Source organism: Vibrio glycogenivorans, from assembly GCF_051660965.1.
Taxonomy (GTDB): domain Bacteria; phylum Pseudomonadota; class Gammaproteobacteria; order Enterobacterales; family Vibrionaceae; genus Vibrio.
Window position 1 is genome coordinate 456,307 of the sequence record NZ_JBPVIS010000002.1, and the last position, 115,343, is coordinate 571,649.

General features: G+C 48.2%; 96 protein-coding genes (2 of these 96 only partly in view). 28 read left to right on the top strand and 68 right to left on the bottom strand.

The genetic code is table 11. The annotated features are described in order from the left end of the window. From xylB to ACSTTG_RS06800, 3 genes are all read left to right on the top strand, one after another. A protein-coding gene (gene xylB / locus ACSTTG_RS06790) for a xylulokinase (RefSeq protein ID WP_438474218.1) crosses the window boundary here: on the top strand, positions 1-673 show its 3' portion. Its footprint begins 806 nt before the window's first position; 673 of the gene's 1,479 nt are visible here — the last part of the coding sequence; the start codon falls outside the window, past its left edge; it ends in the stop codon at positions 671-673. A gap of 278 nt (positions 674-951) precedes the next feature. Continuing rightward, the gene (locus ACSTTG_RS06795; RefSeq protein ID WP_438474219.1) at positions 952-2,478 is read left to right on the top strand and encodes a sugar ABC transporter ATP-binding protein; all 1,527 of its coding nucleotides are present in this window, start codon (positions 952-954) and stop codon (positions 2,476-2,478) included. Further along, entirely contained in the window at positions 2,475-4,469 is a 1,995-nt protein-coding gene (locus ACSTTG_RS06800) for a substrate-binding domain-containing protein (RefSeq protein WP_438474220.1), read from the top strand. Before ACSTTG_RS06795 ends, ACSTTG_RS06800 begins: the two co-directional genes overlap by 4 nt. 58 nt (positions 4,470-4,527) lie before the next feature. Here ACSTTG_RS06800 and ACSTTG_RS06805 read toward each other — a convergent pair whose 3' ends face one another. Continuing rightward, positions 4,528-6,027, bottom strand: a complete 1,500-nt coding sequence (locus ACSTTG_RS06805) for a hypothetical protein (protein WP_438474221.1) — start codon at positions 6,025-6,027, stop codon at positions 4,528-4,530. A gap of 740 nt (positions 6,028-6,767) precedes the next feature. On the opposite strand from ACSTTG_RS06805, the gene ACSTTG_RS06810 reads away from it, so the two are divergent. Then, on the top strand, positions 6,768-7,277 hold the full coding sequence (locus ACSTTG_RS06810; protein WP_438474222.1) for a hypothetical protein: 510 nt from the start codon (positions 6,768-6,770) through the stop codon (positions 7,275-7,277). A 2-nt stretch (positions 7,278-7,279) separates the two neighbouring features. Here ACSTTG_RS06810 and ACSTTG_RS06815 read toward each other — a convergent pair whose 3' ends face one another. The 3 genes from ACSTTG_RS06815 to ACSTTG_RS06825 form a co-directional block, all read right to left on the bottom strand. Continuing rightward, a complete protein-coding gene (locus tag ACSTTG_RS06815; RefSeq protein ID WP_438474223.1) occupies positions 7,280-8,902 on the bottom strand; it encodes an RCC1 domain-containing protein in 1,623 nt (540 codons plus the stop codon). Positions 8,903-9,233: 331 nt separating this feature from the next. Further along, the gene (locus tag ACSTTG_RS06820; RefSeq protein ID WP_438474224.1) at positions 9,234-10,874 is read right to left on the bottom strand and encodes an RCC1 domain-containing protein; all 1,641 of its coding nucleotides are present in this window, start codon (positions 10,872-10,874) and stop codon (positions 9,234-9,236) included. 332 nt (positions 10,875-11,206) lie between these two features. Continuing rightward, positions 11,207-12,841, bottom strand: coding sequence for an RCC1 domain-containing protein (locus tag ACSTTG_RS06825; RefSeq protein ID WP_438474226.1), 1,635 nt, complete (start codon positions 12,839-12,841; stop codon positions 11,207-11,209). 74 nt (positions 12,842-12,915) lie between these two features. Between ACSTTG_RS06825 and ACSTTG_RS06830 the strand changes: the two genes are divergently transcribed. Next, positions 12,916-13,041 (top strand): hypothetical protein, encoded by a 126-nt coding sequence (locus ACSTTG_RS06830; protein ID WP_438474227.1) that lies wholly within the window; start codon positions 12,916-12,918, stop codon positions 13,039-13,041. A gap of 137 nt (positions 13,042-13,178) precedes the next feature. On the opposite strand, the gene ACSTTG_RS06835 is transcribed toward ACSTTG_RS06830, so the two are convergent. Next, on the bottom strand, positions 13,179-14,216 hold the full coding sequence (locus tag ACSTTG_RS06835; protein WP_438474228.1) for a hypothetical protein: 1,038 nt from the start codon (positions 14,214-14,216) through the stop codon (positions 13,179-13,181). Between the two features lie 339 nt (positions 14,217-14,555). Here ACSTTG_RS06835 and ACSTTG_RS06840 point away from each other — a divergent pair, with 339 nt between their 5' ends. Continuing rightward, a complete protein-coding gene (locus tag ACSTTG_RS06840; RefSeq protein WP_438474229.1) occupies positions 14,556-15,470 on the top strand; it encodes a hypothetical protein in 915 nt (304 codons plus the stop codon). On the opposite strand, the gene ACSTTG_RS06845 is transcribed toward ACSTTG_RS06840, so the two are convergent. Next, positions 15,462-15,911: a GNAT family N-acetyltransferase gene (locus ACSTTG_RS06845; RefSeq protein ID WP_438474230.1), complete on the bottom strand. Its 450-nt coding sequence runs from the start codon at positions 15,909-15,911 to the stop codon at positions 15,462-15,464. The genes ACSTTG_RS06840 and ACSTTG_RS06845 overlap by 9 nt on opposite strands. 181 nt (positions 15,912-16,092) lie before the next feature. On the opposite strand from ACSTTG_RS06845, the gene ACSTTG_RS06850 reads away from it, so the two are divergent. Then, positions 16,093-16,884, top strand: a complete 792-nt coding sequence (locus ACSTTG_RS06850; protein ID WP_438474232.1) for a CLCA_X family protein — start codon at positions 16,093-16,095, stop codon at positions 16,882-16,884. A gap of 179 nt (positions 16,885-17,063) precedes the next feature. Next, positions 17,064-17,891, top strand: a complete 828-nt coding sequence (locus ACSTTG_RS06855; protein WP_438474233.1) for a molybdate ABC transporter substrate-binding protein — start codon at positions 17,064-17,066, stop codon at positions 17,889-17,891. Positions 17,892-17,960: 69 nt separating this feature from the next. Here the strand turns inward: ACSTTG_RS06855 and ACSTTG_RS06860 are convergent, their stop codons facing one another. The 8 genes from ACSTTG_RS06860 to rsxA all read right to left on the bottom strand — a co-directional run bounded on the left by ACSTTG_RS06860 (position 17,961) and on the right by rsxA (position 23,855). Next, positions 17,961-18,494: a flavodoxin gene (locus ACSTTG_RS06860; RefSeq protein WP_438474234.1), complete on the bottom strand. Its 534-nt coding sequence runs from the start codon at positions 18,492-18,494 to the stop codon at positions 17,961-17,963. A 140-nt stretch (positions 18,495-18,634) separates the two neighbouring features. Then, the gene (locus ACSTTG_RS06865; protein WP_438474235.1) at positions 18,635-18,898 is read right to left on the bottom strand and encodes an RnfH family protein; all 264 of its coding nucleotides are present in this window, start codon (positions 18,896-18,898) and stop codon (positions 18,635-18,637) included. Continuing rightward, positions 18,870-19,574: an electron transport complex subunit E gene (locus tag ACSTTG_RS06870; protein ID WP_438474236.1), complete on the bottom strand. Its 705-nt coding sequence runs from the start codon at positions 19,572-19,574 to the stop codon at positions 18,870-18,872. Before ACSTTG_RS06870 ends, ACSTTG_RS06865 begins: the two co-directional genes overlap by 29 nt. Next, positions 19,567-20,232 (bottom strand): RnfABCDGE type electron transport complex subunit G, encoded by a 666-nt coding sequence (locus ACSTTG_RS06875; protein ID WP_438474237.1) that lies wholly within the window; start codon positions 20,230-20,232, stop codon positions 19,567-19,569. The genes ACSTTG_RS06870 and ACSTTG_RS06875 overlap by 8 nt, the downstream gene beginning before the upstream one ends. Position 20,233: 1 nt before the next feature. Continuing rightward, positions 20,234-21,217, bottom strand: coding sequence for an RnfABCDGE type electron transport complex subunit D (locus tag ACSTTG_RS06880; protein ID WP_438474239.1), 984 nt, complete (start codon positions 21,215-21,217; stop codon positions 20,234-20,236). Further along, positions 21,214-22,722 (bottom strand): electron transport complex subunit RsxC, encoded by a 1,509-nt coding sequence (gene rsxC, locus ACSTTG_RS06885; protein ID WP_438474240.1) that lies wholly within the window; start codon positions 22,720-22,722, stop codon positions 21,214-21,216. Before rsxC ends, ACSTTG_RS06880 begins: the two co-directional genes overlap by 4 nt. After that, complete coding sequence (locus ACSTTG_RS06890; protein WP_438474241.1) at positions 22,715-23,248, bottom strand: RnfABCDGE type electron transport complex subunit B; 534 nt, start codon at positions 23,246-23,248, stop codon at positions 22,715-22,717. The genes rsxC and ACSTTG_RS06890 overlap by 8 nt, the downstream gene beginning before the upstream one ends. 34 nt (positions 23,249-23,282) lie before the next feature. Beyond that, positions 23,283-23,855 (bottom strand): electron transport complex subunit RsxA, encoded by a 573-nt coding sequence (rsxA, locus tag ACSTTG_RS06895; protein ID WP_438457994.1) that lies wholly within the window; start codon positions 23,853-23,855, stop codon positions 23,283-23,285. 384 nt (positions 23,856-24,239) lie between these two features. Here rsxA and nifL point away from each other — a divergent pair, with 384 nt between their 5' ends. The 5 genes from nifL (at position 24,240) to ACSTTG_RS06920 (ending at position 29,787) form a co-directional block, all read left to right on the top strand. Beyond that, positions 24,240-25,742, top strand: coding sequence for a nitrogen fixation negative regulator NifL (gene nifL / locus ACSTTG_RS06900; protein WP_438474242.1), 1,503 nt, complete (start codon positions 24,240-24,242; stop codon positions 25,740-25,742). Next, entirely contained in the window at positions 25,739-27,457 is a 1,719-nt protein-coding gene (gene nifA / locus ACSTTG_RS06905) for a nif-specific transcriptional activator NifA (RefSeq protein ID WP_438474243.1), read from the top strand. The genes nifL and nifA overlap by 4 nt, the downstream gene beginning before the upstream one ends. Before the next feature lie 224 nt (positions 27,458-27,681). Further along, a complete protein-coding gene (gene nifB / locus ACSTTG_RS06910) occupies positions 27,682-28,965 on the top strand; it encodes a nitrogenase cofactor biosynthesis protein NifB (protein ID WP_438474244.1) in 1,284 nt (427 codons plus the stop codon). Next, entirely contained in the window at positions 28,962-29,201 is a 240-nt protein-coding gene (locus ACSTTG_RS06915; RefSeq protein WP_438457990.1) for a 4Fe-4S dicluster domain-containing protein, read from the top strand. Before nifB ends, ACSTTG_RS06915 begins: the two co-directional genes overlap by 4 nt. A 19-nt stretch (positions 29,202-29,220) precedes the next feature. Further along, positions 29,221-29,787 (top strand): nitrogen fixation protein NifQ, encoded by a 567-nt coding sequence (locus ACSTTG_RS06920; RefSeq protein ID WP_438457989.1) that lies wholly within the window; start codon positions 29,221-29,223, stop codon positions 29,785-29,787. A gap of 75 nt (positions 29,788-29,862) precedes the next feature. Here ACSTTG_RS06920 and ACSTTG_RS06925 read toward each other — a convergent pair whose 3' ends face one another. From ACSTTG_RS06925 to ACSTTG_RS06960, 8 genes are all read right to left on the bottom strand, one after another. Beyond that, positions 29,863-31,185 (bottom strand): anaerobic sulfatase maturase, encoded by a 1,323-nt coding sequence (locus ACSTTG_RS06925; protein ID WP_438474245.1) that lies wholly within the window; start codon positions 31,183-31,185, stop codon positions 29,863-29,865. A gap of 185 nt (positions 31,186-31,370) precedes the next feature. Further along, positions 31,371-32,051: a hypothetical protein gene (locus tag ACSTTG_RS06930; protein ID WP_438474246.1), complete on the bottom strand. Its 681-nt coding sequence runs from the start codon at positions 32,049-32,051 to the stop codon at positions 31,371-31,373. 182 nt (positions 32,052-32,233) lie between these two features. Then, positions 32,234-33,115: a LysR family transcriptional regulator gene (locus ACSTTG_RS06935; protein WP_438457986.1), complete on the bottom strand. Its 882-nt coding sequence runs from the start codon at positions 33,113-33,115 to the stop codon at positions 32,234-32,236. Positions 33,116-33,526: 411 nt separating this feature from the next. Then, positions 33,527-35,017 carry an arylsulfatase gene (locus ACSTTG_RS06940; protein WP_438457985.1) on the bottom strand — a complete coding sequence of 497 codons (1,491 nt, stop codon included), beginning with the start codon at positions 35,015-35,017 and terminating at the stop codon, positions 33,527-33,529. A 264-nt stretch (positions 35,018-35,281) separates the two neighbouring features. Beyond that, entirely contained in the window at positions 35,282-36,127 is an 846-nt protein-coding gene (locus tag ACSTTG_RS06945; RefSeq protein WP_438474247.1) for a LysR family transcriptional regulator, read from the bottom strand. A 195-nt stretch (positions 36,128-36,322) separates the two neighbouring features. Beyond that, positions 36,323-37,255, bottom strand: a complete 933-nt coding sequence (locus ACSTTG_RS06950; protein ID WP_438457983.1) for a LysR family transcriptional regulator — start codon at positions 37,253-37,255, stop codon at positions 36,323-36,325. 54 nt (positions 37,256-37,309) lie between these two features. Next, the gene (locus ACSTTG_RS06955; RefSeq protein ID WP_438457982.1) at positions 37,310-37,774 is read right to left on the bottom strand and encodes a hypothetical protein; all 465 of its coding nucleotides are present in this window, start codon (positions 37,772-37,774) and stop codon (positions 37,310-37,312) included. A 59-nt stretch (positions 37,775-37,833) separates the two neighbouring features. Next, positions 37,834-39,708, bottom strand: coding sequence for an alkyl sulfatase dimerization domain-containing protein (locus ACSTTG_RS06960; protein ID WP_438474248.1), 1,875 nt, complete (start codon positions 39,706-39,708; stop codon positions 37,834-37,836). A 322-nt stretch (positions 39,709-40,030) separates the two neighbouring features. Here ACSTTG_RS06960 and ACSTTG_RS06965 point away from each other — a divergent pair, with 322 nt between their 5' ends. Continuing rightward, entirely contained in the window at positions 40,031-41,260 is a 1,230-nt protein-coding gene (locus ACSTTG_RS06965; protein ID WP_438474250.1) for a DEAD/DEAH box helicase, read from the top strand. Positions 41,261-41,389: 129 nt separating this feature from the next. Here the strand turns inward: ACSTTG_RS06965 and ACSTTG_RS06970 are convergent, their stop codons facing one another. The 4 genes from ACSTTG_RS06970 to ACSTTG_RS06985 all read right to left on the bottom strand — a co-directional run bounded on the left by ACSTTG_RS06970 (position 41,390) and on the right by ACSTTG_RS06985 (position 47,291). Beyond that, on the bottom strand, positions 41,390-42,403 hold the full coding sequence (locus tag ACSTTG_RS06970; protein WP_438474251.1) for a substrate-binding domain-containing protein: 1,014 nt from the start codon (positions 42,401-42,403) through the stop codon (positions 41,390-41,392). Positions 42,404-42,526: 123 nt separating this feature from the next. Further along, positions 42,527-45,592 (bottom strand): beta-galactosidase, encoded by a 3,066-nt coding sequence (locus ACSTTG_RS06975; protein WP_438474252.1) that lies wholly within the window; start codon positions 45,590-45,592, stop codon positions 42,527-42,529. A 226-nt stretch (positions 45,593-45,818) separates the two neighbouring features. After that, positions 45,819-45,980 (bottom strand): hypothetical protein, encoded by a 162-nt coding sequence (locus ACSTTG_RS06980; protein ID WP_438474253.1) that lies wholly within the window; start codon positions 45,978-45,980, stop codon positions 45,819-45,821. A gap of 69 nt (positions 45,981-46,049) precedes the next feature. Further along, positions 46,050-47,291 carry a carbohydrate porin gene (locus ACSTTG_RS06985; RefSeq protein ID WP_438474254.1) on the bottom strand — a complete coding sequence of 414 codons (1,242 nt, stop codon included), beginning with the start codon at positions 47,289-47,291 and terminating at the stop codon, positions 46,050-46,052. A gap of 730 nt (positions 47,292-48,021) precedes the next feature. Between ACSTTG_RS06985 and ACSTTG_RS06990 the strand changes: the two genes are divergently transcribed. Continuing rightward, positions 48,022-50,139 (top strand): alpha-galactosidase, encoded by a 2,118-nt coding sequence (locus tag ACSTTG_RS06990; protein WP_438474255.1) that lies wholly within the window; start codon positions 48,022-48,024, stop codon positions 50,137-50,139. A 333-nt stretch (positions 50,140-50,472) separates the two neighbouring features. Further along, positions 50,473-51,849, top strand: a complete 1,377-nt coding sequence (gene melB, locus ACSTTG_RS06995) for a melibiose:sodium transporter MelB (protein ID WP_438474256.1) — start codon at positions 50,473-50,475, stop codon at positions 51,847-51,849. Between the two features lie 106 nt (positions 51,850-51,955). Here melB and modC read toward each other — a convergent pair whose 3' ends face one another. The 19 genes from modC to ACSTTG_RS07090 form a co-directional block, all read right to left on the bottom strand. Next, positions 51,956-53,026 carry a molybdenum ABC transporter ATP-binding protein gene (gene modC, locus ACSTTG_RS07000; RefSeq protein WP_438474257.1) on the bottom strand — a complete coding sequence of 357 codons (1,071 nt, stop codon included), beginning with the start codon at positions 53,024-53,026 and terminating at the stop codon, positions 51,956-51,958. Next, entirely contained in the window at positions 53,026-53,700 is a 675-nt protein-coding gene (gene modB, locus ACSTTG_RS07005) for a molybdate ABC transporter permease subunit (RefSeq protein WP_438474258.1), read from the bottom strand. The genes modC and modB overlap by 1 nt, the downstream gene beginning before the upstream one ends. A gap of 9 nt (positions 53,701-53,709) precedes the next feature. Then, positions 53,710-54,492, bottom strand: coding sequence for a molybdate ABC transporter substrate-binding protein (gene modA / locus ACSTTG_RS07010; RefSeq protein ID WP_438474259.1), 783 nt, complete (start codon positions 54,490-54,492; stop codon positions 53,710-53,712). 10 nt (positions 54,493-54,502) lie between these two features. Further along, entirely contained in the window at positions 54,503-55,342 is an 840-nt protein-coding gene (locus ACSTTG_RS07015) for a peptidylprolyl isomerase (RefSeq protein ID WP_438474260.1), read from the bottom strand. Positions 55,343-55,355: 13 nt separating this feature from the next. Continuing rightward, positions 55,356-55,850, bottom strand: a complete 495-nt coding sequence (locus tag ACSTTG_RS07020) for a nitrogen fixation protein NifZ (protein ID WP_438474261.1) — start codon at positions 55,848-55,850, stop codon at positions 55,356-55,358. A gap of 21 nt (positions 55,851-55,871) precedes the next feature. Then, positions 55,872-56,195 carry a nitrogenase-stabilizing/protective protein NifW gene (locus tag ACSTTG_RS07025; protein WP_438474262.1) on the bottom strand — a complete coding sequence of 108 codons (324 nt, stop codon included), beginning with the start codon at positions 56,193-56,195 and terminating at the stop codon, positions 55,872-55,874. Continuing rightward, positions 56,192-57,331, bottom strand: a complete 1,140-nt coding sequence (nifV, locus tag ACSTTG_RS07030; RefSeq protein ID WP_438474263.1) for a homocitrate synthase — start codon at positions 57,329-57,331, stop codon at positions 56,192-56,194. Before nifV ends, ACSTTG_RS07025 begins: the two co-directional genes overlap by 4 nt. A gap of 9 nt (positions 57,332-57,340) precedes the next feature. Further along, the gene (nifS, locus tag ACSTTG_RS07035) at positions 57,341-58,561 is read right to left on the bottom strand and encodes a cysteine desulfurase NifS (protein ID WP_438474264.1); all 1,221 of its coding nucleotides are present in this window, start codon (positions 58,559-58,561) and stop codon (positions 57,341-57,343) included. Then, entirely contained in the window at positions 58,554-59,399 is an 846-nt protein-coding gene (gene nifU / locus ACSTTG_RS07040; RefSeq protein ID WP_438474265.1) for a Fe-S cluster assembly protein NifU, read from the bottom strand. Before nifU ends, nifS begins: the two co-directional genes overlap by 8 nt. Before the next feature lie 342 nt (positions 59,400-59,741). Beyond that, complete coding sequence (fdxB, locus tag ACSTTG_RS07045; protein ID WP_438457958.1) at positions 59,742-60,011, bottom strand: ferredoxin III, nif-specific; 270 nt, start codon at positions 60,009-60,011, stop codon at positions 59,742-59,744. Between the two features lie 14 nt (positions 60,012-60,025). Further along, complete coding sequence (locus tag ACSTTG_RS07050; RefSeq protein ID WP_438474266.1) at positions 60,026-60,496, bottom strand: NifB/NifX family molybdenum-iron cluster-binding protein; 471 nt, start codon at positions 60,494-60,496, stop codon at positions 60,026-60,028. After that, a complete protein-coding gene (nifN, locus tag ACSTTG_RS07055) occupies positions 60,483-61,835 on the bottom strand; it encodes a nitrogenase iron-molybdenum cofactor biosynthesis protein NifN (RefSeq protein WP_438474267.1) in 1,353 nt (450 codons plus the stop codon). Before nifN ends, ACSTTG_RS07050 begins: the two co-directional genes overlap by 14 nt. A gap of 2 nt (positions 61,836-61,837) precedes the next feature. Continuing rightward, entirely contained in the window at positions 61,838-63,268 is a 1,431-nt protein-coding gene (nifE, locus tag ACSTTG_RS07060) for a nitrogenase iron-molybdenum cofactor biosynthesis protein NifE (RefSeq protein ID WP_438474268.1), read from the bottom strand. A 249-nt stretch (positions 63,269-63,517) separates the two neighbouring features. Beyond that, complete coding sequence (locus ACSTTG_RS07065) at positions 63,518-64,186, bottom strand: NifB/NifX family molybdenum-iron cluster-binding protein (RefSeq protein WP_438457954.1); 669 nt, start codon at positions 64,184-64,186, stop codon at positions 63,518-63,520. A gap of 9 nt (positions 64,187-64,195) precedes the next feature. Continuing rightward, on the bottom strand, positions 64,196-64,417 hold the full coding sequence (nifT, locus tag ACSTTG_RS07070; RefSeq protein ID WP_438457953.1) for a putative nitrogen fixation protein NifT: 222 nt from the start codon (positions 64,415-64,417) through the stop codon (positions 64,196-64,198). A gap of 83 nt (positions 64,418-64,500) precedes the next feature. Further along, entirely contained in the window at positions 64,501-66,072 is a 1,572-nt protein-coding gene (nifK, locus tag ACSTTG_RS07075) for a nitrogenase molybdenum-iron protein subunit beta (RefSeq protein ID WP_438474269.1), read from the bottom strand. 77 nt (positions 66,073-66,149) lie between these two features. Continuing rightward, positions 66,150-67,619, bottom strand: a complete 1,470-nt coding sequence (gene nifD, locus ACSTTG_RS07080) for a nitrogenase molybdenum-iron protein alpha chain (protein WP_438457951.1) — start codon at positions 67,617-67,619, stop codon at positions 66,150-66,152. 48 nt (positions 67,620-67,667) lie between these two features. Then, the gene (gene nifH, locus ACSTTG_RS07085; protein WP_438457950.1) at positions 67,668-68,549 is read right to left on the bottom strand and encodes a nitrogenase iron protein; all 882 of its coding nucleotides are present in this window, start codon (positions 68,547-68,549) and stop codon (positions 67,668-67,670) included. A 411-nt stretch (positions 68,550-68,960) separates the two neighbouring features. Then, positions 68,961-69,860, bottom strand: coding sequence for a LysR family transcriptional regulator (locus ACSTTG_RS07090; protein ID WP_438457949.1), 900 nt, complete (start codon positions 69,858-69,860; stop codon positions 68,961-68,963). 198 nt (positions 69,861-70,058) lie between these two features. Here ACSTTG_RS07090 and ACSTTG_RS07095 point away from each other — a divergent pair, with 198 nt between their 5' ends. From ACSTTG_RS07095 to ACSTTG_RS07110, 4 genes are read left to right on the top strand one after another with little or no spacing between them, the layout of a single operon-like run. Further along, positions 70,059-71,042, top strand: coding sequence for an ABC transporter substrate-binding protein (locus tag ACSTTG_RS07095; RefSeq protein ID WP_438474270.1), 984 nt, complete (start codon positions 70,059-70,061; stop codon positions 71,040-71,042). Positions 71,043-71,077: 35 nt separating this feature from the next. Then, positions 71,078-72,793 (top strand): ABC transporter permease, encoded by a 1,716-nt coding sequence (locus ACSTTG_RS07100; protein WP_438474271.1) that lies wholly within the window; start codon positions 71,078-71,080, stop codon positions 72,791-72,793. Between the two features lie 7 nt (positions 72,794-72,800). Further along, entirely contained in the window at positions 72,801-73,892 is a 1,092-nt protein-coding gene (locus ACSTTG_RS07105; protein WP_438457946.1) for an ABC transporter ATP-binding protein, read from the top strand. Between the two features lie 8 nt (positions 73,893-73,900). Beyond that, positions 73,901-74,395, top strand: coding sequence for an inorganic diphosphatase (locus ACSTTG_RS07110; RefSeq protein ID WP_438457945.1), 495 nt, complete (start codon positions 73,901-73,903; stop codon positions 74,393-74,395). A 136-nt stretch (positions 74,396-74,531) separates the two neighbouring features. Here ACSTTG_RS07110 and ACSTTG_RS07115 read toward each other — a convergent pair whose 3' ends face one another. From ACSTTG_RS07115 to ACSTTG_RS07130, 4 genes are all read right to left on the bottom strand, one after another. After that, positions 74,532-77,633: an efflux RND transporter permease subunit gene (locus ACSTTG_RS07115; RefSeq protein WP_438474272.1), complete on the bottom strand. Its 3,102-nt coding sequence runs from the start codon at positions 77,631-77,633 to the stop codon at positions 74,532-74,534. Next, the gene (locus ACSTTG_RS07120; protein WP_438457943.1) at positions 77,620-78,702 is read right to left on the bottom strand and encodes an efflux RND transporter periplasmic adaptor subunit; all 1,083 of its coding nucleotides are present in this window, start codon (positions 78,700-78,702) and stop codon (positions 77,620-77,622) included. The genes ACSTTG_RS07115 and ACSTTG_RS07120 overlap by 14 nt, the downstream gene beginning before the upstream one ends. Before the next feature lie 375 nt (positions 78,703-79,077). Further along, positions 79,078-80,502: a DUF1254 domain-containing protein gene (locus ACSTTG_RS07125; protein ID WP_438474273.1), complete on the bottom strand. Its 1,425-nt coding sequence runs from the start codon at positions 80,500-80,502 to the stop codon at positions 79,078-79,080. A 144-nt stretch (positions 80,503-80,646) separates the two neighbouring features. Then, positions 80,647-81,510, bottom strand: a complete 864-nt coding sequence (locus tag ACSTTG_RS07130) for a LysR family transcriptional regulator (RefSeq protein ID WP_438474274.1) — start codon at positions 81,508-81,510, stop codon at positions 80,647-80,649. A gap of 507 nt (positions 81,511-82,017) precedes the next feature. On the opposite strand from ACSTTG_RS07130, the gene ACSTTG_RS07135 reads away from it, so the two are divergent. Next, on the top strand, positions 82,018-83,013 hold the full coding sequence (locus ACSTTG_RS07135; protein ID WP_438474275.1) for a transposase: 996 nt from the start codon (positions 82,018-82,020) through the stop codon (positions 83,011-83,013). A gap of 282 nt (positions 83,014-83,295) precedes the next feature. On the opposite strand, the gene ACSTTG_RS07140 is transcribed toward ACSTTG_RS07135, so the two are convergent. Both ACSTTG_RS07140 and ACSTTG_RS07145 read right to left on the bottom strand, forming a co-directional pair. After that, positions 83,296-83,862, bottom strand: a complete 567-nt coding sequence (locus ACSTTG_RS07140; protein ID WP_438474276.1) for a hypothetical protein — start codon at positions 83,860-83,862, stop codon at positions 83,296-83,298. Between the two features lie 221 nt (positions 83,863-84,083). Beyond that, positions 84,084-85,142, bottom strand: a complete 1,059-nt coding sequence (locus ACSTTG_RS07145) for a linear amide C-N hydrolase (protein ID WP_438474277.1) — start codon at positions 85,140-85,142, stop codon at positions 84,084-84,086. A 150-nt stretch (positions 85,143-85,292) separates the two neighbouring features. On the opposite strand from ACSTTG_RS07145, the gene ACSTTG_RS07150 reads away from it, so the two are divergent. From ACSTTG_RS07150 to ACSTTG_RS07165, 4 genes are all read left to right on the top strand, one after another. Beyond that, the gene (locus ACSTTG_RS07150) at positions 85,293-86,189 is read left to right on the top strand and encodes a LysR family transcriptional regulator (protein ID WP_438474278.1); all 897 of its coding nucleotides are present in this window, start codon (positions 85,293-85,295) and stop codon (positions 86,187-86,189) included. A gap of 88 nt (positions 86,190-86,277) precedes the next feature. Next, the gene (locus tag ACSTTG_RS07155) at positions 86,278-87,705 is read left to right on the top strand and encodes an ATP-binding protein (RefSeq protein WP_438474279.1); all 1,428 of its coding nucleotides are present in this window, start codon (positions 86,278-86,280) and stop codon (positions 87,703-87,705) included. Positions 87,706-87,718: 13 nt separating this feature from the next. Next, on the top strand, positions 87,719-88,393 hold the full coding sequence (locus ACSTTG_RS07160) for a response regulator (protein ID WP_438474280.1): 675 nt from the start codon (positions 87,719-87,721) through the stop codon (positions 88,391-88,393). A 99-nt stretch (positions 88,394-88,492) separates the two neighbouring features. Next, complete coding sequence (locus ACSTTG_RS07165) at positions 88,493-89,899, top strand: Lcl C-terminal domain-containing protein (protein WP_438474281.1); 1,407 nt, start codon at positions 88,493-88,495, stop codon at positions 89,897-89,899. Positions 89,900-90,898: 999 nt separating this feature from the next. On the opposite strand, the gene ACSTTG_RS07170 is transcribed toward ACSTTG_RS07165, so the two are convergent. Next, positions 90,899-91,480: a YrbL family protein gene (locus tag ACSTTG_RS07170; protein ID WP_438474282.1), complete on the bottom strand. Its 582-nt coding sequence runs from the start codon at positions 91,478-91,480 to the stop codon at positions 90,899-90,901. 246 nt (positions 91,481-91,726) lie between these two features. On the opposite strand from ACSTTG_RS07170, the gene ACSTTG_RS07175 reads away from it, so the two are divergent. After that, positions 91,727-91,912, top strand: coding sequence for a hypothetical protein (locus ACSTTG_RS07175; protein WP_438474283.1), 186 nt, complete (start codon positions 91,727-91,729; stop codon positions 91,910-91,912). 245 nt (positions 91,913-92,157) lie between these two features. Here ACSTTG_RS07175 and ACSTTG_RS07180 read toward each other — a convergent pair whose 3' ends face one another. The 9 genes from ACSTTG_RS07180 to ACSTTG_RS07220 all read right to left on the bottom strand — a co-directional run bounded on the left by ACSTTG_RS07180 (position 92,158) and on the right by ACSTTG_RS07220 (position 102,334). Next, on the bottom strand, positions 92,158-92,856 hold the full coding sequence (locus tag ACSTTG_RS07180) for an immunity protein TsiV2 protein (RefSeq protein ID WP_438474284.1): 699 nt from the start codon (positions 92,854-92,856) through the stop codon (positions 92,158-92,160). 230 nt (positions 92,857-93,086) lie between these two features. Beyond that, a complete protein-coding gene (locus ACSTTG_RS07185) occupies positions 93,087-93,326 on the bottom strand; it encodes a hypothetical protein (RefSeq protein WP_438474285.1) in 240 nt (79 codons plus the stop codon). Positions 93,327-93,377: 51 nt separating this feature from the next. Beyond that, positions 93,378-94,088: an immunity protein TsiV2 protein gene (locus ACSTTG_RS07190; protein ID WP_438474286.1), complete on the bottom strand. Its 711-nt coding sequence runs from the start codon at positions 94,086-94,088 to the stop codon at positions 93,378-93,380. Next, positions 94,088-97,474: a toxin VasX gene (locus tag ACSTTG_RS07195; protein ID WP_438474287.1), complete on the bottom strand. Its 3,387-nt coding sequence runs from the start codon at positions 97,472-97,474 to the stop codon at positions 94,088-94,090. Before ACSTTG_RS07195 ends, ACSTTG_RS07190 begins: the two co-directional genes overlap by 1 nt. 343 nt (positions 97,475-97,817) lie before the next feature. Then, the gene (gene icmH / locus ACSTTG_RS07200; RefSeq protein ID WP_438474288.1) at positions 97,818-98,621 is read right to left on the bottom strand and encodes a type IVB secretion system protein IcmH/DotU; all 804 of its coding nucleotides are present in this window, start codon (positions 98,619-98,621) and stop codon (positions 97,818-97,820) included. Then, the gene (gene tssK, locus ACSTTG_RS07205; protein WP_438457918.1) at positions 98,618-99,943 is read right to left on the bottom strand and encodes a type VI secretion system baseplate subunit TssK; all 1,326 of its coding nucleotides are present in this window, start codon (positions 99,941-99,943) and stop codon (positions 98,618-98,620) included. Before tssK ends, icmH begins: the two co-directional genes overlap by 4 nt. A 9-nt stretch (positions 99,944-99,952) precedes the next feature. Beyond that, positions 99,953-100,453, bottom strand: a complete 501-nt coding sequence (gene tssJ / locus ACSTTG_RS07210; protein WP_438474289.1) for a type VI secretion system lipoprotein TssJ — start codon at positions 100,451-100,453, stop codon at positions 99,953-99,955. Further along, positions 100,454-101,920, bottom strand: coding sequence for an FHA domain-containing protein (locus tag ACSTTG_RS07215; protein ID WP_438457916.1), 1,467 nt, complete (start codon positions 101,918-101,920; stop codon positions 100,454-100,456). 6 nt (positions 101,921-101,926) lie between these two features. Beyond that, positions 101,927-102,334: a hypothetical protein gene (locus ACSTTG_RS07220; protein ID WP_438474290.1), complete on the bottom strand. Its 408-nt coding sequence runs from the start codon at positions 102,332-102,334 to the stop codon at positions 101,927-101,929. Positions 102,335-102,902: 568 nt separating this feature from the next. Between ACSTTG_RS07220 and tssM the strand changes: the two genes are divergently transcribed. After that, a complete protein-coding gene (gene tssM, locus ACSTTG_RS07225; RefSeq protein WP_438474292.1) occupies positions 102,903-106,277 on the top strand; it encodes a type VI secretion system membrane subunit TssM in 3,375 nt (1,124 codons plus the stop codon). 27 nt (positions 106,278-106,304) lie between these two features. Next, positions 106,305-106,757 (top strand): Lrp/AsnC family transcriptional regulator, encoded by a 453-nt coding sequence (locus tag ACSTTG_RS07230; protein ID WP_438457913.1) that lies wholly within the window; start codon positions 106,305-106,307, stop codon positions 106,755-106,757. Between the two features lie 163 nt (positions 106,758-106,920). Here the strand turns inward: ACSTTG_RS07230 and tssG are convergent, their stop codons facing one another. The 7 genes from tssG to ACSTTG_RS07265 form a co-directional block, all read right to left on the bottom strand. Next, the gene (gene tssG / locus ACSTTG_RS07235) at positions 106,921-107,958 is read right to left on the bottom strand and encodes a type VI secretion system baseplate subunit TssG (protein WP_438474293.1); all 1,038 of its coding nucleotides are present in this window, start codon (positions 107,956-107,958) and stop codon (positions 106,921-106,923) included. Beyond that, on the bottom strand, positions 107,940-109,685 hold the full coding sequence (gene tssF / locus ACSTTG_RS07240; protein WP_438474294.1) for a type VI secretion system baseplate subunit TssF: 1,746 nt from the start codon (positions 109,683-109,685) through the stop codon (positions 107,940-107,942). Before tssF ends, tssG begins: the two co-directional genes overlap by 19 nt. 8 nt (positions 109,686-109,693) lie before the next feature. Further along, positions 109,694-110,104, bottom strand: a complete 411-nt coding sequence (gene tssE / locus ACSTTG_RS07245) for a type VI secretion system baseplate subunit TssE (RefSeq protein ID WP_438457910.1) — start codon at positions 110,102-110,104, stop codon at positions 109,694-109,696. Positions 110,105-110,168: 64 nt separating this feature from the next. Next, a complete protein-coding gene (gene tssC, locus ACSTTG_RS07250; RefSeq protein ID WP_438457909.1) occupies positions 110,169-111,647 on the bottom strand; it encodes a type VI secretion system contractile sheath large subunit in 1,479 nt (492 codons plus the stop codon). After that, the gene (gene tssB, locus ACSTTG_RS07255) at positions 111,644-112,165 is read right to left on the bottom strand and encodes a type VI secretion system contractile sheath small subunit (RefSeq protein WP_438474295.1); all 522 of its coding nucleotides are present in this window, start codon (positions 112,163-112,165) and stop codon (positions 111,644-111,646) included. The genes tssC and tssB overlap by 4 nt, the downstream gene beginning before the upstream one ends. 27 nt (positions 112,166-112,192) lie before the next feature. Further along, the gene (locus tag ACSTTG_RS07260) at positions 112,193-113,869 is read right to left on the bottom strand and encodes a type VI secretion system domain-containing protein (RefSeq protein ID WP_438474296.1); all 1,677 of its coding nucleotides are present in this window, start codon (positions 113,867-113,869) and stop codon (positions 112,193-112,195) included. Positions 113,870-113,899: 30 nt separating this feature from the next. Further along, positions 113,900-115,343, bottom strand: the 3' portion of a protein-coding gene (locus ACSTTG_RS07265; RefSeq protein WP_438474297.1) for a protein kinase family protein. The gene runs 539 nt beyond the window's last position; only the last 1,444 of its 1,983 coding nucleotides appear in the window; its start codon lies beyond the right edge, outside the window; its stop codon occupies positions 113,900-113,902.

The window sequence follows — 115,343 nt, forward strand, 5'->3', positions numbered from 1 at the left end:
ACAAGTTGACAGTTATCACCACCCTGACCTTAATGCGTTCTGCTCATCATCCAATGGCTACCTTCCCTTAGCCAGCACCATGAATGTCACCACAGCCAACAACCAGATTTTGAGCTTAACCAACTCAAGCCTACATGAGTTCGATACTATGTTAAGCTCAAGTCCAATCGGTGCGAATGGCTTAAGCACACTGCCTTTCTTCGATGGTGCACGCCTACCCAATGTCCCCAATGCAACGGGCGCCGTGCTAGGGATCACCAGCAACAACCTTTCCCCCGCTAACCTACTCAGAGCCACCATCGAGGGCGTCACCTTTAACTTACAACGCGGCGCAAGAACCCTCAAAGACGCCGGCGTCAACTTCGATCGCGCCTGCATCATCGGCGGCGGCGCCAACAGCAGCGTCTGGCGACAATTAATCTCCGACGTCCTCAACATCCCACTCTGGACCCCCAACAGCACCGAAGCCGCCGCCACCGGCGCCGCCATCCAAGCCATGTGGGCACACGAAAGCCAGTTCTCCCCCTGCAATCTCACCACCCTCTGCCAAGAATACATCAGTAGCAACCAGTCCAACTCCGTAACCCCCATTCCCACCAACGTACAACAATACGATTCAATCACGACTAACTACCACCAAACCGTAGACAAACACATGACCCAATTCAGGTAATCCCCATCAAAGCGCGCGCGAAAGATCTCGTCTCTTGCTTCTCGAATCTCGCCTCTGATTTCAGCGCGCTATGCCCCTCGCTCCCCGAAGGGCATCGCCCGTCCCCGCTCCTCGCCCCTTTTTTTCGCTTTTAGCGCAAGTTCACAAACAGAACAAAAAACACCCAATAATGTGATCGACAGCTTAAAATCGAAAGACTTCGTTATATTTCGAAAGTTTTCGAGTGTAACATTTCTTTACTGACTTTCATCGCCACAAACGATTAGCAAGGGACGGTTATGACGAATCCAATTCTGACCATGAGTGGAATATCAAAAGCTTTTACCGGTGTGCAGGCCCTGCAAGATGTTCAGTTTCAGCTTAGAAAGGGCGAAGTCCATGCCTTGATGGGTGAAAACGGTGCGGGTAAATCGACCCTGATGAAGGTATTGATTGGCGTTTACCCTGCAGATGAAGGACATATCCAATATAAAGGCAACAACATAGCGTTTAACTCGGTGCTTGAGGCTCAAGAAGCCGGAATCTCAATGATCTTTCAGGAATTAAACCTTATTCCTCACCTTTCTGTCGCGGAAAATATCTTCTTCGCTCGAGAGCCCTTAAAACACGGCCTGATCGATTATCGGACCATGCGACGTGAGGCGAAAAAACTGCTTGAGATGTTCGATATTGATGTCGAGCCCACTGATATCGTCAACACCCTGTCTGTGGCCAAACAGCAGATGGTGGAAATTGCCAAATCCCTAAGCTTTGATGTCGAAATTCTCATTATGGATGAGCCAACATCTGCACTGACCGATAAAGAGATCGAGGCTCTGTTTAAGCTAGTCAACAAACTGAAAGCCCAAGGTGTGGCGATCGTCTACATCTCTCACCGCATGGATGAGCTAAGGCGCATCTGCGACCACATCACCATCTTTCGCGATGGCCAATACGTGTCTAACCACAAATTTGCCGATATCTCCATGGATGACATCATCGCACGCATGGTAGGCAGAACGCTTGACAATCACTTCCCTGAGAAAAAGGCCGTGATTCAAGATGACCTAATTTTTTCAGTGATGAACGTGGCGCGCGAGGATGTGTTTCAGCCACTCAACTTCGACTTGAGGAAAGGGGAAATTCTCGCCATCACTGGACTAGTTGGAGCCAAACGTACCGAGCTGGCAAGGGCGCTGTTTGGCGCGGATAAACTAACCCAGGGTGAGCTGTTTATTCACGGGGAGCGCCAAGTGATCCGCAGCCCATCCGATGCAATCAAAGCTGGGGTCGCGTATTTATCTGAGGATCGCAAGCTCAATGGTGTCGCGGTCAAGATGTCGATCCGTGAGAACACCACTATGGCATCAATGGACAAGGTCAGTTCCAAACTTGGCGTTATCTCCGCTCAATCTGAGCAACAAGCCGCAGAAACCTATGTGCGCAAGATGGAGATAAAAACCCCGACTATCGAGCAGTTGGTCAGCAACCTCTCTGGTGGCAACCAGCAAAAGGTGGTGATCGGCAAATGGCTATTCCGCGGTGCCAAGGTGATGATTTTTGACGAGCCAACAAGAGGCATCGATGTTGGGGCTAAGTATGCCATCTATGAGCTCTTAGACGAGCTTGCTGCACAAGGAATTGGTGTGATTATGATTTCTTCTGAGCTTCCAGAGGTACTGGGCATGTCAGATCGCGTCATTGTCATGCAGGAGGGTGTGATGACGGCAGAGCTTATCACCACACAAACCAACCAAGAAGAAATTATGCAATACGCGACTGGAGTGAAAAATATGTACCCACAGTACGAGGAGGCAATGTCATGAATGACAAACACAAGGAAGTCCTGCAAAAACTGGCGTCATTGGGCGGGTTGTTCGCGCTGATCATCGCCTTCTCAGTCACCAGTCCGTATTTCTTTAGCATGGATAATATGATGACGGTCGGGCTACAGACATCCACCATCACCATCATTGGTATCGGCGTGATGCTCACCATCCTGACCGGCGGGATAGACTTATCCTTGGGCTCAGTGATGGCGCTTGCAGGTGTCACTGCTGCGATGTCGGTTAACGCGGGCGTACCCGTACCCTTTGGCATGCTGATTGGTGTCATGACGGGTGCCGCGTGCGGACTGTTTAATGGTCTATGTGTATCTAAGCTGCGCCTGCCCCCCTTTATCGCTACCTTGGGCATGATGATGATTGCGCGTGGTATCGCGCTGTATATCACCAATGCCGCCCCGGTCTCTGGAATGCCTGAGTCTTTCTCCTACCTCGGTAACGGCGCGCTATTTCGCATGGTAGAGATTGGCGATAACGGCTTTCCAATCGTCAAATTTGCTGGCATTCCCTACCCTGTGATTGTCATGCTACTCGTTGTTGCAGCCTTCTCCTTCCTGCTAACCAAAATGCGCCTTGGCCGCTACCTGTATGCGATTGGCTCAAATGAAGAAGCCGCGCGCCTATCGGGCATCAACACTGAGAAAGTCAAAACTGCGGCGTATGTGGCATCAGGTTTTCTCGCCGGTCTTGCTGGCGTGATCATCGCTAGCCGATTAGTCACGGCGCAGCCCAATGGCTCAGTGGCAGCTGAGCTCGATGCCATCGCCTCCGCCGTGGTCGGCGGCACCTCACTGATGGGCGGCGTTGGCACCGTCTCTGGCGCGGTGATCGGCTCGTTTATCATCGGTGTGCTGCGCAACGGGCTAAACATGAATGGTGTCAGCTTCTTTGTGCAACAAATTGTCATCGGCGGCGTGATCATCGCCACTGTTGCTTACGATCAATACCGAATGCACCAAACCAAGAAAGTCAAAAAAACAACTCGTACCCCGAATACCAAAAAGGATGTGAACGATATGAAAGTGAATAAGATTGCTTCTGTTGCTGTGATGGGTCTTGTCTTTGCGTTTTCGAGCGCGGCTTTTGATGCTCAAGCGGCACAAAAGGAGATTGCTGTGGTGGTTAAAACAGAAAACTCCAACTTCTGGCAGAACGTTAAAGGCGGCGCAGTCGACGCGTCTAAAACGCTGCCCGATTACAAGGTCACCTTCCAGGGCCCTGCTGCCGAGACCGCGGTTGATGAGCAAGTTAATATGATCCAAAACGCGCTTAACCGTGGTGTCGCAGGTCTGGTAGTTGCGCCAACCGACCCGAACGCTCTCGTCCCTGCACTGAAAAAAGCGTGGGAAAAAGGTGTACCGGTTGCGCTGATTGACTCTTCACTCAACGATGATGATAAATACCACCAAGCTTTCCTATCCACCGATAACCGCGCAGCAGGCAAACTTGCCGCAGAGCAGATGATCAAATCACTCGATGGTAAAAAAGGTAAAGTGGCCATGATGAGCTTTACCGCAGGCTCGGGCAGCGCTATGGAGCGCGACGGTGGCTTTAAAGAGACCATCGAAGCGGCAGGTTATGAGGTCATTGGTCCTTACTACTCAAACGCAGATATGGTCACCGCACTCAACCAAACCGTTGACGTATTGGCTTCGAACACTGATTTGGTTGGCATCTTCGGCTCGAACGAACCTACCGCTGTTGGTATGGCGCGCGCCATCAAGCAGCGCGGCTACACGGGTAAACTGGTCGCTGTCGCCTTCGACGGTAACCAAGATATCCAGCAGTTTATCCGCGATGGTGTGCTTGATGGCGCTGTGGTTCAGTCTTCTTACGGTATGGGTAACATGGGCGTAGAAGCGGTGTCTGAGATCCTTAAGGGCAAAAAAGTGGCTTCTTACATTGATACTGGTGTCGTCTACGTGACGAGCGACAACATTGATTCTGATAAGGCCAAAGCAGTTCTTTACTAAAACTATGTAAACCTAAAAAAGAGACAGCCACCTAAAGAACTTTGGTGGCTGTCTCTTTCTATTTGAAAGATATTTCCTCAAAAGTTTTGAATGCAAACTTTTTCTTATTGAGATTGTAGAAGCTATGATCTGGATTGTTCTCAACAACCATTTCACTATTTTCAAACTTAAATAACCTACTGTGAACTTCATTATTACTCTTTAATTGCAAAGTAGAAAATTTAAGATTGTGCTTGGAGCAAATGCTTTCTAATCTTGGATTCATCTCTTTAAAAAGTACTCCAGGCACTTCATTGAACTTAACCATAGAAACAAATTCAATTTCCGCATTCTCTGCAATAGTATTAAGATTTAGCAACTGCCTTAACAAATTATCCATTTCATACTCCTTTCCACGAATGTAAGAGTCTTGAATCAATAACTTATTTGCCTTCATACCAACCGCTCTTGGGAAAATATCTCTAATACCTCGAACCTCTCCAACTTTAAAGTCATATTTTCTAATGCTCATACTTTCTAGTTGCTTATTCCTTATCACAAGCTCTTCATACTTATTGTTTAGCCTTTCAATTTCAGCCTCACTTTCCTCTTTTATTAATGAGGTTTTTTTCTCTATAATTCCAGTATATTTTTCCTTTAACAACTGCTTATTAGCTGCTACTCTTTTAGCCGTTTCCTTGTCATTCTTCTTCATTAAGGATAAGGTTTCCTGTTTCAACAGCTCATTATACCTTTCCTTTAATAACAAATTATCGGCGGCCATCCTTTGAGCAACTTCGCTCTCAAAGCTATTGTAGCGATCCTCTTCTAATTGCTTTCTCTCTTTCTCTTCTAGAACTTCTTGTGATATCAACTTCATACCAGAGTAAAGACAAATAGGAATTGTCTTTCTATATGCGGTATTTTGCAGATCAAAAACAAACCATGCGCCAGTGGCTATCCACAAAATAGGACCTAAAATTTGCAGGCCTGGAAACTTTTTAGCCAACTGATAAGCAAAAAAACGAATAGCAGTCTGCCCTGCGATTAGCACAATCGCTTTCTTAACTATAGAGGAAACAAGATTAACAACCAGCTCTTCACCAAGCTCTTCAATCATAGTCTCAATAATATCAGAGTCATTTTTTTCAATTAGATGAATAACTTCTGAGATATCATTGTAGTTTATATTTACAGCATTTAAAGTCTTTTCTAACTCTTCTGGCTTGGTGTCAACAAGCTCTTTTCTTACAAGCTCTTTTACAAGTCGTTTTAGTTTATCTTCTTTGCTCAAGTGTTTATTAATATTAAAACCAAACTTTTTGATAATATCGTCTATCATCTCTTCAGTTTCAATGTAAGCGCTTTTCCCTATCATTTTCCGGAAAACACTCGCAATATTTGAAGATGCAAAATAAAGAGTTTGCTCTTCTAATAAAGCAATTGACTCTTCTCTACTCTCATTCTTTGCGATAAGCTCATTTCGCTTCTTATCATTAAAAAACGAGAAATTGCTATCCAGCTGACTAGAAATATATACTAAATCTTCATTTCCTAACTTATCAAAAACATCCTTCATATTATAGCCTCTTAATGCAAAAGTAGAGCTAGCTAAGCATCCATCTCTATATTATTTATTGTTACATCTATTAAATCGCAGCAAAATAAATCAATAAATAGCAACTTCAATTGTAATTATTGATACTTTATCCCAATCTTTAGCAAACCCAAAAAGATGACACAGCCCAAAAGCACCCTGACAACGTGTTACAAGTTTCTAGTGAACATACATTCCCATCGTGAAAGAGCTTTTCCTGTGCTTTGCTACATTCTCGTAGCAAGTTTCAGCAGAACAAAATAGTATCATTAAATCAAAAATCAGTGTGCCTATTTTGGCAGTTAAAACAGCTAATTAGCCAGTTAATATGAAGGTTTTGACGATTTTTAAGGATCTGTACATCCATTTCACAAAACAGGTGCTGTCAGTTTCAACATCGTGGTGATACTAGTAGGAGGGTCACTTTTGGTTAGTCGACTTTCCTTCAATGTTTTAAATTCTGGACTGGATGTTTTTACCCTACCTAAAAGAACGCTTTAGAAGGCGAATCAAATAACACACACTCACGGCAGGTTATACTCTCGTAACGAAAAGTGACTTGGTCGCACTTGAAGTCCTGTCCTCAATTTAACGATTCCAAGCAATAAGACAAAAATGTCAATTGACCTTCGCTATAGTCTCATTCGGCGCTCAATGGACTCGAGCGTCGGGGCACGATTCACATCGTGAGCGTTAAAATGACAAGCTTGGAAGGTCACAACATGAGTGTTCAACTCTCAACTTTGGCGGGGTCACTATGGCTAACCGTACTTTCAACACATTTGTTGGCAGCAACATCCTCAGAGCGACTTACAGCTTCAAACAGCCTTTCACCGTTTACGCCACCTGAGATCTTATATTACGGCGCTAACATTGGCCTATTTCCAGCACAAGTTCGCCACTGGATAATAACCGAGGGTTTTCCTGTAGAAAAAATGGAGCAGCCCTGGGCGCTTGAGCCAAACCTCAAGGCATGGTGGAGCGGTGATGGTAACCAGGTCCTGTTTCAAGCAAGCTATACCATTGACTCCAAGAAAGAGACAGCCACTAACCGAGCGTTAGTGGCTGTTTTTTATAAAGCAAAGCACAGAACCGCAAACAACCGAATGTTATCCGCTGTGAGGGCATGTCGTATTAGAAAAGACCCACAGTCTCAGACTGGCTCCACTCTTGGCATTAAAGGCGGCTTCAACCATACTGTCGTTGCCAGCAATACAGCTGAGACTCGGTAAGATCACTCTTCTATTTCATCGTCCTTGATACTGTTGTAAGTTTCTTCCCAGACTGGGGTTAACTGGTCAGCGACACTGCTGCTGTCACCCCCCTCACCGTCGTCTCCCCATGTGACGACACTGCCGTCAGATTTCAACGCGGCAAAGGCTCTATGGGTGGAAAATACCTCGACCACACCTCCCTCAAGCTGGTCTGCGACACTGCTGCTGTCACCACCATAATCACCTATTCCCCATGAAACTAGGCTGCCGTCAGCTTTCAGCGCAGCAAAGGCAGCATAGGTGGAAAACACCTTGGCCACTCCCCCTTCAAGCTGGTCAGCGACGCTGCTGCTGTCACCACCAGCATTTTCACGTCCCCATGTGACAAGACTACCGTCGGATTTCAACGCAGCAAAGGCACTATCGGTGGAAAATACCTCGACCACATCCCCCTCAAGCTGGTCAGCGACGCTGCTGCTGTTACCACCGTTAGTACTACTTCCCCACGTGACGAGGCTACCGTCGGCTTTCCGTGCGGCAAAAGCACTTGTGGTAGAAAAGACCTCGACCACATTCCCTTTGAGCTGGTCAGCGACGCTACTGCTGTCACCACCAGCAGTGCTGGATCCCCATGTGACGAGGCTACCGTCGGATTTCACCGCAGCAAAGGCATAATAGTTAGAAAACACCTTGACTACTCCCCCTTGAAGCTGGTCAGCAACATCACTGCTATCACCACCGTTAACTTGACTTCCCCATGTAACGAGGCTGCCATCGGATTTCAACGCCGCAAAGGCATAATTGGTAGAAAATACCTCGACCACATCCCCTTTAAGCTGATCAGCGACATCGCCGCTACTGCCAGAGCCCCATCCCACGACGCTACCGTCGGATTTCAGCGCAGCAAAGCCTTCATTTACGGAAAATACCTCGACCACGCCACTCTCAAGTTGATCAGCGACGCTACTACTATCCCCACCAAAAGGACCACGCCCCCATGTAACAAGGCTACCGTCGAGTTTCAGCGCGGCCAAGGCATATTGATTGGAAAACCCCTTGACGACTCCCCCTTCAAGCTGGTCGGCAACGCTGTTGCTGTTACCACCGTGATAACTATCTCCCCATGTAACCACGCTGCCGTCGGATTTCAACGCGGCAAAGGCATAATGGTTAGAAAACACCTCGACCACATCTCCTTCGAGCTGGTCAGCGACACTGCTACTGTCACCACCCTTATCGTCGTCTCCCCATGAGACGACACTGCCATTAGTTTTGACTGCCGCAAAAGCAGTGTGTCCAGGATAAACAGTGTTAACCATCAAAGGGGTATTTTCCACGTAGGCGCTATCGCTAATTCCATCATTATTACCCGTCGCTTTTAAGCGAATCACTTTACCGTAATCATCTTGGTTTAGCGTGTATTGAGCATCCGTTGATAACAACTCATCCTCGATAAACCACTGGTAGTTTATGTTGCTACAATTTTGGCAGGCGACGTAGCCGTCCAAAGTACCATTAACCTTATACTCGCCCTCGATGGCAATCGCGGTAATTTGTGGTGCGACTGGTGGTGTGCACTCTTCTGGCGAATTACAACCGGCTAAAAGCGCAGTGATAGTCAACGTGACCAATTTCAATTTCATCGATAAATCCTGTGTGTCAGTTACAGCCCAACCATCGGCTGCTATTTCACTGGATTCAAACGACTAGGATTTCATTGAACTTAAATGACTAACATTTCAAACTTAGCCGGTTGATTGGGCCTAATGCACTGTGAAGATGGATAAATATCATAATTTACTCTGGAGTTAATAACGCATGATGGGTGAATATAGTGTTAACAACTGAAGGCAATGGGTAAGGCTTGACGTTTAATAAGAGAGGCTGTTATCTCATCGGAAGTGACTGACAAAGCAAAGAAGATGGCCTCAACTATACTGTCTTTGCAAACCGTACAGCTGAGACTTGGTAAGGTTACTCTTCTATTTCTTCGTCTTTAATACTGTTGTAGGTTTCTTCCAAAATCGGGGTTAACTGGTCAGCGACGCTGCTGCTATCACCACCATAACCGCTACTTCCCCATGTGACGATACTGCCGTCGGATTTCAGTGCGGCAAAGGCATACTGAGTAGAAAATACCGCGACCACCCCGCCTTGAAGTTGGTCAGCGACGCTGTTGCTGTCACCACCAGAAGCGCTACTTCCCCATGTGACGAGGCTACCGTCGGACTTTTGCGCGGCCAAAGCAGTTTGAGTGGAAAATACCTCGACCACATCTCCTTCAAGCTGGTCAGCGACACTGCTGCTGTCACCGCCCAAATTATCTCTTCCCCATGTGACGAGGCTACCGTCGGATTTCAACGCGGCAAAGGCGAAATCGTTGGAAAACACAGCAACTACATCTTCTTCAAGCTGATCAGCGACGTTGCTGCTGTCACCACCACTAGTGCTAACTCCCCATGCAACAAGACTACCATCGGATTTCAGCGCAGCAAAGGCAGTACTGGTGGAAAACACCTTGACCACATCAGCTTTAAGTTGATCTGCGACGCTGCTACTGTCACCACCACCAGTAATGCTCCCCCATGTGACGAGACTGCCGTCGGATTTCAACGCTGCAAAGGCGAAATCGTTAGAAAATACAGCGACTACATCCTCTTCAAGCTGATCAGCGACGCTGCTGCTGTCACCACCACTATCCTTCTGCCCCCATGTAACAACACGGCCGTCGGATTTCAGCGCAGCAAAAGCCCCAGAAGACGCGGAAAACACTTCGACCACACCCTCTTTAAGCTGGTCAGCGACGCTGCTGCTGCTACCCCCATATCCGCTCCATCCCCATGTGACGACACTGCCGTCGGATTTCAGCGCAGCAAAGGCATATCGGGTAGAAAACACCTCAACCACATCGCGTTCAAGCTGGTCAGCGACTTTACTGCTGTCACCTCCCCACGAACTAGACCCCCATGTCACGAGGCTGCCGCCGGACTTCAGCGCGGCAAAGGCACCAGAAGGAGTGGAAAATACCTTGACCACCTCCCCTTCAAGCTGGTCAGCGACGCTGCTGCTGTCACCACCACTACCATCTCTCCCCCAAGTAACGACGCTTCCGTCGGATTTCAACGCGGCAAAGGCATAATCGTTAGAAAACACCTCGACCACATCTCCTTCAAGCTGGTCAGCGACACTACTGCTGTCACCCCCTTCACCGTCGTCTCCCCATGAGACGACACTGCCATTAGTTTTGACTGCCGCAAAAGCAGAGTTTGCAGGATAAACAGCGCTAACCATCAACGGGGTATTTTCCACGTAGGCGCTATCAGCAAGTCCATCATTATGACCCGTCGCTTTTAAACGAATCACTTTACCGTAATCCTCTTGGTTTAGCGTGTAGTGCTCATCCGTTGATAGCAGCTCATCCTCGATAAACCACTGGTAGTCTATATCGCTACAATCTTGGCATGCGACGTAGCCATCCAAGGTGCCATTGACCTTATACTCGCCTTCTATGGCAATCGCGGTAATTTGTGGCGCGACTGGTGGTGTGTCGTCATTTGACGAATTACAACCGGCTAAAAGCGCAGTGGTAGCCAATGTGACCAATTTTAATTTCATTGTTAAATCCTGTGAGTCAGTTACAGCCCAACCATCGGCTGCAATTTCACGGAATTCAAACGACTAGGATCTCATTGAACTTAAACGAATAGCATTTCAAACTTAACGGGGTGATTAAGCCTAATGTACTGCGGATATGGATAAATATCGTTATTTAATCTGGAGTTAATAACACACGATGGGTGAATATAGCACCAACAAAAGAAGATGACAGGCAAGGGTTGACGTTTGACAATAGGGACTGTTATGACATCCGCAATGGCTGACAAAAACGAGGAAAATGGCCTCAACTGTACCGTCATTGCCAACAGTACAGTTGAGAATCGATAAGATTACTCTTCTATTTCATCGTCCTTGATACTGTTGTAAGTTTCTTCCCAGACTGGGCTTAATTGGTCAGCGACACTGCTGCTGTCCCCTCCCCTATCGCTTTCTCCCCATGTGACGACACTGCCGTCAGATTTCAACGCGGCAAAGGCTCTATCGGTGGAAAATACCTCGACCACATCTCCCTCAAGCTGGTCTGCGACACTGCTGCTGTCACCACCATAAGTGCCTAATCCCCATACAGCTAAGCTGCCGTCAGCTTTCAGCGCAGCAAAGGCAGAATAGGTGGAAAACACCTTGGCCACCCCCCCTTCAAGCTGGTCAGCGACACTGCTGCTGTCACCGCCAGAATGTTGACTTCCCCATGTGACGAGACTACCGTCGGATTTCAACGCAGCAAAGGCATAGACGTTAGAAAATACCTCAACCACATCCCCTTTAAGCTGGTCAGCGACGCTGCTGCTGTTACCGCCGGTAGTGCTATTTCCCCATGTGACTAGGCTGCCGTCGGCTTTCAGCGCGGCAAAGGCTCTATCGGTGGAAAATACCTCGACCACATCCCCTTCAAGCTGATCAGCGACGCTGCTGCTGTCGCCACCAGAAAGTTCGGACCCCCATGTGACAAGGCTGCCGTCGAGTTTCAGCGCGGCAAAGACATATCGGTTAGAAAACACCTTGACCACTTCCCCTTCAAGCTGATCAGCAACGCTGCTGCTGTCGCCACCGTAACCAATATTTCCCCATGTGACTAGGCTTCCGTCGGATTTTAGCGCTGCAAAGGCTTCTCTGGTGGAAAACACCTCAACCACATCCTCTTCAAGTTGGTCGGCGACGCTAGTGCTGTCACCACCGGCACTGCTATCTCCCCATGTAACGACTCTGCCATCAGACTTCAGCGCGGCAAAGGCTTTTTCGGCGGAAAATACGGAGACCACATCCTCCCCAAGCTGATCAGCCACGCTACTACTGTTACCACCTCTAGTGCTATGCCCCCATGTGATAAGGCTACCGTCGAGTTTCAGCGCGGCAAGAGCATATTTGTTGGAAAACACTTCGACTACTTCCCCTTCAAGCTGGTCAGCAACACTGCTGCTGTTACCACCGTTAGCCCTATCTCCCCATGTAACGAGGCTGCCGTCGGATTTTAGCGCGGCAAAGGCATAATCGTTAGAAAATACCTCGACCACATTTTCCTCAAGCTGGTCGGCGACACTGCTGCTGTTACCCCCATAAGAGCCATGTCCCCATGAGACGACACTGTCATCAGTTTTGACTGCCGCAAAAGCAGAGTGTGCAGGATAAACAGTGCTAACCATCAAAGGGGTATTTTCCACGTAAGCGCTATCAGTAAGTCCATCATTATGACCCGTCGCCTTAAAACGAACCACTTTACCGTAATCATTTTGGTTTAGCGTGTATTGAGCATCCGTTGATAACAGCTCATCCTCGATAAACCACTGGTAGTCTATATCGCTACAATCTTGGCATGCGACGTAGCCATCCAAGGTGCCATTGACCTTATACTCGCCTTCTATGGCAATCGCGGTAATTTTAGGCGCGACTGGCGGTGTGTCGTCATTTGACGAATTACAACCGGCTAAAAGTGTCGCGATAGTTAATGTGACCAATTTTAATTTCATTGTTACGTCCTGTGAGTCAGTTACAGCCCAACCATCGGCTGCAATTTCACTGAATTCAAACGACTAGGATTTCATTGAACTTAAAACGACTAAAATTTTACTCACTAGAAGCCCGCTATGACTCTTATATCGATACTGGTGTTGTCTATGTGACTAGCGATAATATTGACTCTGATATGGCCAAAGCGGTTCTTTACTAACAATAAGTCCCCCCGACAGGAACAGCCGCCACCAGCTTGTTAGTGGCCGTTTAAAAGGTCTGCTTCTACTGTTTACAAGACTTGAAGGTACCCCCAACTCACCGTGAGTCACACTGCATTCCAACAACTAACAGTAATCAAACAGACAAAGTATCTCGACTCAATGCCCGTCTGATGTTGATAGTTTTCTCAATGTCATCGTTAAGATTGATCAATTGCGCGGTAAGGCGTGCCATCTTCATGGCGATATTGCGCCCATAATTCATCATACACACCGCAAAACTGGCAATAAATGAGCACACATACAGCGTTAACTTCCACCACTTTGTGCTTGCGAAAAAAGCTTTCACCCAATTTATGAACAAGTTGTCGCCTTGAGTGAGTACGATCACCCCTTGCCAGATTAAACTGCTTTTTGCTTGCCAGCTCGGTGCCTGTGATAACTGCTGCCAAATTCTAATCACCTGGGTAAAGTTGCGGCGATTAGTACTAATTTGCCGAGTAATTTTTTGCGAGACACTCGATGTGAGTACGGGTGCGAAGGTACCAAAAACCGTGCACAAAATAGAGAACACATCGAACACTACCGTCACCCATTGCAGAGTTTGTTTTATCGCGTTAGCAAACGCACTTGATAGTGCACTGGGGGTATAGTGACAGACTAGTGAATCACCGATGTACAGAGAGGTAATGTCGCCATCCGTTATTTCACGATACCACACTCTACTCTCATTAAATATTTCAAGCTCAGAGTCTACCAACTCTTGATTAGCTGGGTTAGTCAAGGTGGCATAGCCGCGCGCTTTGGCTAATCGGTAATGTCGACGGGCCTTTACCTGAGCGACATCAGGATCAATCCACTGCTCCTGAGTCAGCCGTTTAGCAATGGCATTGACACCCAAGTCGGGGTCATCGACATACTGAGCAAACACTTGCTCGAAAATGATTTCGATACTGGCCTCCCTGTCAAACGTCATCCCTGCAATCTGAACCTGATTGAGGGCCGTTTTCGATGAAGACATCAGTTCTTGTATCGACATCGGTATCACTTTTTTACTGCATTTGGGGGGCGTTAGCTCATCGCTAGTGATCAGCGCTCGAATTGTAGGCTCAGAAATCCAATCCGTTTCTAGGTAAAAGTAATCATTTTCCGTTATCTGGATTTTTCGCATCATTCCTTCAACACCCCCTCTTTAGCTTGCCTAATCCGATCCGATGTTACTTGCTACAACCCTTTATTTCCTAACGTACAATCACGTTCTCATAACCAATAATTGCGCTATTAATCAAGACAATAGGCAATATTCTTAAATGTGAGATGAGTGTTCTATCGACAAACTACCGATTCAAACTACAGCGGTTTCATACTCAGTCTCCGATTCAACGATTCCAAGCAATAAGACAAAAATGTCAATTGACCTTCGCTATAGTCTCATTCGGCGCTCAATGGACTCGAGCGTCGGGGCACGATTCACATCGTAAGCGTTAAAATGACAAGCTTGGAAGGTCACAACATGAGCGTTCAACTCTCAATTTTGGCGGGGTCACTATGGCTAACCGTAATTTCAACACATTTGTTGGCAGCAACATCCTCAGAGCGACTTACAGCTTCAAACAGCCTGTCACCGTTTACGCCACCCGAGATCTTATATTACGGTGCGAACATTGGCCTATTTCCAGCACAAGTTCGCCACTGGATAATAACCGAAGGTTTTCCTGTAGAAAAAATGGAGCAGCCCTGGGCGCTTGAGCCAAACCTCAAGGCATGGTGGAGCGGTGATGGTAACCAGGTCCTGTTTCAAGCAAGCTATACCATTGCGCCTGGCTATGTGAATGAGGGACAGCACGTAACTTGGGGAGAGGACGCTCACTACAGCGGGGGAAGCACTTCAAGCAGTATTACCGACGCCAAGTTTCGCTCGTTGAAAGCCCGTTATCACATTAAATTACACGCGGAATATCTCCAACTTACCGACCCGGCCTTTGCTGAAGTGACCAGCTTGGCCAAACAGCTTAGTGAGCAAATTGAGTTTGACTGGGCGAGCTTTGATCAATATCAGGGTGCAAAACCGATCAAAACGCCAGGCAAACACCACACGGTTTGCTCAGGTTATTCGGATATCGTGATGGATAGAGCGGTCACTCTTGAGTCTGTTGCATCAGTTGAGGAGTGGGTTGGAGCTAACCATAGCTGGAATGTCGTGAACCTTAAGGATGGGCGTAAACTCTATCTAGACCTCACCTGGTTTGATAATGAATATATCGACCATAATAGCGGCTTAATTGTTCAAAAAGCAGACTACCAGTGGGGCAACATCACCTTCGACCAAGCGGTGTTCAATTACGCAAATCTCGGCTATGGCTCGGCAGGACTCGTGCATACACAGGGTAAACTGATCAATAAAGTCACCAAGCGTGCATTAGACTAAACAACTTTCTGTTGGGGTGCGTTGATAGCGCATCTCAATCAATTGATGGCCTGCCACCACTTCCACGTTTTTGATAAACGAAAATCCGTGTTTTTGGTAGTAGTCACGTAAGTACTGATGGGCATGGATGTCGACGGTATCAACACCGTGTTGCCGCGCGTAGCGCATCAGTGCATCCACTACACAACCGGCCAACCCTTGCTTGCGATAAGACTTTAACACCGCAACCCTGGCTAAAACAGCATGGGTGTCATTCGTTTGGTAGAGCCTCGCGGTTGCCACCGCGGTATTACCCTCAATGACTAAAGCGTGCATTGACTGCTCATCCAGGCCATCTTTATCGAGGTCCTTTCCAATCCCTTGTTCTTGAGTAAAGACTTGGAAACGAATCGCCTGCGCTTGCGCGATAATTTCCGCACTTGCCCCTAATTTTACATCCATATACTGATATTCCCTGCTGCTTCCTAAATAGATTACATCAATCGATGTGCTATGTAACCTGAGGGTGCCCAGTTTAAAACAGACAACGTCAAGCTTAAACTGCCCTTTGACACGTACTAAGGTATATACTCACCACCGCTCCATTGCGACAACCATTTCAACCGTACAACTGAGGTATTGCGTGCAGTTAACCCACTTTAAATACAAAACGCGTAAAGGCCCTGACTATCGCCATGGTGAGCAAATGTCTTTTATGGACATAAAGCAGACCTTTGGCCTTGGTAGCCTTCGCGTTGGCAACTGGGTCAATTCGGAAGAAAAGGCCCTTGCCGCCAATTTGATCTTCGACTCACTAGCCGACCTGGCTTACTTCTTGGCGCTTCCACCGAAGGCAATTGGCCTGCGGGGTAATCTCAGCCTTGCGTTTGGCACCGGTGGGCGCAAAGGCGTCCAAGCTCATTACGCCCCTAACTTGCGTGAGCTCGCACTTGCCAAGAACGCAGGGGCTGGCGCCCTAGCTCATGAATGGTGGCACGCATTTGACCATTACATTGCTGACAAAGCCTTTCAAATTGGCGACCGCTCAGGGCCACAACGACAAATTCTATTCGCCAGTGATTGCTGGCTGAAAAACGCCAGGCTCAACGCTCATCCTCTGAATAAAAAACTTATCGCGATTTACGACACGGCCCTACTCACGGCAAATGGACAAGATGTCCATGATTATGTCGCTCGAAGTGTGAAAGCCGATCGAGCGGTCGGCTCTAACTACTTCTCCCAGCCTACCGAAATGATGGCAAGAGCCTTTGAGGCGGCGATCGAGTCAAACGACGAGTTACAAAACCCTTATTTGGTCTCAGGAACAATGGACCGAGAGAGCGTTAATCTCTATCCAGACTCTGCGCACAGGCAAGTGATTAGTGATGCGTTGCTTGATTATTTTCGTCCGCTGGGTGAGCTTTTGAGTCAGTAATATTTGGCTCCGAGAGCCAAAATATCCCTCTTAGCGCTTCCCTGCTCAGCAAAGTGAATTTTGTTCATTTGCACAATTAAGCGAATTAAATCACAACAAGAGTTCGATCAGAGCCCAAGTTTTATCACGCACCGAGTTTTATCCTTCAATCACACCCAGTGACCTTCAAGGGACGAACGATGAACCGAACCATGACAACCTGGCTTATCCCCGGCTTGCTTCTCGCCGCTTATGCCTACACTACCCAAGCTTCCGCCAACGAGTCGCCAACCAAACTGCAAGTGATCACCTCCGGTGGGTTCGCCGCTGCGTTTGACCAGCTTAAGCCTGAGTTTGAGGCTTTGACTGGCATTCAAGTTGAAACCTCTTATGGTTCTTCCAGTGGCGGTGCGCATGACTCCATCCCCGTTCGGCTTGAGCAAGGCGAGCAGTTTGATGTGATCATTTTATCGCGCTCGTCACTTGATAAGCGCACCGATGATGGCTTTGTCTATCCTGATACCCGCACCGATCTAGTGACCTCTATGATTGGTATGTCGGTAAAATCAGGTGCTCCCAAGCCCGACATAAGTACCCCAGAAGCCTTTATCAAGACCCTTAACGAGGCAAGCTCAATTGGTTATTCCGCCAGCGCCAGTGGAACCTATCTTTCAACCAAACTTTGGCCTGAAATGGGGATTTGGCAAGACATCGAGGCCAAAAGCACCCGCGTACTGAGCGAGCGAGTCGCGACAGTTGTCGCACGTGGTGAGTTAGAAATTGGCTTTCAGCAAGTCAGTGAGATCTTGCCGATTGAGGGCGCTGATTATGTTGGCCCAATCCCCGATGAGTATCAGAAGATCAGTACCTTTTCGGCTGGTGTGCTCAAGTCTTCCAGCCAACTGCCGCAAGCCGCGCAGCTGATCGATTATCTATCCTCACCCAAGGTGGTTCAAACCATAGAAAAAACTGGACTGTTTCCGGTCATTGAGGCAACGAACCTTAGTCAATTTTATCCTCAACAATAAGCTAGATTAAACTCGCGATAGGACAGACAACCTATCGCGAGCTCCTGCTTTACATCACTTAATGCTTAATTAAGCCTCAAATTCAGCCTTGATCTGCTCCACCCAGTGGGCGACACGCTCTTCAGACAATGAGGCTTGATTATCCTTATCAATCACTAGGCCAACAAAATGATCATCTTCTAGTGCTGTGGACTCATTAAACTCATAGCCTTCGTTGGGCCAAAACCCGATCACGTTGGCTTGCGCCTCGGTCACAAAGTCATACAACTCCCCCAGCCCATCAACAAACTCATCGGGATAACCCACCTGATCTCCAAGACCAAACAAGGCTACGGTTTTACCGCTTAGATCAATCTCTTCATTGTTGTCTAAAAACTCCGCCCAGCTCTCTGCTTCACATTCCGTTGCTAGACCCGGTAACTCCCCTTCGCCCAATGTTGGCGTACCAAAGATCAGCTTGTCATAACCAAGTAACGTTTCTGCGTCAACGCGGTTGATGTTAAGTGGCTTATCCGCAATATCACCCAACTGCTTATGAATCAGCTTGGCAATTTTGCGAGTACTGCCAGTATCTGTCCCAAAGAAAATTCCAATTTTCGACATCTTGCTCTCCCTAAAATACCTAAAAAATCAAACTGCTTTTGCACTCAATTGTGTTTGTGCAATGTCGCTTTATTTATTGAACTGCAAACAACGTACCTAACATAAACCTCTATATTTACTGGCTTTGTGATGCCTTTTGTCTACAGTTGTTCACTTTCAGACAATTCATTGTCGGTAAATGTAATCGGCCGGTAGATCTCTACTCGGTCACCCTCAGACAGCGGCGTATCCAGTGGTTTTATCTTGCCAAACACCCCCACTTTTTGCAGGTTTAGGTCAATCTCAGGAAACAAACTGACCATCCCAGATTGGGTAATCGCGCTGAGAATCGTGGCGTCTGATGCAAGCTCCACGTCCAGCCACATCTGGTCACTCTCATTGGCGTAAATCACACTGGCTTTCATAACCATTTCTCCTTGCTTTGCGTTGCTGATAACCCGTGATCAAACTCTCTGAATGCTGTTTCACCATCAGTATCAAGCTAAGGACTAAGAACCCACCCGGTGGCAAAATCGCAATCAGCAGCCCTCGATAGCCCTCGATGACGGTCATTTCTAAAAAGGCAAACTGACCTCCTAGCAATAGCTCGGCATTGGCAAATAGGTAGCCAGTGCCGAGGATCTCGCGGATCCCGCCAAGCAAAACCAGCACCCAAGTAAAGCCCACGCCCATCGCCAGCCCATCAATCACAGTAATGCCTGCCCCATTGCGACTAGCAAAGGACTCCACTCGTCCCAAAATCGCGCAGTTGGTGACAATCAGCGGGATAAACAACCCCAATACTTGGTGTAATGAAGGCAATAGTGCATTGAGTAGCAAGTCGGTAATAGTCACGAGCAAAGCAATCACCAAGATATTCATTGGGATACGAATCGCGTGACTGACAATACTCTTCATCAGCGAGGTGATCAGGTTCGCCAGCACCATCACCGCTGTGGTGGCAAGACCAAGGCCTAAGCCATTGGTCGCGCCATTGGTGACGGCGAGCAAAGGACACAGCGCAAGCAACTGACTAAGCACGATATTATTATTCCACAAGCCATCGGCGATAACCTGTTTAATACTCGACGGTTTACTCATCGATAGCCTCCTTGGTTTCCATCGGCTGAATAAGGGCGTGGGCGAGCAGCGCCTGGTGGACACCGCGCACCAACGCACGCGGCGTTATGGTCGCGCCACTGAACTGCTCGAACACACCGCCATCTTTTTCCACCTGCCACAGGGAGGTGTTACTGAGCGAGCGGCGATTGAAGCTCAATATCCAGTCACTCTTGGCGAGCTCAATCTTATCCCCTAGCCCCGGGGTTTCACTGTGGCTGAGCACGCGCACGTTTTGGATCACCCCGTGAAAGTCCACCGCGACCATAAAGCGAATATCGCCGCTATAGCCCGGCTCTGCCCCTGACAAAACCTGATAGGTGGGCTGACCACTTTTATCGTTTAATCTAACGACCTGATAAGTACGCTCTTCAATCTCAAACACCTGCGCCGTATCAAACAGGCTCGGACTGAACTCGGCATCCGGCACCAACTCGCGCAGCATGGCCAAGCTTTGCTCAATACGATTGGCTTCAATCATTGGCGCGACATAGCGATAGAGGCTGCTCAGACACCCTGCCGCCAACGCGCAGCTAAACGCCAACATCAGGGTCTGACTTGCCAACGCCTCTTTGATAGCACCGCCTTGGGTGATCTTTTGCTTGAGGAATTCCAGTTGAGGGGATAGTTGTTTGATCATATTAAGAATGACTCCCTGTGCCAGCTTGGGCACCAAATCGCTTGGGTTGCATATAATGATCAATCAAAGGGCTTGCCGCATTAATGATAAGCACGGCAAAGGCCACCCCCTCAGGGTAACTGCCAAATTCCCTGATCAACCAAACCAATAACCCGCCAAGCAATGCATAGACCATTTGGCCGCGAAAGCTTGATGGGGATGTGACCAAGTCAGTCACGATAAAAAAGGCCCCTAACATTACAGCGCCACTAAACAGATGCTGGCCGGGACTAAGGTACTCTTGTGATGAGACCAAATAAGCCAAAGTCGCTGGCGCTAGGATGCCAAGTAAGAAAAATACCGGGATCACCCAAGTGATCACCCTGCGATAGATAAGATATACCCCGCCTAGCAGCAACCATATAGCGTGTACCTCACCGAGACTGCCCGCTTGATGACCCAGCACCAGATCTCTGGTTGCCGGCATGACCACCTCACCACTGAGCACCGTCGCCGCCGACACGCCATCAAAATCAAGCCACTCGGATGCACTCGCGACCGTCACAGGTGCTGGCGTGATCCACTGCGTCATCTCGAGCGGAAAGCACACCAGTAGAAACACTCGCGCCAGCATCGCCGGGTTAAACAGATTATGCCCAAGACCACCATACGCCTGCTTACCCACCACGATGGCAAACGCAGCGCCTAGCCCACATAACATGGGAGGAAAACTGGCCGGTAAACTCATTGCCAGCAGCAAACCCGTTAGCGCTGCCGAGCCATCTAGGCAGGGCGATAGTGTCTTTCCCCGTACCCAGAGACACAAACCCTCACTGATCACCGCCGCAGCGATACACACTAGGGTCACCACAAATACCGAAGGCCCAAAAACATAACCTGCAAACAACAGCGCTGGAGTGAGCGCAAGCACCACCTGGTACATCATCCGTGTGGTTGAGTTACTTGAGTGCGCATACGGGCCTGCACTTGGCTTAAAGTTAATCATGATTGCGCCTCCTCAACTTTGCTACTTTTGCGCGCCCCCGCACGCTTACGTTTGTTCTTTTTCGCTTCTTTTGCCGCGCGCTTAAGCTCGGCTTCCTTGGCAAGGCGTATCGTGCGAGCCTCCGAGAGCTGTTTGGCTCTTTGCTGGCGGCTTTTGGATTGTTTTTGGTGTGATAAAACACTTTTAGCGTGGAAAAAATACTGCGCTAAAGGCACTCGCGATGGACAGATATAGCTGCACGCACCACATGACATGCACTGATCAATCCCAAGCTCTTTCGCCAACGAATAGTCGGAGCTGCGACTGGCGGCCTGCATACGAAACGGCATCAGCCCCATCGGACAGGCGCGCACGCATTGGCCACAGCGAATGCACTCTTGGGGCTTGTCATGACCAATCTCTTCATGTGTCAGCGCTAGCAGTCCTGAGGTGATCTTGGTGATAGGAATATCCAGGTGAGTGATCACCTGCCCCATCATCGGACCGCCAAAGATCAGCCGCTCACACTCCATGGTTGTTCCGCCGCAAAAGGCGATAATATCTTTGACCCTTGTGCCAAGCGGCACCTCAATGTTGGCGGGCTTTTCGATCCCCAGTCCCGATACAGTGATCACTCGTGAAATCAATGGACGACCAAATCTCACCGCGTGATAGACCGCCCGGGCGGTCGCAATATTGTTGACCACCACACCGATGTCGGTTGAGCGCTGTCCGTGCTGAACGGTTTTCCCGGTTAAGGTTTTGGTCAAATGATGCGCAGAGCCCATCGGATAGAGGGTTGGCACCATCTCAACCTGGATATTGTCATCATCAGAGGCGGCCGAAGTCATCGCCTCAACACTGTGTGGCTTATTGCTCTCGATGCCGATCAGGGCCTGCTTGGCACCAGTTGCAAGCAGTAACAGGCGCACACCCTCAATCACTTCGTTGCTGTGTTGACGCATCACCCTGTCATCACAGGTCAGGTAAGGCTCACACTCACCACCGTTGATGATCAACTGCTCTACTCCCGCCTTGCGGGCAAAGCGCGCCTTAGCGGCGGTTGAAAAGCCCGCGCCGCCCAAGCCAACGATCCCTGCCTGCTCGATACGCGTTAGCACCTCGTCTGGGCTAAGATTTGCGATCGAGCGAGAGCTAAATTCCGCTCCCCAGCTTTGATCTTTGAAGCACTCAATCTCAATCGTGGCAACTTTAACTTGACCAGGATGGTCAACGACATGCGGCGCAATCGCGACCACGCGCCCATTGACCGGAGAATGAAGCGGCGGCAGTGAACGCTGCGCACCGATGGCGATGATCTGTCCCTTTCTCACCTCCTCACCTGGTGTAACCAGCGGTCTGAGCATGCTGCCGTTGGGCAACAGCAGCGATAAAAATAGCTGCTTAGGACTAAAATAAGGCACCGTGCCCTCATCTTCTGCTGTGAGAGATTTATAACCGGGTGGGTGCACGCCACCATTAAAGGGCTTGCCGAGTAAGCTGGTATATCGATCAATCTTAAGCATTGCAGCTTACCTCCGTGCTAAACGGCTTCGGCCACAACCAAGTCTGAGCACTGCCTTGTAGCGGCTCAATAATAATGCATTCTTGCGGACAAACATCCACGCAGAGGCGACACCCAGTACACACATCCGCAATCACAGTGTGGATCTGCTTGGTTGCACCAAAAATACAGTCAAATGGGCAAGCCTTGCTGCAGCGCGTACACCCAGAGCACTGCGCTTCCTCCACCCTGGCAATATATTGAATCGCCAGTTTGTCTGAGTTCTCCTGTACCCCAAGCAACTGGGCAATATCCCCCACCAGCGATGCACCACCAGGAGGGCATTGGTCATAACCCAGCTCCCCATCGACCATCGCCTGCGCCGCTTGACGACAGCCTGCCTTACCACATTGACCACACTGGCCTCCCGGCATGAGTGCAACAATCTTGTCGACCAGCGGGTCGCTCTCGACAACGAAAACTCTTGAGGCAACGCCAAGCATCAAGCCCAGCAACGCACCAAGTAACATAAATATCAATACAGTCATATCCTCTCCTTCGCCTCGATTTGGCTTGATATCTCTATGCCATCCCGGCAAAACCCATAAAGGCCATCGAAAGCAACCCAGCGGTAAGAAAAGCGATAGGGTTGCCCTGCATCGCCGCTGGCACCTTGCTCAGACTCAACTGAGTACGCATACCGGCAAATAGGACAATCACGATGATAAAGCCGAAAGAAGACCCCAAACTAAATAAGACAGTGGTTAAGAACGAATACTGCTCCTGAACGGTCAGGAGCGTTACCCCAAGCACGGCACAGTTGGTGGTGATCAAGGGTAAAAACACCCCAAGCGCCTTATAAAGCGCAGGGCTATTTTTCTGTACATACAGCTCAGTGAGCTGAACGACGGAGGCAATCAGGACGATAAAGGCAATCGTACGCAGATATTCGATTTGCCACACTTGTAAAACAAAGCGATCAAACATCCAAGCTGCCACGGCGGCAACTGTGATCACAAAGGTAGTGGCAAGCCCCATCCCGAGCGCGCTAGAAATACTTTTGGATACGCCCATAAACGGGCACAGCCCGAGAAATTTCGCTAGCACGACATTATTAACAAATGCCGCACTTAAAAATATTAACCATTCATCCATGTTAGATTCCTTACCCTAAAATATGCACCGGTTGCTTACTTCGCTATTAATGCATATTAAAAACACACATAAAATACGTGCTAAAATTCACTACCAATCAGTAATACAATTCAATCTATTGCACGAAAACCATTGCACGAAAGGTGCCAAACATACAGGGGTAAAATTGCATCAAAATAAAGCAATCATGACCCTTACAGTGCGATTGGACCTTGTAGACCAGGAAACACCGACAAACCGTTTGTCGTTTAGGTGACAAAATGTCTTGTTCTATTGCGTTAGATCAACTTGCTAATCAGTTGAATTATAAATCTGTATTTATGATATTAATATTGGAATGAAATATGCTTCGATATCGTCAGGTAATACTCTTGGAGTCCTATTTTGAATGGATTTATAAACAATTATATCAACCAATTTAAGAGCGTCGAACATATTGACCTTGAGTCAACAGGTGAGGCAGTCACCATCACTGACCCTGCTGGCAATATTGTCAATATCAGTCAAGCCGTATCAGCAATCACGGGTTACAGCCGTGAAGAGTTGCTTGGTCAGAACTGCTCAATACTGTCCAACTCTAACACCCCTAAAGAGTTGTACGCTAACCTATGGAAAACTATTTCAAGCAATCAAATCTGGCGAGGTAATTTAATTAACCGCCGTAAAAATGGTAAATCTTACATTGCTGATTTAACTATATTCCCAGTCAGCTTTGATGACTTTACTGGATATTATTCTGTACAGCGGGACATCACCGAACAGTTTAGCCATCACCAACTATCCCATAACCACAGGTCTATATTTTCAGCAATTTTAAATGCCAGCTCGCTGTCCATTGCCATGTTTGACAATAATTTTAACATTTCCTTTACCAACCGTGGACTGGAAGAAACCTATGATGAGGCATTTTTCTACAACATATTATTCCCGGAAATTGTTGAAAAGCTAAAATCAGGTAATATACAATTTCATCAACAAAGCCAAGATATTGAATTGGATATTGTTTATCGTAATCAACTGCGCAGTTTTCACTGCACTATTGACCCGCTTCTTCTCCAGGAAACCCGCACCGAATGTTACTTCGAGCCCAAAGAAGAAACCCACGCTATTTTGGTGATAAATGAGCGCACTCAGAAAAGAAAACTTCTTGAGGAGCAAAGGATCAGTGGCCTTAAGCTGTTGATTGCTGATCGCAAGCATGTCCACTCAATGCAAGAGGTGCTGATGGCGACAGTCCATCAGTTGCAGGGGCCATTGAATGTGATTGAGTCTGCGGTCAAGATCCTCAATGGGCGTAATCATCAGTGCCAAGGGCTCGAGATGATGGGACAAGCTGTTGGCGAGGGCTTTAGTGCGCTACGCTACATTCAGGAGCATATCCCGGAGCGACCGAACGAAGCATTACAAGCCACCAATATCAATGAAGTGATCCGCGATGCCTGTAGCGTTTCCTCCGAAAAATTGGTCAATCACTACATCCAATTGGATTTAGACTTATGTCGCGACCTACCGTCAATTAATGCGATGCCCTCGCGCTTGATCCTCGCTTTAGTCCAACTGATTGATAATGCCATTGAACAGATTGATGCCAGCCGCGCAAGTGAGCGACTGATCACCATCACCTCTCACCGCGATAAAGATAGTGTATCGATCGCGATTGAAGACTCTGGCGGCGGGATTGAGCCCAACATGGCGAACAAGATCTTTGAGCCGCTGTACAGCTCTAAGGCGATCAACACGTCTGGTTGTCGTGGCCTTGGCCTTTCGATTGTTCAGCAGGTGATGAACGATCACGCCAGTATGATCACGGTTGAGAGCAGTGAGCATCTTAGCGGAGCCAAGTTCGTGATTGCCCTACCCATCTCTTGTCAGGAGGAAGGGCTATGATCAACTCAATATCGAGCAAGCAACTGCTCTCAACCCTGTATCACATTTGTACCCAACTCAATCAGAGCTTGGATTATCGTCAAACCCTGCCCTCTGTAATGAAAATCCTCAATGATGAGTGTCATTTATCCGGTGGTCTGCTGGCAATCCGCGATAAAGAGCGCAATGTGATGCTGGTCGAGTCCGTTCACGCCCCTGAACTGGGTGGCGAGTACACCCGCGGCTCAACCAATTACAAACAAGGGGAAGGCCTAATTGGCTCCATGCTCAATGAGGGGGGCTCCATCGTGCTCAAGACGCTCGGTAATGACCCCAGGTTTGCCGATAAGCTCTCCATCTATGACTACGCTAAGCCCTTTATTGGTATCCCGTTAAAAAGCGTCGATAAAGAGGTGATTGGGGTGATCTGCGCCCAGCCTAACTCTCCTGTCGATGATGATCTGCGCAATCTACACGATTTTCTCGAGATGATTGCCAACCTCTTGACCGTCAACATCCAGCTTGCACATAACGTTGCGAACAAGCAAGCTCGCATCACCCACGAACGCGATGGCCTGCGCCGCAAGGTGCGTAAAGAGCATGGTGTCTCCTCTCTTGTTGGGCATACCAAGGTGATGCGTGAGGTATTTGATCAGGTGCGCTTAGTATCACGCTGGGACTCGACCATTTTGATCCGCGGAGAGTCGGGCACAGGTAAAGAGCTGATTGCTAATGCGATTCACTATAACTCGCCGCGCGCGAACCAACCCTTTGTCAAACTTAACTGTGCTGCGCTGCCTGATAACTTGCTGGAATCGGAACTGTTCGGTCATGAAAAAGGTGCCTTTACCGGGGCGGTCAAGACACGCAAAGGACGCTTTGAGATGGCCAATGGTGGCACACTGTTTCTCGATGAGATTGGCGAGACCTCGCCCTCCTTTCAAGCTAAATTGCTCCGGGTACTGCAAGAAAAAACCTTCGACCGTGTCGGCGGTACCGAGCCTATCTCTGTCGACGTGCGTATCATTGCGGCGACCAACCGTACGCTAGAGCAAGAGGTCATCCAGGGCAACTTTCGTGAAGATATCTACTATCGTCTCAACGTTATGCCGATATTTTTGCCGCCGCTGCGTGATCGATTGGATGACATTCCAGATCTTGCTCAATCGATCCTTGATAAGCTCTCTGGTATCCAGAATCGCAAACTTCGTATTGATGAGCAGGCATTGGGCTATCTGATGAACTACTGCTGGCCCGGCAATGTACGAGAGCTTGAGAACACCATCGAACGCGCCGCGGTGTTAAGCGCTGATGGCTTGATTAATATGTCGCTGATCCAAGTGCATAACACTCAGCAGTTCTCTACCGCGATCCAAAACCCAACACCGCTTGGCGGCTCGCCAAACACGCCCCTTTCGGAGCGACCTGCAATGGCTCATCCACAAGCATCCATACCTCAGCCACAGGGCGCTATGCCTCATCCACAAGGAACTATACCTCATCCGCAAGGTGCTATGACGCAACCACAAGGGAGCATGCTCCACACCCAGAGTAGTTGTAATAATGGCTATGGCGGTATGAACCTTGAGTTCGATGAGCAAGAAAAGCAGCGCGTGATCCACGCCTTAGAGCAAACTGGATGGGTCAAGGCTAAGGCGGCTCGCCTGCTCAATATGACCCCGCGGCAGATTGCCTATCGGATCAAGACGATGAACATCGATGTTAAGCAGCTTTGAGTAAGCCCAACTCATCTCAAGGTTCACTATCAGCGAGATGGGTTGGGTTTATGAGGGGTAACATTCACTTACCCCTTTTGTTGGTTTCCGGACAAAGTGAGTATTCCAAATGCGACACTTCAAATAAGGTGCTGTTTTTATTGAATTTTATGCAGAGGCACATTGGGCATACCACTTGCAGGTCAATAGAGATAATTCGGTGACCAAGCAATATAGGATTGTATATGGACGTAACTAATCGGCTCACGGACGAGCCCATCACCCATTTTATTGGTAAAGAGACGCAGAAGCGCATTGAGGATCACCCCTGTTACTCAAAAAACGCGGCGCAATACGCGCGCATTCATTTACCGGTTGCGCCGGCGTGTAATATTCAATGTAACTACTGTAACCGTAAGTATGACTGCAGTAACGAGTCTCGCCCAGGGGTCGTCTCGCACGTCTTGCAGCCCCTGGATGCACTGGCGCGCTTTCATGCCATCAAGCAGCGTATGCCCAATCTCACTGTGGTCGGCATTGCAGGCCCTGGCGATGCACTGGCCAACCCCAAGATGACGATGCAAACCTTGTCACTGATTCGCCAGTCAGACCCCAATGTGAAGCTGTGCATTTCAACCAATGGCTTAGAATTAGCTCAGTATGCTGAGGAGCTGGCCGAGCTTGGGGTGGATCACTTGACCATCACTATCAATACGCTTGACCCGCAGATTGCCGCCAAAATCTACCCCTGGATCTTCTTTAATCATCGACGATATAAGGGAGAGGAAGCGGGTCAGATACTGATTGAGCAGCAACTTAAAGGACTAGAGGCCGCTCAGCGCGTGGGCATGTTGGTCAAAATTAATACCGTCTTGATCCCGGGGGTAAACACCCAAGGTATTGAAGCGCTGTCACAGGCGTTAAAACAAAAAGGCGCGTTCCTGCACAATATTATGCCGCTGATTTCTCAGCCAGAGCACGGCACGTATTTTGGGATAAACCATACGCCCGAGCCAACAGCAAAGCAGATTGAGGACGCGCGCAGCGCCTCGGTATTACATATGCCGCAAATGACACACTGCCAGCAATGTCGCGCCGATGCCGTCGGCCAGCTTGCCAGCCCTTGCAGTAGCCAAGAAAAGGATGACGTCTATCGCGTTGCAGTGGCCAGTAAAGGCAGTGAGATCATCGATTGTCATTTTGGCCATGCCACACAGATGAACATCTACGACATCACCCCTAATCAAGTTAGTTTTATCGAGTCTCGCCCAGTACAGCAGTATTGCACCGGCAAAGAGGATTGCGAGACACCGCTGCCGATTGACGCTCTTAAAGACTGTCAGCAGGTCCTGAGTGTGCGCATCGGACTAGGGCCTTGGCAAGAGCTCGAGAGCCACGGCGTTATGCCCAACACGGATTTCGCCTACCTAACCGAACAGCAAGCGCTTTCGGCACTGGCGCAATCACTGCACAAGACCGACAAGGTCGTTCCACTTACAACATCGAATCATGAGGTAGTCAATCAATGACCATGACCATCAGTGCCAAATGTGTAGGCTGTCATGCCTGTTATAACGTTTGTCCAAACAAAGCGGTGTATCGCAACCCGGATGGAAAACCAGAGTTTGCGATCCGCCAGCAAAGATGCAATGGCTGCGAGGGGCAATTTGAACAGCGTCAATGCGCTGAGATCTGTCCGATAGAGGAAGCCATCTGTTACCACGGTGAGCCCCTCAACCCGCGCTATTCCCTCACCCCGGCTTAATGCATCACGGAGAACACCTATGATCACACAACAGGAGTATCATATTTGGTCCAACCTACTCTCACGCTTCCAGCAAGGCTTGAGTCGTTTGCCGAATGACTTAGGTCTGAAATCAGAGCGCTGCCAACAGATCCGCGTTGACCTTACGGCTATCGCCACCAAGCAAGGCCAATCACACAACTTTTCACTGCGTGCCAGTGAAAAGGCACAGGTGATGTCCAATGGCAAACACCATGATATCTATCTCGCACTGACCGATGTCCGTCACCAAGAAGAGCAGGATCTTTCTCAACTGCTCAACGAACATCTAAATACTAAACGACAGTACGGACGTGACATGGTCACGCTACTGGCCAAAGCCTCGTTACTGCCTTCTCATCTATGGCAGATCCTTGGGCTCGAGAGCCGCAATCAATTAGGCGAGCTGATCCAGTTTTATTTTCCGACCCTGTTTGCCAAGAATACCCTCAACATGCGCTGGAAACGATTTTTCTATAAACAGTTGTGTGACCAAGGCGGAGACTACGTTTGTCGTGCGCCTAATTGCCTGCATTGCAGTAGTTTTAAGGAATGTTTTGTTACCTAAGAGTTCAAATCACCAAAAGCCGAAGGTCTCAAAACTTCTGTTTTCCTCGTTTTGAGACCTCTAAATGTCGGCCATTTAACCACAACACTTTTTATACTTTTTACCACTGCCACAAGGACAAGGGTCATTTCGCCCAGCTGAGTGATTCTGCCGCTGCATCTTTTGCTGCGCCAGCATCAGCGACAGCTCTGCGGGAGAACGGCCTTGCTTAACCAAACCGCTCATAATCTGCATACGTTGAGCTGAGTGTTGGAAAAATGCATGGTAGCCTTCACACAAGTAATTGTGTCGTGGCTCCCCGCTCGCGCTGGTAATAAAGCGGTGCTTTGGGCAGCCTCCGTTACAGGTGGGTCTAAATGGGCAGGTTTTACATTGATCAGTCAACTTATCATGTTTGTCGCGACCAAAGGTAATGGCCTTATCACTGTTGTTCATCTGCAAAATTGAAGACTCGTGAATGTTGCCTAGTCGGAACTCTGGGTAAACGTAATGGTCACAGCTATACAGATCGCCACTAGACTCTAGAGCAAAGTTGTGACCACATGTTGGTGAAAGCACGCACAAACCCGTTGGTTCACCACACCATGCAGAAAGCGTACTTTCAAACATGTTCACGTGTACCCTACCGATATCACGTTCAACCCATAGGTCAAACATTCGACTTAAAAAGTCACCATAGCGCTTTGGTGGAACTGACCATTCAGTCACTCGGTAATCCATATCAAGATCTGGGTGAATCAGGGTCAAGCCATCTGCCGTCACCTCGTTGCCAAGCTGTTCAACTAAAGGAATAAACTGAAGAAAATTTGAACCGGATTTGACAAGGTACTCATAGACCTCTTCAGGATATTTCGCATTCTCAGCGTTTACGACGGTCAAGGTGTTGAAATCGACGCCATGCTTTTTGAGCAGTTGCATGGCACGATGAACGCGATCATGGGTGGGTTTCCCTGCACGATTGGTCCGGTATTTATCGTGTAGGTGCGCCGGGCCGTCAACTGAGACGCCAACGAGAAAGTTATGTTGTTTGAAAAACTCACACCATTCGTCGTTGATCAATATACCATTGGTTTGAAAGGCATTGTGTACCGTAAGATCTTTCGCATACTTAGCTTGGAACTCGATCGCTTTTCTAAAATAGTCGAGCCCCATAAGCGTCGGCTCTCCTCCTTGCCAAGAGAAAGTCACCTCACCGTTAAACTGCGCCTCAGACTGCTGTCGAATGTAGGTTTCTAGCGTCTCAATCGACATCTTCCAATTTTCTTTGCGCTCTGGATATAAGTGCTCTTTTTCAAGATAAAAGCAGTATTCACAATCAAGGTTGCAAACACTGCTGGATGGTTTCGCCATCACGCGACAGCTATTAGCAAAAGGAGGAGAAGTTGGCAAAGTAGACATGGAAACTCCAAGGGTAAATAATGACGGAACAATAACTGGCGCTCTAACACAGCTATTAATGTCATTATTCTACTGCTTAGGATTTTCCTGGGTGGAAAGTGCCACTTGCCTTTACTTCATCAGAGTAAATTTAGCCTCAACAGACTGCGGGGATGTGCCTGAGAATATAGCGGTGAGATTAAAAATTAACGGCCTTTCTCAGTGACCTTAAATGTATGGTAACCGCTATACTGGCCGCTTTCGTGAGGCTCGAGGTTAGAGGATTGATACACATACCAGCGATCGTTTTTCGCAAGATCGCGCCACTGAGTACCGATCTCTTGCTCTGTTTCAGTAATAATATGTAAACTAACCGCGCTTCTCACGTCAGGAACCACAACCCACATATTTTGTGCAGGCTCCGTCTCGTCAACAACCTGATGAACCACTTGAAACTCCATCGCGGCTCTCTGTCGCTCTGCATGTTTGAACGCTTCTGATTTTGGTTTAAAGCTATCGTTAAGCTGAGCGATATGTTTGAGCTGGAATCGCTGACCCGCTTCTAATTCACCTCGTGTGGCGCGCGCGATCACCTGATTAGGCTCTTCACCCTCAAGCTCACTATACAGCGCTTGACGAAGAGCAAGGTCCTCGGCTTGGAACTTTTTCTCCATCAACTCAGCAACACATATTTCTTGCTGAGACTGATCAAGCTCAAACACCGTTCCCTTCACTTCAAAAAGGCCGCTATCATTAACCGCAGGAATCACCGCAAAACAGTCAGAGTACTCTGTTTGAATTTGTAGAGAAAACGTTGTTGAAGGAGTTGGAGCTTGGCCACATGCGGACAACAGAGCGACAAGTGGTATAAAACATACTTTTTTCATTGATAACACCTTAAAACCGAGTAATCCGTTACCCAAGCATCATCCTTGCGAGAAATTGATTTGATTTAGCGTATCATAGTCTGTTTCTATACAGCATTGACCAGTGAGAAACTGGATCTTTCGTTATAGGAAAGTGGCGTAAACTAGGATTCAAATGATTTACTCACCATCTCCTACTTAACCTAAAAAACCTTATTTTTTAGAACACTAAAAACGTGTCGATGAAGGGGATTGGTTCGATCAACCAATGATGTAATGACCGCCAAGGCAATATCCATTTCATATTTTTCTGCCCCTTGCACTTGGTAGATATCATCACCCGCAAAACTGCCTGGTAATATGGCCGCCGTCCGATTTTCTTTCATCAGGTTGCTCAACAAGGAAAAGTTATCAACGATAGCTTTATAACTGATTTCTTTGGATTGCCTTTTCATCTGACTAATGTATGAGTTTCTTGTTCCTGTCCAATTAGGCAAATCAAGGCGCATAAAATCCCAGTCATCAAGGTTTCCATCCTCAACCTCATTAGCATAGCTAGAATGCACGAATGGCACTAATTTGTCATGTGCAACAACTCTTTGGTGTAAGTCAGAGTCTCTCAATTCACACCAGACATGAACACCGAAATCAATTTCCCTTGCGGCAATTTTTTGCGAAGTATCATGATGCCAGGATACTAATTGGAATCGGGCATTGGGTAGGCTTTTGCTTATCTCCCTATAAATATCTGCTCCCTTTTTATTTATCAATAAATCGGGAAGTGCCATTTTAATATCACCAGTAAAGCTCTTCGGGCAGAAACTGTTCCCTGTCGGCTTAGGTAGTGAATCTAATGCGGCAATAGCGCTTTCCACTATTGGCAGAATTTTAAGGGTGTACTCGGTAGGCTGCAGTCCTGAGGCCGTTCGTTCAAACAATTGAGCATCAAGCTCTTCAGAGAGGCGCGCAATCTGTTTGCTTACAGCACTTTCAGACTTGTTTAACTTTAGTCCTGCAAGTTTTAGACTTTTCTTTTCGCAAAGCGCCAGCAAGGCTCTGAATAAATTTAAATTCTGAGAAACCATTATTTACTAAACACACGTTTCACGTGCCACATTGATAACGAAGTGCTCGATTATACACACCCAAAGTCACAACGAGTATGTGAATATTTTATACGTGTCACAAAATTGACAATGATGCATATAATCAACCGCTTGCATTGCACCTAACCGAACCTCTAGGTTCGATAGCCCTCTCGCATTTTTCTGACCAAAGCACTTCTGTAGCCACCTATTAGGAACACAGACGCCCCCAGCACTGTTCTCAAACAATGCTAGGGGCTATTTGTAAGCTAACTCGAAATATCGAATCTCTATCAAGCCGATTTGAGATTAGATATCAAGTGGCTCAGCAAGACTAACTCTCTGAAATAGCGTGTCTCCACGTTATATAGGTGCGCAGCACATACTCTATCCTGCGCACCTAAATCATGATTACTTAGCCGGTACGTATGGATCTGGCGTACCTGGTGCAATTGGTGGCTCAATTGCAAATGATTCTAAGTGCTCAGTAATGATGTTACTCATTGGCCAGCGAACCCAGAAGTTATTCATTGTTTCACCGGTGTACGGGTACATCTCTTTTGGATCAAGGTACAAGTTATAGAAGCGTGGGAAGTCAAACTCACGTTTCACGTCATTACCTTTATCAACTTCTTTGAACATCATCTTCCAGTTGCGCCATTTCACACCAAAGATGTCATTGCCCACGTAGATCATGAAGCCATCACGGTTCGACTCTTCTTGGTTACCAAGGAAGAACTCTGATTGGTCAACACCATCGATAATACGATCTTCAGGTACCTTACCGCCAACGAAGTTCGCAAACGTTGGGAACATATCCATTAGGTGGATGATCTCGTTAGAACGGCTACCTGCCTCTACGTGACCAGGCCAACGCATGATGAATGGTACACGCAGAGAGGCTTCTAGAGCAGTGAAATGGGTACCACGCCATGGACCACCCCAACCTTCATGACCAGGTAGGAACTCAGGACCATTGTCAGACGTGAAGATGAAGATCGTGTTGTCTGCAATGCCAGCTTCGTCTACGGCATCAAGGATACGGCCTGTGTATGCATCAATCTGCATCAACACGTCACCCCAACGACCATTGCCACTCTTACCGTCATACTCTCTACTTACGTCAACAGGGTAGTGTGGTTGAGTGTAAGGAATGTAGGCAAAGAACGGTTTTTCTTCAGCGGCATTCTTCTTGATGAAGTCGATAGTACGAACGGTAAGCTCTTCATCGAGCTCACGACGCATGTCGTTATCATAGATCGCAATTCTTTCAGGCTCTTGACCAGCGAACGCATGTTTGACGTATGAAGGGCGAGCAAATTCGTTTACACCCTCTTTCCACACTTCGATGAACTGTTGCTGATGAGGCCAGTTACTTTCATCTGAAGAGTTAGGAATACCGTACCACTCATCAAAACCTTGATCCGTTGGGTAACGACCTTGAGTGTGACCTAGGTGCCATTTACCGAACATACCAGTAGCGTAGCCAGCGTCTTTGAACATCTCTGGCATTGCGTATTCCCACTGAGTCAGACCGTATAGACCAGTCGTTACAGGTACAGACATGTTACCTGAACGTACAGGGTAACGACCTGTCATCAGAGAAGCACGGCTAGGAGTACACTGAGCTTCAACGTTAAAGTTGGTCAGCAACATGCCTTCGTCAGCCAGCGCATCAATGCGAGGAGTAGGTGCACCACGAAGCTCACCACCACCATAAACACCTAGCTCACCGTAAGCTAGATTGTCCATAAAAATGAAAATTACGTTTGGCTGTGTGCCTGTAGCTGCAGAAGAAACCTGCTCGCCTGCTGTCGCACCAACCGACATACTCATAGAAACCGCTGTGGCGAGTAAAGTCGCCTTGCCTGCTGTTTGTAGAGCACCCATTTGTTTTATCATATTTATTACCTACGTTAGGATGATTTCAGGGCTTAATTTAACCGTTCTGGTTTTCCTTTGGGGAAATAGCAACTTGAACGAATAGAAAAACACTTCATCCATATTTAATAATTACAATAAAAACACTCAATAATAATTAAATGTAAAAACACTAACGGTAAAGAACCAACATTACAAATAACAATTTATCTAAACCAGCTGAGAAGTATAACCATCAATATTTTAAACAATAAAAAATATTAAAAGTAGATGCACCCAATTACATCAAACCGTGTTTTTTAATCTAAGTTTAATCGCACTTCGAGTCGCCATATGTTGAGGGTTAGACTTATCCCGTTTATGATAAATCAGCTGAAAGGTCACGGGGTGGCTTTCAAAAGGATATTCAAACACATTAAAGTTCATTGCTTTCTTCCAATGCTTGGCAAAGGATTCTGTAACCACTCCCAAATAGTCACTTGATAAAACCATGGTAAGTACACTGGCCATCGACGATGCCTCGACCCGTCCCCGTTGGCGATGTAAACAATCCTTCGTGTACAAGTCTATTAGTTTCACTCCAGCGTTGCGCGCTCTATATGTTACCCACTGCTCGTTAAAAAACTGCTCTTTTGAGAGAGTATTACCCTCTAGCCGAGGGTGTAACTTCCTGCACACCACCACCAGTTTGTCTTGCGCGATTTTTTCCACAATAAAAGCAGGGTCTGTACTTGTAGTAACACCAATGACTATATCTACAATATTTTTACGTAAGTGTTCTAATTCCATTTCTAGTGACTCTAGTGATGGTAAAAAAAGAGTATTGTCTACGTCACCGAGAAAGTGGAGCATCGCCTCAGAACAATAAATTGACAACTCTTTATTTGGAGCCAGAGCCTGATCTATCTTTATTAGTCCAGCCTCTAGCTCAGTAGCTAACATCTTAGCTTGATAAGTTGGCTCTATTCCTCGTCCATTTTTGGCAAATAATTTATAACCAATGTGTTTTTCAAGTCGCTTGATAGATGAGCTAACAGCAGGCTGACTTACTTCTAGTTTTTCTGCCGCCTTTGTATAAGAACCTAGCTGATAGGTAGCGATGAATATGCGAATTAAATTTAGATCTACCATAGCTTAATAACTCATTATTGCTCTTTTATATGTAGCACGTACACACCCCTGCGCATTGTATCTGAATTAACTTTTCCAAATGGAAAGTAACCGCGGCGAAGATTTCAAGTTATCGATTTCGCACAGAGGTACAACCCCACAAACTGCAGCTTGTCCTTCATAATACTCAAAGTAATCAACAACACAGAACCACCTTTATTTGGATTGAACTGCGAGTAATGCTTTGATTTTATTAATTAACCATTTACATTTTTCACTATGACGGTTTTCTTGATAAAGGTATGCATTAACGGGGAACTTACGATTAAAGCGCTTGTCATGTAGCGGCAACATCCTAAGACCGCTTGGTACGGCTTCTTTAGGTTGTTGTATAGTCGGCAACACATAATTGCTCGACCTTATAATCTCATGAACGGTGAGTGCAGATGGGCTCTTAAACTTTATGTCATAACCAAGCTCAGCACGGTCTAAGGCTTCGATAAACAAACCTCGAGAACCCACAGAGGTAATGTTTTGTTCATACATCGCAAATCCATAGGGTAATACCTCCTCTACATATTGGATGGGTTTGGTCAGTGGGTGGTCATCACGAACCAAAAAACAACCTTCCACTTCACCAACTAATATTGAGATTATATCTTTTGGCACGTCAGTTTGATCGAACTGCACCCCCAACTCCACCTCAGAGCGTCTAAGGCGCTCGACTGTATTGCGCGTAAAGTAATCAGCAATAAGGTATGAATTGGGGCAAGAATCTGAAACAAACTGATGTATGCCGAGCGGTAACCATGGTGCAAAGTGCTGACCAAGATCAAGTACAATCGGCCTGGTTATCTCGGCTGGATCAAAACCTTTTACCTCCTCAAATACGCTATCTAAGCGAGAAAGCAATGGTTCTACCTCAACATACAGCTTATGTGACATCTCCGTAGGTTCAAAACCTGATACCGTCTTAAAAAACAACTCGTCTTTTACCAGCGCCTTGAGTTTAGTGAGTTTTAGGCTCAAAGAGGGAGCAGAAAGCCCTACCAGATGCGCCGCCCTTTTGAGGTTGCGCGTCTTGTAGACAACAACAAAGATTCGTAATAAATTTAGATCCCATTTTTTTATATTGGATTTATCTAACATCGTTAGTCACTTTCACGTTGGGCAATACCTATTCGCTTCGAAGTCGACACTCAGCTACTGAGTACGCCTAATAATGTTCATCTTCTCACCCTGTACCAGAGTCAGCTGTTTAGACACGAGTGCATGCAAGGTCTGACGGGTTAAAATCAACATCGAATTACTGCTGATATCCGGCTTATCTTCATATACTTCAATCATTTGATTATCGCGTCGATATTTTGCCCACAGCTCAATATCTGATACGTATAAATATACATCGACTTCATCAAGTTGCGACATCTGTTGCGCCAGAAGTCTCAACCACCAGGTGACTTGTTGAAATCCAGCCAAACCATCTTGCAGTGCCGTCGGGGTTAGCGCACCGCTTTGCATCGCCATTTGCGTTTCTATTACTACCCAAGTCGCACCTTCTGGAGCGTTACCTTGTTGGCTAAACCCTGGGTGGAGAAGGCATGCTGTTGTATATTGTGATACCAGCAATATTGATAACAATAGCGCCTGTCTTGCTAATTTATTCAAAATACCTCTCAACATAAAACAAAGGGAGCCTTAGCTCCCTTGTATTGAATTGCGCTCAATTAACCGTTAAGAAGGCTGATCAAGAATTTAAGACCTTCATCATTCTGCCAGTCATACACAATATCAAACATGCTCATCAGCTCGTCGGCTTGTTCAACGCTGCCTGAAACAATCGAAGCTTCACCCGCTTGTACCATCAAGCCAATGGTCGACAAGTTATTGTACAACTTGGTAAACGTTGCCTCGCCCATTCGCACAACTACATCAGCGTCGTCAATGTTTTCACTTGAATATGAGACCCCATTACGGATCTTCAGTGCCATTGCATCGCCATTATCAAACTGGAAACCTATTTTTGCTGCCGTATTGCCTGCTTTCTCGTGATTCAGGCGAATGCGATAATTATCTACATAATTGGTGACGTCCGCGGCAACAGCTTCTGGCATCGCAGGCAGTGAGCCAGGCAGAGCAACTTCACCTTTTAGGATTCGCGCTTGGGTCAGATACCAAGAACGTAAATTGTGAGACATGGTGGACTCGGCCATCGCATACATGGCATCTACTTTGAAGTCGATACTTGGCTGATGGCTAGCATCGTAGTTTACCAGATGCTTACCCATCTTAAGCGCGTAGTGGAAATTACCTTTTGCCATCTCACCTTTGGCAAATTCAAGTGCCTTCTCCTGACCACCGATCGCACGGATGATCATGTCCGCTTCCGCTTCTGGGTGCATCGGAACCGCATCAGCAACCTCTCCATTGAAAGATCCTATCACCGCTGAATAAATCTGCGGCACCATTGTGACGATTTCACCGTAGTTCTGACGTAAATTTGGATGTTCAACAATCACTTCTGGTAATTTCACGTTATGTGCCGCCACGGAACGAGTTTCACCCTTCACCATTTGTAGCAGGGTTTGGTTTAGTACCGACGTGATGCCATCTTTAAAGGTGTGGATAAGCTCCATAGAAGCCTCTGCACCATTAACCGATTTTGAGTGCGTGTTAAGCAGAATGTTCGGCTCTAATGATTCAACCAGCTCTAACGCATCAACCCAACCCTGTGGATTACGATACGCGCCCCCGCGAATTGAGTAGAGGTTTGGGTACCAACCCCAAACCGCGTTGTTCATTACAATGCCCTGATCTGGAATGTGCGCAGTCACATTGTTCGCAGAATCCGTTCCGATGCCGTCTACGTAGAAAACGAACTTACGCCCATCAATGGTGATCTCTTGGCCGTTTTCGGTAATAGGCGTGTTGACGTCAACTAACCCTTTTGGCTTGGTCACATCAATGTCATGCGTGTAGCCGATGGATTGAGGACCTTCAGGTTCGATAAATGAGTAAAATTGGTTCAGTGTTCGCGGTAACAGCACATCAGAAGCTTCTTTGTGAAGTGCCACACCGACTGCCGAAGCGCGTACCGAGGCATTATGGTTGTAATGTCCAATGATCATGATATCGGTATTGCCACGCTTCGCTTCCTCATCCACAAACAGCTGTGCACCGCCGACATAGTGTTCATGAGAGTAGATCATCGCGACGATAGGTTTATCCGTTTGCTCACGAAAAGCGTTGTAAAACATTTCCCCATCATGAAGGTCATCACCGGCGTCATAAATTACAATACCATTGTCTGTTTCTACATAATGGACATTAATGATACCGCCGGCATTAAAGGAGTGGACACCAGGAGCCACTTTTTCGTGAGTCATTTGATTTGGCGTGTAGTAACCTAATACCTTATCACCATTGACAATTTCTTGATGCATCTCGTCTGAGATCAAAGCACCGTTAGGGGCAACCTTAGTGGCTCGTTGACCATCGTAATATGGTGAGGTCGCATTCAGATACTCAATCGTATCAAGCGGCGCTGCAGTCGCGCCAAATGAGATGATACCCATTAGGCTAGCCAGGAGAGTTTTTTTCACAGGGTTGTTTCTTTAGTTGTTGGAATTAGGCGTAGCATAGGCAGTTCAACGTGTTGAAGAAACCACAATAATTTAAACTCGGTGTTTAACTTTTTTATGCCAAACTGAGGCAATCAGTCAAAGGATAGCGCCGCCAACTGGACTATCGCTGGAAAATCATTCCGATTCACCAAGCACCCAATAATGTACTGATAAACTCATCGTTATCTGTGGTAAAGTTCCCTCCCCTGACTGTATTGGCAACAGCTCAAATCCCATTTTAGATGTATTCTTAGATGGTGAACCCACAGAATTAGAAACAACAAAGACCAAGAAACCAAGTATGCCGTTTACTAAGTTATCCCTAAATAATCAGTTAATTACAGCGCTACCTGATACATTCCGTGAACCAACGGAAATTCAGACACTCGCCATTCCGGCTATTTTGCAACACAAGGATGTATTAGCAATTGCTCGGACAGGAAGCGGCAAAACGTTGGCTTATGGCTTACCTCTGCTAGAGCAAATTCTCGCGATGCCTTCACAGAGCCAAGCTCTAATCCTTGTTCCTACCCGCGAGCTCGCAACACAAATTCATGACACCTTGTGTATGGTTGCTCGCAATAGCGATATTCGACCTATGTGTGTGTTAGGCGGCGTGGATAAAGAACAACAGAAAAACGAGTTTGCCGAAGGCCGTGAAGTTATCGTAGCGACACCTGGTCGGCTTCTTGATCTGATAACAAATGACGCTATCGACGTGAGTAAAATCGCTCACTTGGTTCTTGATGAAGCGGATCGCATGTTAGAAATGGGATTTTGGACGGACGTCGAGCGCATCATTCAGATGCTGCCAGCAAAGCGCCAAACTCTGATGTTCTCAGCCACATTTCCCGAGCCACTCGAGCTAAAAGCAAAAACCATACTTCATTCCCCGCTATTCATTGAGGCAAAGAAAACATCAGAGAGCAAAGCTGAGATCAAAGAGACTCTGTACCTAGTCAATAAGGGCAGCAAAACCAAAGCGCTGATTGACCAAATAACCCGCAACAACTGGCGTCAGGTTTTGGTCTTTATCGGAGCTAAAGATAATGCCGATGCGTTATGTAAGAAGCTGACCAAGGCCGGGCTGTCTGCAGCGGCATTACATGGCAACAAAGATCAGGCAGAGCGAGAGTCGATTCTTGAGCTATTCAAAAAGCAGAAGGTGAAAGTCCTTATAGCAACCGATTTACTCGCTCGCGGTATCCACATCGAACGTTTACCAGTTGTGATCAACTTTGAGCTGCCATCTCATCCAGAGACCTATGTCCACCGAGTCGGTCGTACCGCAAGGGCTGGTCAGACAGGTATCGCCGTTTCTCTGGTTTGCCATGGCGAGACAGAATATTTAATCGCCATCAGAAAGACCACGCTACGTGAGCTGACCTTAAAAGAGCTCGACGGATTTCCAGTCACCGATAAGCCTTCTACTGGAGAAAGCAAGCGGGCTCCAAGAGATAAGCAAGCCAATCGAAGAACCAACAAGAAAAAGAGCATTAAGCAATTTCAGGGAAAGCCCAAACGGTCTTAAAAATATCCCGGTCATTTTGAGCTAAGAGTTCGAGTTAGCTCAAAAGAAAAACTGAAGAGATAGGACCACTAGATTATTTTTTGTACTTATTTTCAGCACCTTAGTAATGTGCAGAGTGATCTTTGTTCGTCATTGAGGCTGGTTATATCTAACGACTGAAGCACGACGCACCAAAATCGGCAAAAATAATTTATGTGGTCCAGGAACAAAGCTTGGATCATCAGCAAGCTTAAGTGACAGGTTCACCGCTTCATTGGCCATGATCTGGATCGGGTAGCGAATGGTGGTCAAGCGAGGATAGATAAAGCGGGCGATATGGCCATCGTCAAAGCCGATCACCGACATATCATCGGGTACCTGATAGCCATTTTCTTGCAACAGTGCTAAGCACCCTGCCGCCATGTAGTCATTGTAAGCAGCGATTGCAGAAATCGGAATGTTCTTGGCTAGTAGGTTTACCGCGCACTGCTCGCCGCCCATTTCATCAGGGTCACCATACTCTATATACTCTTCACGCACTTCGATACCGTTATTCTTCAGTGCATCGATATAGCCTCTTTTTCTGTCATGAGCATCTTCGATATCGTGACCAGAGCATAAATAGCCAATATGACGGTGACCATGCTGGATCAGGTGTTCAGTGGCCATATAGGCCCCCTTGTAGTTGTCCAGCGCGATACAGCGGTCTGCGATGGCTGGCACGACTCGGTTGATCAATACCAGACCTGGGGTCTCTGTAGCAAAAGAGACCAGCTCCTGATCATCTAATCCTTTACTGTGAATTACCAATGAGTTACAGCGACTGTTGATCAGCAAGTTAATCGCATTTCTTTCTTTACTTGGGTCATGATAACCACTACCGATCAACAGCTGCTTTTCTTGTTCGCTGGCAACGGTATCAATCGCTTTGATCATCGTGCCGAAAAAGGGAGCACTTGCATCGTTAACCAGAACGCCGATGGCATTGGTGGACTTACTAACCAGTGCTCGCGCATTCTGGTTGGGGCGATACCCAAGCTTGGCCATTGCCTTTTGCACGGCATCTATTGCGGATTGACTGGTATTGGGTGAGTTATTGATCGCTCGTGAAGCGGTTGCGATAGACACGCCTGCTTCTTTAGCGACATCTTTTATCGTTGCCATGAAAGTCCCTATGTTTGCCCTGAGGTATTTAACAATGCCCAATGCTGGAACACAAGTCGCAGCGGTCAAACAACCAAGAAAAATCCCCAAGCATTGGCTTGGGGATAGTACTTTTATCTCAATCTAACGGAACCTGACGCTATAGCGATAATGATTGTCAGAGAGCTGGTAGGCTGCATGGACACTTGGACTCCATGAGTCGTCGCCACCGACTCCCATCTGTTGATGATCAATTCGTAGATACAAGGCTGACTCTTTCTCCAACTCATTAGTGTGCTTAGCTGCTGCAAGCTGACCCAAAGAGTATTGACTCGTGCTGAAGTGGAACCCTCCCATGACCTCAAGACCTGCCACCTTGAGCCATTGTGTGTCGCAGCGCAAGCCATTTTCTGAGGGGAACACATACGGTGTATGCATTGCATCTATTGGCGCAACATGGTGACCAAAGCGGGCTGCGGCCAGTCGGTCTGGATAGTTTTCATGCGGCCCCAGTCCTTTCCACTCGACCACATCAGTATCACTCACCTGACACTCCATGCCAATCCTCGGCATCGGCGGAAGGTGGTCAGCGAGCTCGACGTCGACGCTGACCTGCATCTCACCGCTGCCAAGGATGGTATAGGTCCATAGCGTCATCGCTTGAATTTCACCTGCGTAACGATAGGCAAAACGAGACTGGATTTGCGCGCTCTGACCAACGGCTTGTGCTTTACATTCAATGCACTCTCGCTGCCACTGACCAATACCCGCCAAATCCCAGCGACAGACCCAGGCATTAGGATCAATCATATCGACTTCACTCACGCCAATATCATTATCCAGCGGCGCTCGATAGAAATTATCGGTCAGAGGCGCCACCAGCTTATCCTGACCGTGCTGTTGCCACTGGGCCAACATGCCGGTTTTTGTGTCCCATCGCCACTGTGACTCACCGGCCGAAACCGTGATGCTGTCATCGTGAACGGCGAGTTCAGATATTGAGGTAACCTCTTGCAAAGGCATGGACAATCCACTGTAGTTGGTCAGCGCGAACTGCTCCGAAGCGAGTACATGGCCCGCTTCAGACCAAGCGGTTTGGCGAACATGCGTAATATCGGTATTTAAGTGATAACGAGCACCTGACTTTGGTTTAAAGTCGATATCCAAACTCATGGTTTGCTCACTGTCAGCCTCGATGTCTAGCGCTAGGGTTCCATTTTGTACCTCAAGCCCGTCCTCAAGGAGCGACCAACTAAGCTGTTCATTGTCGGTGGCGCGGAAAAGGTTCTCATTGTGTACAGTCAGGGAATAACGCCCATGAGCCTGTTCGAGGAGCTTAACCGTGATCATACGCTGACAAAACTTGGCCTCTTCAAGTGTTGGGTGAGGCGTTCTGTCAGGGAAGACGAGGCCATTGATGCAGAATTGGCGATCGTTGACATCATCGCCAAAGTCACCGCCATAGGCCCAATATTGGCTTCCTTGATCGTCCGTTTTGGTAATGCCCTGATCAACCCAATCCCAAATGAAACCGCCTTGCAAACGTGGGTACTCACGAAATGCATGCCAGTACTCTTCGAAGCTGCCAAGACTGTTACCCATCGCGTGTGCATACTCACATAAGATCAATGGGCGCCGCTCAGTCGGTAGTGAGACCCACTTCTTGATTGGCCACTTTGGCACCGCTTCATCTTCAATGAGCGTGTTCACCCGCGCATACATGGGGGCAATAATATCCGTCGCGGTGGTATTTGAGCCCCCACCTTCGTACTGCACCGGGCGCGATGGGTCAAATTGCTTTGACCATCCATACATAGCGTTATGGTTGGCACCATGACCAGACTCATTACCCAAAGACCATAAGATGATCGAGGCGTGGTTTTTGTCACGCATTACCATCTGTGTGTATCGCTCCATAAACGCATTGGCCCACTGGGGATCGCTCGACAAGCGATTCATCGGTTGCATCCCGTGAGTTTCAATATTCGCCTCATCACACACATACAAGCCGTACTCATCACACAGCTCATACCAACGAGGATGGTTAGGGTAATGTGCCGTGCGCACAGCGTTGAAGTTATTCTGTTTAAGCAGACGAATATCCTCAATCATATCCGCCTCAGTCATCACATGGCCAAGCTCAGGGTGATGCTCATGACGATTGACCCCACGGATCAAAAGCGCTTTTCCATTTAGCTTCAACTGCCCTGCGTTTATTTCGATTTTACGAAAACCAACCTGATAGGCTTCGCTTTCAAGATGAGCGCCTTGGGCATCGAGCAGCGTCACCACCAATCGATAAAGATTTGGCACTTCTGCAGACCAGAGCTTGGGCTCACGGATTGAAAGGGTTTGGAACACGACATCGTTGAAAGTGCCGCGCTCATCGATACGACGGTTATTTGGGCCTGCGGTAATAGGCTTGCTTACTGCCTGCTGGCCATCAAACAATTGCAACTGGATCTGATGGTCCTCTGGGGCCGAAATCTTGGTTTCAACTTGCAGCCAACCATCACGGTAGCAAGGATCGAGATCTGGGGTGATAAACACATCTTCGATGCAGCACTTGGGCTTAGCCAGCAGAGTGACATCGCGGAAGATACCGCTTAGCCACCACATGTCCTGATCTTCAAGGTAGCTCCCATCGCTCCAGCGCATCACCATGACCGCCAGGGTATTGCGCCCGGAAATCACATACGGCGATAAATCAAACTCTGCAGGCAAGCGGCTATCTTGACTGTAACCGACCCACTGGCCATTACACCAAAGGTGAAACGCTGAGTTTACCCCATCAAAGATCACCCGTTGAGTTTGCTCGCGATCGGTACTGGTTAAGCTAAACTCGGTACGATAGCACCCAGTCGGGTTGTCGGCAGGGACATACGGTGGGTTGACCTCAAATGGGTATTTGATGTTGGCGTAGATAGGCTTATCGTAACCTTGCAGTTGCCAGTTTGATGGCACAGTGATCTTGTCCCACTGCTCATCATCAAACGACGATTCAATAAACTGACAGTCCACAGCTTCTGGCGCGTTGAACAGTTTGAATTTCCATTCACCATTCAATGAGCGGCGATGCGCGTTTTCACCTCGCAATGCATCATCAATACTGCGAAAACTCGCAAGTGGGCTGTGGGCTTTTAGGCAATGTAGATTGACTGTCTGAGGGTTTTCCCAGTCACGTCTTTGGATAAGGTCAGAAAATGCCATGCGATATGATCCTAGTCTATCATCTGTGCAAGTCGTGCTTATCTGGCCTCGACAAAGGCCAGCAGATACTGCACAAATGTTTGTAATAATATGTCTTTGCTTGAATTAAACCTTTCAAGCTAATTTGGATTAGGTAACGCCGTTTGTCGCATTGCAGCAATCTCAAGGCACTGCGTCTGCTCATTCAGCTTAAATGTGGAGAACGGCTGTGTTTGTGAGTCCAGTATCAATTTTGAGGAAAAGGAGCCGACAACTCGGTCAGCGGTATTGAACTCAAGTCGACACAGTACGCCACACCGAACTCTTGGCTTTCTTGTGCTGCTTGCAGAGAAACCCAAGTGATTGTTGCAATGGGAAGAGCAAGTAGCGGTGCGATGACTAGATTCATTGTCGGCTCCTTTTATTAGTGATGGGGCGCTCCCCATCGGGTTAACTCAATCGTGTTAGCTAACCTGGACTACCACCATGTCTCCATGTTGAAGCCAAATGTCACTTCATCAACCGTCTCGCCACCGCTGCGCATCGCCTTGCCGTAAGCATCGTCACCACGGCTCCATTCATCGGTTGTCTCTGAGTAAGTCACGAATAGACGTAGTGTTGGGCGAGCCCATACGCCTTTGCCCGCTTGGAACATCTGAGCCAGTGTAACCTTGTACATTTCGTTGGTGCCTGCGCCATTCTGCGCTTCAACACTCTCAAAGCCGGCTTCAAACGCGGTGGCCATGTAATTATTCCAGCTGTACTGAGGACGAGCACCGACACTGAACCACTTCTCACCATCGTTGTTGTCTAGGTTTTTATCTTGGTAGGCAATGGAGTACATCACCTGGAAGTCTTCACTAATATTCAGATCACCATGGTTGAACACGCGCCAGCTGTGACCATCATGGTCGACACCGGTGCTGTATTTACGGTTTGAGCCACCCTCTGCACTCATCAAACCACCCGCCAGAGCATCCGTACCATACTGGAAGGCAAACGTGTTCGAGCCATATTGCCAGCCTTGGTTATAGAGAGCCGAAAGCATCGCACCTGAGGTGGTGATATCGTCCTCATCGTAGCTCGAGTTATGCGCCATCACATAGTTAAGGCCAAGGGTCAAATCACTTCGCTCGCCCAAAGCAATATCACTGAGACGAGCATCAATGTTGTGTAGGCTGCGACCATCAGCACTTGAATCCGGCGCCATCCACGCGATGTGTCCATTAGCAAAACCGAGATCCCAGTCCTCAAGACCAATACCCGTGTTCGAGGTATCCCAGTACTTAATGTCAATCATATGCACTTCATGACGACGATAAAAACGCTCACCAGCCCAAACCTTGGCATTAGGTTGACCGTCAATCAGGCCATGTCCCGCAGACCACATCTGAATAATGCTGACATCGCCCCAGTCTTGGCCACTGCCCAAGTAAAGCGTGGTATCAAAGTGGGCATCACCATCGCGCCACACATCCGCCTTAAGGCCGGCTTCCCACCAGTTCATTTCATTACCTAGACGGTAGTTACCGTAACCGCCGCTTGCGCGGATCACGTCGTTACGTTCACCCTTTCCAGCATTGTGCTCTTCGTTATCAGTGTAAATGTTGCCCCACTTGGCATAGCCAAAATAGGTTACATTTTCCACTGCCGCTAGACTAACAACGGGCGCTAAAGCGAGGGTAAGACCAAGCGCGCGTACAAACGCATTATGTTTCATGAATCGTCTCCATATGACGGATATTGGATTGTTATATTTTGTGTTGAGCCCTAACTCGAGACTGAGTGTAAAGACTTACTGGAAACGTTTTCATGACGAAGTTGGCATTTTGATGCAATTGAAGACTAATTTGCTTTAGAGTGTGATCAATATCAGATAAATGCCGATTTTACAGTACTAAATCGCTGAAAAACATCTATCGAGGACTGGAAACGTATTCAAAATTGAATCAAATTAGACAAGAAAAAGGCGGAAAGAAAAAACCCAGTGCTATTAAGCACTGGGTATATGAGACAATAGAAGGCAATACACAAGCTTTTGGCTCGGTAATGTCTCGTTGGAAGTTAAAGTTAGGGCCCAACGGAAACGCTTCAGTCTGTTTATTGGCCGATTCAACCAATAAACACAATCTCGAAGGCTTTACAGTACGAGTGTATCCATCAACAAGCAAGAACCAACTGACATTTCGTGAGTCAATAGTCCAAAAAGGCGGCAACCTCAGTAGCAGCATGCACTGACAGTGCATTTTCAGTCCTGTTTTTGCCGATTTGAGCCTGTTTATCGAGGGTGATTGGCAGGTAATAATAAAGCAATAACAGCGGGTTCTATCAATCACCATCTGCTTCAACCCACAACTGTAAACGTTTCCATAAGTGCGCGTTAGCTCACAGACAATCGGCTCGAAAAGTTTATTATCAGCGCAAAACGAATCATATTTAGGTGTGCGGTTATGACTGAAAAAGTTCTATATACACTGACAGGAACACGTTCTCAACTGATTGTCGAGGTAGGCGAGTATGCAGAAATACTCCATTGGGGTAAGCCTTATGCTGGCGATCTCACTCAAGCTCGCGCTGCGCTGCATCGCCCTGTGCCTTATGGGCGCTTGGATACTGATATTCCGGTAACGCTCACCCCTGAGCTCGGTCGTGGTTCATTCGGCAACCCAGCACTCGAAGGCCACAGACAGGGATACGACTGGGCTCCGGTAATGAAAGTATTCAAAGTTGAGCAAGATGATCATGGCCTAAAAATCTACTGCGAAGACACCCTTGCCGGGCTGGAGTTGATCAGTGAGCTTTACCTTGATCAGCATGATGTGATTAAAACTCGCCATACTCTGCGCAATATCGGCCAAGGTAGCTATCAGGTGTCGCGTTTGGCCAATACCTTGCCACTACCCGGCCGAGTGAAAGAGCTGATGACTTACCATGGCCGATGGGTGTATGAGTTTCAAACCAGTCGCCAAAAGCTCACCCAGGGTGGCTATCAACAAGAGAACCGTCGTGGCCGAACCTCACACGAACACTACCCGGCGCTAGTCGCTGGTACGGAGCACTTTAGCGAACTCTCTGGCGATGTGTTTGGCTTCCATTTGGCTTGGAGTGGCAACCACCGAATGCGCGTTGATATCAAAGCGGATGGTCGCAGAGTCATGCAAGGCGAAGCCATTTATCTACCGGGTGAAATTGACCTGAGTGAGGGTCAGTCTCTATCGTCACCTTGGCTATACGCCACCTATAGTGCCGATGGTTTGAACCAAATGAGCCACCATTTTCACAACCATGTGCGCAGCGCCATTCTCCCAGCCGAGTTCCGTGCCAAGCCTCGCCCTATTCACCTGAACACATGGGAAGGTATTTATTTCGAGCACGATCCACACTATATCATGCAGATGGCGACACAATCGGCGCAGATGGGCGTTGAGCGTTTTATCATTGATGATGGTTGGTTTGATGGACGCAACGGTGATGCGGCTGGATTGGGTGACTGGTTCTTAGATGAAACTAAGTATCCTGATGGTCTCGAGCCAATTATCGAGCATGTCAACCAACTCGGCATGGAGTTTGGCTTGTGGTTCGAGCCTGAGATGGTCAACAAAAACTCAGATTTATATCGCAACCACCCAGATTGGTTATTGGAAGTCAAAGGCTACGTCCAACCTACCGGCCGCAATCAATACGTGATTGACTTGAGTAATCAAGACGCGTTCGATTTTCTATTTCAGCGACTGGATTTCTTTCTTACCAAGTACAACATTGCGTACATCAAGTGGGATATGAATCGCGAGGTGGTTCAGCCAGGTCACCGCGGCAAAGCCGCTGGTAATGCTCAGGTTGAACGCTACTATGCATTAGTCGATAAGGTTCGCGCTCACCACCTTGATGTGGAGATAGAGTCCTGCTCGGCGGGCGGCGGTCGTATCGACTATGAGGTACTCAAACGCACTCACCGCTTCTGGGCATCCGACAATAATGATGCCCTCGAGCGCCAAACAATACAGCGCGGGATGAGCTACTTTTTCCCACCTGAGGTGATGGGTAGCCACATTGGCGCGAGTCACTGTCATAGTACGCGCCGCCGCCACAGTATTGAGTTTAGGGGGCTGACTGCACTGTTTGGCCATATGGGCATTGAGCTTGACCCGGTGAAAGAATCTGAACAGGAGAAACAGGGCTTCGAGCGTTACGTTAAGCTGCACAAATCACTGAGAGACCTGCTTCACAGTGGTGACACCTGGCGAATTCCAACCGATGATGATGCCCATCAAGTACAAGCGGTGATCGCTCAAGATCAATCTCAGGCTGTTGTCATCGTTGCACAACTGGCCATGCCAACCAATGCACTGAGTGGCCATCTCAGGATCCCAGGACTTGATCCCGAGGCGCTCTATCAAGTGTCGTTGATCGACCGGCCTGAAAATTACCAAGATATTGTCAACTACCAACCCCCATGGACCGTGGATGGCTGCCAGCTTACTGGCGCATGGTGCGGTGATATCGGCCTCACCATGCCAATACTGGATGCAGAAACCGCTGTGTTGATAAAGTTGGATAAGATTAACTAATCCATAATTTAGATAAATTAATGCCACCTTGGCCCACTCAGCCGTAGTGATTTTATCGCTACGGCCTTTCGTGTTTAAAATCAGTCAATTAACACTATCATCAATATATCTTACTGTTTTGTAATGCATTACATCTATTTGCATTGAATAAAATACCAAATACCCGCTCAAGATCTCACTTTCGATTTTTCGCTGGAAACGTTTCCATAAGAGCGTTTGCGATCACAGTAAATCACTACTTCACTCATTAGTATCTGTATCGAAACTTATAAATAAAAAGGCCAATGTTGCATGCTCTAGTTAGGAGAGCAGTGATAAGCCTAAGGAAACAAAATGTCTCAAAATATTAGCTTAAAAACCAAGGCCTCATACGGCCTAGGTGCATTGGGTAAAGACTTTGCTTGCGCACCGATTTACATCTTCCTCATGTTCTATTTCACCGACGTCGCCGGGCTATCAGCCGCCTTTGTCGGTACCATTTTCTTAGCCGCTCGTATCATTGATGCCATCACCGATCCTATGATGGGCGTCATCGTCGACAACACTCGCTCACGCTTTGGTAAATTCCGCCCGTGGATCGTGATTGGTACGCTGCTCAATGCGGTTGTTCTTGTCGGTCTGTTCAGCACCCATATGTTTGATGGTAAGGCACTGTACATTTACGCGGCTGCCGCTTACATCTTGTGGGGCCTGACCTACACCATTATGGATATCCCATACTGGTCATTGATCCCTGCCCTATCAAGCTCGCGTGAAGAGCGTGAGAAACTGGTGGTTTGGCCACGTTTGTTTGCCAGCCTTGCATGGTTTATTACCGGTACGTACGGCCTACATATCGTTGGTGAGCTTGGTAACGGCGACCAGGGTCAAGGCTTCTTTAATATGGCGATGCTGATTGCAGTGCTGTTTGTCATGAGTGCCTTCTTAATTGCCCGCAACGTCAAAGAGAAAACGGCAGCTGTCACCAATACGCCAGTTGAAAAATTCACTTTTAAAGACGTTCTGACCATCATCGGCAAAAATGATCAATTGAAAGCACTGATTGGTACAGTTCTGTCTTTCCAAATTGCCAACCTGCTGGTGGGTGGCTTTGCTATCTACTACTTCTCTTACGCACTGGGCAACCCTGAGCTGTTCCCTATCTACATGATGGTAGCGGGCGCTGCTGAGGTTGCGGGTGTATTCTTGTTCCCTCGTATCGCTGCGGCCCTACCGCGTAAAAACCTGTGGCTTATCGCGTGTGGCTTCCCAATCCTGTCATGCCTAGTGCTACTGATCATGGGTGTCATGGTACCGGGTAACGCAATGATGATTGGTGTCGCTGGTGCAGCGATCAAGTTCGGTGTTGGCATTGCTAACGCCCTGCAAACCGTTATGCTAGCGGATGTGGTTGACTACGGTGAGCACAAAACTGGCCATCGCAGTGAGAGCGTTATCTTCTCAGTACAAACCATGCTGGTTAAGTTTGCCGGTGCTGCGGGTGGCTTTATTGTTGGTGTGGGTCTGTCAGTCGTTGGCTACGTGCCAAACGTTGAGCAAACAGAGAGCACCATTGCTGGTCTGCACTTTATGATGGTAGGCCTACCTGCAATCCTCATGCTGATCAGTGGCCTAATTTACAAACGCTTCTACCACTTGCATGAAGGCTTCGACAAGCAAGCTTACCAAGCCAAGCAAAAAGTGGTAAACGCTCAACCTGTGGATGCTTAAATATTAAATTTGCTTTAATTCTTCCCTGATATTAGAAGCCATCTCTGCGAGATGGCTTTTTTGGTTTTTCGACATAGATAGCTAGGCCTAACCGCCCAACAACTTGCTAGAGTATCGCCACGGCTTTGACCTGAGCCCACACATACGAGCCTACCTTAAGCTCGAGCATCCTGACAGAGCGCCGCGTGATCAAAGCCAGTAAACTTTGGCCACTTTCCAGCTCCAGTGACAGCAAGGCCTCACCTACCGCCACATCTGGTACGATAGACAGCACCTTGGCTGCAAGTATATTGATTATCGATGAGTCGATCGCTCTCGAGGTTGTGATGCTGACGTCACTGGCCAACACCTCACAACGTACTTCTCGACCGATGGCAAGTGGTACACTGGCGATCCACAAGGCACTGCGACCATTAGTGAGCAGAGTGAGGCCGTCTTGACTATGCTCAGCGACGGCCATCTTAAGTAATGAGCGCTGTGCAGTCGCATCACGGCTATCGAGCATCATAGGTAAGCAGGCACTCACTTCACCTTGCTGCTTAACCTTTCCCTGTGACATCACCACCACATGATCGGCGAGTTTAATCACCTCAGACACGCTGTGAGTAACATAGACTATCGGTACCTGACTCTCTCGAGTCAGGGTTTCGAGATACGGCAGCACCTCGCTTTTTCTCGAGCTGTCCAAGGCGGCCAAGGGCTCATCCATCAACAAAAGCTTTGGGGTCATCAACAGAGAGCGGGCGATCGCTACCCGCTGTTTTTCCCCACCAGACAGTCCACTCAGCGAGCGCTTGAGAAGATCAGACAACCCAAGCAGGCTGACCAACTGGTCGAAGGTTTGCGCCTGCTCTGGCGTCATTTTGCGCCCTTGCAGGGCAAAACAGATATTCTGTTCGACATTTAGGTGAGCAAATAGCGCGGATTGTTGAAATACATAACCAATATTACGCTGATGAGTGGGTAAAAACGCCTTGCCGCACTTTGACTGCCACACCTCGCCATTCACCACCACTTGGCTGCAGCTAAGCCGCGACAATCCCGCCAGTGCGCGCAGCGTGGTGGTTTTGCCACACCCCGACTCGCCAAAGAGAACCGAAACCCCTTGCATCGGCAGTTTCAGGTCTTGTTTAAGCTCAAACGTGTCATAGCGAGCATTTAATTGCATCTCTATCATTAAATGCCCTCTTTTTGGGTCGCATAGCGATTGAGTTTGTTAGCGCTTAACAGGGCGATAAAGGAGAATACTAGCAAGGCCATGGATAGGTAATGCGCCTCGGCAAACTGCATCGATTCCACTAAGTTATAGATCTCAACCGACATTACTCGAGTTTCTCCAGGAATATTGCCACCAATCATCAACACAATGCCAAACTCACCCAGCGCGTGGCAAAAGCCAATGATCATCGCCGAAAAGACAAATGGCCATGACAAAGGCAGTGCCACCTTGACGAACACCCGCATTGGCGAGCAGCCTAGCGTTGCGGCGGCCTCAAAAGGCTCCTTGCCTAACCCCTCAAAACCATTACGTAGGGGCAGCACCACAAAAGGCATGGTGTGGATCACGCACGCCAAGACGATACCGCTAAAACTAAACGGTAAGGCGCCGATCCCCAAGTAACTCAGTGCCTGACCAAGTAGGCCATTGGGGCTAAACGCCACCAGCAGATAAAACCCAAGCACGGTGGCTGGCAAGACCATCGGTAGAGTGACTAGACTTGCCACCAACTCTCGGTAGCCAGACTGGGTTTGGGACAGCCACCAAGCAATCGGTACACACACCAGCAGCAATACCAAGGTGACGACCAGGGCGAGCTTGAGCGTCAAAAAAATGATGGACCATTCGAGCATAACGCCCCCTTAAGCGCCGCCTGGGATGCTGTAGCCAAAATCGGTGATGATCGTTTGCGCTTGGGGAGAGTGGATGAAATCAATAAAGTTCTGTGCGCTATCGCGATTGCGTGTCGACTTGATCAACACCGCGTCTTGCAAGATATTCGGGTATGAATCGCTTGGTACAATCCAGTAACTACCCTCTAGTGTACTCTCGGGATTTAGCACTTGAGATAGGGCTAAAAAGGCAAACTGGCTGTTACCTGTCGCAGCAAATTGATAGGTGGCATTGAGTCCTTTGCCATAGATAAAGCGCTTCTCATTGGCTTGATAGATACCAATATTTTGCATAAAGGCTTTGGCTGCCGCTCCGTATGGCGCGACTGCAGGCTCTGGCATGGCGACACGCCCGCTGAGTTTTGGTGGCTGATCAGAGCTAGGCTCCACCCAGTCGCTGCTTTGTGACCAGAGTACGAGCGTGCCCATGGCGTAGCTAAATCGCTTCTCAGCTTTGCCTTGCTCTTCTAGGTAGGTGGGTCTTGCTTGATCCGCCGAGAAAAACAGGTCAAAGGGCGCGCCGTGATCAATCTGAGTCGCCAGTTGGCCGCTACTGCCCGTCGACAGCGTGACCTTAATATTGTGCTGCGCCTCATAGTCTGCTGCCAGCTTTTGCATTGGCACATAAAAGTTATTGGCGACGGCTATCTTGAGTTCGCTCGCCGCTTGGGCGCTGAGCGTCAGCGCCATTGCGCTAATAAATACTAACCAGGTAAGAAAAAAACGTAATAATTTGCTCTTGCTTCCTTGCATAGAGACTCTCCTATAGTCCTTTAATCCATTCGCGCTGCAGGTACTGCTTAGCACGCTTATTGTGCAATGCTCTGATTGAGGGCAACGCCTCATCAAAACTGGCCGATTGCGGCGGTTTTTCATCGTGACGGATCAAGATGTGGAAACCTAACTCCGTCTGAATTGGCGCACTGATGACGCGATTGGGTAACCACTGCAAGGCCGACTCTAACTGGGGGTAAAGTTTCCCTTCTTCACACCACCCAAGATGACCGCCCTCTACCGCGCTCGGACACTCTGAGTGGCGCAGTGCCATGTTAGAAAAGTTGTCCAGTGTTAGCTCGCTATACAGCTGCTTGATCCTCTCCTCAGCCGCAGCAAGGGTATTCTCGGCAAAATCCTCATTGATAGTCAGCAGGATCTGACTGACATCCCAACAGCGCTTGCGTGAAAACTTGTCTTGATGGCGGAAGTAATACTCATACGCATCTTGCTGCGCCAGCTCGGGGATGTTGGTGCTGACCATGTCCAACACGGCATTGCACAATAGCTCTTGTCTGAGAATATCGCGTAGTGACGCCTCATCAATGTGGTGCTTTTCCAACATCATATGGTATTGATAGATATCACCACACTGCTCGACAATCTCCGTCATCGCCTGCTTGATTTGCTCATCATCAATGTGCACCACTCGCGCCTCGGCAGAGTTGCAGATTTTTCGTTGTAGGTTGAGCGTTTGCTCAGCCAAGTTATTGATATATTGCTGTTCATTGCTTTCTAACTCACTAAGGTTTAGCGCAAACTTCTCTTGCGCTAACTTCAAACACTGGTAGTGATGAGCCACCTTACTGAGGTCTTGATTGGTATTCATAGCGGTCCCTCGCTTAGCTCGCAATTGATGTTGAGGCCCCTTGGCTAGTCGCTTGCAATTGGCTAGGTGCTTGCAGCGCGCCTTGCGCCAGCCAAATCCAATGTCCTTTGGCGAGGACTAAATAGTTGATCAAACCCGTCTCCAGATCGCGCTTGATCTGACGGATCTCTACCCACTCGCCTTTCTCGGAGAAAATTTGACCGTTATGGGCTAGGCTCGCCGCTAGTCTCACCTTTTGCTTACGGTGAAACGGGTTCTCATGCCAGGGTAACGTGCTGCAAATCAGCTCTTCGTTGCGCACGCCAATCTCGCGATCCTCACTGGGAAAATAGACGCGATAGATAACCTGATCTTGGAGGAAGAACCCCATGCTGCGCACATAACCCACCTCTCCTGCCGTGACTAATCGCTTGCCCTTTCCCAGCTCTTCGCCCAGCGTGCCATCACTGCGGATAGTTCGCACTACTCTCACTTCATCGCCGATCTCAAAACGTATCTTGGTTTCCATACACATCCCTCATCATCATGCCTAGCCGGTTAAACTCTCATTGCAGTCATTGCTTTCATTGCTTTCACTGCAATCGTTGCAAGAACCACACCGACTTGGTGCTAACGGTGTGCGCTCACCCGCCCACACGCGATAGTAGGCCTTAACAAAGGCACGTTGATATTGACTAAAGGTTGGCTCATCGTCGCCCTCTAAAGGATAATTTTCTAGCTGCGTGGCAAATTCACGCAACAGAGCAACCCGCTTACTAGGCAGTTCGCTGGGGTCATAGTCAACACCAAAGGCGCTGAAATAGCTTTCGAGCGTGTCTAACTGCGCAATTGAATCACTTGCTATTTGGCTCATCCCCAACCTCCAGTGACTGCCTGCTGATACAAATTCTCAATCTCATGCTGAGAAGGAATGCGCTTATGCTGCTCACTCCAGCTTGAGAGCGCTTTAGCGAACTGGCGCTGCTGCCTGGCATCGGCTTGAATACCAAGCTGATTAAGTAGGGTTGATAGCGCTCGCCCACCAGAGTGCTTACCCAGCACTAAGCGATGCTCTCGACCGACAATTTGAGGGTCAAACGCCTGATAGTTGGTTGGATGCTTAAGCATGCCATCGACATGAATGCCCGACTCATGGGTAAACACCTTGTCACCGACTATTGATTTATGTGGTGCATAACCTTGACCCGAGCAGCGTTTGGCCAGCTTACACAATGCCGGCAACTGCGCTAAATCGATGCCAGTCTTGCGCTGCTTTAACACTTCTAAGGCCACACTTACCTCTTCTAACGGTGCATTGCCCGCACGTTCACCTAGGCCCATTAAAGTGGTGTTGACTGACTGAGCCCCCGCTGACACGGCCGCCAACGCATTGGCAGTGGCCAAGCCCAAATCATTGTGTGGATGGGCTTCAACCGGCACCGAACTGGCTTTAACCAGGCGCGACATGCGCTCAAAAGTGGAAAATGGGTCTAAGATCCCAAGCGTATCGGCAAAGCGCAATCGATGAATCCCAACTGCCTCTGCAGTCTGAGCTATTAGCGCTAAATCGTCATCAGTAGCCCTAGAGGCGTCTTCAAGCCCAATGCTGACCTTAAGCCCTGCGTTAATTGCCTGATAGCTTAAGGTGCACAACTTATCAAGCATGGCATCAAGGCTAAGACCCAACTTGTATTTCAGCTGCTGCTCGGAGGCCGGGAGTGAAATATTAATCCAATCCGCTCCTGTCGCCATACAGGCATCAAGGTCTGGCTGAGTCATTCGTGACCACACCATCAACTCAGCATCCGGAAGGGCTTGTCTAATCAAGTTAATTCCGTGGCACTCTGCACCGCCCATCGCCGGAATACCGACCTCAAGACTGGTCACCCCCGCCTGATAAAGCGCTTTCGCCAAGGTGAGCTTTTCACCGGTGGTGAAGGCCACCCCTGGACTCTGCTCCCCATCGCGCAGGGTGGTGTCGTTAATCACGACTGGCAAGCTTTGCTCCATCAACACTCCTTAGCCATACACCGGCGCAAAATCTTCATCACGACGCTGATTCTTATCACTGTCCCAGTATGGGGAAAGGTCACGCAGCTGAGCGACAATCTCAGGGAGGTGCTTAAGCACCTGTTCCACCTCTTCTTCCGTGGTGAACTTGGACAGCGAGAAACGCAGTGTGCCATGAGCGGCGGTCAGCGGCACCTTCATCGCCTTCATCACATGCGATGGCTCTAGGGAGCCCGATGTACACGCTGAGCCTGACGAAGTGGCAATACCCACTTGGTTAAGCAGCAACAGTAGTGCCTCACCTTCAATATACTCAAAGGCAATATTACTGGTATTCGGCACGCGGTGATGAATATCCCCAGTGACAAAGCAGTGGGAAATGGTGTCAAGCAGGCCAAGCTCGAGCTTATCGCGCAGCGCCTCGATTTTCGCGCTGCAGTTAGCCATCGACTCCAGTGCGAGTTCTGCAGCTTGGCCCATCCCGATAATCGAGGCAGCGTTCTCTGTGCCCGCACGCCTGCCGCGCTCCTGGTGCCCACCACGCAGCAGCGGGCGGAACTTGGTGCCGCGTTTTAGATACAAGGCGCCGACCCCTTTCGGCCCATGAAACTTATGCGCCGAGATAGACAGCATATCAATGTGCGTATCGGCAACGGTGTATTTGATCTTACCGGTAACCTGCACCGCATCGACATGCACCTGGATCTGATACTGCTTGGCTAGGCGCGCAATGCGCTCAACTGGGAACAGAGTACCGGTCTCATTATTGGCCCACATCACCGACACTATCGCGACATTTTCACTTAACGCATCGATAAGCTTTGGCATATCCAATCGGCCTTGTCCATCGACGCCAATCCAGTGCACCTTGTAGCCTTTGCGCTCAAGGTATTGGCAAAGCGATAATGTCGCAGGGTGTTCAACCACACTGGTGACGACCTCTTTTCGCTCCGGAAACGCCTCCAACGCCGATAGAATCGCGGTTGCCGTTGCCTCTGTCGCTGAGCCGGTAAAAACTACCTCACTATCAAGCTCAGCACCGAGCAAGTCTGCCACCTGCTTGCGGGCTTTCGCCACGGCTTTACCCACTTTAGCACCCACCTGGTGGATAGATGACGGGTTGCCGTAAAGCTCACTCAAATAAGGCAGCATCGCCTCGAGCACGCTAGGGTCAATTTTGGTGGTGGCGTTGTTATCGAAGTAACAAAACGGTTGAGTTGTATTAGCCATGGTGGGTGCCCTCAAGTTGTGATTCTTGTGCGACTGGGAACACGGTGATGCTGCGCCCTAAGCGTTTGGAGACCTTGTCTTCGATATTTTGCGCTGTCATGCCGGCCATACCACAGCCTGAGCAGGCCCCCTCGAGTGAGATAAACAACAGATCGTTGTCAAACTCCACTAGGCTGACCTGACCACCGTCTGCCTCGATAGACGGACGCACTTCTGCCAGTACCTGCTCGACCAGCTCTAAGTCGCTCATTTCCCCGTCTGATAGCTCGACCTGTGCCAAACAGTCCTCGAGCACCAGCTCAATCTTCTCATGACACGATGAGCAGCCGCCCCCGGCTTTGGTATAGTTGATCACCTCATCAAGCGTCGTGAGCTTGTTTTCACTCACAACTTTGCGGATCAGCACATCATCGATGGCAAAGCACTTACAGATCAACTCACCCTCTTCATGGTGGTCGCTGACCTCCTCACCGCGATAATTGGCGATCGCCGCTTCCAGCGCCTCCATCCCCATGACTGAGCAGTGCATCTTCTCTGGTGGCAGGCCATCCAAATAGTCGGCGATATCCTGATTGGTTAATTGACTCGCCTCATCGAGGTTTTTTCCGATAATCATGGTGGTTAGCGCCGATGAAGAGGCAATGGCACTGCCGCAACCAAAGGTTTGAAAACCCGCGTCCTGAATCACCTCGGTATCCGGTTCGATTTTAAGGGTCAGGCTCAATGCATCGCCGCAGCTTAACGAGCCCACCTCACCGATGGCGTTCGCTTCCTTGACCACCTTGGCGTTATTGGGGGAAAAAAAGTGCTGCTTCACTTTGTCTGAATAATCCCACATAACCACTCCTTAGATTTAAAATTTGCTGATGAATTCCCTCTCCCATTCAGTTGCAAAGAACGATCCAGCGCACAATTTTTAATCCAGTTCTCCAGATTGTCGTGAGGAGTTCGACGTTTTTAGCCTTGTATTGCTGGCGATAGGCGCCTATATCGGCTTTTAGCAGGGCATTTTGCAATGATTTGTATAAAGAGAAGTCAGATAGAGAAATGGGAAAAGGTTGTCGAGTTTGTCACTGGTTTGTCCTAAAGCCGACAAGGACACTTGTCGGCTTTAGGACAGGGCCCCTATTACCAGGGTAACAAGTTACTCATATAACAAAGAACCCGGGCAATAAGCGATTTAGGCCGCAAACGTAAAGCAGTTTTTGCTGCAGACCTTATCGCAAGATTGGCAACCGATGCAGTCAGAGTCGTCTTTGACCGTCATGACCATGACCAACTGATCATCGCCATAATCGTCCTCAATCTCTGATTCAATCAAATCAAACACACTGCGCGAGCAGACGTTATAGCAGCGCCCACAGCCGATACAGCGCGATTCATCAAGTGCACTGATGTATTGAGGCGTCCATTCCTGGCCTCCTTTCGTTTTTCCTAGAGTGATATCCATATTATCTCCTACTTTTACCAAGGCTCATCAAGAAGCGAATCAAGGTACGCCTCTCGATCAAATTTTTGCGCTTTTGCTTCCGCAACCGCTCGCTGCAGCCAGCCCTCACTGGGGTTGTCGATCTCAAATTGAATTTTTACCAAACACTGCTTTATCGCCAGTCCGGCATCGACCCTGACTGGGTAGGTTTTGTTGGCAAGGAGCTGCTTTAATGCTGAGGCCCCGCAGGCATTACAAAATACCGCGTGGCAGTCAGATAAGGCGGATACGCGCTCGGTTAAGTGCTGATGCGCGGTCTCATTGAGCGAGAACTCGAGTGCATTAACCAAGCGCGATTCGTTTTGATTGATCTCGTAGATCAAAAAGGTTCTCGCCTGACCAAAGTGTTGGTCAACGCTCTGGCGATCATGCGTCGCAAACGCCACCTTAAGCAGAGGCTCAAAGTGGTCATCGCCCGCCGCTATCTCTAGTTTACGCTTCCACATGGCTCACCTCACTTGGTGTAAAGTGATAGGCACTGACATGAGGGCTAACCTCTTGCTTGTGGTGGCTCATCAGGGTATTGGCTAGGCGAAACGCTTGCGCTCGAACCCCCTCGTAGCCAAGCTGTAAGATGTCGGTGTTGCCAAACTGGTTAAAACAGGGGTAGCCAATTTTAACCAGCGGCGCCTGACCTTGTACAAACGGCTCGAGGTGCGAGTTGCCCAACACAAGGTCGAGCTGATCAAGACAAGTATCGAGCTGAGACATATCGCCCACCACCACCGGCAGCGCCGGCTGCTCACACCACGTGGCCGCATAGGTGGTGACTATCATGCGTCGATTAACGCCAAGTTCACCGAGCAGTTGACTGTAGCCATAGGCAAGATCAGGCTCAGCGACAATCGCCACCGGTGTATCCGAGAGCACAAAGTGGGTATCGAGCATCGCGTCTTGAGCGCGCTGCCTTGCTCGCTCAATCCAAGTAGGTACTGTTTTTTGCGTGTACTCGGCAAGCTGGGTGACCCATTCATCCGTGCCGACAAAGCCCATGTCTATGCTTAGATAAGGAATAGCAAAACGCGCCTCGAGCCACCTTGCAGTGGCAAGACACGACTCCCCAAGCACGAGCGTTAAACCACTTGAGGAAACCTGCTCGACTTGGCTTAACTTAGTGCCACCGGTTGATGTGGGCGAGTAATCTTCGCTCTCAAGGTGGCCATCGAGTGACAGCGACAGGTCGGGAAGGAAAATCGGCGTCAGTTCAAACGCCTCAAGGTAACGCGCGAGCAAATCAATATCAGCGGTGGTGGTATAGACGGAGCACAGCACGTTGACCTGGCGCGAGTCGCTGTAGGTCGGTGTTGGGTTGGCGTACTGTTTAACTACCGACTCCACCAGCTTAGCAAACCCTGTCTCCATGGTGCCCTTAAAATCGGGGGTCGAGACCGGAACGATTTTAATCTCTGACCATTCGGGATGCGCGACTTTAAAGTTCTTGATCGCCAGCCAGATATCACAGCCTTGCATCTCAACTAGGCCTGAAGTTAATACCGTAATGCATTCAACGTCTTTATGTCGGCACAGGTTTTCCAGCGCAATCTGCAAGTTCTCTTCAGTGCCCATCACCGCAGCGACCTGATCAACCGCGGTATTTTGAATTGGAAACGGCTCACGAAAATGCGAGATCAAATACACCTTGCTAAACGCACTGCAGCCTTGAGAGCCGTGGATCAATGGGATGGTGTGATCAAACCCCATTGAGGCCAAGGCGGCGCCAGTGGCGGCGCTAGTTTTAAGTGGTTTAGTCGAGAGCGCGCTATTTTGAGTTCGGATAATCGTCATGGCTAGGCCTCCTTGCTAGAGAACGTTTGAGCGAGTTGGATTGGCGTTACCTTGTCACAGGCTTGCCATGGCGGCGCCTTACGCGCATGCTGCCAAACCGGGCTTTCCAGTGTCCGCACCAGCTCCTGCGCTAGAGTCAGCATACCTCGGTACCCGGCATAAGCGTGCTCGCGCTCCTGGTTGATGTCGAGGAATGGGATCTTGGCCTTGATTGCGGTGTACATATTGCGTCCCCCAGCAATCATAATGTCAGCATCGTGCGCATAGCAGCTGTTGAGCAGATTAGTCGCGCCGCCTTCATCGAGCATTAGGGCCTCCTCACCCATGATCTCCTCGATGCGCTGTTTGTCTGCCGCGGTCGATTTCTTGGTGCCAGTAGCAATCACCTTGATGCCAAGCTCCTGCAACGCTGCCACCACAGACCAGGACTTGACCCCGCCAGTGTAAAGCAGTGCACGCTTGCCACTCAGGCGCTGCTTATACGGTGCTAACTGCTCGCGAATCGCCTGCTCTTCACGCTCAATCACCTGCTCAACATGAGCGGTGAGTTTGGGATCATTGAGTAGCGCTGCAAATTGACGCAGCGCTGAGGAGGTATCTTCAATCCCATAGAAGCTGCCCTCAAACCAAGGGATATCCCAGCGCTCCTCAAGCTTACGCGCCACATTGATCTGCGCGCGCGAACACACCACCATCGCCGCATCAGCGCGATGCATGGTTTGGATTTGATGAAACTGGGTATCGCCCGCCATACAGCACAATACGCGTAAACCAAGCTCTTCAAACAGTGGTGAAACATGCCAAAACTCGCCCGCGATATTGTACTCCCCAATCAACACGATATCGTGCACGGGGCGGCTTTGATCATGGCGCATCAACGGCTTTGTTGGCGGCTCGGCGGTGCCGACCACCTTATCGACCATCACCTCTCCTGCAATTCGGTTACCAAAGTTCTTACTGCCATAAAAACCGGCCGCGTCCACCGCGATACACGGCATTTGCCAGCGTTTTTCCGCCAAGCGACAGATCGCCTCAACATCATTGCCCTCTAGTGCGGGCACGCAGGTGACATAGACAAACACCGCCGGTGGTTGATGGCGTTCGATAAGCTCTTTGATTGCATGGAGCAGACGTTTTTCCGCCCGTCCCATGATCACATCTTGCTCGTTTAGATCGGTGGTAAAACCATAACGAAACAGATCCGAGGCACTTGAGCGAGTGCCGCGGTTATCCCAGCTATTGCCAGCACAAGCAATCGGCCCGTGGACCAGATGACCCACATCGGCAATTGGCAACAAACTGATTTGAGCACCATCAAAACAGCACCCTCCTGCCGTTGCGCCGGGGACGGGGCGCGAGCAACCGGTTTTTTCCCCTTTATTGTGCTCGCACGCGGGCTCATCTTGTAACTCTGAGCGCTGTTTTTTATCCATTGTGACCTCCCAATACAAAGTCATTTACTACGCGTTTTCTCGCTATACATTTATTAGGCGCTGCAAGAGTCAGACCAAACATGACATAGGTCACACTATGCTTGGAGCCCTTTAAATCCGGTGCTTCTAAGTTTTGGTGGGTCGACACAAGAGACAATTTGTCGGGTTTACGACAATCCCAGAAGGGCTAACAAAGTAAGGCCAGCATCTTGCTGACCTTACGATACAAGTGGTGTTTGTTGATACGGCTTACACCGTTTTAATCCAACGGGGAAAGCCAACTTTAAGCTTATCGCTTAGTTGGGTGAGCTTGTCATCAGCCGGGATTGGCTGCTTGACCTTGATAGGGTGCACACCAGCACGGGTGACTTTGGCCGCGGCGGGTCCACCGATAGAAAGAGTAAACAACAGGTCACAGTCTGCAATTTTCGAGACTAGGTATTGCGCGCGCTCCTCCCCTTTGGTGTCACTTTCAATCTCGCGCACTTCGATCAATTGAAAATCCTCGGCGGTCACTTGGTAAACCAACACTCGCAGACACGAGCCAAAGTGGCCGTCAAGCTCCTGACCATTATTCGAAGTAACCGCCACGATAACGCTAGGCGTCTCTTGGCGCGCGCCCGTCGCCACGGGCGCTGGCGCTGCATCGCCGCAGCGCGTCAGCTCACTGTAGGCTGAATCAATTTGTTTGCGGGTAAACGTGCCACCAAGCTTGGCTGTCATCGCACGCCAGCGCTTAGGCGCCAACTGACTGAGCGAGTGCTGTGAAATGTTATCGCCTAGGTTGGCCTGAAGCAGTGCGATCAGATCGGCTGGTGAGTCGTAGTCTAGCGCCTTAAGCGCCAGCGCGAGTTTGTGTGCTAGCTCCGGCGCTAGAGCAGGTTCAAGGCTTGGGTTGTGTTCGATACTTGTGGACATAACGCCTCCCTAAGCCGCTTGAAGACGTCGAGCTCGCACGCTGATCGGCAATTTAGGCTTGCTAGTATAAGGTTCAACAAAATAGACAGCGCCATTGGCGAGCACCAATTCCCCACCCCATTTGTCTTCCTGATCAAACTCAATCGCGGTGACGATCTCCTCGAGATCTTTCTTAGCTAAATAGAGCGACAGCTCGCCCTGCTCGGTGTACTGGATCATGACATTTGCCATAGTAACTCCTTATGATTGATAGGAAAAAGGGCTTTCTCCCCCTATGATGACCAAGAAGAGAAAGCCAAAAACCGACGAGCAGCTTAACGGACTAAATCGAAGCCGTAGTCAGTAACACCAAGTTTGTTGGTTTGTCTATCGAGCTTGGTTAGGATCTCGTTGACCAGTGTTTTGAGGATGTACATACCGCCCTCGTAACCCATGGTGGTTTCTCTATGTAGGTGGTGACGGTCGAAGATTGGGAAGCCAATTCGCACCAGCGGCACCTCAAACTCCTCACCCTTGGCCAGCGTATCGCGCTCGATAAACTTGCCGTACGAGTTACCAATCATCAGGTCCGGTTTCTCAGTAAACATCAGTGAGCGGAAATGCCACAAGTCTTTACCGACAAACACCTGTGCAGCCGATGAGTAAGGTGACTCGGCACACAGTGCCTCCATCTTCTTGCGCCAGCGCTTAGTCGCGTTGTGACACAAGACGTGTTTCACTTCACAGCCGAGCTCGGTGAGGAACTTCACCATACCCATCAGGTAATCAGGGTCGCCATACAGAGAGACAGTCACGCCGTGCAACCAAGTGTGTGAGTCGGTCATCATATCGACCAAGCGACCACGCTCTTTGGCAAGCTCATCTGGGATTGGCATGCCTGTGATCTCCGACACCTTCATCAAGAACTCATCGGTCGAATCCAGGCCGATTGGGATTGGCAAGTCAGGCGTGTCTTGCTCCCATACCGATTTGACAAACTTGCGACTCTTAACGGCATGCTCTGGCTGAAGGAACAAGGTGGCTTTCGCATTTGGCGCGGCCTTGACTTCACTGATCGGTGTACCACCAGCGTACATGCGGTACTCACCATCAGCTGGGGTATCTAACACCTCAGATGGGTCACACAGCATTGAGTAGCTCACGCCCATCTGCTCGAGCATGCGCTTGATAACGCGATAGTTACCAAGATACGTCTCAAAGCCAGGGACGATGTTGATCTTGTTCTCGCTCGCGACTTGGTAGCTGCCTTTATCTTCGAGGGTGAAGTGACGGAGCATACCCTCAAACATTGCATCCCAGCCCGTTGTGTGGCTACCGACAAAGCTTGGCGTATGAGCATACGGCGTTGGCACGTCTTTCGGGATATAGCCTTTCTCTTTCGCGTTACCAATAAAGGCATTCAGGTCATCACCGATAACCTCCGCCATACAGGTGGTGGAAACCGCGATCACCTCAGGCTTGTACAGCGCGTAGGCATTTTGCAGGCCATAAAAGATATTGTCTTGGCCACCAAATACCGCGGCATCCTCGGTCATGGAGTCAGAGACACAGGCGACCGGCTCTTTGAAGTGGCGGTTAAAATAGGTTCTGAAGTACGCGACACAGCCTTGAGAGCCGTGGACATAAGGCAGCGTGTTTTCAAAGCCTAATGCACACAACACACTGCCAAGCGGCTGACACGCTTTCGCGGGGTCGATGGTAATGTGTTTGCGTTCGAAATTCAGTTTTGCGTATTCGGCTGACGTGGTCCAGTCAAAGACCTCCTTGACCTTGTCAGCATCGGCTAGCTGCTCAAAGCTTTCGCGCTTTTCAGCCAGCATGGTTTGGTAATCTTCATCATTAAACAGCGGAAAGCCCGGTTTAATATCATCTACATTTTGTGTCATAGCTTATCTCCTACCACGTCACTCATCCGTGAACGGTGGCTCGGTTATTCGCATTGTTCAGCTTTGTGCCCAAAGGGTTACGCTGATTCCGCCAGTGGTGTTTCTTGTTGCTCAACGAGCCATGGTGCTTTCATTTTGCCCCAACAAGGGTTGTTGAGGGTCAGGTCCATATCGCGAGCAAAAATCGCGAAACCATCAACGCCATGGTAAGGGCCTGAGTAGTCCCAACTGTGCATTTGACGGAATGGGAAGCCCATTTTTTGGAACACGTATTTCTCTTTCACGCCCGAACCAATCAGGTCTGGATTGAGCTTCTTAACAAACTCTTCCAACTCGTAGCTCGACGCATCATCGAACAATAAGGTCGCCTCTTTCATCTCTGGGACGGTCTTGACGTAGTCATCGTTATGGGCAAACTCATAACCTGCACCGACAATGTCCATACCCAAATCTTCATAAGCACCGATAATGTGACGCGGACGCAGACCACCCACATACAGCATGACCTTCTTACCCTCAAGGCGTGGACGATATTTATCCACCACCGCTTGCCACTGCTCTTGATAACGGGCAATCACCTCTTCGGTGCGAGCCTGGATCTTGTCATCAAACATCGCGGCGATCTTACGCATTGACTCAACGATCTTAGTTGGACCAAACAGGTTGTATTCCACCCAAGGCACACCGTGTTTTTCTTCCATGTAACGCACGATGTAGTTCATAGAGCGGTAACAGTGAACCAGATTGAGTTTCACCTTAGGCGTGTTCTCCATCTCGGTTAACGTACCATCACCCGACCATTGAGCGACCACGCGCAGACCCATGTCTTCAAGAATGATGCGCGATGACCAAGCATCACCACCGATGTTGTAGTCACCAATGATGGCCACATCATAGTCAGTTGACTCAAACTCAATTTGGTCTGCTTTGTTTAACACATGGTCACGAATTGTATCGTTGGCAATGTGGTGACCGAGCGACTGTGAAACGCCGCGGAAACCTTCACAGCGCACCGGCACAACGGTTTTACCCAGTTGTTCCGTTTTGCTCTTCGCTACCGCCTCGATATCGTCACCAATCAGACCAACTGGACACTCAGACTGAATCGAGTAGCCCTTAACCAGTGGGAACAGCGCATCGATTTCATCAATCGCTGCTTCAAGCTTCTTATCTCCGCCGAACACGATATCGCGCTCTTGGAAATCAGTGGTGAAGTTCATTGTGCCAAAGGTATCGACACCAGTGGTGCCTGTGTAGTAGTTACGACGTCCAGCACGTGAGTACTGACCGCAACCCACAGGGCCGTGAGAGATATGCACCATATCTTTCACCGGTCCCCAGACCACCCCTTTCGAACCCGCATAAGAACAGCCACGCACTGTCATCACACCCGGCAATGACTTACGGTTGGAAGTGATACACTTGGTGCTGGTTTCACTTGGGTCATTGACCGTCATATGTTTCTTACGGTCTTCACGCGCGACCTCGGGGTAAACCTCCAAGATCTCATCAATCATGGCTTGCGTGTCTTGTTTATTCATCGACATCCTTGCCTCCCAATCAAATTGTTGGATTTCCTAATTTACGCAGCTAAATTAAGCCGCGACTTCTGCACTAGCTGCTTTACCAATGATGCTCTCATCTTCTTCATCGATGATGCCGAACTCCATAAGCAGTTCTTCAAGCTCATCCATAGACGCAGGGTTTGGAATAACAAACAGCTCGTTAGCGATGATTTTTTGTGCCAGTGCACGGTACTCATCCGCTTGATTACACGTTGGGTCATACTCGATAACGGTCATACGACGAATCTCAGCGCGCTGTACGATGTTGTCACGCGGAACAAAGTGGATCATCTGAGTACCAATCTTGGCGGCTAGCGCTTCGATAAGCTCATCTTCACGGTCAGTGTTACGTGAGTTACAGATCAGACCTGCAAGGCGCACACTACCTGAGGTCGCGTATTTACAGATACCTTTCGAGATGTTGTTGGCCGCATACATTGCCATCATCTCACCTGAACAAACGATGTAGATCTCTTGTGCTTTGTTCTCGCGAATTGGCATCGCGAAACCACCACATACCACGTCACCCAGTACGTCGTAGAACACAAAATCGAGGTCTTCTTCGTACGCGCCTTCCTCTTCAAGGAAGTTGATGGCGGTGATTACACCACGACCTGCACAGCCGACACCTGGCTCAGGACCGCCTGATTCCACACAACGCACGTTGCCATAACCGACTTTCAATACATCTTCTAGTTCGATATCCTCAACAGAACCTGCCTCTGCCGCCGCTTCCATGATGGTGCTTTGCGCTTTTGAGTGTAGGATCAAGCGAGTTGAGTCGGCCTTAGGGTCACAACCGATGATCATTACGTTCTTACCCGCTTCAGCCAAAGCCGCCACAAGGTTTTGCGTAGTAGTTGATTTACCGATACCGCCTTTACCGTATATTGCACATTGACGAATTGCCATGGTCTATCTCCTCATTTAATTAGACTCACGGACTATATTGCGAGAAGCGTACCAAACCAACATATCATTAAAAATCAGCAACTTAACAAAACAACCCAACTTCAATCACGACAACGAGTGTGAGGTTTGTCACCTTTCCAACAAGCCAATGTAAGAAAACCACAGGTTCGAGGTGCGAGTACGGGCTCTGCCCTACGAGGAGCGAGGAGTTTAACGCGCGTGAAAAACTCCTCGCTCCTCGGAACAAAGTGAAACCCGTTTAAACACAGGTGCGGGGGCGGGCACGGGCTTTGCCCTACGGGGAGCGAGTGATTTAACGCGCGTGAAAAATTCCTCTCTACTCGGAACGAAGTGAAACCCGAACCTCGGAACGCAGTGATACTGATATTCCGGAACGAAGTAATACTGTGTTTAACTTATAGCGTGACGGTGCGAGAGTAAGTAGTCGATGAGGATTTTGATTCGGCTTGGTTGGTTGTTGTCGGCATAGACGAGATAGATTGGGGTGGCGGGTGGTTGGAATGCTTCTAGGATGACTTGCAGGCGGCCGGCGGAGATGGAGCGGCCGAGCATATTTTGCGGCAGTTGGACGATGCCCATGCCTTTGTCGGCGCCGCGCACTAATGCCATGCCTTCATTGATGATAAAGCGGCTATTGAGGTTGAGCGATTGAGTTTTGCCAGCTTGTTGGAACTGCCATCGCTCCGGCATGCCAGTGATCTGTGAGCGCAGGATCAGGCATTGGTGCTGCTCTAGTTGTGCTGGGCTGTCTGGTATGCCGTGAGTCTCGAGATACTCGGGAGACGCGCAGGTGGTCAATTGCTCTTCATCGAGCTTGCGGGCGATAAAGTTACTGTCGGAAAGCTCACCTATCTGGATGGCAAGATCAAACTTATCCTCAATCAGGTTTGCTGGGCGATCATCAAGGATAATATCAAAGGTCAGCTCGGGGTGCTCTTGCGCAAAACGGTGCAACAACGGCACGATATAACGCCCGCCATAGACTCTCGGCAGTTTAATGCTGATATTGCCGCGTGGCGTGCTCACCGAGTCCTGAATGCTGTTCTCAACACTCTCCAAGTCCAACAAGATGGCCTCAAGCTTTTGAAACACCTGCACGCCTAAGTCGGTTGGCACTAAAGTCCGAGTCGTGCGGCGGATGAGGCGCACCCCATAGGATTGTTCAAGACGCGAAACATTCTTGCTTACCGCTGAGGCGGAGATGCCTATCTGGCGGGCGGCCTCGGAAAAACTGCCGTGCTTTACCGAATAGACAAAAGACAGCATATGAGAGAAAGAAGTGCTATTCACTGCAATGGCCAACGAGAAAAGAGGCGGCTATTTTGCCGCGCTTTCATGACGAAATGATGAAATCATTTGCAACTCATAGTCGTTTCAGTTGTGACTAAAAGTATCATTGTTTTGTCGTAATCGTCTCATAGAATGCGTACCCAGAAACCTTAACCGGCACCCATTTTGTGCACTCAAACTCGACAAGGCTGTTATAAAATGAACAAATTGAATCTTCTTTCGCTTACGCTCGCTGCTGCACTTGGCGGTCAAGCTATTGCGGCACCTGTACTTTATACCAACGATTTTGAAGAGATCATTGGCGAGCAGTTCACCAAGGACACTGGCTTTGAGCTTGATGTGGTCAAGATGTCTGGTGGTAACCTGATTGCGCGTATTGCCGCAGAGCGCAGCAACCCGCAGTGGGATCTTATCTTGTTTAATGGTGACAACACCCTGCACTCACTCAGTCAGTCGGGTGACCTGAAACCCGGCCTTAACCCTGAGAACGCTGCTCATCTGACCGACGAGGCGCAAGCACTCGTGCCAGCTAATCAATCGTTTTACCCCGTTGGCATCTCATCGGCTTGTGTGATTGTTAAACGCAAGGACAACCAGGTTGAGATCAACAATTATCAAGACATCGCCAAGCCTGAGCTAAAAGGCTTGGTAGGCATGGCTGACCCATCCATCGCAGCGCCTGCTTATCCTTGTGTGGCTGGTCTTTTCCACCAGCTTGGTGAAGCGCAGGCGAAAACCTTGTTCTCTGATGCGTTTGATAATGGCCTGCGTATCTTCCGCACCAATGGCCCAACGGGTCGCGCCCTTCAGTCTGGTGAGATTGAGGTGGCTCTGTTGACCTCTCAGCAAGCGTACACTTTTGTTGAGCAAGGCGCCGACTTCGATATCATCTGGCCAGAAACTGGCTCGCCTGCGACGGTGCGTGCATTTGGCGTTCAAACCAATACCAAGCACAGCGAAGCAACACAGGCCTTCGCCGAGTGGATGCTAAGTGCAAAAGGTCAGCAGTTCCTTGCCGATAATGGCGGTAGCGATGGCGTGTTCCGTCCAACTATCGAGCAAGCGAGTGAGGTCTCGTTTGGCCCAGGCGCTGACGTGCAGTACAACTTTACCCCAGTCCAGTTTGCTTATGACAACGACGAGGCAATCAAGAGCTGGTTTGCCGACAACGCGATCAACTAATCATGCTCAGTCAATCACCGTCTCAGATGGAGCCGATGGCTCCATCTTGTAAAACTAGACCTAATAAACTTGCTCAGTGGCTATCACCTGATCAAGTCTTGGGTCTGTCAATTCTATTTATTCTCGCGCTGTTAGTCTTGCTGCCAATGCTGATGGTGGTCATGCAGCCGGTGCTGCAATGGCTTGAAGGCGGCTCTGATGCGGTCGGTCTGGGCGAGATTTTCCAGCGCCGCCTATGGATGGCCTCGCTTAAAAACAGTCTCTACCTTTCTATTGGTGCAGGTTTGCTCGGCGGAGTCATGGGGGCGATGCTGGCGATCGCGCGCCACTCATACCGTTTCCCAGGCAGTCGCTATGTTGACTTAGTGGTATGGTGCATCCTGATCATTCCATCGTTTGTCATCGCCCAAGGCTGGGTACTGTTTGCTAGCCGCTCAGGCATTGCTACTCAGCTCACTGGCTCGCACTTTATCTCAGAGTTGGTGTTCAACCCCAATGGCCTGGTGTTTATTATGGCGGTGAAAAACTTCCCGCTCGCCTACCTAGCAATGTCAGCAGCGCTGCAGTGGAGTATGCGAAACCTGAGCCTAGCCGGACGCCTGTGTGGCCGCCCCGCATGGCAGGTGTTTTTCACCGTGCGTCTGCCCCTGCTTCTGCCTGCTCTGTTGTCTGGGATTGTGTTAGTGTTTATCGATACCATTGGCGATTTTGGCCTTCCGGCCGCGCTAGCCACCAGCTATCGCTACCCGACACTGCCCTACACCATCTATGCAGCAATCAATCACTCACCAATTCGCTTTGATTTGGCGGGGATCCTCGCAACTTACCTAGCGATAATCATGTTTGTTGCCCTGTTCGTCTACTTTTGGATCCTACGCGCAAGGCCGTATCAATTTCTTAGCAGCCAGACTGGAATGCAAGAGACACCAACCGCGCCCTATCCCAAACTGCTTGCGAGCGCAGTGTGGCTATTTCTGTTTGTCGCGGTCGGCGTACCGATCGGTACCAGCTTAATGGTGTCGTTTATGGGCCAGCTATGGAATGGGTTCTTTATCGATAACTTTAGCTTGGACAATTACATCAGCCTGTTCCACAGCCGCTCACAGTTTGCCGAGGGCCTTAAGAACGCAATTACCATTGCAGGCCAATCCTCCATCTTAAGTGCGATCTTAGCCTTTTTGGCGGCGTACTTGCTGACCTTCACCAGTAACGGCATGAATAAGGTCATTGATACCGCGTGTACCTTATCGATGGCAATCCCTGGGGTGATCCTTGGCGTGGGCTTTATCTTCGTTTGGAACTCGCCATGGCTATCTGCCGTTGGCCTAAATCTTTATGGTAAGTCCGAGCTATTGGTGCTCGCTTCAACAGCGACCTCGGTCCCAGTTGCCGTACGGATCTTGATGGGTGCAATGGCACAAATCCCGGTCAGCCAGTTAAATGCCGCGCGCCTCCAAGGAGCAGGATTGACACGTCGTCTGTACACCATCGTAATGCCACTGGTGCTGACGGCACTGATTTCCGCCACCCTCTCTGGCTTTGGCTCGAGCATTTTTGAGTTGGCAATAAACTCGATGCTGCGTCCACCTCGCTTTGAAATGCTGGCCCCGTTTGTGAGCGCCCAGTTCGATTCCGGTGAGTACGGCATCTCAACCGCTGCTGTGTTTGTTGCAGGTGCGATTGCCGCCTCGATTATTGCGCTGTGCAATGCCCTATTACGCCGCCACTTTGGCCATTTGATTAAAGAGTAGTTTCAATATGTCGCATTTAACCCAGGCCCCAAAGGGTGCCTTTTTAAGCTGCGCGGATATCACGCGCTCAATTGGCCAGCAAACCATCCTCAACGATGTCTCGTTCACTCTCGAAGAGGGACAGGTGTATTGCATTGTCGGCCCATCAGGTTCAGGCAAATCATCACTACTGAAAATCGTCGCCGGTATCGACGCGCCGAACCAAGGCACGGTCACACTGCAAGACGATGTGATCACCGATGGCCTCAAGATGCTCCCTCCAGAGCAGCGTCGCATGAACATGGTGTTTCAAGACTACGCCCTGTGGCCACACATGAAGGTCAAAGATATTATCGGCTATGGTCTCAACCGCATGAGTAAACCAGAGCGTGAACGCCGCGTTGCTGAGATGCTCGCCCTACTGCAGATCTCGCAGTATGCCGAGCGCTACCCGCGTGAGTTGTCCGGTGGGCAGGCGCAGCGTGTGTCGATTGCTCGTGCGATTGCCACCAATCCTGATGTGTTGCTGTTTGACGAGCCTCTGTCTAACTTGGATATTCAGCTGCGCGCGGAAATGCGCAGTGAGTTTTCTAAGCTGTTCAAGAAGCTCAACAAAACCGTATTGTACGTTACGCACGACCCGCTTGAAGCGTGCGCCTTCGCCGATAAGATCATTGTGATGAAAGATGGTGAGATTGAGCAGATTGACTCGCCGCAAGCCCTGTTCTCTGCACCTAATTCACCTTGGATTGCGTCCCTAGCGGGGTTTGACTGCAAACTGCCGGTCGAGAACATTCAAATCGATCACACTGATAATCGGGCCAATGCCTATTTCCGTGGGCAGTACCTCAACGCCAAGCCATCAACCAATGCCACTGTCGATAGCCGTCACCTATGGCTACGCAGCTCCGGCCTGAGCTTTAGTGACAAGAACGATCTTTCCACCAATTTACTATCGGGTCGAGTGATAAAGTCCAGCTTTGAGGGCAGTCACTGGCGCATCGACATTGATGTCGGTGCTGAGGTGGCGATCCCTATCCAACATCCCCATAGCCTCGAGGCTAATCAAGCAGTCACTCTGTTTCTGCCTCAAGAGCACTGCTTGCTGATCAACGAATAAGGTTTACCATGAAATACACAATGAAAGTCGAGATCCCAGCAGGGAGCATCACACGCTACGCCTTTGACGAAAAGGGCCGCATGAAGGTCAAACACTTCCAATCGATGCCAGTGAGTTACCCAGCCAACTATGGCTATATTGACGAGACTCTAGCGGATGACGGCGCTGCCTCTGATGTGCTGGTCATTACCCGTGAGCCCCTACTGCCTGCGACTTATATCGACATTAAAGTGATTGGTTATATTGATATGACCGACGGCGGCGAGAAAGATGAGAAGTTTATCGCGGTCCCTGTGGAAGCAGTCGATCCCACTTACGCTGAGATTAATTCGGTGTTTGATTTGCCTAAAGCAGAGCTGGATCGAATCTATGCATTTTATACTGTGTACAAGCAACTGCCGCTCGGGCGCAAAGCCGTGGTTCTGGACGGCTACAAAGATCAGCATGCTGCTCGAGAGCTTTTAGAACAAGCGCAAATTCGTTACAGAAAATCAGCTGCATAGGTGTGACTTAGGCATTAGGTCAGAAAAAATCGACGCCTTCAACTTTTAACCTTCTAGCAAATAAAACCAAAGAGTCGAGCACTAGCTCGACTCTTTGCTCTTTGTCTACTCAGCAGACGTTACTTAACCGGTTGTCTTAGCGAACATCAGGATAGGCAAGCTCAAGCTTGGCTAGCTTATTGGCCTGATCTGCAGGGGAACCTGTCCGTTTCGCCAACAAATGATAAAGCCCAGGGATAACCACTAGCGTCATCATGGTTGCGACCAGTACCCCAGAGAAAATCACCACACCAATCGCATGACGAGACTCCCAACCTGCACCACTTGCCAATATCAGCGGGATCGCGCCAGCTAGAGTGGTGATCGCGGTCATTAGAATAGGTCGTAAACGCTGACTTGCGCCATCGATTATTGCCTGTTCATAATTAATCCCTCTGTCACGCAGTTGATTAATAAACTCGACAATCAATATCCCATTCTTGCTCGCCAAACCCACCAACATAATGATGGCGATTTGTGAATACACATCCATCACTAAGCCAAACCACATTAAGCCACCAAGTGCCCCCGTCAGTGCTAATGGAACAGTGAGAATAATCACAAATGGGTGAACAAAACTCTCAAATTGAGCGGCGAGTACCAGATACACAACCATGAGCGAGAGAACAAAGATCAGGCCCATCGAACTGCTCGAACGCTTGAACTCTAACGACTCTCCTTTGTAGTCGAGCGTAACTTGGCTCGGAAGCTGCTCTTGAACGACCCCCTCAAGATAATTTAAAGCTTGCCCTAATGAGTATCCATCGGCTAGATCTGCCGAGATGGTGATCGCTTTACGACGGTTGTAGTGTCTCAATGAGCTAGGCTGGCCCTCGATGGTCACACTGACCAATTTATCTAGACGGACTAGCTCGCCCGTATTCTTAGAGCGAACCTGGATCAGAGCTAAATCACTAATACTATTAAACGCGGTGCGTGGTGCTCGCACATGAACATCATACTCTTCACCATTTTCTATATAAGTGGTGATATTTCGTCCGGCCAACACCGTTTCTAATGTATTGGCAATTTCAGAGACAGGTATCCCTAACTCATGAGCATAAGCCTGATTGATTTCGGTGCGTAGCCTTGGCGTCGTCTCATTATAATCGCTATCGAGGTCGAGCAGGCCTGGGTTCTCGCTAGCAATGTGAATAACCTGATCTACCCACTCTTTGACCTGTTCATAGCTACCCCCACCGATGACTAATTGGACCGGAGAACGAGCTCTGGTACCAAAGCTTGTCGGGACAACGGGTGAAATTCTAAGATCAACCATGGGGGATAGCTGTCGACGAATCACGCTTCCAACGGCAAATACACTCTCTTCCCGCAGACTCCAATCCACCAAATCGATGATCAGCATGATCTCATGTTCGCCACGTCGCCCAGGGGCGCGAATCGCCATCGATTGAATGGGCCCTTTGGGCGCCATAAGCGGCTCCATCCGCTGTTCAATTTCACTGACATAGGGCCGCATCGCATCGAAGCCTGTTCCCTCTGTGGCACGTAACATCACAAATAGACGTCCTTTATCTTCGCGGGCAACAAACGATTGCGGAAGAGATTGATAAGCAACAGCGATAAAGCCCATAGTCAAAACAACCAACAGCGCAGCCACCCAACTGTGCTTTAATAAGCGCGTAATCAGCACACGATAGCCACGCTCTAACCGAGTAAATATGTACTCGGTTAAACGATGCAGTCGTCCGGGCTCAACATTGACCGATAATAGTCGACTCCCCAACACAGGCCCCATAGTGAGTGCAACGATACTCGATATAACTACCGCACCCGCGAGGGTGATCGCGTACTCACGGAACAAGAGCCCGACCGTACCGGTGAGCAAGGTAATAGGAGTAAACACCGCGACTAATACGGCGGTTGTCGAGATCACAGCCATCCCAACCTCTCGTGCCCCGCGATAGGCAGCCAACATCGGCGGCTCCCCTTTATCGACACGGCGTACAATATTCTCGAGCACCACAATCGCATCATCAACCAGTAGCCCCACCGCCAATACAAGCGCCAGTAGCGTAATCAAATTGATGGAGTAACCAAACAAAGCAAGAACAGCAAAGGTTGAAATGAGAGATACTGGAACACTGACCGCCGGGACTAATGTCGCCCTCGCGCTGCCAAGAAAGGTGTAAATGACCAAAATAACAAGAACGGAAGTGATCGCTAATGTTGAATAGACCTCGCCAATAGCACTGTCGATAAACTCTGAGCTGTCTGATAAAGGCTGGATGGTCATACCTTCTGGTAAAAAAGGCGTTAGACGCTCAATCTCCGCTTTGACACCGTTGACCACATCCAGTGTATTGGCTTGGGATTGCTTAAGAAACTCCATCATGACCATCGCCCGTCCATCCACTCGTAAGGTGCGCAAATCGTCTTTCGCGCCTGTGGTGACGTTGGCAACATCGGATAAATAGAGGATTGAGCCGTCTTGGTTACGGCGAATAATCAATCTTTGGTAGTCAGCAATCGATAAATAGCTGCGCTCTAACCGCAGCGTATAGCTCCTGGCCGAATCAGACAAATTTCCAGCTGGCGCTTCGAGGTTTTCGCTGCGTAGCGCGGTTTCTATATCACCAACGGTGATGTTGCGACTGGCCATGGCGATAGGATCGAGTTGAACCAGCAACGCATAGGGTTGATCACCGCGCAATTCGATAGAGCTCACGCCATCAAGTAGGCTTAAGGGCTGCACAAACTGGCGCTCGATGTAATCAGAAAGCTCAACCGATGAAAGGCTGTCTGAAGAGACAGCAAAACTGATCACACCATCACCATCGGCATCGCTCTTGGTCACTCTCGGTGGATCCATACTGGCGGGGAGCTGCCTCTGTGCTCTAGCCACAGCATCTCGAACGTCATTAGCAGCCGCTTCAATTTCACGACTGGCCTCAAATTCGACCTTGATATTCGCCCTGCCCTCAGAGGCATTTCCTTCAATACTGCGTATGCCATCGATACCTGAAAGTTGGTCCTCTATCACCTTAATGACTCGAGATTCCATTATGTCGGCAGAAGCGCCAGCATAGTTTGCTCTGACAGAGACGATAGGGGCAGCAACGTCGGGGTATTCCCGCAACGGAATATTATTAAAAGCCAGGACACCAAAAACGATCAACAGCAGATTAATAACACAAGCGACAACCGGACGTTTAATCGATAAATCAGAGAGAAGCATTATCCGCTCCTTTAACGTCTTGCTGAGTCTGAGCGATACGCTTTACGTCCTGAACCAGAGTTCCATTGTTGACTTTACCCACGCCACTACTGACCACTTGATCGCCTGGGACGACACCCGCAATAACCTGAGTCAACGCAGCGTCTGTACTGCCGAGAGTGACCAGCGTCTGTCGTGCCACGCCTTCTTTATCGACAACATACAAATAGGAATTCACCCCTCGGTAGAAAACAGCGCTCGTCGGCACCACGTTCACGTACTCATCATCGAGCGACACTCTGATTTGAGCAAGTAGTCCCGGCCGTAGCAGAGCATCAGGGTTATATAGCTCGGTACGGACCTGTAAGTTACGGCTCTGTGGGTCTATTTGAGGGTCAATACTGCTGATTTCACTATAAAATACCGTGTCAGGTAGCGCGTCAAAACGCAACTCTAGCGACTGACTCGGTTTCAACTGCGATAGATAGTGACTCGGTAAATTAAAGTCAACATACAGACTTTTTACATCCGTCAGGGTTATTAGGGCTTCACCTCGCTGAACATATTGACCCTCAGTGAGCATAGTTAAGCCAGTCATCCCATTAAAGGGCGCCACGGTTTGATAGTAAGAGAGCGTCACGGCAGCAGCGTCTCGCTTGGCTTGGCTGATTTGAACTTTAGCTCGCTGAGTTAATAAGCTCGATTCAGGTAAGGAGTTACGTTCATGCAGTCGAACCATTTCCGTCAAGAGGCGTTTGTCTTCTTTTAGCTGAGCATCGGCTTGCGCCAGACTGGCCTTTGCTTGACGATCATCGAGTTGAACCAACAACTGCCCCTGATTGACGTTTTGGGTATCTTGTACTGGTAACCCAGTAATCACGCCTTCTACCTGACTAACAAGCTCTACCTGATGTCGCGCAAATACGCTGCCTATCGCCACCAGGCGCTCACCCCAAAGAACAGACTGTACCTCTTGCAGTTCAACGGGTAGAGCTCTCGCGGATCTCGGCAACTGAGAAGCGTGAGCCGGCATAAAAGAAGATGCAATCAGGCTAGCAGCCAGCATGCCTGAAAGTATGTTGGATTTCATTTGGGGTCCCTTCCATGGTTATCCAGTGAAACTTCGACAAATTGATAGTTGATGATTTGTATTAAAATACTACCGTATCAACAATTTACTAGGCTTTGGCAATGTCTTTAGCTATTAGTAAGGTATTTTTATTACTTAGACCACTGTTAACTGGCGTGATTTTCACAAATTTACATTCCCCCCGCGCCGCGATCACATGAAGAGCTTCAACAAGGTATTAGAAATCTTCCTCATAGGGCTGATTTAGGGTATAGATGAGAAAAAATACGATGCCTTTAACTTGTAAATTTCTGCCGATTAAAACGAAAAGAGTCGAGCGCTAGCTCGACTCTTTGTTATCTGACTACTATGCAAGATTTGCTTCGATTAACAGCGTCAGCCTTTGTCAACTTTCACCACTTGTGGCAGCACGTAGTCACCCGACATAATGCGCTCTTGTGGCTGATAGAGACGGAAGATGATATAGAAGTCACCTTCTGGTGCTGGCATCCAGTTACCTGCAAACTCACCGGTTGGCTGCTCAAATTGTAATGGGATCTCAAAAGAACCATCCGCACGTTTGGTGAAGGCAGCCATATCAGGGTCAATCTTATGACGACCATCTTCGGTGGCAACCAGTGCACGATCTTGCGTGCCGTATGCCGTCAAAGACCAAAACGCATCAACAGGTGGCTCTTCTTCAAAGCGGATCACGTAGCGATGCTCACCAGACAGCTGCTCACCCTCACTATCGATAAAGCGCACTGGGTACATAGCTTCTTGCTCACCCTGGCCACCAGCGTATGGGCCAGAGATAACCGTGCGCAGTGGGTAATTGTAGCCGTAATCATCTAGGCCACGCACCCAGTCCCAACCTTGAATTCGCTCTGCAGTTGAAGCAAAGTTTGAGATAGCCACCTTAGGCGCAACCTCTAGGCTTGCCATCAGACCTTTCATTGTCTGCTCGGTCATTACGCTGCGATCAAAGCCATCTTTGGTCAAACCAATACGCTCGAACTGGGCAAACAACGCTTCATCGGTGATGCGGATATCATTGTATTGCAGCGCAAACGCTAGATGCTCAAAAAAGCCTAGTGGATCGTTGTCAATCTCAGGCATGGCATCAAGCTCAGTCGCTGAGTTGACCTTACCGCTCAGCGTTTCTAGACCGAAGCCATCCTGTAGCTTGTGCAGCTCAGCTAGGTCTTCACCCTCTGTCATATGCAGACGTCCCCACAGCCAAACTTTGTCAGTCAGCACGTCCAGACGCGTCACATCCTCAGGCAGCTCACCTTCCCAGCACGGAGGCACAAGGGCAAAGCGGCCCTCTTGCGTGCCAGAAGCGCGGCGGCCAACATAGTGCTCAAGCTCATGGTACATATTGAATACATTGATAACGTAATAACGGTCATCTGTATCAGGCACATTGAGGATATACGGTTCAGTCAGATGAACAACGCTGCTCATATACAGTGTGTCATTGTTCGCGGTTGGCATGTCACCCGCGGTAGCCGGCGATGATAGCTCTGTCGCCCAACCAAGTTGATTCAAGTGACCACGATAACTGGTAGCCGGCTTAGGGTCTGGGACATTGATGTAGTCGCGCATTAAACGTTCCATACGAACCAGTGGGTAACCCCAGTTGTGTGCCATTACACCGAGCGTGTAACCATCGGCCTCTAAGCCTTGTGCGACATTCTCTTGAGTGCTTGGCGTGGTCAGTTGGCTATCAGCAAACACTTTATCCGCTTGTGCATAGACTGACGGGGCAAGGAGAGTGGCAACAACAGCAACTCCAATGGCTTTCAGCTTCATATTCATGGTCATCTACCTATTATGGTTGGCAATTGGGTTTTGAAGTGTGATGGCTCGTCAAAGCAGTAACGACCATGCTCTTCAACTCAGATGACACAAGTTTACTTATAAGCAGAAATCACATATATACAAACATACTACTAGCATTTATTAGCTGTGCTTATCAATTTCTTGAGCAATTCGCCTTTTGATCTCATCCCGGACTTGCTTGTGGACAGGGTCATTAACAAAGCGCTTATGGTAGACAAGGTGAACGGTGATCGGCTCGGCCTCAAACGGCAGCTGAATTAAGTGCAAGCTAAGAATATCCCTCCATTTTTGTGCAAGCGTTCGAGGGCAACTCATGATCATGTCAGACTCGGAAACCAGCATCAGGCCACTGGTACTCGAAGGCACCTCAACCATATCATTGCGGTCAAAACCCGCTGAAGGAAGGACAGTATCAAGCAGTTTTTGTCCCGCCCATCGGGCTTTGAGTGAAATATGCTTCTCGCTCTGGAATTGCTCGAGTGTGAGAGCATCACCTTGCAACCTCGGGTGGTTTTTGCGGCAAACAACAACAATCGACTCATCGAGTATCACCTCCGAGACGAGCGAGGGATCTCGGGTAGGAAAATAGTCGATGACCATATCGACTTTCTGGGTACGGATATCTAGATAGTTTTTCTCAGGGTTCGAGCTTGGCGTTGAGACTCTAATTCCATCGAACTCGCCAATGCCAATCAGATGCATCACCATCTCGATGCTGTAGATGTTCAGCTCTCGCTTAGCCTCCACACTAGTATCTAAGATATTTAAGCCAACCTCGACCTCATCGGCGAGTTTAGTGCCACGGAAAGTCGTAGTGATACCCCGACCTTGTTTGATAAAGAGCTTATAGCCCAGACTCTGCTCAAGCTTCTTTATCGATTGACTCACCGCAGATTGCGTCGTGCCGAGCTCCAGCGCCGCTTTGGTATAGGACTGATGCTTGAAGACAACGCTAAATATTCTTAACAGATTGAGATCTAACATACATTTGAGTGCTGCAAAGAAAACTTACTCAGATCATACTCGATAACCAAAGAGCTCTTCAAACTAAGCATTCTTCTTATGCTGTGCTCATGGCAAAACAAGATTACTTGCCTAAACCGTTACTGAGCTGCCGCGCCCTGATTTCGTTTGGTCAATTTAAACATCCCTATCAGCGATAACATGGACGCGTAGCGTAAAATCGGCTTTTCCTTTCAGCTAAAAGACTAAAAACAACAATGACTGAGAATAGCAACGCTCATACTTTGAACCTAACCCTAGCCTTCCCCTACTCTTTGGCATAAGCGCACACGGTGAAAAATATATCATTGATTTTAATGCACTTAGTGGCATTATCGCTTGCCATTATCCGCTGTTGCCCATGTGTATAAAATTATAAGACACCCATAATATTGGGAGATCGCGAAAATTATAAGACACCCATAATATTGGTGGAATTATCGACCCTCTCCTACACTGCAGTAGTGCTCAGCTCCTAGGAGAATCACGATGCCCAAAGCTCGCTCTGAACAAGTTTGTCTGGATGATACGGCCTACTACCACTGTGTTTCGCGCTGTGTGCGCAGGGCCTACTTGTGTGGTGTTGATGAGGTTACTGGCAAGAGTTATGAACATCGGCGGGGTTGGGTTGAAGGGCGTCTGCTCAAGTTGGGGCGTGTGTTTGCCATTGATGTTTGCTCGTATGCAGTGATGAGTAATCATACCCACGTGGTGCTGCATGTTAATCAGGTGATGGCTCTGGGTTGGAGTGCGAATGAGGTCTTGGAGCGTTGGCATCAATTGCACAAGGGAACGTTGCTAACCACTCGCTATCTGAGTGGAGAGCAACTCGATGACGCGTCATTGAAAGTGGTGATGGATATTGTTGAGGTGTATCGCCAACGTCTGTATGACATCAGCTGGTTTATGCGTAACCTCAATGAGGCCATAGCCCGTCAAGCCAACAGAGAAGAGGGGTGTACTGGACGATTTTGGGAGGGGCGTTTTAAGTCGCAAGCGCTACTTGACGAAGCTGCCTTAGTGGCCTGTATGGCTTATGTCGATTTAAACCCGGTCCGCGCCCAGATAGCGCTAACCCCTGAAGAGTCAGAATATACCAGTATCAAAGCGAGGGTGGATACTCTCCAGGATTCTGACGGCTGCAACCCGCGCCAACCTGAAGCCTTATTTCCCTTTGTCGGTGACCCTAGGCAGGAGATTCCAGAGGGGCTACCGTTCCGACTTGAAGATTACCTATCACTGGTGGATTTCAGTGGTCGCGCCATACGCGAAGACAAGCGTGGGGCCATAGCTGAGTTCCATCCACCAATTTTGTCCAGACTAGGAATCGATGAAGCGGTGTGGGAAACTCTGATTGTTTCGCTTGAAAAAGAGTTCACCGGACCTATCGGCGGTGAAAATTCTCTACGTCGATATCAGCGACATCACGGCTTGCAGCGAATGATAGGCGTAACTTCGGCTAGGCGTTGCTTTAAAGCCGCGTAAACCACTTTTGACCTTTCTTTTCGCTACAGTGACAGTTGTGGCGGGGAGAGGTATTGTCTGTAGCGTCTCAAAAGCTAAAAATGGGCGAAACCGTAATTCCAACATCAGATTTCGGTACTCGGCTTTAGTTAACCTCCACCCTCAAAAGACGGGTGTTTACAGGCGAATTGTTGTTGGGGCAATTTTTGTTTAGTTAAATTAATATGGGTGTCTTTATATAGGATGAAAACGTCTCTACAGCGCGCTAAGGATGTTTTCGTGAGAAGACAGGTATTAGAGAAGCTATTTACCCGCAGCCCCAAGCTTTCGGTTAGTCAATTTACGCACTACCACAGTGACAATCAGCACCAACAAACCTAACCAGTAACCGACCACTAGCATGCTTTTGGCTATAGTTAACCCCGAGGCTACCTTGACTAACCCTTCAGACAAGTTAGTAAATGACGACAGCATCAGCCAAATACTGACATTCTCCGAATAATCAAACAGCGCCGCCGCAATCGGCACTACTGAGAGCCACTGCCACAATCTGCTGCTAATCGCGGCTTTATTTAAAATCCATTGGAATAAAGCAAAGTAAGAGAAGCCGAACAAGGCCGGATAGACAGAATCCAAGGCTAACTGAACAAGATAAAACTCTCTACCAGCCTCCCCCAAATTCTCCAGCAGGGTTATCGCTTGCTCATAGCTATAGCCTGAAGGCGACATATCAAAAATGGGCAGCCCAGACGAGTAAACCATCAGGGTTGGTATCGTGTAGCCAAGCATCACTGCGTAAACCACATTGGTCAGAACCAATGACATAATCACTAACTTACCGGTTGGTTTAAACTGCCTAAAACGCATCATCTGTCATCCATATCATCTGTTTCATCATCTCTGAAAGTATCAATTGAGCATCTAGTTGCTTATAGAGGTTAACACTAACATATCACTATGACATTTGCATTTTTTCTTATTTAAACAAGCGATTATAAGCAATGAGATGAGGTTATGATCCCCTTTGCGCTGGCCAAAAAAAACCGCCCTCTTAGCTGAGGGCGGCTCGATTAATCATACACGGCTAGTGGTTAAATCTTGTACTGCCCCATCACACCTTCTGACACTTCCATTTCACTGGTCACGTCGCCAAAAAGGTCTGGACGGTAGGCTTGAACACTGTAGTTCTTGCCATCATTCAGCTCATTAAAGTCAACGAAGAAATGCGTATAGGCATCACCAAACTGGTAACGGACCTGCATCACTTGCTGATCAAGGTTGTACCCCACAGAGTAGATGGTTGCGTAGCCGCGCATCTCGCCTGCAGCGTTCGGACGGTTTGCCGCATCAAGTGGAACCTTGTACGTCACACTATCAAGCTTGGCGAGGCCATTGGTGTAGCTGGTTGGCTCTTCCAGCTGCATCTTCATGAACTTGTTCCACACAAAGCGTTGTGAAGACAGGATATTACCTGGCACGGTTAGGTCACCATGGATCACTTCGCCTTCTTTTGGCTTTGCCTCTTCCCAGTTTGCTAGGTGCTCTGGGAAGGTTGGGCTGTTTACCATCACGTCGTATTCTTTGCCGTGGTAGATATTCCAACTGCCGTCGACAAACTCCAGGATGGCCGAATCACCACTGGCGTCTTGAATCGAGTAGTGACCACTCATTTTGGTGCCATTGGCTTCAAACTGTTGGATCTCAATCTGATCTAGATTTTTTAGCGCTTGTTCAACGGTTGCGTAGCTGTCCAACAAGTAAGCGACAAACGTTGCGTTAAGCACTTGGTCTTTATCGCCAGTTAGATCGCCTGCCGATTCCTCATCGAGGTATAGAGCATTAGCCGAAAAACCAGCCTCGTTAAAGCCATCGACGATACCGATACCGTACAGTGTCATACCGATCGAGGCGTACTTTGAGGTCCATACTCGGCCGTTCTCCGACTCATGACCCTTATAGCTCTGTCCCGATGCGCGTACTTCTACCGTTGGGTAGTTTTCTTCCATCCAGTCCATGGTGCGGCTTACGAACACTCCGTGTTCTTCTGTTTCCCAAAGGATACGGGAACAGGCATTCGCTGCGGTTGAGAAAGAGGATACTGTGACTGCTGCCATCAATGCGATCAGCGGCTTCTTAGTAAACATCATCATTGTTATACCTTTTTGACTGTTTGTTTCGAGGGACTGTTTGTTTCGAGGAACTGTTTGTTTCGAGGAACAATGTACGCCAAACTTTCCTGCAGAAAAAATCAGGTTTGTTGTATAATCTGCAACGTTCAGCCAGTTTGGGAGAAAGCAACTATGCCTAACGCCACCTTTGAGCAATTAAATGCCTTTGTCGCCGTAGCGGAACACGGCTCATACAGCCAAGCGGCGCGTAAAATTGGTAAAGACCGATCCACTTTGCACAGACAAGTCGCCGAGCTTGAGATTGATTGGGGTGTGACTCTCTTTGAACGCAGCGGTCGCTCTCCAGTTTTAACGGACGATGGTCAGTCACTGCTGCGCCCATCGCGTTTTATTGTTTATCAAATGAATGCTCTAGAAGTTGCGACGGATAGCCTCTCCGCCGGGCAAAAAACTGAGCTGACCCTATGCTACGATCCCTCAATTCCTGTCGAAGTGATCACCGGGTTTGATGAGCAGATCCGGCAGATATTTCCCCAAACTATCGTTAATTGGCTCCAGCGCACTTTAGACGATGCGTTAGCTATGCTCGAGCAAGGCGGTTGTGACTTTGCGATCACGCTCAACAAAGGCGCGATCCATCCTGATAAGGGAATTAGCTTCCTCAACTTGGGGTATCCGAAATTTGATTTCTTCGTTCATCAAGAGTCAGATTTATTAAACAGGGGAAGAGTGTCAATGGCTGAGCTCCAGCTACAAAGGCAATTCGTGCTGGAAGGCTTTACTTTTGGCCCTCTCGGTAATCAAACCAAAATCTCGTCTAAGGTCAGCTTACTCAGCGATCCTCGATTGCTCGTCAACCTACTTTGTCTAGAAGGCTATGCGTTACTTCCTACCTTTCTTATCAAACAATTTGGCGCAGAGCTTAAAAAGCTTGAAGTGGATTTCGCGGTGCAGTCTGGGCACTATGGCTACGTACTTTTGTCTCCTTCAACATCGGTGCCCCACCCCCTCGAACGAGAAGTTACGCAGTTGATTAGCCAATGGTTTGTGCAAGAAACCCTTGGCTAATCGAAAAGCGAATACATGATAGGGCTCCATATTCTCCTCACAATTGTGTGTAAAATGGAGGTTGAGACCGAGTTGTATAGAGTAAGCAATGCGCATACCGCTGTTTTATAAGTTATTTACCGCTTTATTGCTAACAAGTGGCTTAGTGATCACCACCATGGCCGTACTGGTGAATGCGAGTTTTAAGCAGGGATTTCAGAGCTACCTCAACCAGGAAGAGCGAGTCAAAGTTGAGTCGCTTGCTGTTCAAGTAAGCCATTATTATTCTCAAGTGCATGGTTGGCATCGCCTAGAAAAAGCGCCGCATATTTGGGCCGGGCTTTTACAGCAACTCGGAGAGCTGCCACCCCCAAAAGCCAAAAGACCTAGACGCGAAGGCACGCCATCCAGACAAGGGGCTTTCTCTCAGCTCAGTACACGATTAAACCTGCTTGATGTGAATGGCACGATCGTCCTCGGCCCACGTGAGCACCTCGACACTCGACCCGGTCTATCCCAACACAAGATCCCGATTGAAAATGACGGCCATATTACGGGCTATATTGGCTTAACTCAGAGTGACTCATTAACCAACCAACTCGCACAAAGCTTCCTTCACTCCCAAGCGCAACACCTTATGACGATCAGCCTTGCCGTGATTGGATTGAGCTTATTGATAGCGTTTATCTGCACTCGCTTTCTCCTCACGCCTTTAACCGCGCTTCATCGCGGCGCAACTGGATTAAGCCAAGGCGATCTGGATTACCACATTACGCACCGAGGCAACGACGAAATTGCCGATGTGACACAGGCATTCAATCAGCTTGCTCAGTCACTAAAGCAGCAACAAGTGCTGCGTGAACGCTGGCTGGCCGATATATCCCATGAACTTCGCACACCTCTGGCGGTGCTGCGCGGTCAGCTTGAAGCGCTTCAAGATGGGATCCGTCCAGCCAATCGCGAAAGCATCGACGCCCTCTATCAACAAGTCATGACCCTCACCCAACTGGTCGATGATCTTCGCAGTGCGGCCAAATCTGATCTACCGCTTCAACTCGACTTACAGAGTATCGATTTAAGCTCTCAGCTTAACTTAATCAGCCAGACTTACCGCTCGCGTCTTCACTCGAAGCAGATTACGCTTGAACTCGATATCACCCCCTCGGTTTCACTCTCTGCTGATCAACAAAAAATAACTCAGCTAATCAATAATGTTTTAGAAAACAGCTACCGATATACCGATGACGGCGGTCAAGTCCAGCTTAGCCTCACCACGCACCAGAATTTCGCCATACTCATGGTAGAAGACAGCTCACCAGGGGTGGCGAGTGAATCACTGCCTCGGCTTTGTGAGCGTTTGTACCGTGTCGATCAATCAAGAAGTCGAGCCTTTGGTGGCTCTGGGCTTGGACTGTCGATCTGCCACAATATTGTCCAGGCACATCATGGAAGGTTATCACTTGACCACTCATCACTTGGCGGCTTAAAAGTCACGATTCAACTGCCGCTAAACCCTACTCTTCACTCATTAAATTAGGCTAAGGAAAGCAATGATATTAATCGTTGAGGACGAACCCTCATTAGCAAGTATTGTGTCAGATTATCTTTCTCACAGTGGCCTTGAGGCGCACATTATCGCTGATGGTGCTAACGTGATTGATTGGGTTAAACAGCATAGTCCGGAGCTGATCCTGCTCGATTTGATGTTGCCGCATCGAGACGGGCTCGACATTTATCGTGAGCTTAGGGAATTTAGCCAGACTCCGGTGATCATGGCGACGGCTAAAGTCGACGAAATTGATCGCCTCGTCGGCTTAGAGCTTGGCGCTGATGATTACGTATGTAAGCCCTACTCCCCGCGAGAATTGGTTGCCAGAATTAAGAATGTCCTGCGTCGCTCACAGCCAAGTAAAACAGCAGCAGAACAAGCACAGCCTGCACCAATCAAAATCGATCAAACACAAATGAAAGTTTGGATTGATAGTTACGCGGTCACTTTTACTCCTGCAGAGTTTCAACTCTTGTCCTACCTCCACCAGCATCCCGGGCAAGTGTTCAGCCGTGAGCAACTGATGGATAGGATCTACTCGGATGGCAGAGTGGTAACGGATCGTACCATTGATAGTCATATCAGAAACTTACGCAAGAAAATTCTCGCGCTAAATTCAAGCTATGACTGGATAAAGTCGGTCTATGGCGTGGGTTATCGCTATGAGCTCGATTAAATCCATCTCTGTAGAGCAACTCCTTATTTTCTCCATACTCTCTGCACAATTAAGGCTGATAGTGATTGATAGGTAAGATCATTCCAATTAGGAGCCATCATGAATCAAGGCAAGAAAACGCTTCAAACCCACGTAAGTCTCGCTCGGCATAAAAAATTGCTCACCGTGAGCTTTCTGCTTGGAATAAGCATGTCCGCTGGTGCCGAAACCACACTCAGCTATCCGATTGTCGACACCAATCAGGGTCATTGCTCTGATGCCAGCCAGATTATCCATCACTGCGCGACGCCCGGTACCAAAGGGTTTGGTCAAGACGCGCAATACCAAGGTAACCTGCCTAGCTATACCCTCAACGATGATGGCACTGTCACGGATAATCACACTGGCCTTGTCTGGGCACAAACCACCGATCTTAATGGTGATGGCGTGATCAATACCGATGATAAGCTCACCTACACCGAGGCGACTCGCTACGCTTCTCAGCTCCGACTTGGTGGTTATGATGACTGGCGCGTTCCGACCATCAAAGAGCTCTACTCTTTGATGATGTTCGATGGCCAAGACCCAAGTGGCTTAAGAGGTGCTGGCAACTATTCAATTCGACCGTTTCTTGATCACAGCGTGTTTGGGTTTAGCTCTGGCGATACCGAGGCTGGTGAGCGCCTTATCGACTCACAGTACATCAGCAGCACCAAGTATGTCACCACGACCATGCACGGCGACGAGACCGTGTTTGGCGTCAACTTTATCGACGGGCGCATCAAAGGCTATGGCATTACCTCGCGGCGAGGCAAAGAGAAAAAATTCTACCTGTTGACGGTACGCGGAAACACCAACTATGGGATTAACCAGTTTGTCGATAATGGCAATAAAACCATCACCGATCGCGCAACAGGTCTAATCTGGCAGCAAGACGACAGTGCCCGAGGAATGGATTGGTTCGCCGCCCTAGATTACTGTCAATCACTTGAGATTGCAGGACGCTCTGATTGGCGATTACCAAGCATCAAAGAGCTACATTCGATTGTCGATTACACCAAATCGCCTGAAACCTCAAACAGCGCCGCGATTGATGACCTATTTGTGACAACACCAATCGTCAATGAGGGCGGAGAAAAAGACTATGCCAGTTATTGGAGCAGCACCACCCATCACAACCTAAAAAGAAGCGCTAATGCTGCGTATATCTCATTCGGCCGAGCACTGGGCTATATGCGTGATAACTGGGTCGATGCCCATGGTGCAGGGGCGCAGCGCAGCGCGCCCAAAGAGTATGCAGGACGCGACTTTCCTCAAGGTCATGGGCCTCAAGGCGATGCGGTGCGCTTTGATAACTCGGTTCGCTGCGTAACCGGTGGCGAGGTCCAGTTTATTCAAGACTCTAACCTCACTGAGCGTGAGACGAAACAATATACACTCACAGGGAGCGAAGCGAGTACCAATAAAAATCGTGGCTCCAATCAGCGAGGCGGCGATGACCAACGCCGAGAGCAACGGCGCTGGTAAGTATTGAAATCATTGATTATAGGACAGCAGGCTTCGATACCAAAAGTTCTTCTCGCCCACTATGCAGTGCTGATTGCTTATATAACTAGCTCAGTACTGCATTCTACGAACTTAACTTGACTTACGTCGATTACCTGCTTGATTTGATTTACTACATCATCTAATTCAGCAGGGTTAACATGAAGGTCACTGATAAGACGGCTACGGATGTTATTTGGGTCTTTATCCATTATAGGGAAAACCCCTAAAGCGTAATCACCTTCAAAGTATCGGATTTCAGAGTAAGAGTGAAATAAGTAAACGTAGTGACTAGCTTTCTTTTTAAAGCCGGTAAAGCTGAACGCCCAACCGCAGCTGCTCCTGCACCCACAAATGCGATATTTTTATTTAGACACCCAAAGCTCGAACCTATCCAATTTACCCCTGAAAGTCACTGCATGGAGATGGGGTTGCACTATGTAAAAGCACGGGCAGAGTGACAAAACTCGGTAACGGTATCTCGAGAGCGCGGAAGAGCTACTTGGTGTGTTGGCTTCGGTCACTAAAGCAACAGGACTAGAAAAAGATCTACATGCAGGCAGCCCTGACCCGCTGAGGACAACAATTTTAGGGCATGCAAGAAGAACGACGTCAGTCTATTTCCATTTAGTCAAAAGCACGTGAATGTTCTAAGTCACCTCGTATTTATCGCGACAAAACGGATAGTTGATCAGTAACTCAGACCGATGAGGAAGTTATCGGAGCCAGACAAATAGGTCTAACATACGTTTCCGTTCCTGCGGACTCCAAGTCCCTGCAGGGTAGTTTCCTCAGAACACTCGGAGTTGTTCTGTACAAGAGGGCACATTAGATATACGTGCATTTTGCGGCTCGTACAAGGACCGTCACGTCAAATGTTCTTGACCTACAACCCTTATCAAGACATCTGAGTGTTCACCCGTTGTAACAATCAAAAGGATTTTGATTGTTCTTTCAATTGAGCTGCATCAATAGAAACACTTATTTTCTCGCTGTTGGCAAATAAACATTCATGACGCGATGTGTTGTCCTAACCTCTGCTGATAGGTTTTCGAACAAAAGTTTAATTTTTTTCCTGACAAAAAAACTAAACTTCATCCTAATATTGTTTTTAGTGTTATCTACCCACCCCAGCCCATCAACCACAATAGGCGAAAATTTAAACTCACTATCCTTTCTTAAGAGAATATTATTTAAATTTCTATCACGAGAGAGCACGTTATAATCTAGATATGTGTTTTTAAGCTCGTTTAAATAATCTAAGCAATCTTCTAAAACAATTATATTATTGCACAAATAATAGCTAAGAGGTTTAGATATTTGACCATCATAGTCTCTTATCAATTCTACCATTAAACCTTTGCCAAGGTTGGTATCAACAAATCCATAACTGTCTGGAAAGCTTGGGCAAGCTTTGTACTTGTTGAGAAAAAACGACTCTCTCTCGTTTACTGAGAGTCTTGGTCTTTGTATTTTTATACAAATATTGTTATTTTGCGGATGTAAGTATACGTCCCTTTCCAAACCAGAAGCTATATGAAATTGCGAATTTATCTCGATCATTGTGTACCTTATGTTAGAGCGCAGCTTGCGAAGGGTACAACCTTGAGAGGCCAAATTCAAGACAATGTACATTTTGCAGTTGAATTCGGGCGCAATTAATCAGCTGGTGTGTTTGCAGACATGCGCTTAATGATGGTGTCGATGTCTCTAATGGCTTACTACGGCAACCAATAGTAATTGAACTTTCGAGGGGAATTAGCAACAACAGATTGCATGATAGGGTTCCATGCATCGCTGGCAAGTATTGTGTCAGATTATCTTACCCACAGCGGCTTTGATGTCGATATCATCACTGATGGTGCAAAGGTGATTGACTGGGTTAAGCAGCACAATCCCGAGCTGAACCTGCTTGATTTGATGCTACCGCATAAAGGCGGTCTTAGGGAATTTAGTCAAGTTCTGGGTGATCATAGCGACGGACAAAATCGATGAAATTGATCGCTTGATTAGCTTGGAGCTCGGTGCCGTTGAATACGCGTGTAAGCCCTACTCACCTTTAGAATTGGTTGCTAGAATTAGAAATGTCCTACGCTGTTCACTACCATGCAAAACAATCGTGGCTCCAATCAGCGAGGCGGCGATGACCAACGCCGCTGGTAAGTATTGAAATCATTGATTAGAGAACAGCAGGCTTCGATACCAAAAGTTATTCTCACCCACTATGCAGTGCTGATTGCTTATATAACTAGCTCAGTACTGCATTCTACGAACTTAACTTCACTTACGTCGATTACCTGTTTGATTTGATTCACTAAATCATCTAATTCAGCAGGGTTAACATGAAGGTCACTGATAAGACGGCTACGGATGTTATTTGGGTCTTCATCCATTATAGGGAAAATCCCCAATGCATGCTCTTTCTCAAAATATCGGATTTCAGAATGTGGATAAAAGAGATAAACATAATGATTTGCTTCCTTCTTGAAGCCTGTGAATTTAAACGCTGCTAGTGCGGCAGCCGCCGCACCAACAAACGCTATAGGCCCAACAACAGCAACAGCAATAAGACATATGATGACCCCAAGACATGCTACAGACCGAATAATGGTAAAAACAAAGTCTGGTATTCGTTCTTCATCTATTACGCGAACTCCTTCAAGCGTAAACGTATACTTAAAGTAATGCGGTTGAAAAGCTGTTACACCCAAGAAGAGAGTGACAGAACAGGTCACCAAAAACATCATACTAGTAGCAACTGTATGCCAATCAGTCATAACCCCCCAAAAGCATGACATACCCAAAGAAAACACAACGAGAAATACATCAAACTTAAAATTTCTGGGTGGGACACACTCCCAGCTAAAGAGTGCTTCTGCTGTTTTCACTCTTTCTTTACACTCTGAAATTTCTTTAGGTTCATTAATTAGTTCGGTCATTATTGGGGTCTCACGATGGATAACTCGGTATCTTGCAGTAGTTCATCGGCAGGCATTATCTTTAGGCTATTGCCGTTAGTCTTAATAGTGTATTGCAGAGACTTTCCTTGCAGCATATCCTAGTAGAATTCGCACTCTGAGACTGAGATATCATCCAGTTGAATACACAGCAAATCACCGTCCCATCAGCATTGTTGGTATAGCGTTTCTTGCTCTATACCAGGTGAGCTTTATTTAAGCTGAGAAACTTCCTGCGGGATAGCAAGTGTAACCACTAACCGGTCTCTAAGACTGGCAGCCAGGCCATAACTATCTCGGATGCCGTCGGTACTTAGTAAGCACTGTTCAACCGTAGCTCGGGCTTGAGGCTGATAAACGAGGTCTAGATAAGCAGAGAACTCGTTTTCGGTTGTGAGTTTCTTATCCTCATCGCCATACCTCCAAGGAGAAGCTTGTAACCATTCTTCCATTTCATTCCTCTCGAGACGTCCCGAGAGGAATCCCATTACAATAGTGTTCAACTAGCTATAATCGCCAATCAACTCTTCGTCGTAGTCAACAATCTTAACTTCACAAGTCTTGAGCAGCGGTTTCATGTGCTCAACGACTCGATAAAAGTCTTCTTTAGTTGCATGTGCATAACAGCTGAAGTGCCATCCTTCATGATTATTAGGCTCGATCGTTAACATAGGCACAATTCGAAACTCGTGCTCAGCTTCGCAATAGCGAAACTGAGCGTGATGATAAAAAACTAATTCATAATATGATGCTTTCTTTTTGAAACCGGTAAAGCTAAAGGCACCCAAAGCAGCTGCTCCTGCCCCCACAAACGCCATCGGCCCAACCACTACTACTGCAATTAGGCAAGCAATAACCCCAAACCACGCTAGGCCTCTAATAATGGTAAATACGATTTCCGGCACCCGCTCTTCATCTGTCACCCGAATACCTTCACGAGTAAGCTCATACTTATAATGATGGGGTTGGAAAGCGGTAAAGCTAAAAAAAGCAGCCAATGATAAGATTGTAAGAATAGTTAATATCATCATTACGACATGGCTTCTCGTAAAGTAGCCCCACCCGCCTGACATAATACAAACTAGAATAAACATGACCCAATCGCCGGCTCGATTTCTAGGAGGCGTGCACTCCCAACTAAACAGCGTCTCCGCTGTCTTTACTCTTTCTTTGCGCTCGATTATCTCTTGAGGCTCGGTATATAACTCACTCATTATTGGGGTCTCACGATTGATAGCTCAGTGGCTGGAAGTTCTGCAACGGCAGGTGTTACCTTGATATTGTCGCCATTGGTTTTGATGATGTATTGCAAAGGCTCTCCTTGGGTCATATCCAAGTGGAACTCGTACTCTGTGGCTGAGATATCATCCAGCTGGATACGCAGTAAATCACCATCCCACAGGCATTGTTGGTATAGCGTTTCTTGCTCCATATCGGGTGAGCTTAATTTAAGCTGAGAAACCTCCTGCGGAATAGCAAGTGTAACCACTAACCGGTCTCTAAGACTGGCAGCCAGGCCATAACTATCTCGGATGCCGTCGGTACTTGGTAAGTACTGTTCAACCGTAGCTCGAGCTTGAGGTTGGTAAACTAGGTGTAGATAAGTAGAGAGCTCTTTTTGGGCTGTGAGTTTCTCGTCCTCGTCGCCATTGCCCCAAGTTGAGGCTTGTAACCATTTTTCCATATCGCTCCTCTTTAAATAACTCAAGAGAGCAGATGTTATTAGGATAACGGCGCCTGCAGCAAAAAGCGTTGTTACCATCCAAGGGGCTGCAATAGTCGTGATTCTAAAATTTATCTTCGGCCTAATTTTAGGTGGCAATTTTGCTATAGCAGATTCTATTCCCAAGCCTGCGACAGGAACTCCAAACGCAAAACTGTTTGACATATGGGCAAGAAACTGAGCACCCTCTAAAAGAAACTCTATGTCGCTATCGGCTTTGCCGAGCTTGGCCCATGAGCGTGAAGCATCAAACACTGAGGCCCCCAAACCGAATACCGAAATAGTAAAGGTACCTTTTGCAAACCGTTCTAAAGTTGCCTTAAGCTGAGAGTTCTCACCCGCAAGCTTCGCTATTGTCTTTCTACGGTCATTCTCTGATAAAGCTTTCACTGCTTTGATACTCTGCGCAAACGCCACCTCAGATATCGCCGTCGCAGTCCAAAGCGCCGCCGAATAAAGATCTTTCTGAGCCTCTTTGTGCTCCTCCGAGTCCTTGATCGCCGAATGATAACTCTCATTCGCGATCAAAAAGTTAAAGGCATTGAGAATAGCGACGAAGCCGCCGGTTCCGCCCATTTTGTTGTAGGTATTTGAGACCCTATCTGACGCTTTTTTCGCCAGGTTGCGACTCGTCTCTAACATCACCTCTCCAGACACACGCTGAGTCTCTTGGACTCGATACTTCATCAGCGCAGGGAAGGCCGCTTGAGCCTGACGCAGTTGGGCTTCAGCTGATTCGAGTAGGGCGTCTTGGACAAACGGAATTGATGTCGCTGCATTAGTAGGTGTCTTGGCTTTATTCACGGCCTTTAGAGCATCATCCATTCGGCTATAAAAGGCTTTTATTTTGTTAGGATAATCAGGATCAAAACGAGCACCATGACCATTCTCAAATAAACAGTTTTCCATAAATATTGAGCGCAGATACACTCGACTGGCCACCAACGAATCATTAGGTAGCTGTTTGGAGGTGAGGTGGGTGATTAGAGATCCCCATGCCTCGTTTGAGGTGCTGACCGCCGTTTTCATCGCCGCCATGACGCTTTTTACCGGCTGAGACAACTTTTTGTACCACTCGGTCTCTATAATTTCTCGAGTGTCGGCCAAGGTTTGAAAGTTATTGATATTGCCTACAATATCTTTGGCACTTTCAATATTGTCAAACACACTGTGTGCGCTAGACTCAGATTCAACCGCCACCTTAAGATCCGTACTGCCGCCAAACAGCACCAAAGATAAAAGGTTGTCCGTTTTAAGTAGCGATGACATTCCCTTCTTCTCAGGCTCATATTGGTCGGCCTGTAATAGGTTAAGAGTGATCATGCTCATCAGGGTTTGATAGTGCTCTTGATGGGTGGCGTCTTGGTTATCTAAACCAAGCAGCATCAAGTCCTTACCAGTGTCATTGACGGCCTTGCGCAGCACCTCTGCTCGGTCGCATGCACGCTTTGTCATGGCAGCTAACTTCTGCTCCATCTCTTCACTAAAGCGGTGAAGATCACTCCATCGAACAGACTGGTTAAGACGGCGCTTTTCCGCCCACTGCTTGTGATGTGCAGGCTTTGGTGTGTAGCCCCATTCGTTCTTCAACTGGACAAGTTTTTGCTCAGTTCGCTGTTCGAACGCTTTGGCTTCATCGAGCGCAGCGTGGTCATGAATTTGAGAGCCTTTCGCTCCACCAATCGCTTGCTGACTGAGGTAATGATCTCTAAGGTATTCATCGAGTGCCCGCTCAAACTCCATATAGTTATGGTCTGTCACTGCAGGCGGCGTCTCACCCTCTGGCAGTGTCACTCGAGCCACTTGTCGGGTGATCTGTGCCATCTGCCACTGATGCGTCTCATCGGACTCACCGTCGACCAGCTCCATAACTTCAAGATTGGTTTCTTCAAGTGCCATGGTTAAGTCGTATAAATCGGCTATCGGGTCTTCAAGCGCGACAATAACACTCGATTCAGCGGATTCTGAACCCGACAACCAATCACTAGACTGAGTCAGTGGCTTGACCTGAATGTACTCACTGCTCTCGCCCTCTAATGGACTGATAGTATGCAGGAACTGGTGCTCTGGCGCTTGCTCGATGTCACTAATCAGCGTTCCCAGGCTATCCGATGGGCAGACATGCGTTTTACTGCCCTCTCGCACCTGGCGCATCCATTTACCTCGTTGGCTGGCAGAGCTCGCCATCAGGAACTTTTGGTTGTCCGTCCATTGGCAGGCAGAGAAAGCGATTTTAAGTTTATGCTGCTTGGGGTATTCAAGGTAGCCTTGTTCAGCGCCCTCACCTTTTAATACACTGCCCTCGACCACGTACTCATGTAATTCGCGTTCATGCTCGTCAAAGACATACACAAAACCATCGCGCAACTGGCGCAAGGTATAAGGCAGATTGGTAGAAAAGCGCCCACGACGAAAGGGCGCTTTGGCAGGGATGGCTTCGCCGGTGATATCGAAGGCGTAGCGGACCGGGACAATGGCCTGATACTCAACCTCAGCGGGCACTTGCTCATCAGTGCTATCGCTCGATACCTCATTAAAACTTGGCCGCTCTGTCGTGACGGGGTTACGTTTCAAAGCTTGGTCAGCAGGCGACTGAGCATCGAAGGCTGCCACGGCCTCCTCATGCGTCATTTCAACTAACGGGTTGCTCCAGTACATCGAGTTTTCGCCCGGAAATGGATGAGAAGAGCTAGATAGATGCGCTTTCGTTTCTGCCGAGATTTGGCCAGCCATTGGGTTTTTCATTAGCTTTTTATCACGCTCGCTCTGCGCCTCGAACATCTCAACCGCTTCTGCATAAGTCGCAGTGAGGTCTGGATTTGTCCAGTACACTGAATGTTCATCAGGGAAGGGATAGCGCTTTTTTTCCTGTGCCATACTACGTCCTCGTAACCACTTTAATACGAAGCAAAATAGTACCATTGAATCGAAAATCAGTGTGTCGATATTGATAGTTAAAACAATGGATTAGCCAGTTAAAATGCAGGTTTTGACGATTTTTGAGGAAATGTGAACCGATATCACATAATGGGAGTGGCGGCTTTAAACCATTTAGATGTCGGCAGACCAGTAATACTTCGCCTACTCAAGCAGCTTTGAGGAGCATACTGTGATTTTTCATGACAATATGCTTTCGGTTGGTTTTCCTACCGAGAGAGTGATAGAAGAAACCACAGATTAGCCAGCCTAAGCAACTGTTCGATTAGGCTGGCCAATCACCTTACCTCGCCACTTCTTCAATTAACTCCATCAATTGCAAATAGTGGTATTCGATATAAAAATGCGAGCCCAAGTACATTGAAAGCAGAAGGAAGGCACTAAAGCCGATGATCTTCTTAGGCGACATCACAAAACGTAACGGCTGGCTAATCTCTTCAGGCTTTAGGTTATCAATTGGCTTTTGCTGACCCTTCGCCATGCGGATCTCTTTGATCGTGCGATAAAGATCATCGACGATTTCATTGAGTTTTTCTTCACCCCGCTCTTCAACCCCAAACTTACCTTTAAAGCCCAGTTGGATAAGCATGTAAAGAAACTCTATCACCTCAGAATAGCGCTGAGGATCGTGTCGCAAGCGATCTAGAATGGCGTAAAATTTCTCACCGCCTGAGGCCTCATCATGGAAGGTCGCCAACAGGCTGTACTTGCTCCACTCGTTTTTCAAGCCCCACTCTTGGCGGAAGATCGCTTCATCGATGGCCAGACAAGTACAAAACCGCACCACCATGATCACCGACTTTTCCATCTCTAGCTGCTGTAAGCGACGCTCGGCGTCTTTGATTTCTCGCTCAAGCTGCTCTTTGAGTGGCACCACATCATCAACCCAAGGTGTTTGGTCAACACAGGATAGAAAGTAAAATAGCCACGCAAACTGATCGAGAAGCGGATTGATGCCAACGCGATCGAGTTTGAACTCCGACAAAGAGATGTTGGTCGAGACTTCCTTAGACGGCAACACCTCTAGGGGCTTGTTCGCCTCCGGTTGGAACAGAACTATCGTGATGTCGTCATCGTACTGACTCATTGTGCAACCGCCCATAGCTGAATGGACATGTTCGGGAAGTCACCGGAGACATGCAGAGCAATACCGCTTGAGTTGAGCAACGAGTTCCACTCATCGCCATGCTTCTCCAGCTCAAAGTAGGTATATCCAGCATGATAAGGCAACTGGCGCGGCACCACTGGCATCGGCTTGATAGAAATACCCGGCAATTGCAGATTGATGAGGTCACGAATGCGCTCAAGGCTACCCAGCTTAGTTTGGGCGGTAAACTTGTTGTACAGCGTCTCTAGGGTCACATCGGCTTTCACTGCCAGAATAAACATCGAGTTATCGAGGATATTACGATTAGCAATATGAGCCACATGGATACCATAGCCTTGCTCTTTGAGCACCAATGGTGTGGTGCGACGCTCAGACATCACACTCAATCGCGCCCGCGCTGACTCCATCACTGGCCCAAGACAGTGACTCAGATTAGCGTGTACGTATGGCGTGAACGGCATTGGGCGACGCTCAGAGGAACATAGGGTCGCCAACTCCCCTTCCACCTGTACGAGGGCTGCAAATAACGTCTCTGGATGTAACCCTTTGACTTTACTAAAATGTTCAAATAACGGCTCAATACGGTTGATCGATTGCAACAGCATGATATCGGAGACTGATGATACCCCTTGTTGATCCACCATTCCGAGTTGCTCAATGATTGACTCGGCGCGGTGTTTAAGCAGTGAGGCGAACTCTTCGACAAACTTGGACACATAGTCTGACGCCTTAACATCCAAACACGTCGGGATAAAGTTCTCATCGAATTCAATGCGTCCGTCAGAGCGCACCTGTGAGATCTTAAACAATGGAATAGAGGTAAATGAACTGCGATCCTCATTCTCAAGCTTAAGGCTGAAGTTCAATTTGCCGACGGTAATTTTTGCCGTTTCAACGCTCTTATAAGAGGCGTCGGTCACTTGCTGCTCGTCAAGGTGGTACGTCGCTGAGTCGGCACTTTGATCAAACAGTTGCTCGCTCTCAGATGGCAAAGGACAACAAAGATAAACCACAGTGTTGATCGTTGAGGCTTCAATCTCCAACACAGCAGGCACAGGTGCCATTTCAGGCAGGGTAAACGGTGTCTGATCCTGAGAAATACCGGTAATTTTCTTGATGCCAATCTTGCCCGACGAAAGCAATGCATCATTGACCTCGACCTCAGTCACACCCCAAGCATGTGGGTTAACCAGGTTAGATAGCATGTTTGAGTGGCTACGCAGGTAACGTTCTTGCTGCTGAAAGTGCTGTGCTTTCATGAACATACCATCATGCCACACCACTGGATTAAATAATGACATTACAATTCCTTAGAAATAAATTTGCTCGACGCCTGAGGTCTTATCCACGCTCAATACATTATTCTCGATATCCACATCGAGGTAGTAGCTGCGGCGCTCATCGATATCATAAGTAAAACGCCACACCGCACCGTTTGAATCACGAAACGCTACCGCAAATCCCAGCGCGCGCGTTTGCTCATCAAGTGTGATGTGATCGTTCCATGTGTCACCGGGCTCAAGTTGGAACTCGTATCGACGCACGTATTCGTCGCCCAAAGACGCTTGGTCATCCTCAAACAGGGAGTAAAAACCTAAGCTACGAAACAGAACGGGTGAAGACAACTCGTAAACGCGTAACAATACCGGTGACGAGCTGCCGTCTGAGCGTTGGTTAAGCTGCTGATTAGCTGTGATATTTAATTCAATCTGTGATGTACTCGGTAGCAAGCCTACCGAGTCTTTAAACTGTACCCAAACCGAGCACCCGGACAGGAGCACACACAACAGGGCAATAAAGGATTTTCTCATCTATTCATTTCTCAATTTAATAAAGTCTTGTGCCAAGTTTTTATTAATCGTCAATGCGAGCTCGGCCTCTGACTGTTCGTAGTTTTGTCGATAAAATTCTTGATAGGCATACCACGATCGCGGCGCAGACTTGCCACTGAGCGATAGCTTTGTCGGTTGAGTAAAGTTTTCTGGATGAAGCTGATTAACCACTGTCTGCACCGAGCGGTGGAATGCGCGAGTCTTCAGATCTCGATACCTAGCTGCATCATCAGCAAGCTCGGAGAAGAACTCGTCCGGCATCACCTCATGCTCTTGATGTAAAGCCTGCATAAGGTCTAGCATCGCTTCAGCTGAGGTCAAATTAGGCTGTGTCGATGACTCAAATTCAGCACTCGCATTGAGCTGCTTAACCAGATCCTCAAGACAAACTCGTAAGCTGCGACCCAAGGACTCAAACCAATCCGCTTTATACCCCTCAAGATTCAGATCGACCCCTAACCCTCTCATCAAGTGTTGAATTGCCTCTGGTTGACCAAGATTGTGAACGACAGGAACGGTCACCGGTGGCTCAGGAAGCTGTACAGGTTGAGGAGAGGCGGCTGGAATATCCGAGATCGGTATGGCGCTATGCAAATCGGCTGACAGGTTTATATCATCGACTAATCCCGGAATATCTGCTGTTAGGTTGATATCTTCAACTTGTCTCGGAGACTCTTCTCGTACAGGCTTGTTATTCACAGCGTGGTCAGTGGATAAACTCACGGGATCTGCGGTCGATATCGTGCCTTGCGCTTGAACGTTACGATCTGTTGCTGAATCCAGTGCAACGTCTTCAAGCCAATTATCTGGGATAATTGGCATAGGCATTTCTGCAAGAAGATCATTACTGTCATCGGGCAGCTGCATCTGTGAGCGAAAAGGATCAGGCTCTGGTTGAACCACCTCTTTACCAATCAAGTCATCCTGCTCGATGTGCTCATGAAGTAAGTCAAGTGGATCATCACTATCAACCTGCTCCTCACCACTGATCTCTTCAATCAACGTCTTCAATGGCTCTTCGAGTGCCAAATTTCGTTCTGGCACGTGATGCTGGATAAGCTCTAATGGGTCAGTGATATTAATATCAGGGGTGATATCCTGATCGATACGAAAACCATTAAATTTACTTTCGAACTTGGCAGTTAATTTATATCGACCGATTAATAGAACGTCATCTTGTAATATTGTGGTCGGTTGATTCTTCTCTAATTTATTACCATTAACGTAAGTACCATTAGTACTTACGTCGTTAACAAAATACTCACCACCATAACAGGTAATTAAACAGTGAGTACCTGATACGTATTTGTTCATATCAGGGAGTTGAATCAAACAGCGATTGCTTCGGCCTAAGTTGGCACCAGTATCCGTGATCTCTAAGACACCAGCACCCTTGTATTCTTCTGGATGCTCGATAACCTCAAGCATCAATATTGTATTGTTCATAGATGATTAAAATAGTACGGTCAAACCGAGCTCGATTCCGGGTAGGTGAGCCTCATAGGTAGCTAAATAGGAAGCATGGGGTATCACTTGAATATGGGCGTTAGGGTCGCTTCCCATCTTAAATACGATACCACTGGTAATGACAGCTGCCGCATCAAAACGTTGCTCGCTTGGCAACTTCTCGTACTTGTAACCAAACTCATCAACACGCTGTCGTGCGGAATAGCGGCTATAACCAAGTGAAGCCCCTAAGCCAAAGTATGGCGTGATACCACTACTCAGTGGAAATGCATACTGAGGTACGATTTTTAACTCAAAGTTATCCAGCTCCTGATATATCCCATTTGGTTGGGCGGGAATATAGTCACGTAAATAACTGGCAGACAACCACCAACGCCAACGAGCGCTATTCATGTCTATTGGACGCGTATGGACAGCACTAAAGCGAAAACTATCTGTCGATCCTGCCTGTCCCTCTGATGCGTAAGAATCATAGGAAAAAACTGACGTAGACAAACCATAACGCAGCCCTTTTGAGCTCGCTAGAGTAAAAGTTGAGCAGAACAACGAAATAATTAATAGAAAGTAGTTAATGAGTTTCACATTTTCGCCCCTATTACAAACGTCTCAACCATAGTCGCTATGAAACTATGATTCAATACCATAAACATTTGAAAGTACTAAAACTGCAATATACCTAGTAAATAAGTCAATTTAACTAGTGCAGTACGGCATACTTATTAAGTACGCTCATAGGGGACGACTAATTTCAAATTTAAATTAAATTAAAAATGCACTTTTTGGAACCGAGCTCAATTTTACAGTTATAGAAATAACATAATCATTAATAGGGCGAATATGCCATTAGTTTATATGATAACGTTTATCGCAGACATAAAGGACTGACATGAAGTTAACTTTATGTAAATTAACTTAAGCTTTTTTGACTTAATAGCAACAACCCATCAACACCAAAATAAAAATGAATAAAAGAAAATTCAAGATCTATTCTATCTGTGCGCTTTTTCTGGCTATTCTTTACTCAGTGACTTATTACTTTTTTGAGTTCAGTCATAAGCAGTTAGCGCTTGGCACCTTATCAATACTCATCGTAATCATCGCGATGGTAGAGTTGCCCCTGCTGTGGAAAAAACGTAAAGCTACGCAAGATGAGATCCTCACAGAGGCCGCCATTCTGGGCGAAAGTCTATTACCACTTGTCAAGAAAGTGCAAAAAAAGCCAATCTATATGCTGATTGGCGGCAAACACTCAGGCAAAACCACACTGCTTAGTGCCAGTAATGCGATCAAGCCAAAAGATCAGAAAAACACCACAGTGACAGAGTATTACTCTTGGCATGAGTCAGAGCACGCCTGCTTTATCGAGCCCTCATCACGCTTAGTCTTTCAAGACATCTCGGATACTGATGGTCAATTATGGACAACACTGGTTGAAACCATTATTGATCAAAAGCCACGCCGTCCTTTTGCTGGCGTAATAACCAGTATTGATATCGAGATGTTAGTGTCTGAAGTCGAAGAGCAAAAGCAATACTATACCGAGCTGTTAGCCGAACGCGCTCACGATATTGCGGCTAAGGTTAACTACAGCATTCCAACTTACGTAACCGTCACCAAGTTGGATAAGTTGCTTGGTTTTAGTGAGTTTATGCGCTCGAGTAAGATCAAGAGCCAAGTCGAGCACCTGACGATTTCGCTACGCGACTCCAAGCATAACCTAGTCGAAAGTTACAACAATCAATATCAGGCCATCACCAAAACGTTCGAGGCCTGTGTCATTGAGTCGACTGCGTCTGAACGTCATTGGCCAGATAAGCAGGCCATTGCGCGTTTTCCAAAACAATTTGAATTGTGCCAAAGTGAAATTCTTAAAGTCATTAAAGCATTCAGTGAACTAAACGTTGGCAAATTTTCTGTCGACCTTAGGGCGATTTACTTTGTCTCTAACCTCCAGTCAGGTCGAAAGTACAATTTGGTGGCTAAAGGGTGTAGCCAACACTATAACCTGCCGGTTATCGCATCGGAGCACGGTCAACTACTTGAGCATTCGTTCTTTACCCGCTTTTTAATTGACAGCCATATCCTTCCAGAAGCGAATAACATCGGTGAGAACCGCAAACATTTGCGCAAAATGCTGTTGCGTAGTCGCGCAGCCTTGGCAACCTGCGTGACCTTAGTATCATTGTCTGGCTATATGTTCTATCAATCCATCGATACCAGTCTTGGAGTCATTGGTGCCCTGAAAGGACTGGCGACCAACATTCAAGCGACTGAAGATCAAAATGACTTTCACGAACGCCTCAATACGGCAACCGATTACATCGAGCCTTTCTATGAAGCTTGGAGTCAGGCTACATCTAGCCAAGATGATAATCATATAGTGATTGGCGGACAGCGCCTTAGTGATGCACAGCAAATTGCCGAGCGTGCGCTATCAAAAGCGATTGAGGCCAAGTTGATCCCGCTCGTTACCGAATCTATGAGTCTTGAGCTCGTCGCTCTAACTCAGAACTATAACGCATCACTAAGCCTGCTTAAGGCCTATCTGATGCTGTCTGAGGTCGACAAGCGTGAAAACGACTTTATCGTTCGCCAAATAAACCGTACGTTAAGAAAATACGCGCGCAATCAAGACTCCATTCGCAAAGCCACGGTTTTTCTCAACCAGTATTTTGCCAGTAGCAGTAAATCTATTTCCATCAATATGGACCAAGTCCGAGCCTCACGCCGTCAACTCTTGACTCAATCAAAGGTCGATATGGTTTACGAGCAGCTCCTTAATGAGGCGCAGGATGCTGAGCTTGGTGATCTATTCTTGTCTCAAGTGGTCGGTTATCAGTTTAGTAACTTGTATAACCACACTACCCTAGATCGTGAAATGAGCATCGATAAGCTCTATACCAGCAATGGATTCAGTACCTTCTTCCGCCCTCGCCTAGAGTTGGTTTCCAAGCAGGTGATCATGGACGACTGGGTATTGGGCCTTTCGAACAACAAGGTGCCTACCGAGCAAGAGCTTAAAGTTTTTCGTGACGATGTGATCCGCAAATACTCTGATGATTACATCACCTATTGGCGAAATGCCGTCACGGAGCTGCGCCTGCGCGACTATGACGATATTATCGACCTGACTAATGCCATCGATCTGTCGTCCGGCCCGACATCACCGTTTTCGACTGTTTTGTCGACGCTCTATGCGAATACCAAGTTCCGTCCAGACAGCTCTTACATGGACCAAATCAGTAAGGGTAATCCGCTGCTGGAACAAGCCACCGAAGCATTGGCAGAAAAAGTCGAGGACGCGATTGAGCCAGATTATATCCTTCTTTCCCGTATCGAAGAGTCATTCCGTGTCGTCAATGGACTCAATGAGAGTCACTCGCGCGAATCGGGAACACCTTGGGATGAGATCGCGATTGCACTGAGCGAAGTACGCTCCTATCTCAAAGATATTACCGATGCGCCAAATATTAAGCTCGCCTCGCTTAATGCTGCGAAATCACGCATGCGTGAAAATCACGCTGACCCACTAATCAGACTCAAACAGGTGGCACAGAAAACCCCTGAGCCGGTTAAGTCTTGGCTCATGGACATTGTGACGCAAACCTGGGCTATCTTGCTTAACGAAGCACAACAAGGGGTGCAAGAGCTTTGGGTGAGTGAGGTGTGGACTGACTTTAACCGCTATGCCGCAGACCGCTATCCGTTTAATTCACGTAGCGCCGATGAAGTCTCCATCGATGACTTTGAAGCTTTCTTTGCCTCTGCTGGCACCATGGATAACTTTATCCGTGACTACCTAAGCCACTTTTACGACACCCAATTGTGGGAGCCGAAAGTCGTAGACGGAGAGTATCTGCAGCTAAGCCAGTCATTTGTCATGCAGCTGCGTAACTACAACGTGATAAACACCACGCTGTTTGATAACACCACCAACCGATTTAATGTGCCGTTTCACGCTAAGATTTTGGATCTTGACTCGAGTGCGATTCGCTCATCGATGACGGTCGCTGACGAGACTATTTTGTACTATCACGGTCCAACGCGTTTGAAAGAGTTTACCTGGCCACCAGCCACTGGTGAGCTGTCAGTCAACCTAATGATCCAAGACTTAGGTGATGCATCTCGACAGCATAACGACCTAATAGAAGGACATTGGGCACTATTTCGCATGGTGAATAACGCTCGACTTTACCCATCCGATGAGGGTGGCTTTATTTCTGAGCACAAGATTGCTGGCCGTGATATGCAGATCCATATCATCCCGTCAGCGCCAGAGAACCCGTTTAATCTTCGTCAGCTATACAACTTCAAGCTGCCAAGAAACATCATATAACTCAAACTAAGAATAAAGGCAAAAACCATGTCAACAGGAACATACGAAGAGATAGATAAGTTAGACCGACGCATCGTATCGGCTCTATTGATAAATGGTCGAGAGTCTATCGCCAATATATCCAGAACGGTAGGACTCTCACGCACTGCAGTAGCAGAGCGAATGACTCGTTTAGAGAAGCAAGGGGTTATCACCGGATACACCGCTAAATTGGGCAATGGTGAGCAAACTAACACTGCGTCTTGCTATCTATTGCTTCAATGTGAACGAGGCAGTAAAAGAACCGTTGCAGAAGATCTACAACAGATCCCCGAGATTAAAAATATCTCGATCGTGGGTGGCACCTACGACCTGATTGTGATGGTTGAAACGACGTCACTGCATTCGCTGCACTGGGTAACCGATGAAATTGAGAGTATTGACCAAATCACTAAGGTCACCACCTCAGTGGTCATGCACCAACCGATCAATCGCTCATAAATCACTGGCCAACTGTTAGAAACTACCAACTGAAAGCTCCGCAATTGCGGAGCTTTTTTTGTCCAAATTCACTTTAGAAACCGTTCATAATATCTAACGTGTCACGATATTAGTGGTTTATTAAGCGTATTGTGCCTCCCCTACGAAATACCAGAGGCTATGACTATTCAGTCACACCAGGCACCATAACTACTTCAATATCATTAAGAGGTTTGCCTAACCAAATACTTTTACCCAGCTCACTGACGCCCGCTTGACCAAGACTGTTGGCAGGGATCGTCGTTGAGTCCACTTCAAGTTTCAGGTCCCAACTTAACGGATCGAGCAGGATAAACTCCATCAACTCCAAAAGCTCATTATAGGCTTGTGAGTCTTTGTAAAAGGCCTTGTAGCGCTCGAAATCTAACTCACCAATACGCAGGCTGAATTTGCCGTTGATGTCCATCACCTTTGAACCTAGGTGCGAGGTTTCACCGAGCTGATGATTGGCTCGCCCTAGACGAGTCTGTTGGTCGAGCGGAATATTAATCTTGCGCAAGACCCACTCCTCAATGGTGACATCATCAAGCCCAAAACAGTGCCCCACGATACCGGCTACTAAGTCAGCGGAGCGAGTTGGGTTAGACAGCTGGCCTAGATAAGACAGTAACTTTGCCCAGTCCAGATGCATCTGATCCTGCACCCCGGCCTCTGATGACACTCCCAGTAAGTTATACAGGGTTTTAGACAGGGCGTCCGTTGCTCCACTCTCGTAGGTCACCGCATACTGGTTTTTGCGCCAAATACGATAGAAGAGTGACAGATAACGGTTATGAAAGAAGTCAAAAAAGTCGCGTACTGGGTTGTCATCATCACCGCGCCCAGCCAACTTCTCAGTGTATGAGGTTGGCAGTGGCGAGGACGCGCCATGCAGTCCAAGGAAGTTGACTTCGATCTCCGCGCCCGAGACGCCATCACGTTCGATTGCCTCAATACTGTTAATATCTGCACTAGGAAAGCCGAGCTCAGGTGAAATCGTGAAGTGAACACGCTCCTGGTTCGCATACAGCCCTTCCCCAACATAGCCGAACTCACTGTTGGGGTCCGCACGAAAATGTTGCTCGAGTAAATAAACCGCTTGAAAGAACGAAAACTCTCTCGCTTGGTCACTTAAGTGTTCAGATACACAGCTTCCCTTATCGGTTACATGGTGTCCTGACATCCTTGCCTCCACTGCCAAGTAAACGTCTCGCCCTTCGCGATATCTTCCACTTGTAGGCAGGTTGAAGAGTTGATACTCGCATACAAAGAGAAGAAACGATTCAGGACACTTGCAAACAGGTACATCTCGCCTTGGTTAAGGAACTTGGATGAATCGAGCTTGAGATTAATCAACTTGCCACGTACCGGAAGTCCACGATGAATGCGTTCAACGGACTTCATTGATACATCGACAATCCCTTCTAAACGGCGGCGAGAAACTCGATAGCTCTGCTGGTCAATGCGTGCATGGAAATCATAGGCACTGAGTAGAACACGTAAATTTTCAACCTTCATTAGCGAGGTATAGTTAAGTGACATGTTCGCGATCAATTGCCAATGCAGATCGTTATCTACTTGGGGAGCAACACTTTTTGTTGGTTTAGTGATATTGGTAATATCGGCCAACGTAGTCGAGTTGTGGCTGGATACATTCAGCTCATTGATATTCAAACGATGAGGTAAATTCGCGTTGGTACAAGTCAATTTAAGCAGGACATTATCTGGCTCTAGTTGCTCGGCTGTACTGCTGTGAGAAAAGAACGAAATATACTTGTCGAGTTTGTTGGCCGATAAGTTCGGTTCAACCCGCTCTTTATAGTACGACGTCTTGGTTGGTACATTCACGTGATGCTCAAATGACTCAAATGGCGTGTAGTCAACTTTACTACGACTTTTACTATTCCAAGCTTGGACCTGATCAACTGAATAAACTTCGTAGTGCTCTTGCTGTGTGGTTTGTGGCCTCACCCGATATTGAGTGCGCTTCTTGTCGTGACGGATTGGGTCTGCATCCATGTCAAACAGGTTAACAGCGGGCGAGCAGTGCAGCTTGATATGGTGATCTTTCAGCTTCACTTCCGAAGGCAGTGCTTTTTCAAACACAAAGGATAGGGTCATTCGAGTCTGGCCAAGCATTTCTCGCGTCCAGCCCAAACCTTCGAGATCAAAGAACATAAACTTTTCCGGTAACGCAAAGTACTCTTGCAGGTAGCGATAGCCAGAGAAACAGTTTGCGCTATAAGGCAACATACCCTGCTCAGAAGAAAAACCAACCGGCTTAAGCTTATCGGTACTCAGCTCGATGGTCCTCTCGCCTGCCGTCACCTCAATCTTTTCTAGATACTCATTTAACCACAGATAGACCTGACGGCTGATAAACGGCTCACCATTAAGAAAAAGACGTAAGCTATCGATAGCAGCATTACTCAGGGTTGCCCCTTTGTCACACACCAAATGGATATCAACACGAGACGAGCTGCGTGAGTCATGCTGTAAGATTCGCTCAACTTTAATCGGATGCAGTTCAACGTCATAGCAGGTCTGAAACTGGCAGCGAGTATCCTCAACCTGAATGCTTTGCACCTCACAGCCTTTGTTGACCAAGTTACCGTTTGACAATGCGCCATCATGCGGCATCAACTCCGTGACACACATCGACGGTACGCTGCGTAAGTAGTGAGGCCAGAGCAAAGACATCAAGCTCTGAGTGATCTCAGGTAGTTCCGCGTCGAGCTTTTGCCTTAAGCGCCCCGTGAGAAAAGCAAAACCCTCAAGCAAGCGTTCTACATCGGGATCTAGGCTCCCTCGTGATAGAAATTGACTGAGTTGAGGGTGGTGTCGTGCAAACTCTTCACCTGATTCACGCAAGTAGGAGAGCTCATCCTGAAAGTATTTGTTCGTTTCCATGCCAAGTTCTAAACGTTAAATTTACCGTCTACATCGACCGAGATATCAAAGGCCAGTGGTAAGACTTGATTGTTATGAACGACTTCCCCAACAATCGAGAAGGTCAGTTGTAGAGCATTGATTTTGCTTGGAATATAGTTCACCTGAACGGTTTGAATACGAGGCTCGTAGGTTTCAATCGTCTGTTTGATCGAGCGTTTTATTTCACGAACCATATTGGTACTCTCCGCCAAGACATCGTTAAAGTCCGGCAGACCATAATCCGCGCCAAGCTGCGTGTTACCAGAGTGCGTGTTGAGCAGCTCTTTAAGGTGGGATTGTATTGATCGAATTAACTCTTCACTGGACGTGACTTTTTCATGAGCACTCTTTGGCTCGCCCAGTTCAATCCGTTCTAATAGTCGAAAGCCTTTATCCATTTTTTTCCTTCACAACGCAACAAAGCGGGAGGCATGCCTCCCGCTTTGACGATTCATGACCAAATTAGTTTTGGTCAAGTTTACCTACAAGGGAAAGCTCGAAGCTTGCGCCCATGTATTTAAAGTGCGGACGAACCGATAGTGACACACGGTACCAACCTGGATCACCCTCAACATCACTCACCTCTAGACGAGCTGCGCGAAGTGGGCGACGACCACGAACCTCTGCTGGCGGGTTCTCTTGGTCAGAAACGTACTGGCGAATCCACTTGTTCAGCTCAGCTTCTAGATCGCCACGCTCTTTCCAAGAACCAATCTGCTCGCGCTGCAACACTTTAATGTAGTGTGCTAGACGGTTGATGATAAACATGTAAGGCAGCTGCGTGCCTAGCTTGAAGTTAAGCTCAGCTTCGTTGCCTTCAGGTGTATTTGGGAACACCTTAGCTTTTTGAACTGAGTTTGCAGAGAAGAACGCCGCATTGTCCGAGCCTTTACGCATGGTTAGCGCAATGAAGCCCTCTTCCGCCAGTTCAAACTCGCGACGGTCAGAAACGAGTACCTCTGTCGAGATCTTGGTTTCAATTTGACCCATAGACTCATAGTTGTGGATCGGCAGATCGTGTACCGCACCGCCACTTTGTGGACCGATAATGTTTGGACACCAACGGAATTCCGCAAACGACTCGCTCACTTTTGAGGCCAAAGCGTACGCAGAGTTACCCCATAGGTAATCATCATGGCTGTTGGCTACGTTTTCGTTGTAATCAAACGCCTTGATTGGGTTATCAACCACTGAGTAAGGGCTACGTAGCATGAATCGGCTAGTACACAGGCCAAGGTAGCGAGAGTCATCGTGCTCACGCAGACCACGCCATTTGGTGTACTTTGGTCCTTCGAAGACCGCTTTAAGGTCTTTCAGGTTTGGTAGCTCTTCGTAGCTTTCTACACCGAAGAACTCAGCACCAACTGACGAAATAAATGGTGCGTGTGACATTGCACCAACGTTTGCCATGTACTCCATCAATTTGATGTCTGGTGATGACGCATTGAACTGGTAATCACACACAACAGCACCAACTGGCTTACCACCAAATTGGCCGTACTCACGCGTGTAGATCTGACGGTATAGACCAGACTTAACCACTTCCGGCGCGTCATTGAAGTCTTCTAGTAGCTCACCCTTCTTGGCAGAGATCAGTTCAATCTGAATGTTCTCACGAAAATCCGTGTGGTCAACCAAGTACTTCAGACCACGCCAAGAAGATTCAATCTCTTGCAGCTCTTGAGCGTGCAAAATCTCATCAACCTGTGCAGATAGCTTGTTATCGATCTCAGCAATCATAAGATCGACGACTGACTGATCGACTTTCTCTTGATGATCGCTATTTAATAGCTCAGCAATGAATGCCTCAACACCACGCTTAGCCACATCGAAGCCATCGTCTGCTGGCTGGATACGAGTTTCGCTAAGGATACTGTCTAGAAGAGACGCGTTATCAAGGACTTGATCCTGTGCACTTGCTTCAAGCATTTCTGTACTCATGCTGGCTCCTCTTCTTTGGTCTGTTCTGGTTGTTCATCACCAATGTTCAACTCAGCAAGCAGCTTTTCACGCGCTTCCTTGTCACCCAGTACTTCAGCAATACGCTTGCGGAAAGCCGGGACATTGCCCAAAGGGCCTTTCAGCGCAACCAAAGCCTCACGCAGCTCAAGCAGGCTATTTAGCTCAGGGACTTTCTTCGCGATGGTTTCTGGAGAAAAATCGTTGATATGTTCAAACGATAGATCGACACCAAGCTTCACACCCTCTTCATCAGAAAGACGGTTCGGTACATTGACCTGAACTTGAGGCTTGTGCGACTTCAACACATCGTTGAAATTGTCTTTATCGATATTGATCGGGTCACGATCTTCGATTGGCGTTTCATCGTCACGACCGGTAAAATCACCTACCACCAGCATATTTAGCGGCAGTTCAACATCTTCGTTGGCATCACCTGTTGCAGGTACGTAACGAATATTGATGCGTTCCTTAGGAGCTACAGAACCATCTCTGGACATAATCCATCCTTAAATCAAGTTTAATAATTAATCTTTTACCCAACTGCGATATTGCTCAGGCACACTATCTGGCTCGCCGTACTGGCTAAGCAAAATAGCGCGCTTCAAAGCATCGTATTGATGAGAAAGTTGGGGTTCCCAAAGTTCTAAATTTACTTCCTTTCGAATTGGCGCAATGGTTTCGATGTATGGCCAACTTAAATGGGGCAAATTTGCGTCATATAGCATCTGCGCAAGCTGCAGATGAACTATGAATTTCTCTCTTCCTGAGTTTGCGTCGGCTAGCAACGCAGCGGCCTTGAACATCACCTCAGCAAAATTACTTTCGTCGAGGGCTTGATGCTCAAAACCGTCCATATCAATCGGTGCCGGTGGGGCACTGTTTGAGACGGCAGAGTTCGTTGAACGTGTTACCGCCTCATTAACCCACTGCAGTGTGCTTTCATCGCAATAGGCTTGGTTATCAGCAAAGTACAGCTCACTAATCCCGGGCATTCGTTCAACAAACTGTTGTGTTGCGAGTTTCACCACCTGAGCCGCCGCGTTAAAGCCCGCATTATTAAGCAGTTGCGACAACAAATACTGGCCAGTCAACCAAAATGGCGCGTTGACGAGACTATTTTCGACTCGCTGAATTAAAACCAGATCCGCGCTGTTGCTGCTGATGCTCTGGGTGATCTCATCGAGCAAAGCCTCTGCTATCGGCAGTCTTAACTCGGTCACCTTGTCGCTGTTATGCCCGGGCAGAGCATCGATACCACTCCAGGTGACAAAGCGATTAACGGCGTAAACCGTCAGATTGCTCGGGTCGGCCGCGAGCATCGAGCGTGCACCATTCGTCAACTGACGAACCAATTCATCCAGATCAGCAATCGTTTTGGGCTCAAAACTCGGTGTTGATTGTAAACTGTCGGCTTGAGGCGACGTTTCAACTGCCACTTTGGGCGTTTTGACTTCCTGAGTTTTTTCACTCTTGGCCTCAGTAGCGGGTACCGTTACCGGCTCTTCCACCTGCACCGGAACCTTAGGCTCTGGGGTTGGCTCACTTTGACCAATCGATTTTTCGCTGACTTGCTGATTAACCGGTGATTCCACCGCCTCGGTCTGTTGCGACTGTGGTGTTTCTTCTACCGTTGCAACTGGCTCTGACTGGGAAGGCGCGCAATTGAGTTCGACAAATTGCAATTTGTCTTGAATCGCATTTCGAGTGCCGACTAACGAGACCTCGGCACGGTCGAACAGCTCAAAATAAAGGTCACACAGCTGCGATGCATGCAGAGCGGCTTGTTCTAACTCCGGCTTGTCATTCCAAGTAAACTCAACACCCGATAACATCAATTCGCTGTGTTTGTTTAGCCACTCTACAGCACCATCTCGGCGCCTTGGGCGTGACGGAAATACTTCTGAACCTGCGCATTCTAAGCTAGCAATAAACACCTTTAGCGCCGCATTAAGACCTGGCAGTTGGTGGATCTCATACCAAGCTCGGGTCAAGTAACACAGTGCTTTGAGATCTTTACTGTGCTCTGCCAGCAGTTCTTGGGCGTTTTCAGCCACCACTTGCCAATTGACGGTTTCGCCAAACAGTGACCCGAATTTTTTAACCTCAGCTTCCATCAATTCAAAGCAGGTTTCGTACTGAGCATCAATACCTGCCGGTGCCTCTGCTGAAATAGGCTGGGTGTAAAGTTCGATATTATTCATAATAACTAACGCTTCGGGTCTCTAGGTTGTCTAAATTTGGCCAACAGTGTCGTCATCTTGCTGCTCAGTCTCTGAGGCGGCGAGTTTGCTGACATGGCGACTGCGTCGTGAAATTGACTGCTCTAATAAGCGCTGGAAAAATGCCTGGTCATCAAAGGCTAAGCCCGCTGAAAACTCAACGATGTCACTTTCAACCGACTCTGGTAACATCCCTTCCTCCGACGCACGTCGGGCGAATCGCTCAGACTTAGTGCGCAGTAAATGCTCTTTACGCTGGCGTAGGCGCTGACTTTCTGGAAACACCTGCGCGGTTTGTGAAGCCAGCAGTGTTGCTTGGCGCAATTCACCCTGCTCGACCAGCGTTACGGTCTCTTGATAGGCATCATCCGCAAGCTCCTCTCGCAGCTTAAAGCCAAACTCATAGTGCAGTGCTTGCTGCTGCTCCCATACCTGATTGATGTAATCGGCCACCAGTTCAACCTGATCTCCGCGAAGCGCATCCGCAAGTTGAGTGCGCGACAACAACGAGAAGTTTGCCCGCTGATTGTCCTCTAGAACCTGTTGACTTAGGGCAAATACCTCGACAAAACTCTGCTCCAATTCGCCCTCTAGATTTATGTCTTGCTCTCTGAGTAATTCAGCAATTTGCTTTATATTGCGGCGTATATCGCTCAACGCTTCATTGGTTGAGCTCACCACTTTATGGCGATTGTTTACCCATTCCTGATGACTGTGGTAATAGCCCTGCTGAGTCTCGACTTGAGCTTGAGCGAGCGCTTTAAATTTTTGTTCGATGTCAGTCGAATAACCAAAATGCTTGCTTTGGTAGCTGTTTAGTTCCCAAACCGGTGTGGTGAACATCAGTGCAGGAGTCAACGAGGCCATTTCGTTGCTGGTCACTTCAATTGGTGCGCCAGCAAAACGATTTGACCATCGGGCATCACGGATAACGTAATTGTGTGCCAACATAAACAAGCCGGTCACGAACACCACAAACAGCGCACAATCGGCCCAAAAACGACGGCCAAAGAACGATAGATTCTGATTGCTCGTTTGCGTTAACACTAAGTCTGCATTGCGCATCTGGGTAAAAATCGGCGCACCAGAGATCATGGCGCTGACATCAAACTGGCCGAACTCCTTGGCAAAGGTGATCGGGCTAAACCCATGCTCGCGCGGCGACTCGATAACACGCAACAACAAATGCCATACTGGGCCTTCAACAAAACTTGGGCCACGGTTGGACTTTACTAATTTCGCTAGTTCAGTCTCATCGATTGTACGGCCGGCAAGCAGAGTCAACGCGACCAAAGCAAGCGAGTAAACGTCATCTTGAGGCGTACCAATACCAGTTTCAACATAAGGCTTAGACGCGTATTTAAGGCTTGCCTCAACCACCTGATTGCTCTGACCAACATACTGCGCCGCGCCAAAATCAATCAGCTTAACGCTGTCATCTTGTCCCACCAGAATA

Excerpts from the sequence above, each read along its gene's own strand:
- ACSTTG_RS06925 (WP_438474245.1), bottom strand. The coding sequence starts at position 31,185 with ATGTCTACTTTGCCAACTTCTCCTCCTTTTGCTAATAGCTGTCGCGTG.
- tssC (WP_438457909.1), bottom strand. The coding sequence starts at position 111,647 with ATGAGTACAGAAATGCTTGAAGCAAGTGCACAGGATCAAGTCCTTGAT.
- ACSTTG_RS07230 (WP_438457913.1), top strand. The coding sequence starts at position 106,305 with ATGTCAACAGGAACATACGAAGAGATAGATAAGTTAGACCGACGCATC.
- ACSTTG_RS06950 (WP_438457983.1), bottom strand. The coding sequence starts at position 37,255 with ATGTTAGATAAATCCAATATAAAAAAATGGGATCTAAATTTATTACGA.
- ACSTTG_RS06800 (WP_438474220.1), top strand. The coding sequence starts at position 2,475 with ATGAATGACAAACACAAGGAAGTCCTGCAAAAACTGGCGTCATTGGGC.
- ACSTTG_RS06865 (WP_438474235.1), bottom strand. The coding sequence starts at position 18,898 with ATGAAAGCCAGTGTGATTTACGCCAATGAGAGTGACCAGATGTGGCTG.
- ACSTTG_RS06855 (WP_438474233.1), top strand. The coding sequence starts at position 17,064 with ATGAACCGAACCATGACAACCTGGCTTATCCCCGGCTTGCTTCTCGCC.
- ACSTTG_RS06990 (WP_438474255.1), top strand. The coding sequence starts at position 48,022 with ATGACTGAAAAAGTTCTATATACACTGACAGGAACACGTTCTCAACTG.
- tssG (WP_438474293.1), bottom strand. The coding sequence starts at position 107,958 with ATGTCAGGACACCATGTAACCGATAAGGGAAGCTGTGTATCTGAACAC.
- ACSTTG_RS06935 (WP_438457986.1), bottom strand. The coding sequence starts at position 33,115 with ATGGTTTCTCAGAATTTAAATTTATTCAGAGCCTTGCTGGCGCTTTGC.
- ACSTTG_RS07065 (WP_438457954.1), bottom strand. The coding sequence starts at position 64,186 with ATGTCCACAAGTATCGAACACAACCCAAGCCTTGAACCTGCTCTAGCG.
- ACSTTG_RS07120 (WP_438457943.1), bottom strand. The coding sequence starts at position 78,702 with ATGAAATCCAACATACTTTCAGGCATGCTGGCTGCTAGCCTGATTGCA.
- ACSTTG_RS06860 (WP_438474234.1), bottom strand. The coding sequence starts at position 18,494 with ATGTCGAAAATTGGAATTTTCTTTGGGACAGATACTGGCAGTACTCGC.
- ACSTTG_RS07125 (WP_438474273.1), bottom strand. The coding sequence starts at position 80,502 with ATGAATATGAAGCTGAAAGCCATTGGAGTTGCTGTTGTTGCCACTCTC.
- ACSTTG_RS07105 (WP_438457946.1), top strand. The coding sequence starts at position 72,801 with ATGTCGCATTTAACCCAGGCCCCAAAGGGTGCCTTTTTAAGCTGCGCG.
- modC (WP_438474257.1), bottom strand. The coding sequence starts at position 53,026 with ATGATAGAGATGCAATTAAATGCTCGCTATGACACGTTTGAGCTTAAA.
- rsxC (WP_438474240.1), bottom strand. The coding sequence starts at position 22,722 with ATGCTTAAGATTGATCGATATACCAGCTTACTCGGCAAGCCCTTTAAT.
- ACSTTG_RS07140 (WP_438474276.1), bottom strand. The coding sequence starts at position 83,862 with ATGATGCGTTTTAGGCAGTTTAAACCAACCGGTAAGTTAGTGATTATG.
- ACSTTG_RS06805 (WP_438474221.1), bottom strand. The coding sequence starts at position 6,027 with ATGAAGGATGTTTTTGATAAGTTAGGAAATGAAGATTTAGTATATATT.
- melB (WP_438474256.1), top strand. The coding sequence starts at position 50,473 with ATGTCTCAAAATATTAGCTTAAAAACCAAGGCCTCATACGGCCTAGGT.
- nifE (WP_438474268.1), bottom strand. The coding sequence starts at position 63,268 with ATGGATAAAAAACAGCGCTCAGAGTTACAAGATGAGCCCGCGTGCGAG.
- ACSTTG_RS06890 (WP_438474241.1), bottom strand. The coding sequence starts at position 23,248 with ATGACTGTATTGATATTTATGTTACTTGGTGCGTTGCTGGGCTTGATG.
- ACSTTG_RS07130 (WP_438474274.1), bottom strand. The coding sequence starts at position 81,510 with ATGTTAGATCTCAATCTGTTAAGAATATTTAGCGTTGTCTTCAAGCAT.
- ACSTTG_RS07100 (WP_438474271.1), top strand. The coding sequence starts at position 71,078 with ATGGCTCCATCTTGTAAAACTAGACCTAATAAACTTGCTCAGTGGCTA.
- fdxB (WP_438457958.1), bottom strand. The coding sequence starts at position 60,011 with ATGGATATCACTCTAGGAAAAACGAAAGGAGGCCAGGAATGGACGCCT.
- ACSTTG_RS07160 (WP_438474280.1), top strand. The coding sequence starts at position 87,719 with ATGATATTAATCGTTGAGGACGAACCCTCATTAGCAAGTATTGTGTCA.
- ACSTTG_RS06880 (WP_438474239.1), bottom strand. The coding sequence starts at position 21,217 with ATGATTAACTTTAAGCCAAGTGCAGGCCCGTATGCGCACTCAAGTAAC.
- ACSTTG_RS07015 (WP_438474260.1), bottom strand. The coding sequence starts at position 55,342 with ATGAATACCAATCAAGACCTCAGTAAGGTGGCTCATCACTACCAGTGT.
- nifU (WP_438474265.1), bottom strand. The coding sequence starts at position 59,399 with ATGTGGGATTATTCAGACAAAGTGAAGCAGCACTTTTTTTCCCCCAAT.
- nifA (WP_438474243.1), top strand. The coding sequence starts at position 25,739 with ATGATCAACTCAATATCGAGCAAGCAACTGCTCTCAACCCTGTATCAC.
- ACSTTG_RS06835 (WP_438474228.1), bottom strand. The coding sequence starts at position 14,216 with ATGATGCGAAAAATCCAGATAACGGAAAATGATTACTTTTACCTAGAA.
- ACSTTG_RS06795 (WP_438474219.1), top strand. The coding sequence starts at position 952 with ATGACGAATCCAATTCTGACCATGAGTGGAATATCAAAAGCTTTTACC.
- ACSTTG_RS07195 (WP_438474287.1), bottom strand. The coding sequence starts at position 97,474 with ATGGCACAGGAAAAAAAGCGCTATCCCTTCCCTGATGAACATTCAGTG.
- ACSTTG_RS06815 (WP_438474223.1), bottom strand. The coding sequence starts at position 8,902 with ATGAAATTGAAATTGGTCACGTTGACTATCACTGCGCTTTTAGCCGGT.
- ACSTTG_RS06920 (WP_438457989.1), top strand. The coding sequence starts at position 29,221 with ATGATCACACAACAGGAGTATCATATTTGGTCCAACCTACTCTCACGC.
- ACSTTG_RS06945 (WP_438474247.1), bottom strand. The coding sequence starts at position 36,127 with ATGGTAGATCTAAATTTAATTCGCATATTCATCGCTACCTATCAGCTA.
- ACSTTG_RS07180 (WP_438474284.1), bottom strand. The coding sequence starts at position 92,856 with ATGACCGAACTAATTAATGAACCTAAAGAAATTTCAGAGTGTAAAGAA.
- ACSTTG_RS07220 (WP_438474290.1), bottom strand. The coding sequence starts at position 102,334 with ATGAATAGCGCTCGTTGGCGTTGGTGGTTGTCTGCCAGTTATTTACGT.
- ACSTTG_RS06985 (WP_438474254.1), bottom strand. The coding sequence starts at position 47,291 with ATGAAACATAATGCGTTTGTACGCGCGCTTGGTCTTACCCTCGCTTTA.
- ACSTTG_RS06970 (WP_438474251.1), bottom strand. The coding sequence starts at position 42,403 with ATGGCAACGATAAAAGATGTCGCTAAAGAAGCAGGCGTGTCTATCGCA.
- ACSTTG_RS07135 (WP_438474275.1), top strand. The coding sequence starts at position 82,018 with ATGCCCAAAGCTCGCTCTGAACAAGTTTGTCTGGATGATACGGCCTAC.
- nifH (WP_438457950.1), bottom strand. The coding sequence starts at position 68,549 with ATGGCAATTCGTCAATGTGCAATATACGGTAAAGGCGGTATCGGTAAA.
- nifB (WP_438474244.1), top strand. The coding sequence starts at position 27,682 with ATGGACGTAACTAATCGGCTCACGGACGAGCCCATCACCCATTTTATT.
- nifS (WP_438474264.1), bottom strand. The coding sequence starts at position 58,561 with ATGGCTAATACAACTCAACCGTTTTGTTACTTCGATAACAACGCCACC.
- ACSTTG_RS06870 (WP_438474236.1), bottom strand. The coding sequence starts at position 19,574 with ATGAGTAAACCGTCGAGTATTAAACAGGTTATCGCCGATGGCTTGTGG.
- ACSTTG_RS06940 (WP_438457985.1), bottom strand. The coding sequence starts at position 35,017 with ATGATAAAACAAATGGGTGCTCTACAAACAGCAGGCAAGGCGACTTTA.
- ACSTTG_RS06825 (WP_438474226.1), bottom strand. The coding sequence starts at position 12,841 with ATGAAATTAAAATTGGTCACATTAACTATCGCGACACTTTTAGCCGGT.
- ACSTTG_RS07150 (WP_438474278.1), top strand. The coding sequence starts at position 85,293 with ATGCCTAACGCCACCTTTGAGCAATTAAATGCCTTTGTCGCCGTAGCG.
- icmH (WP_438474288.1), bottom strand. The coding sequence starts at position 98,621 with ATGAGTCAGTACGATGACGACATCACGATAGTTCTGTTCCAACCGGAG.
- ACSTTG_RS06915 (WP_438457990.1), top strand. The coding sequence starts at position 28,962 with ATGACCATGACCATCAGTGCCAAATGTGTAGGCTGTCATGCCTGTTAT.
- ACSTTG_RS06875 (WP_438474237.1), bottom strand. The coding sequence starts at position 20,232 with ATGATCAAACAACTATCCCCTCAACTGGAATTCCTCAAGCAAAAGATC.
- tssB (WP_438474295.1), bottom strand. The coding sequence starts at position 112,165 with ATGTCCAGAGATGGTTCTGTAGCTCCTAAGGAACGCATCAATATTCGT.
- modA (WP_438474259.1), bottom strand. The coding sequence starts at position 54,492 with ATGCAAGGAAGCAAGAGCAAATTATTACGTTTTTTTCTTACCTGGTTA.
- ACSTTG_RS06965 (WP_438474250.1), top strand. The coding sequence starts at position 40,031 with ATGCCGTTTACTAAGTTATCCCTAAATAATCAGTTAATTACAGCGCTA.
- ACSTTG_RS07215 (WP_438457916.1), bottom strand. The coding sequence starts at position 101,920 with ATGAACAATACAATATTGATGCTTGAGGTTATCGAGCATCCAGAAGAA.
- ACSTTG_RS06845 (WP_438474230.1), bottom strand. The coding sequence starts at position 15,911 with ATGGATGTAAAATTAGGGGCAAGTGCGGAAATTATCGCGCAAGCGCAG.
- ACSTTG_RS07165 (WP_438474281.1), top strand. The coding sequence starts at position 88,493 with ATGAATCAAGGCAAGAAAACGCTTCAAACCCACGTAAGTCTCGCTCGG.
- ACSTTG_RS06930 (WP_438474246.1), bottom strand. The coding sequence starts at position 32,051 with ATGAAAAAAGTATGTTTTATACCACTTGTCGCTCTGTTGTCCGCATGT.
- ACSTTG_RS07145 (WP_438474277.1), bottom strand. The coding sequence starts at position 85,142 with ATGATGATGTTTACTAAGAAGCCGCTGATCGCATTGATGGCAGCAGTC.
- tssM (WP_438474292.1), top strand. The coding sequence starts at position 102,903 with ATGAATAAAAGAAAATTCAAGATCTATTCTATCTGTGCGCTTTTTCTG.
- nifD (WP_438457951.1), bottom strand. The coding sequence starts at position 67,619 with ATGTCGATGAATAAACAAGACACGCAAGCCATGATTGATGAGATCTTG.
- ACSTTG_RS07095 (WP_438474270.1), top strand. The coding sequence starts at position 70,059 with ATGAACAAATTGAATCTTCTTTCGCTTACGCTCGCTGCTGCACTTGGC.
- ACSTTG_RS07190 (WP_438474286.1), bottom strand. The coding sequence starts at position 94,088 with ATGAGTGAGTTATATACCGAGCCTCAAGAGATAATCGAGCGCAAAGAA.
- ACSTTG_RS06810 (WP_438474222.1), top strand. The coding sequence starts at position 6,768 with ATGAGTGTTCAACTCTCAACTTTGGCGGGGTCACTATGGCTAACCGTA.
- tssK (WP_438457918.1), bottom strand. The coding sequence starts at position 99,943 with ATGTCATTATTTAATCCAGTGGTGTGGCATGATGGTATGTTCATGAAA.
- ACSTTG_RS07025 (WP_438474262.1), bottom strand. The coding sequence starts at position 56,195 with ATGAGCCAAATAGCAAGTGATTCAATTGCGCAGTTAGACACGCTCGAA.
- tssE (WP_438457910.1), bottom strand. The coding sequence starts at position 110,104 with ATGGATAAAGGCTTTCGACTATTAGAACGGATTGAACTGGGCGAGCCA.
- ACSTTG_RS07050 (WP_438474266.1), bottom strand. The coding sequence starts at position 60,496 with ATGTGGAAGCGTAAACTAGAGATAGCGGCGGGCGATGACCACTTTGAG.
- ACSTTG_RS07170 (WP_438474282.1), bottom strand. The coding sequence starts at position 91,480 with ATGATCGAGATAAATTCGCAATTTCATATAGCTTCTGGTTTGGAAAGG.
- ACSTTG_RS06840 (WP_438474229.1), top strand. The coding sequence starts at position 14,556 with ATGAGCGTTCAACTCTCAATTTTGGCGGGGTCACTATGGCTAACCGTA.
- ACSTTG_RS06820 (WP_438474224.1), bottom strand. The coding sequence starts at position 10,874 with ATGAAATTAAAATTGGTCACATTGGCTACCACTGCGCTTTTAGCCGGT.
- ACSTTG_RS07260 (WP_438474296.1), bottom strand. The coding sequence starts at position 113,869 with ATGAATAATATCGAACTTTACACCCAGCCTATTTCAGCAGAGGCACCG.
- ACSTTG_RS07115 (WP_438474272.1), bottom strand. The coding sequence starts at position 77,633 with ATGCTTCTCTCTGATTTATCGATTAAACGTCCGGTTGTCGCTTGTGTT.
- modB (WP_438474258.1), bottom strand. The coding sequence starts at position 53,700 with ATGCTCGAATGGTCCATCATTTTTTTGACGCTCAAGCTCGCCCTGGTC.
- ACSTTG_RS07110 (WP_438457945.1), top strand. The coding sequence starts at position 73,901 with ATGAAATACACAATGAAAGTCGAGATCCCAGCAGGGAGCATCACACGC.
- tssJ (WP_438474289.1), bottom strand. The coding sequence starts at position 100,453 with ATGAGAAAATCCTTTATTGCCCTGTTGTGTGTGCTCCTGTCCGGGTGC.
- nifN (WP_438474267.1), bottom strand. The coding sequence starts at position 61,835 with ATGACGATTATCCGAACTCAAAATAGCGCGCTCTCGACTAAACCACTT.
- ACSTTG_RS07155 (WP_438474279.1), top strand. The coding sequence starts at position 86,278 with ATGCGCATACCGCTGTTTTATAAGTTATTTACCGCTTTATTGCTAACA.
- ACSTTG_RS07185 (WP_438474285.1), bottom strand. The coding sequence starts at position 93,326 with ATGGAAGAATGGTTACAAGCTTCTCCTTGGAGGTATGGCGATGAGGAT.
- tssF (WP_438474294.1), bottom strand. The coding sequence starts at position 109,685 with ATGGAAACGAACAAATACTTTCAGGATGAGCTCTCCTACTTGCGTGAA.
- nifV (WP_438474263.1), bottom strand. The coding sequence starts at position 57,331 with ATGGAGCAAAGCTTGCCAGTCGTGATTAACGACACCACCCTGCGCGAT.
- ACSTTG_RS06975 (WP_438474252.1), bottom strand. The coding sequence starts at position 45,592 with ATGGCATTTTCTGACCTTATCCAAAGACGTGACTGGGAAAACCCTCAG.
- ACSTTG_RS06980 (WP_438474253.1), bottom strand. The coding sequence starts at position 45,980 with ATGAATCTAGTCATCGCACCGCTACTTGCTCTTCCCATTGCAACAATC.
- nifK (WP_438474269.1), bottom strand. The coding sequence starts at position 66,072 with ATGACACAAAATGTAGATGATATTAAACCGGGCTTTCCGCTGTTTAAT.
- nifT (WP_438457953.1), bottom strand. The coding sequence starts at position 64,417 with ATGGCAAATGTCATGATCCAGTACACCGAGCAGGGCGAGCTGTCGCTC.
- rsxA (WP_438457994.1), bottom strand. The coding sequence starts at position 23,855 with ATGGATGAATGGTTAATATTTTTAAGTGCGGCATTTGTTAATAATGTC.
- ACSTTG_RS07020 (WP_438474261.1), bottom strand. The coding sequence starts at position 55,850 with ATGGAAACCAAGATACGTTTTGAGATCGGCGATGAAGTGAGAGTAGTG.